The sequence below is a fragment of the Blastococcus sp. TF02-8 genome (assembly GCF_003319175.1).
In the GTDB taxonomy this organism is placed as follows: domain Bacteria; phylum Actinomycetota; class Actinomycetes; order Mycobacteriales; family Geodermatophilaceae; genus Blastococcus.
In genome coordinates this window covers 1-112,017 of the sequence record NZ_QOHK01000007.1, presented here as the reverse complement: position 1 = coordinate 112,017, position 112,017 = coordinate 1, and the positions used below count along the sequence as shown (strand labels likewise).

Annotated in this window: 111 protein-coding genes, 2 tRNA genes, 2 pseudogenes and 1 riboswitch (1 of these 116 only partly in view); of the genes and pseudogenes, 71 read left to right on the top strand and 44 right to left on the bottom strand. The window is 72.7% G+C overall.

Annotation, left to right across the window (positions count from 1 at the left end):
- On the top strand, positions 1-721 hold the end of the coding sequence (locus tag DQ237_RS14790; RefSeq protein WP_240619652.1) for an MFS transporter. It extends 1,004 nt beyond the left edge of the window; 721 of the gene's 1,725 nt are visible here — the last part of the coding sequence; the start codon falls outside the window, past its left edge; the stop codon is at positions 719-721.
- On the opposite strand, the gene DQ237_RS14785 is transcribed toward DQ237_RS14790, so the two are convergent.
- Both DQ237_RS14785 and DQ237_RS14780 read right to left on the bottom strand, forming a co-directional pair.
- Positions 681-1,205 (bottom strand): Clp protease N-terminal domain-containing protein, encoded by a 525-nt coding sequence (locus DQ237_RS14785; protein ID WP_113800908.1) that lies wholly within the window; start codon positions 1,203-1,205, stop codon positions 681-683. The genes DQ237_RS14790 and DQ237_RS14785 overlap by 41 nt on opposite strands.
- Positions 1,206-1,207: 2 nt before the next feature.
- The gene (locus tag DQ237_RS14780) at positions 1,208-1,456 is read right to left on the bottom strand and encodes an RNA polymerase subunit sigma-70 (RefSeq protein WP_113800907.1); all 249 of its coding nucleotides are present in this window, start codon (positions 1,454-1,456) and stop codon (positions 1,208-1,210) included.
- Between the two features lie 70 nt (positions 1,457-1,526).
- Positions 1,527-1,592: riboswitch (guanidine-III (ykkC-III) riboswitch) on the top strand.
- Positions 1,593-1,603: 11 nt separating this feature from the next.
- On the opposite strand from DQ237_RS14780, the gene DQ237_RS14775 reads away from it, so the two are divergent.
- Positions 1,604-1,918, top strand: a complete 315-nt coding sequence (locus DQ237_RS14775) for a multidrug efflux SMR transporter (RefSeq protein WP_205730232.1) — start codon at positions 1,604-1,606, stop codon at positions 1,916-1,918.
- Positions 1,919-1,951: 33 nt separating this feature from the next.
- Here the strand turns inward: DQ237_RS14775 and DQ237_RS14770 are convergent, their stop codons facing one another.
- The 3 genes from DQ237_RS14770 to DQ237_RS14760 are packed head-to-tail and all read right to left on the bottom strand — an operon-like array spanning position 1,952 to position 4,589.
- Positions 1,952-2,917 carry a zinc-binding dehydrogenase gene (locus DQ237_RS14770; RefSeq protein ID WP_113800905.1) on the bottom strand — a complete coding sequence of 322 codons (966 nt, stop codon included), beginning with the start codon at positions 2,915-2,917 and terminating at the stop codon, positions 1,952-1,954.
- Between the two features lie 57 nt (positions 2,918-2,974).
- Positions 2,975-3,982: a selenide, water dikinase SelD gene (gene selD, locus DQ237_RS14765; protein WP_205730231.1), complete on the bottom strand. Its 1,008-nt coding sequence runs from the start codon at positions 3,980-3,982 to the stop codon at positions 2,975-2,977.
- Between the two features lie 10 nt (positions 3,983-3,992).
- The gene (locus DQ237_RS14760; RefSeq protein ID WP_166509628.1) at positions 3,993-4,589 is read right to left on the bottom strand and encodes a YafY family protein; all 597 of its coding nucleotides are present in this window, start codon (positions 4,587-4,589) and stop codon (positions 3,993-3,995) included.
- A gap of 54 nt (positions 4,590-4,643) precedes the next feature.
- On the opposite strand from DQ237_RS14760, the gene DQ237_RS19780 reads away from it, so the two are divergent.
- Positions 4,644-4,739: transfer RNA gene (locus DQ237_RS19780), tRNA-OTHER, on the top strand.
- A 15-nt stretch (positions 4,740-4,754) separates the two neighbouring features.
- Here DQ237_RS19780 and DQ237_RS14755 read toward each other — a convergent pair.
- From DQ237_RS14755 to DQ237_RS14745, 3 genes are read right to left on the bottom strand one after another with little or no spacing between them, the layout of a single operon-like run.
- A complete protein-coding gene (locus DQ237_RS14755; protein WP_147251828.1) occupies positions 4,755-5,960 on the bottom strand; it encodes a S9 family peptidase in 1,206 nt (401 codons plus the stop codon).
- On the bottom strand, positions 5,957-6,874 hold the full coding sequence (locus DQ237_RS14750) for a sterol desaturase family protein (RefSeq protein ID WP_205730230.1): 918 nt from the start codon (positions 6,872-6,874) through the stop codon (positions 5,957-5,959). Before DQ237_RS14750 ends, DQ237_RS14755 begins: the two co-directional genes overlap by 4 nt.
- A gap of 14 nt (positions 6,875-6,888) precedes the next feature.
- Entirely contained in the window at positions 6,889-7,485 is a 597-nt protein-coding gene (locus DQ237_RS14745) for a TetR/AcrR family transcriptional regulator (protein WP_113800902.1), read from the bottom strand.
- 101 nt (positions 7,486-7,586) lie between these two features.
- On the opposite strand from DQ237_RS14745, the gene selA reads away from it, so the two are divergent.
- Together selA and selB are read left to right on the top strand one after the other, a co-directional pair.
- Entirely contained in the window at positions 7,587-8,897 is a 1,311-nt protein-coding gene (gene selA / locus DQ237_RS14740; protein ID WP_113800901.1) for an L-seryl-tRNA(Sec) selenium transferase, read from the top strand.
- Positions 8,888-10,633: a selenocysteine-specific translation elongation factor gene (selB, locus tag DQ237_RS14735; protein WP_113800900.1), complete on the top strand. Its 1,746-nt coding sequence runs from the start codon at positions 8,888-8,890 to the stop codon at positions 10,631-10,633. Before selA ends, selB begins: the two co-directional genes overlap by 10 nt.
- 11 nt (positions 10,634-10,644) lie before the next feature.
- Here the strand turns inward: selB and DQ237_RS19775 are convergent, their stop codons facing one another.
- Together DQ237_RS19775 and DQ237_RS14730 are read right to left on the bottom strand one after the other, a co-directional pair.
- Entirely contained in the window at positions 10,645-10,800 is a 156-nt protein-coding gene (locus DQ237_RS19775) for a hypothetical protein (protein WP_166509627.1), read from the bottom strand.
- Between the two features lie 39 nt (positions 10,801-10,839).
- Positions 10,840-11,610, bottom strand: a complete 771-nt coding sequence (locus tag DQ237_RS14730) for an enoyl-CoA hydratase-related protein (RefSeq protein ID WP_205730229.1) — start codon at positions 11,608-11,610, stop codon at positions 10,840-10,842.
- A 49-nt stretch (positions 11,611-11,659) separates the two neighbouring features.
- On the opposite strand from DQ237_RS14730, the gene hemW reads away from it, so the two are divergent.
- Positions 11,660-12,898 carry a radical SAM family heme chaperone HemW gene (gene hemW / locus DQ237_RS14725; protein WP_205730228.1) on the top strand — a complete coding sequence of 413 codons (1,239 nt, stop codon included), beginning with the start codon at positions 11,660-11,662 and terminating at the stop codon, positions 12,896-12,898.
- A 92-nt stretch (positions 12,899-12,990) separates the two neighbouring features.
- On the opposite strand, the gene DQ237_RS14720 is transcribed toward hemW, so the two are convergent.
- On the bottom strand, positions 12,991-13,287 hold the full coding sequence (locus tag DQ237_RS14720) for a hypothetical protein (RefSeq protein WP_113800898.1): 297 nt from the start codon (positions 13,285-13,287) through the stop codon (positions 12,991-12,993).
- Positions 13,288-13,394: 107 nt separating this feature from the next.
- Positions 13,395-14,255, bottom strand: coding sequence for a DUF2599 domain-containing protein (locus tag DQ237_RS14715; protein ID WP_113800897.1), 861 nt, complete (start codon positions 14,253-14,255; stop codon positions 13,395-13,397).
- 484 nt (positions 14,256-14,739) lie between these two features.
- On the opposite strand from DQ237_RS14715, the gene DQ237_RS14710 reads away from it, so the two are divergent.
- Both DQ237_RS14710 and DQ237_RS14705 read left to right on the top strand, forming a co-directional pair.
- Positions 14,740-14,973: a hypothetical protein gene (locus tag DQ237_RS14710; RefSeq protein ID WP_147251827.1), complete on the top strand. Its 234-nt coding sequence runs from the start codon at positions 14,740-14,742 to the stop codon at positions 14,971-14,973.
- A gap of 84 nt (positions 14,974-15,057) precedes the next feature.
- Positions 15,058-15,372 (top strand): TraR/DksA C4-type zinc finger protein, encoded by a 315-nt coding sequence (locus DQ237_RS14705; protein ID WP_113800895.1) that lies wholly within the window; start codon positions 15,058-15,060, stop codon positions 15,370-15,372.
- A gap of 117 nt (positions 15,373-15,489) precedes the next feature.
- Here DQ237_RS14705 and DQ237_RS14700 read toward each other — a convergent pair.
- Positions 15,490-15,780: pseudogene (locus DQ237_RS14700) on the bottom strand (type II toxin-antitoxin system VapB family antitoxin); the annotation flags it as partial.
- A gap of 279 nt (positions 15,781-16,059) precedes the next feature.
- On the opposite strand from DQ237_RS14700, the gene hrcA reads away from it, so the two are divergent.
- The 3 genes from hrcA to DQ237_RS14685 are packed head-to-tail and all read left to right on the top strand — an operon-like array spanning position 16,060 to position 18,985.
- Positions 16,060-17,082: a heat-inducible transcriptional repressor HrcA gene (gene hrcA / locus DQ237_RS14695; RefSeq protein ID WP_113800893.1), complete on the top strand. Its 1,023-nt coding sequence runs from the start codon at positions 16,060-16,062 to the stop codon at positions 17,080-17,082.
- A 16-nt stretch (positions 17,083-17,098) separates the two neighbouring features.
- Complete coding sequence (dnaJ, locus tag DQ237_RS14690) at positions 17,099-18,229, top strand: molecular chaperone DnaJ (protein WP_113800892.1); 1,131 nt, start codon at positions 17,099-17,101, stop codon at positions 18,227-18,229.
- A 3-nt stretch (positions 18,230-18,232) separates the two neighbouring features.
- Positions 18,233-18,985 carry a 16S rRNA (uracil(1498)-N(3))-methyltransferase gene (locus DQ237_RS14685; protein ID WP_113800891.1) on the top strand — a complete coding sequence of 251 codons (753 nt, stop codon included), beginning with the start codon at positions 18,233-18,235 and terminating at the stop codon, positions 18,983-18,985.
- A gap of 120 nt (positions 18,986-19,105) precedes the next feature.
- On the opposite strand, the gene DQ237_RS14680 is transcribed toward DQ237_RS14685, so the two are convergent.
- The 5 genes from DQ237_RS14680 to DQ237_RS14660 all read right to left on the bottom strand — a co-directional run bounded on the left by DQ237_RS14680 (position 19,106) and on the right by DQ237_RS14660 (position 24,895).
- Positions 19,106-19,294: a YbdD/YjiX family protein gene (locus DQ237_RS14680; protein ID WP_113800890.1), complete on the bottom strand. Its 189-nt coding sequence runs from the start codon at positions 19,292-19,294 to the stop codon at positions 19,106-19,108.
- Positions 19,291-21,513 (bottom strand): carbon starvation CstA family protein, encoded by a 2,223-nt coding sequence (locus tag DQ237_RS14675; protein WP_113800889.1) that lies wholly within the window; start codon positions 21,511-21,513, stop codon positions 19,291-19,293. The genes DQ237_RS14680 and DQ237_RS14675 overlap by 4 nt, the downstream gene beginning before the upstream one ends.
- 102 nt (positions 21,514-21,615) lie before the next feature.
- Complete coding sequence (locus tag DQ237_RS14670; protein ID WP_113800888.1) at positions 21,616-23,223, bottom strand: ABC transporter permease; 1,608 nt, start codon at positions 23,221-23,223, stop codon at positions 21,616-21,618.
- Entirely contained in the window at positions 23,220-23,900 is a 681-nt protein-coding gene (locus DQ237_RS14665) for a phosphonate ABC transporter ATP-binding protein (RefSeq protein ID WP_240619651.1), read from the bottom strand. The genes DQ237_RS14670 and DQ237_RS14665 overlap by 4 nt, the downstream gene beginning before the upstream one ends.
- A gap of 62 nt (positions 23,901-23,962) precedes the next feature.
- Positions 23,963-24,895 carry a putative selenate ABC transporter substrate-binding protein gene (locus DQ237_RS14660; protein WP_240619650.1) on the bottom strand — a complete coding sequence of 311 codons (933 nt, stop codon included), beginning with the start codon at positions 24,893-24,895 and terminating at the stop codon, positions 23,963-23,965.
- A 112-nt stretch (positions 24,896-25,007) separates the two neighbouring features.
- On the opposite strand from DQ237_RS14660, the gene DQ237_RS14655 reads away from it, so the two are divergent.
- The 10 genes from DQ237_RS14655 to DQ237_RS14610 all read left to right on the top strand — a co-directional run bounded on the left by DQ237_RS14655 (position 25,008) and on the right by DQ237_RS14610 (position 32,513).
- Positions 25,008-25,367, top strand: a complete 360-nt coding sequence (locus tag DQ237_RS14655; RefSeq protein ID WP_240619649.1) for a histidine triad nucleotide-binding protein — start codon at positions 25,008-25,010, stop codon at positions 25,365-25,367.
- 32 nt (positions 25,368-25,399) lie between these two features.
- On the top strand, positions 25,400-26,212 hold the full coding sequence (locus DQ237_RS14650; protein ID WP_113800885.1) for an enoyl-CoA hydratase/isomerase family protein: 813 nt from the start codon (positions 25,400-25,402) through the stop codon (positions 26,210-26,212).
- Positions 26,213-26,304: 92 nt separating this feature from the next.
- A complete protein-coding gene (locus DQ237_RS14645) occupies positions 26,305-27,432 on the top strand; it encodes a PhoH family protein (protein ID WP_240619648.1) in 1,128 nt (375 codons plus the stop codon).
- A 5-nt stretch (positions 27,433-27,437) separates the two neighbouring features.
- On the top strand, positions 27,438-27,941 hold the full coding sequence (gene ybeY / locus DQ237_RS14640; protein WP_113800884.1) for an rRNA maturation RNase YbeY: 504 nt from the start codon (positions 27,438-27,440) through the stop codon (positions 27,939-27,941).
- Positions 27,938-29,293, top strand: a complete 1,356-nt coding sequence (locus DQ237_RS14635) for a hemolysin family protein (RefSeq protein ID WP_113800883.1) — start codon at positions 27,938-27,940, stop codon at positions 29,291-29,293. Before ybeY ends, DQ237_RS14635 begins: the two co-directional genes overlap by 4 nt.
- Before the next feature lie 6 nt (positions 29,294-29,299).
- Positions 29,300-29,632, top strand: coding sequence for a cytidine deaminase (locus tag DQ237_RS14630; protein WP_113800882.1), 333 nt, complete (start codon positions 29,300-29,302; stop codon positions 29,630-29,632).
- A gap of 54 nt (positions 29,633-29,686) precedes the next feature.
- A complete protein-coding gene (gene era / locus DQ237_RS14625; RefSeq protein WP_113800881.1) occupies positions 29,687-30,604 on the top strand; it encodes a GTPase Era in 918 nt (305 codons plus the stop codon).
- The gene (recO, locus tag DQ237_RS14620; RefSeq protein WP_113800880.1) at positions 30,601-31,389 is read left to right on the top strand and encodes a DNA repair protein RecO; all 789 of its coding nucleotides are present in this window, start codon (positions 30,601-30,603) and stop codon (positions 31,387-31,389) included. Before era ends, recO begins: the two co-directional genes overlap by 4 nt.
- On the top strand, positions 31,379-32,143 hold the full coding sequence (locus DQ237_RS14615; protein ID WP_113800879.1) for an isoprenyl transferase: 765 nt from the start codon (positions 31,379-31,381) through the stop codon (positions 32,141-32,143). Before recO ends, DQ237_RS14615 begins: the two co-directional genes overlap by 11 nt.
- 94 nt (positions 32,144-32,237) lie before the next feature.
- Positions 32,238-32,513, top strand: a complete 276-nt coding sequence (locus tag DQ237_RS14610) for an antibiotic biosynthesis monooxygenase (RefSeq protein ID WP_113800878.1) — start codon at positions 32,238-32,240, stop codon at positions 32,511-32,513.
- Here the strand turns inward: DQ237_RS14610 and DQ237_RS14605 are convergent.
- Positions 32,498-33,085: a hypothetical protein gene (locus DQ237_RS14605; RefSeq protein ID WP_113800877.1), complete on the bottom strand. Its 588-nt coding sequence runs from the start codon at positions 33,083-33,085 to the stop codon at positions 32,498-32,500. The two genes, DQ237_RS14610 and DQ237_RS14605, sit on opposite strands and share 16 nt — an antisense overlap.
- 148 nt (positions 33,086-33,233) lie before the next feature.
- On the opposite strand from DQ237_RS14605, the gene DQ237_RS14600 reads away from it, so the two are divergent.
- The 5 genes from DQ237_RS14600 (at position 33,234) to DQ237_RS14580 (ending at position 38,476) form a co-directional block, all read left to right on the top strand.
- Entirely contained in the window at positions 33,234-33,686 is a 453-nt protein-coding gene (locus DQ237_RS14600; RefSeq protein ID WP_113800876.1) for a hypothetical protein, read from the top strand.
- 451 nt (positions 33,687-34,137) lie between these two features.
- Positions 34,138-34,533 carry a hypothetical protein gene (locus DQ237_RS19480; RefSeq protein ID WP_147251826.1) on the top strand — a complete coding sequence of 132 codons (396 nt, stop codon included), beginning with the start codon at positions 34,138-34,140 and terminating at the stop codon, positions 34,531-34,533.
- Entirely contained in the window at positions 34,527-35,321 is a 795-nt protein-coding gene (locus tag DQ237_RS14590; RefSeq protein ID WP_113800874.1) for a hypothetical protein, read from the top strand. The genes DQ237_RS19480 and DQ237_RS14590 overlap by 7 nt, the downstream gene beginning before the upstream one ends.
- Before the next feature lie 86 nt (positions 35,322-35,407).
- The gene (locus DQ237_RS14585) at positions 35,408-36,805 is read left to right on the top strand and encodes a glycine--tRNA ligase (protein WP_240619647.1); all 1,398 of its coding nucleotides are present in this window, start codon (positions 35,408-35,410) and stop codon (positions 36,803-36,805) included.
- 219 nt (positions 36,806-37,024) lie between these two features.
- Positions 37,025-38,476: an aldehyde dehydrogenase gene (locus tag DQ237_RS14580; RefSeq protein WP_113800872.1), complete on the top strand. Its 1,452-nt coding sequence runs from the start codon at positions 37,025-37,027 to the stop codon at positions 38,474-38,476.
- A gap of 75 nt (positions 38,477-38,551) precedes the next feature.
- On the opposite strand, the gene DQ237_RS14575 is transcribed toward DQ237_RS14580, so the two are convergent.
- Positions 38,552-39,616, bottom strand: a complete 1,065-nt coding sequence (locus DQ237_RS14575; protein WP_166509626.1) for a type IV toxin-antitoxin system AbiEi family antitoxin domain-containing protein — start codon at positions 39,614-39,616, stop codon at positions 38,552-38,554.
- A gap of 229 nt (positions 39,617-39,845) precedes the next feature.
- On the opposite strand from DQ237_RS14575, the gene dusB reads away from it, so the two are divergent.
- The 3 genes from dusB (at position 39,846) to ppdK (ending at position 44,319) form a co-directional block, all read left to right on the top strand.
- Positions 39,846-41,006, top strand: a complete 1,161-nt coding sequence (gene dusB, locus DQ237_RS14570) for a tRNA dihydrouridine synthase DusB (RefSeq protein WP_113800870.1) — start codon at positions 39,846-39,848, stop codon at positions 41,004-41,006.
- Entirely contained in the window at positions 41,003-41,449 is a 447-nt protein-coding gene (locus tag DQ237_RS14565; RefSeq protein ID WP_113800869.1) for a hypothetical protein, read from the top strand. The genes dusB and DQ237_RS14565 overlap by 4 nt, the downstream gene beginning before the upstream one ends.
- Before the next feature lie 173 nt (positions 41,450-41,622).
- Positions 41,623-44,319, top strand: coding sequence for a pyruvate, phosphate dikinase (gene ppdK / locus DQ237_RS14560; protein ID WP_113800868.1), 2,697 nt, complete (start codon positions 41,623-41,625; stop codon positions 44,317-44,319).
- 9 nt (positions 44,320-44,328) lie between these two features.
- Here the strand turns inward: ppdK and DQ237_RS14555 are convergent, their stop codons facing one another.
- From DQ237_RS14555 to DQ237_RS14545, 3 genes are all read right to left on the bottom strand, one after another.
- Positions 44,329-45,687: a cytochrome P450 gene (locus tag DQ237_RS14555; protein WP_240619646.1), complete on the bottom strand. Its 1,359-nt coding sequence runs from the start codon at positions 45,685-45,687 to the stop codon at positions 44,329-44,331.
- Positions 45,688-45,840: 153 nt separating this feature from the next.
- A complete protein-coding gene (katG, locus tag DQ237_RS14550) occupies positions 45,841-48,063 on the bottom strand; it encodes a catalase/peroxidase HPI (RefSeq protein WP_205730227.1) in 2,223 nt (740 codons plus the stop codon).
- The gene (locus DQ237_RS14545; protein WP_113800866.1) at positions 48,060-48,524 is read right to left on the bottom strand and encodes a Fur family transcriptional regulator; all 465 of its coding nucleotides are present in this window, start codon (positions 48,522-48,524) and stop codon (positions 48,060-48,062) included. Before DQ237_RS14545 ends, katG begins: the two co-directional genes overlap by 4 nt.
- A 131-nt stretch (positions 48,525-48,655) precedes the next feature.
- Here DQ237_RS14545 and DQ237_RS14540 point away from each other — a divergent pair, with 131 nt between their 5' ends.
- From DQ237_RS14540 to DQ237_RS14530, 3 genes are read left to right on the top strand one after another with little or no spacing between them, the layout of a single operon-like run.
- The gene (locus DQ237_RS14540) at positions 48,656-49,261 is read left to right on the top strand and encodes a YdcF family protein (RefSeq protein WP_113800865.1); all 606 of its coding nucleotides are present in this window, start codon (positions 48,656-48,658) and stop codon (positions 49,259-49,261) included.
- 16 nt (positions 49,262-49,277) lie between these two features.
- Positions 49,278-52,103 carry a DNA primase gene (dnaG, locus tag DQ237_RS14535; protein WP_113800864.1) on the top strand — a complete coding sequence of 942 codons (2,826 nt, stop codon included), beginning with the start codon at positions 49,278-49,280 and terminating at the stop codon, positions 52,101-52,103.
- Positions 52,100-52,648: a hypothetical protein gene (locus tag DQ237_RS14530; protein WP_113800863.1), complete on the top strand. Its 549-nt coding sequence runs from the start codon at positions 52,100-52,102 to the stop codon at positions 52,646-52,648. The genes dnaG and DQ237_RS14530 overlap by 4 nt, the downstream gene beginning before the upstream one ends.
- A gap of 9 nt (positions 52,649-52,657) precedes the next feature.
- On the opposite strand, the gene DQ237_RS14525 is transcribed toward DQ237_RS14530, so the two are convergent.
- Complete coding sequence (locus DQ237_RS14525; RefSeq protein ID WP_113800862.1) at positions 52,658-52,867, bottom strand: hypothetical protein; 210 nt, start codon at positions 52,865-52,867, stop codon at positions 52,658-52,660.
- A 140-nt stretch (positions 52,868-53,007) separates the two neighbouring features.
- Here DQ237_RS14525 and DQ237_RS14520 point away from each other — a divergent pair.
- A tRNA-Asn gene (locus DQ237_RS14520) sits at positions 53,008-53,080 on the top strand.
- Between the two features lie 273 nt (positions 53,081-53,353).
- Complete coding sequence (locus DQ237_RS14515; protein ID WP_147251824.1) at positions 53,354-54,097, top strand: hypothetical protein; 744 nt, start codon at positions 53,354-53,356, stop codon at positions 54,095-54,097.
- A gap of 162 nt (positions 54,098-54,259) precedes the next feature.
- Here DQ237_RS14515 and DQ237_RS14510 read toward each other — a convergent pair whose 3' ends face one another.
- The 3 genes from DQ237_RS14510 to DQ237_RS14500 form a co-directional block, all read right to left on the bottom strand.
- A complete protein-coding gene (locus DQ237_RS14510; protein ID WP_113800860.1) occupies positions 54,260-55,285 on the bottom strand; it encodes an acetamidase/formamidase family protein in 1,026 nt (341 codons plus the stop codon).
- On the bottom strand, positions 55,282-56,733 hold the full coding sequence (locus DQ237_RS14505) for an APC family permease (RefSeq protein ID WP_113800859.1): 1,452 nt from the start codon (positions 56,731-56,733) through the stop codon (positions 55,282-55,284). The genes DQ237_RS14510 and DQ237_RS14505 overlap by 4 nt, the downstream gene beginning before the upstream one ends.
- A gap of 83 nt (positions 56,734-56,816) precedes the next feature.
- Complete coding sequence (locus tag DQ237_RS14500; RefSeq protein ID WP_166509625.1) at positions 56,817-57,851, bottom strand: ABC transporter substrate-binding protein; 1,035 nt, start codon at positions 57,849-57,851, stop codon at positions 56,817-56,819.
- Positions 57,852-57,872: 21 nt separating this feature from the next.
- On the opposite strand from DQ237_RS14500, the gene DQ237_RS19475 reads away from it, so the two are divergent.
- The 4 genes from DQ237_RS19475 (at position 57,873) to DQ237_RS14485 (ending at position 61,411) form a co-directional block, all read left to right on the top strand.
- Positions 57,873-58,316, top strand: coding sequence for a MarR family winged helix-turn-helix transcriptional regulator (locus DQ237_RS19475; RefSeq protein ID WP_147251822.1), 444 nt, complete (start codon positions 57,873-57,875; stop codon positions 58,314-58,316).
- A gap of 85 nt (positions 58,317-58,401) precedes the next feature.
- A complete protein-coding gene (gene bluB / locus DQ237_RS20525; RefSeq protein WP_113800857.1) occupies positions 58,402-60,096 on the top strand; it encodes a 5,6-dimethylbenzimidazole synthase in 1,695 nt (564 codons plus the stop codon).
- Positions 60,093-60,635: a bifunctional adenosylcobinamide kinase/adenosylcobinamide-phosphate guanylyltransferase gene (locus DQ237_RS14490; protein ID WP_166509624.1), complete on the top strand. Its 543-nt coding sequence runs from the start codon at positions 60,093-60,095 to the stop codon at positions 60,633-60,635. Before bluB ends, DQ237_RS14490 begins: the two co-directional genes overlap by 4 nt.
- Positions 60,632-61,411 (top strand): adenosylcobinamide-GDP ribazoletransferase, encoded by a 780-nt coding sequence (locus DQ237_RS14485; RefSeq protein WP_113800856.1) that lies wholly within the window; start codon positions 60,632-60,634, stop codon positions 61,409-61,411. The genes DQ237_RS14490 and DQ237_RS14485 overlap by 4 nt, the downstream gene beginning before the upstream one ends.
- A gap of 34 nt (positions 61,412-61,445) precedes the next feature.
- Here the strand turns inward: DQ237_RS14485 and DQ237_RS14480 are convergent, their stop codons facing one another.
- A complete protein-coding gene (locus DQ237_RS14480) occupies positions 61,446-62,219 on the bottom strand; it encodes a triacylglycerol lipase (protein WP_205730226.1) in 774 nt (257 codons plus the stop codon).
- Positions 62,220-62,248: 29 nt separating this feature from the next.
- Positions 62,249-62,554 (bottom strand): hypothetical protein, encoded by a 306-nt coding sequence (locus DQ237_RS14475; RefSeq protein ID WP_113800855.1) that lies wholly within the window; start codon positions 62,552-62,554, stop codon positions 62,249-62,251.
- A gap of 141 nt (positions 62,555-62,695) precedes the next feature.
- Between DQ237_RS14475 and DQ237_RS14470 the strand changes: the two genes are divergently transcribed.
- Positions 62,696-62,956, top strand: a complete 261-nt coding sequence (locus DQ237_RS14470; protein WP_113800854.1) for a hypothetical protein — start codon at positions 62,696-62,698, stop codon at positions 62,954-62,956.
- A 54-nt stretch (positions 62,957-63,010) separates the two neighbouring features.
- Here the strand turns inward: DQ237_RS14470 and DQ237_RS14465 are convergent, their stop codons facing one another.
- Positions 63,011-64,198 (bottom strand): acyl-CoA dehydrogenase family protein, encoded by a 1,188-nt coding sequence (locus DQ237_RS14465; protein ID WP_113800995.1) that lies wholly within the window; start codon positions 64,196-64,198, stop codon positions 63,011-63,013.
- A 40-nt stretch (positions 64,199-64,238) separates the two neighbouring features.
- Here DQ237_RS14465 and DQ237_RS14460 point away from each other — a divergent pair, with 40 nt between their 5' ends.
- Complete coding sequence (locus tag DQ237_RS14460; RefSeq protein WP_240619645.1) at positions 64,239-65,351, top strand: glycerate kinase; 1,113 nt, start codon at positions 64,239-64,241, stop codon at positions 65,349-65,351.
- Here the strand turns inward: DQ237_RS14460 and DQ237_RS19770 are convergent.
- Both DQ237_RS19770 and DQ237_RS14455 read right to left on the bottom strand, forming a co-directional pair.
- Complete coding sequence (locus tag DQ237_RS19770; RefSeq protein WP_166509622.1) at positions 65,339-65,476, bottom strand: hypothetical protein; 138 nt, start codon at positions 65,474-65,476, stop codon at positions 65,339-65,341. The genes DQ237_RS14460 and DQ237_RS19770 overlap by 13 nt on opposite strands.
- Before the next feature lie 37 nt (positions 65,477-65,513).
- A complete protein-coding gene (locus DQ237_RS14455) occupies positions 65,514-65,918 on the bottom strand; it encodes a DinB family protein (RefSeq protein WP_369832223.1) in 405 nt (134 codons plus the stop codon).
- Between the two features lie 209 nt (positions 65,919-66,127).
- On the opposite strand from DQ237_RS14455, the gene DQ237_RS14450 reads away from it, so the two are divergent.
- Entirely contained in the window at positions 66,128-67,912 is a 1,785-nt protein-coding gene (locus tag DQ237_RS14450) for an HSP90 family protein (RefSeq protein WP_113800853.1), read from the top strand.
- A 4-nt stretch (positions 67,913-67,916) separates the two neighbouring features.
- Positions 67,917-70,643 (top strand): hypothetical protein, encoded by a 2,727-nt coding sequence (locus DQ237_RS14445; protein ID WP_113800852.1) that lies wholly within the window; start codon positions 67,917-67,919, stop codon positions 70,641-70,643.
- A 6-nt stretch (positions 70,644-70,649) separates the two neighbouring features.
- Here DQ237_RS14445 and DQ237_RS14440 read toward each other — a convergent pair whose 3' ends face one another.
- Together DQ237_RS14440 and DQ237_RS14435 are read right to left on the bottom strand one after the other, a co-directional pair.
- Positions 70,650-72,299, bottom strand: coding sequence for an AMP-binding protein (locus tag DQ237_RS14440; protein ID WP_113800851.1), 1,650 nt, complete (start codon positions 72,297-72,299; stop codon positions 70,650-70,652).
- Positions 72,300-72,309: 10 nt separating this feature from the next.
- Positions 72,310-73,275 carry a cyclase family protein gene (locus DQ237_RS14435; protein ID WP_113800850.1) on the bottom strand — a complete coding sequence of 322 codons (966 nt, stop codon included), beginning with the start codon at positions 73,273-73,275 and terminating at the stop codon, positions 72,310-72,312.
- Between the two features lie 132 nt (positions 73,276-73,407).
- Between DQ237_RS14435 and DQ237_RS14430 the strand changes: the two genes are divergently transcribed.
- Positions 73,408-74,697 carry a hydroxyacid-oxoacid transhydrogenase gene (locus tag DQ237_RS14430; RefSeq protein WP_113800849.1) on the top strand — a complete coding sequence of 430 codons (1,290 nt, stop codon included), beginning with the start codon at positions 73,408-73,410 and terminating at the stop codon, positions 74,695-74,697.
- A 6-nt stretch (positions 74,698-74,703) separates the two neighbouring features.
- Here the strand turns inward: DQ237_RS14430 and DQ237_RS14425 are convergent, their stop codons facing one another.
- Both DQ237_RS14425 and DQ237_RS14420 read right to left on the bottom strand, forming a co-directional pair.
- On the bottom strand, positions 74,704-75,690 hold the full coding sequence (locus DQ237_RS14425; RefSeq protein ID WP_113800848.1) for an MsnO8 family LLM class oxidoreductase: 987 nt from the start codon (positions 75,688-75,690) through the stop codon (positions 74,704-74,706).
- Between the two features lie 40 nt (positions 75,691-75,730).
- Positions 75,731-76,147 carry a PaaI family thioesterase gene (locus tag DQ237_RS14420; protein WP_240619644.1) on the bottom strand — a complete coding sequence of 139 codons (417 nt, stop codon included), beginning with the start codon at positions 76,145-76,147 and terminating at the stop codon, positions 75,731-75,733.
- 116 nt (positions 76,148-76,263) lie between these two features.
- On the opposite strand from DQ237_RS14420, the gene DQ237_RS14415 reads away from it, so the two are divergent.
- The 4 genes from DQ237_RS14415 to DQ237_RS14400 are packed head-to-tail and all read left to right on the top strand — an operon-like array spanning position 76,264 to position 79,287.
- Positions 76,264-76,686 (top strand): putative T7SS-secreted protein, encoded by a 423-nt coding sequence (locus DQ237_RS14415; protein WP_113800846.1) that lies wholly within the window; start codon positions 76,264-76,266, stop codon positions 76,684-76,686.
- A complete protein-coding gene (locus tag DQ237_RS14410) occupies positions 76,683-77,456 on the top strand; it encodes a hypothetical protein (protein ID WP_113800845.1) in 774 nt (257 codons plus the stop codon). The genes DQ237_RS14415 and DQ237_RS14410 overlap by 4 nt, the downstream gene beginning before the upstream one ends.
- Positions 77,453-78,838 carry a triacylglycerol lipase gene (locus DQ237_RS14405; protein ID WP_113800844.1) on the top strand — a complete coding sequence of 462 codons (1,386 nt, stop codon included), beginning with the start codon at positions 77,453-77,455 and terminating at the stop codon, positions 78,836-78,838. Before DQ237_RS14410 ends, DQ237_RS14405 begins: the two co-directional genes overlap by 4 nt.
- The gene (locus tag DQ237_RS14400; protein ID WP_113800843.1) at positions 78,835-79,287 is read left to right on the top strand and encodes a hypothetical protein; all 453 of its coding nucleotides are present in this window, start codon (positions 78,835-78,837) and stop codon (positions 79,285-79,287) included. The genes DQ237_RS14405 and DQ237_RS14400 overlap by 4 nt, the downstream gene beginning before the upstream one ends.
- Positions 79,288-79,293: 6 nt before the next feature.
- Here DQ237_RS14400 and helR read toward each other — a convergent pair whose 3' ends face one another.
- On the bottom strand, positions 79,294-81,510 hold the full coding sequence (gene helR / locus DQ237_RS14395) for an RNA polymerase recycling motor ATPase HelR (protein ID WP_240619643.1): 2,217 nt from the start codon (positions 81,508-81,510) through the stop codon (positions 79,294-79,296).
- A 286-nt stretch (positions 81,511-81,796) separates the two neighbouring features.
- Between helR and DQ237_RS14390 the strand changes: the two genes are divergently transcribed.
- Positions 81,797-82,432, top strand: coding sequence for a hypothetical protein (locus DQ237_RS14390; protein WP_113800842.1), 636 nt, complete (start codon positions 81,797-81,799; stop codon positions 82,430-82,432).
- A 586-nt stretch (positions 82,433-83,018) separates the two neighbouring features.
- On the top strand, positions 83,019-83,924 hold the full coding sequence (locus tag DQ237_RS14385) for a hypothetical protein (RefSeq protein ID WP_147251820.1): 906 nt from the start codon (positions 83,019-83,021) through the stop codon (positions 83,922-83,924).
- Here the strand turns inward: DQ237_RS14385 and DQ237_RS14380 are convergent.
- Positions 83,892-84,125, bottom strand: a complete 234-nt coding sequence (locus DQ237_RS14380) for a hypothetical protein (protein WP_113800840.1) — start codon at positions 84,123-84,125, stop codon at positions 83,892-83,894. The genes DQ237_RS14385 and DQ237_RS14380 overlap by 33 nt on opposite strands.
- Positions 84,126-84,374: 249 nt before the next feature.
- Entirely contained in the window at positions 84,375-85,040 is a 666-nt protein-coding gene (locus DQ237_RS14375) for a peptidase (RefSeq protein ID WP_113800839.1), read from the bottom strand.
- Positions 85,041-85,274: 234 nt separating this feature from the next.
- Here DQ237_RS14375 and DQ237_RS14370 point away from each other — a divergent pair, with 234 nt between their 5' ends.
- The 10 genes from DQ237_RS14370 (at position 85,275) to DQ237_RS14325 (ending at position 94,647) form a co-directional block, all read left to right on the top strand.
- Positions 85,275-85,892: a hypothetical protein gene (locus tag DQ237_RS14370; protein WP_240619642.1), complete on the top strand. Its 618-nt coding sequence runs from the start codon at positions 85,275-85,277 to the stop codon at positions 85,890-85,892.
- Positions 85,893-86,158: 266 nt separating this feature from the next.
- Positions 86,159-86,848, top strand: a complete 690-nt coding sequence (locus DQ237_RS14365) for a hypothetical protein (protein ID WP_240619641.1) — start codon at positions 86,159-86,161, stop codon at positions 86,846-86,848.
- Positions 86,849-86,988: 140 nt separating this feature from the next.
- A complete protein-coding gene (locus DQ237_RS14360) occupies positions 86,989-87,579 on the top strand; it encodes an SAF domain-containing protein (RefSeq protein WP_240619640.1) in 591 nt (196 codons plus the stop codon).
- A 4-nt stretch (positions 87,580-87,583) separates the two neighbouring features.
- Positions 87,584-88,366, top strand: coding sequence for a hypothetical protein (locus DQ237_RS14355; RefSeq protein ID WP_113800835.1), 783 nt, complete (start codon positions 87,584-87,586; stop codon positions 88,364-88,366).
- Positions 88,363-89,646: an ATPase, T2SS/T4P/T4SS family gene (locus DQ237_RS14350; RefSeq protein ID WP_240619639.1), complete on the top strand. Its 1,284-nt coding sequence runs from the start codon at positions 88,363-88,365 to the stop codon at positions 89,644-89,646. The genes DQ237_RS14355 and DQ237_RS14350 overlap by 4 nt, the downstream gene beginning before the upstream one ends.
- Positions 89,647-89,672: 26 nt before the next feature.
- The gene (locus DQ237_RS14345) at positions 89,673-89,909 is read left to right on the top strand and encodes a hypothetical protein (protein ID WP_113800834.1); all 237 of its coding nucleotides are present in this window, start codon (positions 89,673-89,675) and stop codon (positions 89,907-89,909) included.
- 16 nt (positions 89,910-89,925) lie between these two features.
- Positions 89,926-90,396 (top strand): TadE family protein, encoded by a 471-nt coding sequence (locus tag DQ237_RS14340; protein ID WP_113800833.1) that lies wholly within the window; start codon positions 89,926-89,928, stop codon positions 90,394-90,396.
- On the top strand, positions 90,393-90,860 hold the full coding sequence (locus tag DQ237_RS14335) for a pilus assembly protein TadE (protein ID WP_113800832.1): 468 nt from the start codon (positions 90,393-90,395) through the stop codon (positions 90,858-90,860). The genes DQ237_RS14340 and DQ237_RS14335 overlap by 4 nt, the downstream gene beginning before the upstream one ends.
- 47 nt (positions 90,861-90,907) lie before the next feature.
- Complete coding sequence (locus DQ237_RS14330) at positions 90,908-91,282, top strand: hypothetical protein (RefSeq protein WP_113800831.1); 375 nt, start codon at positions 90,908-90,910, stop codon at positions 91,280-91,282.
- The gene (locus DQ237_RS14325; protein ID WP_113800830.1) at positions 91,279-94,647 is read left to right on the top strand and encodes a LysM peptidoglycan-binding domain-containing protein; all 3,369 of its coding nucleotides are present in this window, start codon (positions 91,279-91,281) and stop codon (positions 94,645-94,647) included. Before DQ237_RS14330 ends, DQ237_RS14325 begins: the two co-directional genes overlap by 4 nt.
- A 414-nt stretch (positions 94,648-95,061) precedes the next feature.
- Here the strand turns inward: DQ237_RS14325 and DQ237_RS14320 are convergent, their stop codons facing one another.
- Both DQ237_RS14320 and DQ237_RS19470 read right to left on the bottom strand, forming a co-directional pair.
- Positions 95,062-96,138 (bottom strand): helix-turn-helix domain-containing protein, encoded by a 1,077-nt coding sequence (locus DQ237_RS14320; protein WP_113800829.1) that lies wholly within the window; start codon positions 96,136-96,138, stop codon positions 95,062-95,064.
- The gene (locus tag DQ237_RS19470; RefSeq protein WP_014375620.1) at positions 96,135-96,443 is read right to left on the bottom strand and encodes a hypothetical protein; all 309 of its coding nucleotides are present in this window, start codon (positions 96,441-96,443) and stop codon (positions 96,135-96,137) included. The genes DQ237_RS14320 and DQ237_RS19470 overlap by 4 nt, the downstream gene beginning before the upstream one ends.
- A gap of 178 nt (positions 96,444-96,621) precedes the next feature.
- Between DQ237_RS19470 and DQ237_RS14315 the strand changes: the two genes are divergently transcribed.
- The 3 genes from DQ237_RS14315 to DQ237_RS14305 are packed head-to-tail and all read left to right on the top strand — an operon-like array spanning position 96,622 to position 98,501.
- Positions 96,622-96,900, top strand: a complete 279-nt coding sequence (locus tag DQ237_RS14315; RefSeq protein WP_051004909.1) for a multiubiquitin domain-containing protein — start codon at positions 96,622-96,624, stop codon at positions 96,898-96,900.
- On the top strand, positions 96,875-98,107 hold the full coding sequence (locus DQ237_RS14310) for a ThiF family adenylyltransferase (protein ID WP_113800827.1): 1,233 nt from the start codon (positions 96,875-96,877) through the stop codon (positions 98,105-98,107). The genes DQ237_RS14315 and DQ237_RS14310 overlap by 26 nt, the downstream gene beginning before the upstream one ends.
- Complete coding sequence (locus tag DQ237_RS14305; protein ID WP_014375623.1) at positions 98,097-98,501, top strand: DUF6527 family protein; 405 nt, start codon at positions 98,097-98,099, stop codon at positions 98,499-98,501. Before DQ237_RS14310 ends, DQ237_RS14305 begins: the two co-directional genes overlap by 11 nt.
- Before the next feature lie 689 nt (positions 98,502-99,190).
- Here the strand turns inward: DQ237_RS14305 and DQ237_RS14300 are convergent.
- Together DQ237_RS14300 and DQ237_RS14295 are read right to left on the bottom strand one after the other, a co-directional pair.
- A complete protein-coding gene (locus DQ237_RS14300) occupies positions 99,191-101,239 on the bottom strand; it encodes an AAA family ATPase (protein WP_240619638.1) in 2,049 nt (682 codons plus the stop codon).
- A gap of 65 nt (positions 101,240-101,304) precedes the next feature.
- Positions 101,305-102,555 (bottom strand): IS256 family transposase, encoded by a 1,251-nt coding sequence (locus DQ237_RS14295; protein WP_113800826.1) that lies wholly within the window; start codon positions 102,553-102,555, stop codon positions 101,305-101,307.
- 757 nt (positions 102,556-103,312) lie between these two features.
- Here DQ237_RS14295 and DQ237_RS14285 point away from each other — a divergent pair.
- The 3 genes from DQ237_RS14285 to DQ237_RS14275 all read left to right on the top strand — a co-directional run bounded on the left by DQ237_RS14285 (position 103,313) and on the right by DQ237_RS14275 (position 106,012).
- Entirely contained in the window at positions 103,313-103,864 is a 552-nt protein-coding gene (locus tag DQ237_RS14285; RefSeq protein WP_113800825.1) for a hypothetical protein, read from the top strand.
- Positions 103,865-104,255: 391 nt separating this feature from the next.
- Positions 104,256-104,885 (top strand): hypothetical protein, encoded by a 630-nt coding sequence (locus tag DQ237_RS14280; RefSeq protein ID WP_113800824.1) that lies wholly within the window; start codon positions 104,256-104,258, stop codon positions 104,883-104,885.
- 368 nt (positions 104,886-105,253) lie between these two features.
- Entirely contained in the window at positions 105,254-106,012 is a 759-nt protein-coding gene (locus DQ237_RS14275; RefSeq protein WP_113800823.1) for a hypothetical protein, read from the top strand.
- On the opposite strand, the gene DQ237_RS14270 is transcribed toward DQ237_RS14275, so the two are convergent.
- Positions 105,988-106,191, bottom strand: coding sequence for a hypothetical protein (locus DQ237_RS14270; RefSeq protein ID WP_113800822.1), 204 nt, complete (start codon positions 106,189-106,191; stop codon positions 105,988-105,990). The genes DQ237_RS14275 and DQ237_RS14270 overlap by 25 nt on opposite strands.
- 270 nt (positions 106,192-106,461) lie before the next feature.
- Here DQ237_RS14270 and DQ237_RS14265 point away from each other — a divergent pair, with 270 nt between their 5' ends.
- From DQ237_RS14265 to DQ237_RS14235, 6 genes and pseudogenes are all read left to right on the top strand, one after another.
- A complete protein-coding gene (locus tag DQ237_RS14265) occupies positions 106,462-106,803 on the top strand; it encodes a hypothetical protein (protein ID WP_113800821.1) in 342 nt (113 codons plus the stop codon).
- Between the two features lie 310 nt (positions 106,804-107,113).
- Complete coding sequence (locus DQ237_RS14255; protein ID WP_240619637.1) at positions 107,114-107,488, top strand: hypothetical protein; 375 nt, start codon at positions 107,114-107,116, stop codon at positions 107,486-107,488.
- Complete coding sequence (locus DQ237_RS14250; RefSeq protein WP_113800990.1) at positions 107,488-108,294, top strand: hypothetical protein; 807 nt, start codon at positions 107,488-107,490, stop codon at positions 108,292-108,294. Before DQ237_RS14255 ends, DQ237_RS14250 begins: the two co-directional genes overlap by 1 nt.
- A complete protein-coding gene (locus DQ237_RS14245; RefSeq protein ID WP_113800819.1) occupies positions 108,287-109,900 on the top strand; it encodes a hypothetical protein in 1,614 nt (537 codons plus the stop codon). Before DQ237_RS14250 ends, DQ237_RS14245 begins: the two co-directional genes overlap by 8 nt.
- Complete coding sequence (locus tag DQ237_RS14240) at positions 109,897-111,411, top strand: SCO6880 family protein (RefSeq protein ID WP_113800818.1); 1,515 nt, start codon at positions 109,897-109,899, stop codon at positions 111,409-111,411. The genes DQ237_RS14245 and DQ237_RS14240 overlap by 4 nt, the downstream gene beginning before the upstream one ends.
- A pseudogene (locus DQ237_RS14235) lies at positions 111,408-112,017 on the top strand (ATP-binding protein); the annotation flags it as partial. The gene DQ237_RS14240 and the pseudogene DQ237_RS14235, both read left to right, overlap by 4 nt.

The window sequence follows — 112,017 nt, the reverse complement described above, 5'->3', positions numbered from 1 at the left end:
CCCGGTGCTCCCGCTGGACGCGTTGCGCCCGCGAGGTGCCTGGGGCGCGCTGGTGGTCAACCTGCTGGTGGGGGTCGCGCTGGTGGCGGCCCTGGTCGACGTGCCGCTGTTCGCGCGGGCGACCACCACCCCCGGTGACCAGCTCGGGGCGGCGCTCGTGCTGGTCCGGCTGCTGGTCGCCGTGCCGATCGGCGCGGTGGCAGGGGGCTGGCTGTGCCGAACGGTCGCCCCCCGGCTCGTCGCCGCGGGCGGCATGGGTCTGGCCGCGGCGAGCTTCGTCGCGATGACGGGCTGGGACGAGCGGTCGCTGGACGGCGCGGCGTCGTGGGTGGTCCTGCTGGCCGCCGGTCTCGGCTTCGGGCTGGCCATCGCTCCCGTGAACACCGTGCTGCTCGCCGTCACCCGGCCGGAGGTGCACGGCAGCGCCGGGGCGCTCGCGGTCGTCGCCCGGACGGTCGGGATGCTGACCGGGCTGTCCTTGCTCACCGCCGTGGCGCTGCGCCGGTTCACCGCCGAGGTGGCGGCCATCGGCACGCCCATGCAGGTGTGCCCCTCGTCCCCGGCGGACTGCCCGGCCTACGACGCCGCGACCGAGGCCGCCCTGCTCACCCAGCTGCACACGGTGTTCGCCGGTGCGGCGATCGCCGCCGCGGCGGCCGCGGTCGCGGCGGTCGTGCTGCTCAGGGGTTCAGCGCCAGCCCGAGGTCGCGCCGGAGGCTGACCGGGTCGACGCCGCGGTCGTGCAGCACCTTCATCGCCAGGCCTTCGCCCTCACGGAGCAGGCCCAGGGTGATGTGCCCGTCGGCGATGCTGCTCGACTTCATGGCGATGGCCTCCCGCAGCGACAGCTCGAGCACCTTCTTGGCGCGCGGGGTGAGGGGGAGGTGCCCCGACCGCCCGCGCGGACCGTCCAGGGCGCCCGGGCCGAAGGCGGCCTCCACGGTCTCCCGCACGGCGTCCAGGTCGATGCCGATCGTGCTGAGGGCGTCGGCGTCCACGTCGCCGACCAGGGTGCGGACGGCAGCCACGACACCGGCGCGGTCGATGCCGTGCCGCGCCAGCACCTGCGCCGACGTCGTGGTCGGTCGGGCGAGCACGCCCAGCAGGATGTGCTCGGTGCCGATGCGCTGGTGGCCGAGGCTGCGCGCCTCCTCCTGGGCTCCCACGACCACCTCGCGGGCGTCGCGCGTGAAGCGTTCGAACATGCTCAGTCCTTCCGTCGGAGCGGGGCTCTGCCGCTGATCGACCGACCGCCGGCGTGCTTCTTGTGCACCGCCTGCCGGGTGACGCCGAGGAGCTGCGCGATCTGCTCCCAGGTCCACCCCTGCTCGCGGGCGTTCCGCACCTGGAGGGTCTCCAGGCGCTCGACGAGGACCCGGAGCGATCGGACGGCCTTCAACCCCACCGTCGGGTCCGTGCTGCCGGCGGCGGTGGCCACTGCTGCTGTGTCCGCCATGCCTGTCAACCTAGGTTGCCCTGACGACCGTGTCAACCTGTCTTGACACGGTCGGGTGGTTAGAGTCGGTGGCGAGTCGGGACCACGGCTCCCGGACGAGCGGTGCCGTACCCGGTGTGCGACAAGACGGCGCCAGAGGAGCCCGCGATGTCGTGGTTGGTGCTGGTCCTGTCCGGCCTGCTCGAGGCGGTGTGGGCCGCGGCGCTCGACCGCTCGGAGGGGTTCAGCCGTCCGCTGCCGTCGGTCGTGTTCGCCGTCGCCCTGCTCGGGAGCATGGGTGGGCTGGCCTACGCCATGCGCGAGCTGCCGCTGGGGACCGCCTATGCGGTGTGGGTCGGCATCGGCGCGGTGGTCACCGTCGTCTATGCGATGACCACCGGCGCCGAGGCGGTGTCGGTCGTCAAGATCCTGCTGCTCGCCGGGATCGTCGGCTGCGTGGTCGGTCTCAAGCTCGTCGGCTGACGCGCCGACCGTGCACCCGGTCGAGCGGAGAGGTCAGAGCGTGAAGACGATCTTCCCGTTGGTGCGGCCCTCGAGCATCCGCTCGAAGCCCTCGCGGGCCTGGGCCAGCGGCAGCTCGACGTCGATCTGCGGCCGGATGCCGGTGACGGCGCACATCTGGATGAGCGCCTCCAGCTCGGCCTTCGTGCCCATCGTGGAACCGACGACGGAGAGCTGGGTGAAGAAGACCCGGTTGAGCTCGGCGCCGGGGTTGAAGCCGGTGGTGGCTCCCGAGGTGACCAGGACGCCGCCGGGCTTGAGCGACTTGATGCTGTGGCTCCAGGTGGCCTCGCCGACGGTCTCCATCACGCCGTCGACCCGTTCGGGGAGCCGGGCGCCGGTCTCGAACGCCTGCTCGGCGCCCAGGGCCAGGGCGGCGGCACGCTTCTCCTCGCTGCGGCCGGTGACCCAGATCCGGTAGCCGGCGGCGCGGCCCAGCACGATGAGCGCGGTGGCGACGCCGCCGCTGGCGCCCTGCACCAGCACGGTCTGTCCCGGGCGCAGGCCGGACTTCACGAACAGCATCCGGTAGGCGGTCAGCCACGCGGTGGGCAGGCAGGCGGCCTCGGCGAAGGACAGCTCGGTGGGCTTGGGCAGCAGGTTCCACCGGGGGACGGCGACCTTCTCCGCCAGGGTGCCCTGGTGCACCTCCGACAACAGCGAGCGCTTGGGGTCCAGGGTCTCGTCGCCGCGCCACTCGGGGCTGGCGATCACGCCGTGCACCACCACCTCGTTGCCGTCCTCGTCGATGCCCGCGGCGTCGCAGCCCAGGATCATCGGCATCCGCTCGGCCGGGAGCCCGACCCCGCGGAGGCTGAACAGGTCGTGGTGGTTGAGCGAGGCGGCCTTCACCTGCACGGTCGTCCAGCCCTCGGGAACCTCGGGCTCGGGGCGCTCGCCGACCTCGAGGACGGAGAGCGGGTCCTTCGGGGCGGGGGTGGAGACGAAGGCAGCCAGCATGATCGCGAACCTAACCGACGAGCCGCGCCGCTGCCTCACGGCCCGGGCGCCGAACCGTCAGCGGACGACGACCACGAATTCCTGCCGGGGCACGAACTCGCCGATGACCTGCGCGCCGGGCACCTCGCCGCCCAGCAGCAGGCCGCCGGAGGTCTGGGCGTCGGCCAGCAGCAGTGCCTCGTCCTCGCTCACCGCCGACAGGTCGGTGTGCGGCCGCACCCAGTCCAGGTTGCGCCGGGTGCCGCCGGAGACGAACCCGTCGGCCAGCGCCTGCCGCGCGCCGGGAAGGTAGGGGACGGCGGCGGCGTCGACGACGGCGGTGACGCCGCTGGCCCGCGCCATCTTGTAGAGGTGGCCGAGCAGGCCGAACCCGGTGACGTCGGTGCCCGCGCGGATGCCCGCGGCGACCGCGGCCCGGCCGGCGTCGCGGTTGAGTGCGGTCATGGAGGCGACCGCCTCCTCCGACACCTCGCCCGTGGCCTTCATGCGGCTGTTCAGCACGCCCACGCCCAAGGGCTTGCTGAGCGACAGCGGGGTGCCCGCCGTGGCTGCGGCGTTGGTGATGATCCGGTCGACGTCGACGACGCCGGTGACCGCCATGCCGTACTTGGGCTCGGGGTCGTCGATGGAGTGGCCGCCGCCGACGTGGCAGCCGGCCTCCTGGGCCACCTCGAGACCACCGCGCAGCACCTCGGCGGCGAGTTCCGCGGGCAGCACGTCGCGCGGCCAGCCGAGCAGGTTGACCGCCACGACGGGGGTGCCGCCCATCGCGTAGACGTCGGACAGGGCGTTGGCCGCCGCGATCCGGCCGAAGGTGTGCGCGTCGTCGACGACCGGGGTGAAGAAGTCGGTGGTGAGGACCAGGCCCTGACCGCCCGCGATGCGCACCACGGCCGCGTCGTCGCCGTCGTCCAGGCCGATCACCAGCTCGGCGGCCGGGTCGACCGGCCCCTGAGCGGTGAGCCCGGCGACGACGGCCTCCAGCTCGCCCGGCGGGATCTTGCAGGCGCAGCCGCCGCCGTGGGCGTACTGGGTGAGCCGGATGCGGGCGGGTGCGGTCGTCACGGCACCGAATCTAGGCCCGACCGCCGGGGAGCAGCCGGAGTCGGGGGCCACCGGGGGCGACGGGGGCCTCGGCCACCCGGCCGCGGGGCAGCTTGCTCCCGGCCGGGTGGCCCGTGGACGGCGGCGTGCCGATGCCGGGCAGCTCGCGGCGCGGCGTGACCTCGTCGGTCACCTGGACGTCGCTGATCCGGTCTTCCCGGAACCAGCGCAGCTCCTGGCGCTCACGGCACCAGGCGACCAGGAACCAGTGCGCCCCCTGGCGGGCCAGCAGCTGCGGCTCCACCGTGCGCTCCGACCAGCGCTGCTGCCGGTCGCAGTAGTCGAGGACCAGAACGCGCCGCTCGGTCAGCCCGCGCTCGACCCGGCGCCGCAGCTCGGCCTCGCGGGCGGCCTCGGACGCCAACCACCGATGGCTGGCCAGCATGCGGGCGCGACGGGTGGCGTCGGGCTCCAGGGCGGTGAGGACCTTCTCCATCGCCGTCTGCCCGGCGTCGGCGAACGGCCCCTCGGGCCGGCCCGACAGGGCGGCGACGATCGCGGCCGCCTCCTCGGGGGTGAGGTCGACCGGGGGCAGCGGCGCGGGGGTGCGGTGCTCGGTGCGGGTCACGGGGGAGAGGCTGGCAGCACCCTCTGACATTTCCGGCCACGTACGCTTCCCGGTGGAGGCGTCAGGGTGTCTGGTGGCCCCCGCGGCCTCTAAAGCCGACGTGGTCGAGCATCTCGGCCAGGCGGGTTCGATTCCCGTCCGCCTCCGCCAACCTCCCTCGCCGGCTCAACCCCGGCCGAGGGCCTGCGCCAGGAACGTCGTCACCGTCTCCGCGTACCCGTCCGGGTCGGCGTTCCAGCCGCGCACGTGCCCCACGCCCGGCAGGACCTCCACCTGCACGAGCTGGGGGTCGGCGACGTCAGCGATCCGCCGGCTGATCGACACCGGCACCTGGTCGTCCTCGGCGCCGTGGAGCACCAGGGTCGGCCGCGACCAGTCGCCGGCCCGCTCGGCGTGCTCGGCGGCGTCGGCGTCGAAGTCGGCGCGCACGCCGGCCCACCAGAGGGCCGCGTCCACCGAGGTGGAGCGGAGCAGGTCGGTCGGGAGGCCCCGCTTGGCCGCCTGCAGCTCCAGCGTCCGCTCCAGGCTCAGCAGGGGTGAGTCGTACACGACCGCGCGGACCACGTCCGCGTGCTCGCCGGCCTCCAGCTGCCGGGCCACCAGCGCAGCCCCCTGGGAGGTCCCCCAGAGGACGACGTCCTCGGCGCCCCGGTCGAGCGCCGACGCGACGGCGGTGTCGAGGTCGGGCCACTCGCGGGTGCCGAAGCCACCGACGCCGTCCGCCGGATCCGCGGCGAGGCCGTCGCCGCGGTGGCTGGTGACCAGCACCGGGTACCCGGCCGCGGTCAGCAGGTCGACGAAGCGCATCGACTCCGCGAGGCTCGCCGACCGGCCGTGGGCGTAGACCACCCAGGTGCCGCTCGCCGGTGCGCGGGCCGGGAAGACCCAGGCGGGGAGACCGCCGTCGAGGACCACCTTCGAGCCGCCCAGCACCGCGGGGTCGTCCGGCCAGGCGGCGGCGTCGAGCCGGGCGGGCCCGGCCGCGGGCGAGGAGCCCGCGCCGGTCACCGGGGTCGCCCGCCGCTCGACGCACGTACCCGACCCGCCGGGGCAGTCCACCTCGCGCGCACCGCCGGTCAGCTGCCAGTACCCGTCGGCGGTCTCCAGGCCGACCACGGCCAGCCGGACGTCCGGCTCGTCGGGGAGGACCACCGAGCCGTCCTCCGTCGCGAGCACCGAGCCGTCGAGCGGCCGGTCGGCCTGCCCCTCCGGGGCCAGCACCGCGTCGGCGAACACCCAGCCCAGCACGAGCGGGAGGAGTGCCAGCAGCACGACCAGGCCGGCGCCGACGCGGACCAGCCAGCGGCGGGGAGGGGGGCGCCGGCCCCGGGTGTCGGGGAGGAGACGGTCGCCGCTCGCGACCGTCGTCACGGAGCGGTGACCGACGCCTCGGCGGGGACGGGCGACCACCCGGGGCCGCGCCACAGGCGGGCGACCCGGTGGGCCCACCGCCCGTCGGACCGCATGTCGCGGACGATCGCGACGTACTCGTGGGCGAAGACCCAGAACGGGTTGTAGCTCTCCAGCGGCTTGGTGATCCCGTAGCGGACCTTCTCCACCTCGGGCTCGAAGGTGCCGAACCACCGGTCGAAGACGATGAGGATGCCGCCGTAGTTCTTGTCGAGGTACTGCGGGTTCATCCCGTGGTGCACGCGGTGGTGGCTCGGGGTGTTGAACACGTACTCGAAGGGCCGCCAGAGCTTGCCGATCGCCTCGGTGTGGATCCAGAACTGGTACAGCAGGTTGATCGAGCTCGCCAGCACGAACAGCGCCGGGTTCACCCCGAGCAGGATCAGCACCGCGCCGAAGGGCCAGGCGGTCAGCGGGGTCCATGCCTGGCGCAGTGCGGTCGACAGGTTGTAGTGCTCGCTGGAGTGGTGCACCACGTGCGCGGCCCACAGGAAGCGCATCTCGTGCGAGGCGCGGTGGAACCAGTAGTAGACGAAGTCCTTGCCGAGGATGGCGACGGTCCACGCCACCCACCCGGAGCCGAGGTCCAGCGGGGTGATGTTCCAGAGGAACAGGTAACCGCCCAGGCCCAGCAGGGTCGTGATGCCCAGGATGATCTGGCTGCCCAGGCCCATGGTCAGGCTGGTCATCGTGTCCTTGAGGGCATAACCCTTCCGCGCGGCCTCCTCGCCGGCGCGGTCGATGGCGTCCTCCTTCGCCTCGCGCGTCAGGACGATGCCCTCGAGCAGCATGAGGAGGAAGAAGACCGGGATGGCCCAGAGGATCAGGTCCACCTCGGCCATGTCGGCCAGTGAGCCGCGCAGGAACTGTTCCACGGTGCGGTGCTCCTTCAGGGGGTGGGGGTCGGGGTCTCGAGCTGGGCTCGGACGACGGTCACGAGGGTGTCGACGCGGCTCTTCCGGTCGGCCTCCCCGGCGACGCCGAGGGCGACCCCGAAGACGGCGCTCGCGGCGAGGTCGAAGACCGCTTCCAGGGCGGGGTGGTCGGCGTACTGCGGCAGCAGCTGCCGGGCGACGGCGAGGACTCGCACGGTGTGCGGGGCGTTGACGACCTCGAGGTGGGCGGCCAGCTCGGCGTCGGTCCGCGCGGACACGAACAGCGCCAGGACCGCGGCCAGCCGGGGCTCGTCGTGGATCTGCCAGAACACGCGGACGGCGTCGCCCAGCGGGTCGCCGCTCACCGCCGAGACGTCGGTGAAGCGAGCGACGTACTCGGCGACGGCGACGTCGAAGGTCTGCTCGGCGACGGCACCGAGCAGGGCCGCCTTGCTGGGGAAGTGGTTGAACAGCGCCCCGGAGGACAGGCCGGCGCGGGCGGTGATCGCGGCCGTGGTGGTGCCGGCCACGCCCCGCTCGACGAGGCACTCCAGCGCGGCCTCGATCAGCGCGGCACGGGTGGCCGTGCGTCGCTGGTCCTGCGTGGCCATGTTGCCTCCGTCACATCGGTGCGGCGAACTTAGAGAGCGAGCACTCGGTATGTCAATGGGCGGTCGTCGCACACCGGCTCCGCGGCCTACGCTCCCGGGCGATGACCGCCGACCCGCGCCGGCACGTGCCGCGCACCGACACGCTGCTCGCCGACCCGCGGCTCGCCGCGGCCGGCGAGCGGCTCGGCCGCGGCCTGGTCAAGGGGGTCGTCCAGCAGGTCCAGCAGCGGATCCGGGCGGGAGAGGTGGCCCCGGCCGGGGCCGTCGACGCGGTGCTGGCGTCCCTCCCGCGGACGGCGGGCAGCCTGCGGCCGGTCCTGAACGCCACCGGCGTGGTCGTGCACACCAACCTGGGGCGGGCGCCGCTGTCGGCCGCGGCGGTCGAGGCGCTCACGGCTGCTGCAGGCACGACCGACGTCGAGCTGGACCTGCGCACCGGCCGGCGGGGCCCACGGGGCGAGGCGGCCCTCGCCGCCCTGCTCGACGCGGTACCCGCGGCCGAGTCCGCGCTCGTGGTCAACAACTGCGCCGCCGCCCTGGCCCTGGTGGCCACCGCGCTCGGCGGAGAGCTGGTGCTCGCCCGCGGCGAGCTGGTCGAGATCGGTGACGGCTTCCGCATCCCTGAGCTGCTGGAGAGCACCGGCGCGCGTCTCCGCGAGGTCGGCACGACCAACCGGGTCACCCTCGCGGACTACCGGGGCGCCCTGGGCCCGCAGACCGGCGCGGTGCTCAAGGTGCACCCGTCGAACTTCGTCGTCCGCGGTTTCACCCGGGCCGTCGAGGTGCCCGAGCTGGCGGCCGCGCTGGAGGGCACCGGCGTGCCGCTGGTCGCCGACGTCGGCTCCGGGCTGCTGCGCCCGCACCCGGTGCTGCCGGACGAGCCCGACCTCCAGACGACGCTGGCCGCCGGTGCCGACCTGGTGCTGGCCAGCGGCGACAAGCTGCTCGGTGGTCCGCAGGCCGGGCTGGTCCTGGGCCGCGCCGACCTGGTGCAGCGGCTGCGCCGGCACCCCCTGTACCGCGCGTTCCGGGTGGACAAGACGACGCTCGCCGCCCTGGAGGCCACCCTGCGCGGTCCGCTGCCGCCGGTGCAGGAGATGCTCGCCGCCGACGTCGAGGGGCTGCGCGCCCGGGCCCGGGCGCTCGCCGATCGGCTCGCCGGGGAAGGGCTCGACGCCATCGCCGTGGACGCCGACTCGCGAGTGGGTGGGGGAGGCGCGCCCGAGCACCCGCTCCCGGGGACCGCGATCTCCCTGCCACCGGAGTTCGCCGAGGCGCTGCGGCTCGGTGCCCGCCCCGTCGTCGGGTACGTCGAGGACGACCGGACCCTGCTCAACCTGCGCAGCGTCCTGCCGGCGGCCGACGACGACCTCGCCGAGGCGGTCCTGGAGGTGGCCCGCGCGTGGACGTGATCGCCACGGCGGGGCACGTCGACCACGGCAAGTCCGCGCTCGTGCGCGCGCTCACCGGCATGGAGCCCGACCGCTGGGCCGAGGAACGCCGCCGCGGGCTGACCATCGACCTCGGCTTCGCCTGGACGACACTGCCCTCGGGCCGGCGGCTCGCGGTGGTCGACGTGCCCGGCCACGAGCGGTTCGTCGGCAACATGCTGGCCGGGGTGGGGTCGGTCCCCGCGGCGCTGGTCGTGGTCGCGGCCGACGACGGCTGGTCCGCGCAGACCGCCGAGCACGTCGCCGTCCTCGACGCGCTCGGGGCGCGGCACGCGCTGCTGGCCGTCACCAAGGCCGACATCGCCGACCCCGGCCCGGTGCTCGCCGAAGTGCGGGAGCGGTTGGCCGGGACGTCGATGGGCGAGGTACCCGGCGTCGCGGTGAGCTCGGTGACCGGGGAGGGTGTCGCGGAGCTGACCGCCGCGCTGGAGCGGCTGCTGGTCGGCCTGCCCGCGCCGGACACCGCGGCACCCGTGCGGCTCTGGATCGACCGCGCCTTCACCATCACCGGCGCCGGGACCGTCGTGACCGGGACGCTCGCTGCCGGTGCGGTCGCCCCCGGTGACCGGTTCCTCCTCGGCGCCCGCGAGGTGACGGTGCGAGGGGTGCAGTCGCTCGGCGAGCCGGTCGAGCGGGCCACGGCCACCGCCCGGGTGGCGCTGAACCTGCGGGGCGTCGCCGTCGAGAACCTGTCCCGCGGAGACGCCCTGCTCACGCCCGGCGCCTTCCGGGAGGCCGACGTCGTCGACGTGACCCTGGACGCCGTGCCGGAGGGACAGCTGCCCGCCGAGCCGGTGGTGCACGTCGGCTCCGCCACGGTCGGCGCGCGGCTGCGCCCGCTGGACGGCGCCGCCGTCCGGCTGCGGCTCACCCGCCCGCTGCCGCTGCGGATCGGCGACCGCCTGCTGCTGCGTGACCCCGGGACCCGCCGGGTGCTCGGGGCTGACGTGCGCGACGTCGACCCGCCGGAGCTGCGCCGCCGGGGTGCGGCTCGTCAGCGGGGAGCAGAGCTCGCCGCCCAGCCGTCGGGCGACGCCGGGGCCGCCGCCGACCTCGCGAGACGGAAGATCGTGCGCACCGCCGACTTCGCCGCGATGGGATGGCCGGTGCCCGCCGGGGCGACCGAGCACGGGCCGTGGCTGCTGGCGCCCGGTCTGGCCGAGCAGATGGCCGCGCGGGTGCCCGACGTCGTCGCCCGCTACCGGCGGCTGCGGCCGCTCGAGCCCGGCCCGCCCGCGGAGGTGGTCCGCCGGGCACTGGAGCTGCCCGACCTCGACCTGGTGCCCGCCCTGGTGCGCGAGCCGCTGCTGCTGCGCGGTGGCCGGGTGGTCGACGGCACCACCGACCTGCCGCCGGCGGTGCAGAAGGCGGTCGACGAGATCCGGGCGCGGCTCGTGCTCGACCCGTTCGCCGCTCCCGAGGCGCCGGACCTCGTCGCCGCCGGCCTGGGCACGCGCGAGCTGGCCGCCGCCGTGCGCAGCGGTCAGCTGGTGAAGGTCGGCGAGGGGATCTTCCTGGCGCCGGACGTCGAGGGCGTCGCGCGAAACCGGCTGGCCACCCTCGCGCAGCCGTTCACGCTCAGCCAGGCGCGGCAGGCCTGGGGGACCAGCCGGCGGGTCGCCGTTCCGCTCATGGAGTGGCTGGACACGCGCGGGGTGACCGAGCGGCTGCCCGACAACTCCCGCCGCCTGCGGTAGCTCGTACCGCCTCAGGCGCCGCCGGCCTCCCGAAGCATCCGGTCGTGCCACTCGCGCTCGGTCTCGACCGGGGGGCGATCGGCGACGTCGACCGTCTCGACGGCGTCATCGGGACCGATGGGGTCCGGGAGTTGCCGGAAGCGACCTGCGTGCTCCGCGCTCGTCATGGCTGCACGGTCCCCCGTCGCAGCCCGGGGCACAAGCCTTCAGCCGGTCGTCGGCACCCAGCGGGCGGGGCGCTTCTCGCGGAAGGCGGCGATGCCCTCCTGGCCCTCCTCGCCGGCGAAGAAGCGGGCGGAGAGGTCGAGCAGGTCGTCGAACGCCAGCACGCCCTGCCGGGCGCGCAGCAGCCGCTTGGTCTCGGCGAGCGCCGTCGGTGCCCCGGCGGTGAGGTGCACGAGCTGGGCGTGCAGCTCGGTGTCGACGTCGGCATCGGGGACGACGAGGTCGACCAGCCCGCCCGCCGCCGCGGCCTCGGCGCCGAAGACCTGACCGGTGAGCATCAGCCGGTGCGCCACGTGCGGCGCCATCCGCGGCAGCACGACGGCGGAGATCACCGCGGGCACCAGGCCGAGCCGCACCTCGGAGAACGCGAAGGTGGCCGACTCGGCGGCGACGACGACGTCGCAGGCGGCCAGCAGCCCCACCCCACCGGCCCGAGCCGGGCCGCGGACGACCGCCACGACCGGCTTGGGCGAGGACCACACGAGCTCGAGCAGCTCGGGGAACTCGCGCACGCCCTGGTCCTCGCTCGAGCCGCCGGCCGCCTCGGAGAGGTCCATCCCGGAGCAGAACACCCGACCGGTGTGGTCGAGCACGACCGCCCGCACGGCGGCGTCGGAGAGCGCCGCCTCCAGCGCCGACCGGAGCTGCGCGCGCATCGCGCGGGAGAGCGCGTTGCGGTTGGCGGGGGAGTCGAGGACGAGGGTCGCCACGCCGCGCGACACGGACACCTGCAGCACCTGGTCGGAGGTCACGTCGGGCATCCTGCCGGTCCGCGGCGCCGGCGCGGCACACTGGGAGCAGATGAACACCGTCCTGCCGCTGCTGAACGACGCGGGCCTGCCGCCCGGCGCGCCCGGCCCCGACCGGCTCCCCGACAGCGCCCGCGAGGGCCTGACCACCACGCCGTTCGGGCTCTACGTGCATGTGCCGTTCTGCGCCACCCGCTGCGGCTACTGCGACTTCAACACCTACACCTCCGACGAGCTCGGCCCCGGGGCCAACCGGAGCGAGTACGGGGGTACCGCCATCGCCGAGCTGGAGCGGGCCGCGCGCACGCTCGGGCCGGACCTGCCGACCGTCTCCACGGTGTTCGTCGGTGGCGGCACACCCACGCTGCTGCCGGCCGACGACCTGGCCGCCGTCCTGGCGGCGATCCACCGGCTGTTCCCGGTCGCCGGCGACGTCGAGGTCACCACCGAGGCCAACCCCGAGACGGTGGGCCCCGCCTCGCTCTCCCGGCTCCGCGAGGCCGGCTACACCCGCGTCAGCCTCGGCATGCAGTCCGCGGCCCCGCACGTGCTCGCCGCGCTCGACCGGCGGCACACGCCCGGCCGGGCCGTCGAGGCCGCGCACGAGGCCCGCGCCGCCGGCTTCGAGCACGTCAACCTGGACCTGATCTACGGGACACCGGGCGAGAGCGACGCCGACTGGGCCGCCTCCCTGGACGCAGTCCTCGCCTCCTCGGTCGACCACGTCAGCGCCTACGCCCTGATCGTCGAGGAGGGCACGAAGCTGGCCCGCCGGATCAGGCGCGGTGAGCTGCCCATGCCCGACGACGACGTCCTCGCCGACCGCTACGAGCAGGCCGACGCGACCCTGCGCCGGGCCGGGTTCGAGTGGTACGAGGTGTCCAACTGGGCGACCTCCGACACCGCCCGCTGCCGGCACAACGAGCTCTACTGGGCCAACGCCAACTGGTGGGGCGTGGGGCCCGGCGCGCACAGCCACGTGGGCGGGCTGCGCTGGTGGAACGTCAAGCACCCGGCGGCCTACGCCGACCGGCTGGCCCGGGGGGAGAGCCCGGCGCAGGACTCGGAGCTCCTCGACGACGCCGACCGCGCGCTGGAGGCGGTGATGCTCGGCCTGCGGCTGCGCGACGGGCTGCCGCTGGCCGCGCTCACCGACGTCGGGCGGGCCCGCGCGCAGGCCGCGGTGGCCGACGGGCTGCTGGAGCCGGGGGCGCACGCCGACGGGCTCGCCGTCCTCACCGACCGGGGCCGGCTGCTGGCCGACGCCGTGGTCCGCGACCTCACCGACTGAGGACCCACCGAGGTCGCCCGTCTCCCTCGCACGAACGGGCCCGGATCGGTGTTCCCAGCTCGACACGGGCGCCCACCCCGGGGCTGCCGCTCCTAGCGGGGGGCCTTGCCCCTGGCGCGTCGCTGGGCGACGACGGCGGCAAGGGCGACGACCGCAGCCGCTATGAGCCAACCGATCGTCGCGAACACATCTCCTCGGGTCTGGTTGGCGTCGGCCTGGAACCCGGCGAGCGTCGTCAACGCCACCCAGGCGATGAAGAGGCCGACACCGGCCACCCAGAGCGCCACGGTGAATCCGGACCACCGCTTCTGGGTCATGGCGGAAACGGGCGCGATCGTCAGCAGCGCGACGGTCGACAGTGCGACGAGCAGCATGATCAGAAGAGCCACTGGTCTTCGTCCTCCTCGGTTCCTCGCAGAAAGGTGGGCGGCCACAGGCGCCGTGCGGGCGGAGGATCGTGCGCTCCCCGCCCGCACGGTTCAGTGCAGTTCGCCCGTCACGGGTTGCAGGCCGCCGCCAGGGTCCTCATCAGGCCCACGGTGGGCCGCCACGTGTCCAGGTTCCACGAGGACTTGACACGCGCGACCTGGCTCATCGGGTGGCAGACGTACTGCTCCTTCAGCCCCTGTCGCGACGGGACGCCCTTGCTCACCGCCTCGCTCCAGCCGTACGAGGCGTGGATCCACTCTGCAGCCGCGCGTCCGAAGACCGTGGGGCGGACCGCATAGGTGAGTCCTTCACGGTTGTTCACCCGGGACACCGAGGAGATGATGCTGATGCCGAGGAACGGGTCGGCCACCACCGGGTAGGCAGTCTGCGGCGTCGTCTCGACCACCTGGGTGATCGTGGTACCGGCCACTTCGTAGTGGGTCGCCACGGCCGCACCGTTGGCGTCCCGCGCCCAGGCCGGCGCCACTCCACCCAAGAATGCTCCGTCGGAACCGACGATGACGATCCCGCCGGACTCGGCATCGGTCACCAGGCTCGCTCCCTCGGGCAGGCCGAGGGCGTAGTCGTACCGAGTCGGAGCGTTGTCCGAGTCGATGATGGTGGTGACCTGGACGGAACCGTCGTCCTTGACGGCCGGGACGGTCGTGGACTCGTTCCCGTTGTCGTAGGACACCACCCCGTCGTCCACGACGACGGCATCGGCTGCTCGGTCGGAGAAGGGGAGGCTGATGGACACCGTTCCCGATCCAGCGGAGCTGAGCACGAGTGGCGTGCTGGGATCGGTCGGCACCACGCTCGTAGTGCCGGGGGACTCCACCACCAACGCGTCGTCGTCGTCGGGGGTGGGCGCCTGCGACGCCGTGTCCTCGAGGACGTCCGGAGCGACCGCTTCGAGCACGGCCTTCACGTCGGCACCCGTCGTGCTCGCTGCGTCGGCAGGCTCGTCAGCGAGTGCCGGCGCAGCCAGGGCGCCCAGAACGGCGCAGGCACCGAGTAGTGCGGCTGTCGCTCGGCCTGCACCGCGATGCGTCGAGTTCGTTTGCATGTGAATCCCTTCCCGGCAGCGCCCATCCACGGCGCCGTCGGTTGTCCGATGAAGTGGAGTGGGTCAACGCAGAGCGGCCTGGCCAGGTCGGTCGGGCAGGACTGTGGCAACAGTCCGACGTCATTGCAATACCTTTCGGTACAGCATGTCGGGAGTTGCCTCCGCACCAGAGCGCATGCCCGCCCGGTGAGGACGCCAGGACGCGTCGAGAGGGCTCGGGCTGTCCTCTCACGGCCCGAGCGCTGCCCGTGCTCCGGCATGCGCCCCCGGGAGTGACCCACTGGATCCGGCGTTTTCGTCGAGCGCCCGGCGGCTCACCCGAAAGAGCGGGTTGATCGGTCCCCTCGTGGGCTATGGTCCCCGTTCCGGCAACGGCGCCGGGCTGAGCGAGGGGGTGTCGGCGATGGACGCGTGCGCGTTCGGCGATACGACCTCCCCGCGCGGTCTCGGCCCGGCGGCCGTACCGGCGCTCACCGGCGGCATGCTGCTCGCCCTGGCGATGAACCGGCGGGCCCGGGGGCTGCGAGGACTCGACGTCCTCCGACGCAGCCAGGACCGGGCCCCGCCGAGCACCTCCTGACTCCTCCCGGAGTCGCAACCGCCCGTTCCTGACGCGCCACCGCCCGGTGACCGCGTCCTTCCGCGTTGCCTGAAGGAGATCCGCATGTCCGCCCAGCTCCACACCCTGACCGCCGCCTCGGCGGACCGCTTCCGCGCCCTGCTCACCGACCAGCGCACCGAGTGCGTCCAGCAGCGGGAGGAAGCCCTCGAGGAGTGCGCGACGTCGGTGCCCGACCCCGTCGCGCAGCGCCGGAGCGCAGACCTGCAGCGCACCATCGAGGAGATCGACGCAGCCCTGGCCCGCATCGACGCCGGCACATACGGCCGGTGCACCGGATGCGAGAAGGCGATCCCCGAGGAGCGGCTGGAGCTGCGCCCGTTCGCCCGCACCTGCGTGGCCTGCACGCCTGCCGCCTGACGCCGCTGCCGGCCGGCCCGGCGGCGGCGCTCAGCCGTTGCGCGGGCCGGGCACCGGCGGCTGGGCCGGGATGCTGGCGGTGTCCGGACCGGTGTACGTCTCCGCAGGTCCGGCGGAGTCGAGGTCCAGCACGCGCACGTGGATGACGTTGCGCTGCTGCAGGGCGGCACGCAGCGCGCGGTGCAGGCCGTCCTCCAAGTAGAGCTCGCCCTGCCACTGCACCGCGTGCGGGAACAGGTCGCCGTAGAAGGTGGAGTCGTCGGCCAGCAGCGCGTCGAGCGCCAGCTCGCGCTTCGTCGTCGTGAGCGTGTCGATCCGCACCTGACGCGGCGGGATCATCGCCCAGTCGCGGGGAGCCAGCCCGTGGTCGGGATACGGCCGCCCGTTGCGCACGCCTTTGAAGATCAGGGGACCGACCTCCGACTCTCAGCCCCGCGGGGCGACCGACGCGGTTCACCCTAGTCGCCGGAACGGGGCCCGCGCCGCCGGTGTCGCTGCGTGGACGGCGCCCTCCGGGAGGCTCGCTCCGGGCGTGCGAGCGGGGAGGGGGAGGGGCTCCTTCGAGTATGCTGGACTGGCACTCCGTCCGTGCGAGTGCCAGTCCGGTGGGCCCGGTCGGGCAGACCCCGGGACCGCTGGTCCCGCAGGTGCCGCACGGTACGTCGACCGGTACGGGGAGGTGTCACCGTGGCGCACGACGAACGCCGCCTGGAGGTGCTCCGGGCCATCGTCCAGGACTACGTCTCGACCAACGACCCGGTGGGCAGCAAGGCGCTCGCCGAGCGGCACGACCTCGGCGTCTCCCCGGCCACGATCCGCAACGACATGGCGGTGCTGGAGGAGCAGGGCTACATCACCCAGCCGCACACCAGCGCCGGCCGGGTGCCCACCGACAAGGGCTACCGGCTGTTCGTCGACCGGCTCTCCGCGGTCAAGCCGCTGTCGGCCGCCGAGCGCCGCGCGATCGAGCGATTCCTCGACGGCGCTGTCGACCTGCACGACGTGCTCGGCCGCACGGTGCGGCTGCTGGCCCAGCTGACCCGCCAGGTCGCCGTCGTGCAGTACCCGACGCTGTCGCGGAGCGCGGTGCGCCACCTGGAGGTCGTCCAGGTCGCCGCCGCACGGCTGCTGCTGGTCCTCATCACCGACACCGGCCGGGTCGAGCAGCGCGTCGTCGACACCCCCGTCGAGGTCGACGCCGGGGCCGTGGCCGACCTCCGCGCGCTGCTCAACAAGGCTTTCACCGGGGTCAAGCTCACCGACGCCGGCGACCAGGTGCCCGACCTGCTGGAGACCGCGCCGCCGCACCTGCGGGGTCTGGTCGCGACCGTCAGTGCGACGCTGGTCGAGACGCTGGTCGAACCCAGCGAGGACCGGCTGGTGATCGGTGGCACGGCGAACCTCGCCCGGGGCAGTGCGCTGGACTTCTCCGGCACCATGCGCCCCCTGCTCGAGGCGCTGGAGGAGCAGGTCGTGGTGCTGCGCCTGATGAGCGAGGTCGACGCGAGCACGGTGCTGGTGCGGATCGGCGAGGAGAACGCGCACGAGGCGCTGACCGGCGCCTCGCTGGTCACCGTGGGCTACGGCTCGGCGGACCGGCCGCTCGGCGGCCTCGGCGTCGTCGGGCCGACCCGCATGGACTACCCAGGGAACATGGCCGCGGTCCGAGCCGTGGCCCGCTACGTCGGCCACCTGCTGGCCGAGAGCTGAGGACGAGACAACACCCATGGCAACCGACTACTACGGCGTGCTGGGCCTGGCCCAGGGGGCGACGGACAGCGAGATCAAGAAGGCCTACCGCCGACTGGCTCGCGACCTGCACCCCGACGTCAACCCCGACCCGGAGGCCAAGGAGCGCTTCCAGGAGGTCACCCGCGCCTACGAGGCGCTCACCGACCCCGAGAAGCGGCGGATCGTCGACCTCGGTGGTGACCCGTTCGACTCCGGCGCGGGAGGGGGCGGCGGGTTCGGCCAGGCCGGCTTCGGCGGCCTGGGCGACATCATGGACGCCTTCTTCGGGGGCGCCTCCGCCCGCGGCCCGCGCAGCCGTACCCGCGCCGGCCGCGACGCCCTGATCCCGGTGGAGCTGGAGCTCGACGAGACGGTCTTCGGCACCACCAAGGAGATCACCGTCGACACCGCCGTCCTCTGCGACACCTGTGCCGGCGCCGGCACCGCCCCGGGGACGCACCCGGTCACCTGCGCCACGTGCTCCGGCCGCGGCGAGGTGCAGAGCGTGCAGCGCGGCTTCCTCGGCCAGGTCGTCACCAGCCGCCCCTGCCCGACCTGCTCGGCGACCGGCCAGGTCATCCCCGACCCCTGCCCGAAGTGCGCCGGCGACGGTCGCGTCCGGGCCCGGCGCACCATCTCGGTGAAGGTGCCCGCAGGCGTCGAGGACGGCATGCGGATCCGGCTCACCGGCCACGGCGAGGTGGGGCCCGGCGGCGGCCCCGCCGGTGACCTGTACGTCGAGGTCCACGAGCAGCCGCACCCGGTGTTCACCCGCGACGGCGAGGACCTGCACTGCCGGGTCACGCTGCCGATGACCTCCGCCGCGCTGGGCACCACGCTCAACCTGAAGACGCTCGACGGCGAGGAGGACCTCGACATCAAGCCGGGCACCCAGTCCGGCAGCGTCCTCACCCTGCGCGCGCACGGCGCCCCGCGGCTGCGGGCCACCGGCCGCGGCAACCTCGTGGTGCACGTGGAGGTCGCGACGCCGACGAAGCTCGACGCCGAGCAGGAGAAGCTGCTCCGCGAGCTGGCCGCGCTGCGCGGGGAGGACCAGCCCGAGTCGCACCACGCGGCCCAGGGCGGCCTCTTCTCCCGGGTCCGCGACGCGTTCAACGGGCGCTGACCGATGAGCACCGAGGTCCCCGAGCTCGACGGCGCGCCGCTGTTCCTCGTCGAGGACCTGCCCGACGTCCCCGAGCTCGTGGTCGACGGTCAGGAGGGGCGGCACGCCGTCGACGTGCTGCGCCTGGCACCGGGGGAGCGCGTCCACGTGGGCGACGGCGAGGGCACGGTCGCCGAGGGCGAGGTGATCTCCGCCGGCCCCGAGGGGCTGCGCGTGGCGGTCCAGCACCGGTTCGAGGTGCCCGCTCCCAGCCCTGAGTTCGTGCTCGTGCAGGCGCTGCCCAAGGGCGATCGCGGCCCGCTCGCGGTCGACCTCGCCACCGAGCTCGGTGTCGACCGGATCGTGCCCTGGCAGGCGTCTCGCTGCGTGACCCGCTGGCGCGACGACCGGGTGGAGAAGGGGGTCGCCAAGTGGCGGGCCGCGGCCCGGGCGGCGACCAAGCAGGCCCGGCGGCCGCGGTTGCCCGAGGTGACCGCGCCGATGAGCACCCGCGAGGTCGCGGGCATGCTGGGCGACGCCGACCTCGCCGTCGTGCTGCACGAGCAGGCGCGCCGTCCGCTGGCCGGGCTGAGCGTGCCGGCCTCCGGCACCGTGGTCGTCGTCGTCGGCCCCGAGGGCGGGCTCACCGACGGCGAGGTGGTGGCCTTCCGTGCGGCCGGCGCCGAGCCGGTGCGGCTGGGCCCGGAGGTGCTGCGCACCTCGACCGCCGGCGCCGCCGCACTGGCCGCGCTGAGCGTCCGCTCCCGCTGGACCTAGCTTCTCCCGAATGATCAGGTCTCCTGATCGTCCTGGGTCCTCCCTCGTGGTCGACGGTGAGGGAGGACCCAGAACGGTGAGGGAGGACCCCTCGACGGGGCCGGAGCAGGTGGGGCCTGCTCAGCAGCAGCGGCTCACCGGGTTGGCCTCCGCTGCGTCGGCCCGCCGGCGCTCGAACTCCCGTCGGCTCATCGGGGTGTGCCCGTGCTGCTCGCAGTGTGCGAGGTAGTCGTCCCAGCGCGCCTCGCCGGTGAACTCACGGAGGTACCAGCGCACGCCCTGCCACGCGCGCGCCACCGCCGTCGTCACTTCTTCTCCGCCTCGCTGCGGCCGGCCCCGGCACCCACGAGGCGGTCGCGGTCGGCCATGGCCCGCTTCTCCTCGGCGGTCGGGAACAGCCCCGACGGCTCGACGAGGCGCGACTCCACGGCCGGCTCCTCGGTGGTCGGCAGGCCCCCGGCACGGATCGCCCGGGCGACGACCACGACCGCGTGCACCGCCACGACCAGCACCAGCAGGGCGAAGAAGGCCTGCAAGATGCCGTTGAGCGTGGAGTTGAAGACGACCTGGTCCATCTGGGCCTGGTCCTTGGCCGGCGCGAGGAGCTCGCCGGCCGCGCGGGCGTCGGCGTACTTCTGCCGCTGGGCGAAGTAGCCGATGGCCGGGTTGTCGGAGAACACCTTCTGGTAGCTGGCGGTCATCGTGACCACCAGGTCCCAGACCAGCGGGACGGCGGTCACCCAGGCGTAGCGCACCCGCCCGTGCTTGACCAGCAGCACGGTGACCAGGGTCAGCGCGATCGCGGCCAGCAGCTGGTTGGCGATGCCGAACAGCGGGAAGAGCTGGTTGACGCCGCCCAGCGGGTCGGTGACGCCGATGTAGAGCACCGAGCCCCACAGGCCGACGACGACGGCGCTGGCGATGATGTTGCCCGGCCGCCACGACAGGTCGCCGAACTTCTTCCAGACGTTGCCGATGGTGTCCTGCAGCATGAACCGGCCCACGCGGGTGCCGGCGTCGACGGCGGTGAGGATGAACAGCGCCTCGAACATGATCGCGAAGTGGTACCAGAACGCCTGGAGCCCGCCGCCGAACGCGTCGTGGAAGATCTGCGAGATGCCGACGGCGAGCGTCGGGGCGCCGCCGGTGCGCGAGATCAGGCTCGGCTCCTGCACAGCCGCGGAGAACGCGGCGAGGTCCTGCGCCGAGGTGCTGAAACCCAACCCCTGGACGAAGGTCGCCGCGCTCTCGACCGTGCCGCCGGTGGCCCCCGCCGGGCTGTTCATCGCGAAGTAGAGGCCCTGGTCGATGACCACCGCGGCGATCAGCGCGCTGATGGCCACGAAGGACTCCATCAGCATGCCGCCGTACCCGATGAGGCGGACCTGGCTCTCCTTGGCGACCATCTTCGGCGTCGTCCCGGAGGAGATCAGCGCGTGGAACCCGGACAGCGCGCCGCAGGCGATGGTGATGAAGACGAACGGGAAGAGGCTGCCGGCGAACACCGGGCCGGTGCCCTCGCGGGCGAAGCCGGTGACCGCGTCGGCCTGCAGCACCGGCCGGGCGAGGACCAGCCCGACAGCCAGCAGCACGATCACGCCGACCTTCATGAAGGTGGACAGGTAGTCGCGCGGGGTCAGCAGCATCCAGACGGGGAGCACCGAGGCGACGAACCCGTAGATGACCAGCGCGAGGACCAGCCACTCCTTGGACAGGGTGAGCGCGTCACCCAGCCCGGTGTCCTGGATCCAGCCGCCGCCGATGATGGCCAGCAGCAGCAGCGCGACGCCGATCCCGGTGGCCTCGAGCACCCTGCCGGGCCGCAGCACCCGCAGGTAGAAGCCCATGAACAGCGCGATCGGGATGGTGAGCGCGATGGAGAAGACGCCCCAGGGTGATTCCGCCAGAGCGTTCACGACGATCAGCGCGAGCACCGCCAGGATGATGATCATGATCGCGAAGACCGCGATCAGCGCGGCGATGCCGCCGATGACGCCGATCTCCTCGCGGACCATCTGGCCGAGGCTCTTGCCGTTGCGCCGCATGGAGAAGAACAGCACCGTCAGGTCCTGCACCGCCCCGGCGAAGATGACGCCGACGACGATCCAGATGGTTCCGGGCAGGTAGCCCATCTGCGCGGCGAGCACGGGGCCGACGAGCGGTCCCGCACCGGCGATGGCGGCGAAGTGGTGGCCGAAGAGCACGCGGCGGTCGGTGACGTCGAAGTCGACGCCGTTGTCCAGCCGCTCGGCCGGAGTGGCCCGCCGGTCGTCGGCGCGCAGCACCCTGGTGGTGATGAACCGCGCGTAGAACCGGTAGGCGATCGCGTAGGACGCCAGCGCGGCGAACAGGATCCACAGCGCGGACACGCTCTCGCCGCGCGCCAGGGCGAGGACGGTCCAGCACACCGCCCCGACGGCGGCGACCGCCGTCCAGATCAGCACCGACCTCAGCGTGGGCCGGCCCCGCCGCGCGCCCGTGGGCGAGGCGCCCCCGCCGTCGTCGGTCGTCGTCATCGTCCCGGCCATGTGCGCCTCCCAGACCCCGCGGCGACCTCGGCGTCGCCGTGCCAGAGCCTAGGGTTCCCGCCGCCCGCCGACCCCTCGAAACGGCCGCTCTCGTACCGGAGTTCAGCGCAGCGCGGCGCGCGCCCGGTCGGCCAGCAGGTCGATGCACAGGCTCAGCGCGACGATGGCCGTCAGCACCGTCGTGACGGCCGGCCAGTCGAAGGACGACGTCGCGGCCGAGAGCACCACGCCGATGCCGCCGGCCCCCAGCAGACCGACCAGCACGGCGTCGCGCACGGCCACCTCCCAGCGGTAGGCGGCCAGCGCCAGGACCGGCCCGACCAGCGCCGGCGCGGTGCCGTAGAGCCAGGCGCCGGCCGAGGTGGCGCCGGCGGCGAGGAGGGTCTCGCGCGGACGCCGGTCGGCCTCCTCGACCGCCTCGCCGACGAGCCGGCCGAGGACGCCGAGTGTGTAGACGCCGAGCGCCAGCGCGCCCGGGAGGATTCCGGGCAGCATCACGAAGAGCAGCACCAGCGCCCACACCGGCGGGGGCACGGCGCGCAGCAGGAGCAGGACGGCGCGCACGACGCCGCCGACGGCGCGACGGGCCGGGCCCGCGCGGTGCGGGCAAGCGGCCACGCCGGCGAGGGCCACCGCACCCGCCGTCGCGAACGCGATCGCGAGCACCGACATGAGCACGGTGTCCACGGCGGCGCCCAGTACCTCGCGCAGGAGCGGGCCCTCGGTGGAGGGGGGCCAGGCGGCGGAGAGCACGTAGTCGAGCTGCTCCCGGGCGCGGACCGACCACAGCGTCGCGGGGGAGAGGGCGAGGTACCAGCCCGCCCACGCCGTGAGGGCCACGACCGCCAGCACCGCGCCGGAGAGCACCCGGTCCCGTCCCGCCCCCGGCCGCGGTTCGGCGACCCGGTGCCGGACGGTGCGCCCGCCCAGATCCGCGAGCAGGCACAGCGCGGCCAGCGCGTAGACCGTCGTCCACACCTGCTCCCACCGCAGCGACGCGAAGGACAACGCCAGCTGGTAGCCCAGCCCTCCGGCGCCGATCAGCCCCAGCACGACGGCGGAGCGCACCGCGCACTCCAGCCGGTAGAAGGCGTAGGAGAGGAGCCGGCCGGTCGCGAGGGGCAGCAGCCCGTACAGCGCAGCCGTCGTGCGCCCGGCCCCGGCGGCCAGCAGCGCCGTGTACGCGGCGCGCGGCACCTCGTCGAGGATCCCCGCGAACACCGTGGCCGTGACGGCGGCGAACGGGATCGCGATCGCGAGCACCCCCACCCACGGGTCCAGCCCGAGGACGTTCACCAGCAGGAGGCCCCACACCGCCTCGTGCAGCCCCCGCGGCACGGCGACGACGCCGCGGGCGACCAGCCAGCCGGTCCGCCGCCGTCCCCAGGTCGTGCGGGCGACGGCCAGCGCGCCGAGCGCCCCACCGACCACCGCGAGCCCGGCGCCGAGCACGGCGTAGGCGACGGTGACCAGCGCGGAGTCCGCCAGCACCCGCAGGAAGCCCGGGTCCAGCTCCGGGCGCAGCGCCGCGGCGGCGAACCGGCCGAACTGACCGCTGCCGGCCGGGTTGAGCACGGGCCCGGAGAAGAGGCCGCTCGCGACGAGCGCCCAGCCGACCAGCCCCACCGCGGCGAGCCCCCAGACCCAGCGGCGCCGGTCCCGCCGCAGCGGGGTCGGCGCCGGCGCAGCCCGGTCCAGGACGGCCGTCACCGGCTGACCCCGTAGAAGCCCTCGAGCGCGGTCACGCCGAGCGAGGCGGCCGGCGCGTCGAGGACCACGCGGCCGTGCTCCAGGCCGACCACCCGGTCGCAGTGCCGCAGGGCCAGCGCCGGGTCGTGCAGGGCTGCCACGAGCGCGCCGCCGCCGGCCACTGCGAGCGAGCCGAGCAGCTCGAGGACGACGTCGGCCAGTGCGGGGTCGAGAGCCGACGCCGGCTCGTCGGCCAGCACCAGCTCGGGTCGCTGCACGAGCAGCCGGGCGACGGCGACCCGCTGCCGCTGGCCGCCGGAGAGCCGGTCGGTGCGCTCGTGCACCCGGTCGGCCAGGCCCACCCGGTCCAGGGCGGCCCGCACCTCCGCCGTCCCCTGGGGCGCGAGCAGGGACCAGGCCGCCCGGGCGGCCGACCACGAGCCGAGCCGGCCGGCGTTGACGTTGTGCACGACCCGGAGCGGGCCGGGGAGGTCCAGGTGCTGGCGGACGGTGCCGGTGCGCGCCCGCAGCCGGCGTAGCGCCCGCCCGCGCAGGCCGGCCGGGTCGGTCCCGTGCACCTCCACGTGTCCGGCGGTCGGCGGCACCGTGCCGTCGAGGACGCCGAGCAGCGTCGACTTGCCGGCACCCGACGCGCCGACGACGGCGACCCGCTCGCCCACGGCCACGGTGAGATCCACCCCGGCCAGGGCGGGCGTGCCTGCGTAGCGGACCTCGACGCCGGTGAGCCGCGCGACCGCGCTCAGCGGACCAGCCCGAGGTCGCGGCCGATCTGCTCGATCTGGTCGTAGTTCGTCGCCTCGGTGGGGATGAACGAGCCCGCGCCGAACAGCTCCAGCACGTCGGCGTCGCGCTCGGGCGTCAGGCCGGTGAAGTAGTCGGTCAGCCGGTCCGGCAGGTCCGCGCCGAACCGGTCGACCGCGCGCGGACCGAGCAGCCAGTGGTAGTCGTGGTAGGCCGGGGTGCGGGCGTACTCCACGACGTCGGAGTCGGTGATGCCGCCCTCGCCCAGCCGGCTCCGCCACACCTGCTCGTTGAGCACGCCGGCCTGGTAGCTGCCGGACGCCACGAGGGCGATCGTCGCGTCGTGCGAGCCGGAGAAGCCAGGTCCGCCGGGGAAGCCCTGCGGGTCGATGCCGGCCTCGCGCAGGAAGTAGGCGGGCATGAGGCGCCCCGACGTCGAGGTCTCGCTGCCGTAGGTGAACCGCAGCGCCGCCAGCGGACGCAGGTCGTCCGACGGTGTCAGGCGGGTGGCGGCGTTGACGACGAACACCGAGTGGAAGTCCTCGTCGATGTCGCGCTGGGCGATCGGCACGGCGCCGCGGGTCTGCAGGCGCGCCTGGACGCCGGTGAGCCCGCCGAACCAGACGAGGTCGAGGTCGCCGGTGCGGAAGAGGGAGACGGCGGCGGCGTAGTCGGTGACCGGCCGGTACTCGACCTCGAGGTCCAGGGCGGAGGCGAGGGAGTCGGCGACGGTGCCGTAGAGGCGCTGCAGGACCTCAGGGTCCTGGTCGGGGATGGCCCCGATGCGCAGCGGCGCGGCGGAGCCGTCGGCAGCGGAGCTGCCGCAGCCGGCGAGGGCCGCGGCGAGTGCGACGCCGGTGCCGGCCAGCAGGGTGCGGCGGGAGATCCTCGGGACGGGGCCACCCGACCGGGCAGCGGGAACGGTACTCACTACGTCCTCGTGGGGGGCAGGGGAACGCGCACGGGGGACCTCCGGGGGAGTGGGGGGCGGCGCCCCATCCTGTACCTGCCCGGGGACGGCCCGCCGCCTTAGGGTGCGGGGCGTGACCGACTGCCTGTTCTGCCGCATGGTCGCCGGTGAGATCCCCGCCGACGTCGTCCACCAGACCGACCGGGTGCTCGCCTTCCGCGACATCAACCCCCAGGCGCCCACCCACGTGCTGGTGATCCCGAAGGACCACCACGCCACCGTCGGGGCGCTCGCCGAGGCCGATCCGGCGCTGCTGGGCGAGGTCGTGGCCGGAGCCCACGCCGTCGCCCGGCAGGAAGGGCTGGTGAGCGGCGACGGCGCGCAGCCCGGCTACCGCCTGGTCGCCAACACCGGCCCCGACGCCGGCCAGACCGTGCACCACGTCCACCTGCACGTGCTGGGCGGTCGCGGCCTGGGCTGGCCGCCCGGGTGACCGGCGCGCGCCGCGCCTGAGAGGGTGGGGACATGAGCGAGCCCCTGCGCATCGAACGGGACGGCGACGTCGCCGTCGTGGTCCTGGACAACCCGCCGCTGAACCTGTTCGACGCCGCGGTGTTCGACGCGATGGAGCGGGTGGCCGCCGAGCTGGTCACGCTCACCGACCCGGCCGACCCGGGCCGGGCGCGGGCGGTGCTGGTCGAGGCCCGCGGCAAGGTGGTCTCCGGCGGGGTCGACGTCACCTACTTCCGCGACGTCGCCGAGGGGCCGGACCCGGCGCGCGTCGGCGGCGAGCTGTGGGCCCGGCTGCTGGAGGTCGCGAACACCTTTGAGGACCTGCCGGTGCCGACGGTCTTCGCCGCGCACGGGCTCTGCCTGACCGCGGCCTTCGAGCTGGCGCTGTCCTGCGACATCCTGCTGGCCGCGGAGAAGGCGTCGTTCGGGCTGGTCGAGATCGTCGTCGGCCTGACCCCCTCGATGGGCGGCCCGCAGCGGCTGGCCGAGCGCGCCGGGCCCGCGCGGGCCAAGGAGCTCGTCTACACCGGTGAGCGCTACCCGGCCGCCGTGCTCGAGCGCTGGAACGTGGTGAACCGGGTGCTGCCGGACGAGGGCTTCGCCGAGGCCGCCCGCGCCTACGCGCACCGGGTCGCCGCGGGTCCCACAGTGGCGCACGCGGCCACCAAGCGGCTCGCCTCGGTCGCGGTCCGCGAGGGTGCCCGGGCCGCCGACGCCCTGGTACCGGAGATCTCCGGCCCGCTCTTCGCCACCGACGACCTGCGCGGCGCCGTCGCCTCGTTCCTGACCGACGGCCCGGGCAAGGCGACGTACACCGGGCGCTGACCCGGACGGGCGAGCGGCGCTTCACCGGCTCGTGCGCGGGTAGCATCGAGCGGTCCGCCATTGCCGTAGCAGGAAGGCAGGGTCGAGGGTTCTTGCCCGACACCTCCCCGAACGTCCCCGTGCCAGGTGCCCCCACGTCCCGTGAGGCATCGGCGCAGGCCGCCGCCGCCGACGACGTCGCGGGGCAGCCGATCGCGGCCGTCCGTACCGCCATCACCGTTCCCGACAGCGTCCCGATGGTCGCGCTGCTGGGCTCCGCAGACGAGCTGCTCCGGCTGGTCGAGGCCGAGCTCGAGGCCGACGTGCACGTGCGCGGCAACGAGATCGCCGTGACCGGCCAGCCGGCCGACAACGCCTTCGCCGTCCGCGTCTTCGACGAGCTGATCGCGCTGATCGGCACCGGCCAGCAGCTGCGACCCGACTCGGTGCGCCGGGTCATCGCCATGCTCAGGACCGGCGGCTCCGAGCGCCCGGCCGACGTCCTGAGCCTCGACATCATCAGCCGCCGAGGCCGGACCATCCGGCCCAAGACGCTGAACCAGAAGCGGTACGTCGACGCGATCGACGAGAACACGATCGTCTTCGGCATCGGCCCGGCCGGCACCGGCAAGACCTACCTCGCCATGGCCAAGGCCGTGCAGGCGCTCACGACCAAGCAGGTCAACCGGATCATCCTGACCCGCCCGGCGGTCGAGGCCGGCGAGCGGCTGGGCTACCTGCCCGGCACCCTCAGCGAGAAGATCGACCCCTACCTGCGGCCGCTGTACGACGCGCTGCACGACATGGTCGACCCCGAGTCGATCCCGCGGCTGATGCAGTCGGGCACCATCGAGGTCGCCCCCCTGGCCTACATGCGCGGCCGGACGCTGAACGACGCGTTCGTGATCCTCGACGAGGCGCAGAACACCACCGCCGAGCAGATGAAGATGTTCCTCACCCGTCTCGGCTTCGGGTCCAAGATCGTCGTCACCGGTGACGTGACGCAGGTCGACCTGCCCGGTGGCGCGCAGAGCGGCCTGAAGATCGTGCGCGAGATCCTCGACGGGATCGAGGACGTGCACTTCGCCAACCTGACCAGCTCCGACGTCGTCCGCCACCGCCTGGTCGGCGACATCGTCGACGCCTACGAGCGCTTCGACGCCACCCGCCAGCCCGCTCCGTCCCGACCGGCTGCTGGCGCGCCGGTGCGGACGTCCCGACCGCGCCGGCAGGGGAGCTGACCGCGGTGCCCGTCGAGGTGTCCAACGAGTCCGAGATCGCCGTCGACGAGGCCGAGCTGGCCGGGATCTGCCGCTTCGTGCTCGGCGAGATGAAGATCAACCCGATGGCCGAGCTGTCGGTGCTCTGCGTCGACGTCGACTACATGAGCAGCCTGCACGAGCGCTGGATGGGGGAGAAGGGCCCGACCGACGTCCTCGCCTTCCCCATGGACGAGTTCGACACGGGGCGTCCCGACGACCCCGAGCCGGGCCCCGCGCTGCTCGGCGACATCGTGCTGTGCCCCGCGGTCGCCGTCCGTCAGGCCCGCGCCGCCGGCCACTCGATGGACGACGAGCTCGTGCTGCTGGCCACCCACGGCGTCCTGCACCTGCTCGGGTACGACCACATGGAGCCCGACGAGGAGAAGGAGATGTTCGGTCTCCAGTCGAAGCTCATCGACGCCTGGCGAGCCGCCCCGCGCGAGCCGGTGACCGGTGAGCCGGCCGCTCAGGAGTCCGGCTCCCGATGACCTCCACCGCGATCACCATGCTCGTGGTCGCCTGCTGCCTGGTCCCGCTGGCCGGGGTCTTCGGCGCGATGGACGCCGCCCTCCAGCGCGTGTCCAAGGCCCGCGTCGAGGAGATGCGCCGCGAGGGCGTCAAGCGCGCCGCGGCCCTCGAGGAGGTCGTCGCCGAGCGCGCCCGGCACGTCTCGCTGCTGCTCCTGCTGCGCATCGCCTGCGAGATGGTCGCCGTCGTCCTGGTCACCGTCCTGCTCACCGACCTGTGGGGCGGTGGCTGGCAGACCTTCCTCACCGCCGCCGGCGTGATGACCCTGGTCAGCTACGTGCTGGTCGGCGTCGGCCCGCGCACGCTCGGCCGCCAGCACGCCTACGGGACGGCGCTGGCCACCGCGGGGGTCGTGCGGCTGCTCGGCCGGGTGCTCGGACCCGTCGCCACGCTGCTGATCCTCGTCGGCAACGCGATCACCCCGGGCCGCGGTTTCCGCGACGGCCCGTTCTCCTCCGAGGTCGAGCTGCGCGAGCTGGTCGACATGGCCGAGGAGCGCGGCGTCGTCGAGTCCGGCGAGCGCAACATGATCCACTCGGTGTTCGAGCTGGGCGACACCATCGCCCGCGAGGTCATGGTCCCGCGCACCGACGTCGTCTACATCGAGCGGCACAAGACCGTCCGGCAGGCGCTGGCCCTGGCGCTGCGCAGCGGCTTCAGCCGCATCCCGGTGATCGGCGACAACGTCGACGACGTCGTGGGAGTGGTCTACCTCAAGGACCTGGTCCGCCGGTCGCAGAACTCCGGCGACCAGCGCGGGCCGCGGGTCGAGGAGCTGATGCGGACGCCGACCTTCGTGCCGGAGTCCAAGCCGGTCGACGAGCTGCTGCGGGACATGCAGGCGCAGCGGATCCACATCGCGATCGTGGTCGACGAGTACGGCGGCTTCGCCGGCCTGCTGACCATCGAGGACATCCTCGAGGAGATCGTGGGCGAGATCGCCGACGAGCACGACACCGTCCGGCGTCCCGAGATCGAGCAGCTGGAGGACGGCTCGGTGCGGGTGATCGCCCGGCTCCCGGTCCAGGACCTCGTCGAGCTCTTCCCGGGGGTCGAGCTCACCGAGGACGACGACGTCGAGACCGTCGGCGGCCTGCTCGCCCGGGAGCTCGGCCGGGTGCCCATCGAGGGCGCGGCTGCGGAGGTCGGCGGCCTCCGGCTGGTCGCCGAGAGCACCGGCGGGCGCCGCAACCGGATCGACACCATGCTCGTGTGCCGCGTCCCCGAGCCGTCCGAGGACGACGGGGATGCGGGCGAGGAGCAGCCCTCCGGGGCCACCCGAGCCGACCTCCACGCCGGCGTGGAAGGCTGAGTCCTCGTGAGCGATCTGCACCCCGAGGACGCGAAGCTCGTCACCCTGGCCCGCTCCGCGCGTGCCCGCACCGGCGCGACCGAGGGGGCGGCGGTGCGCGACACCGACGGCCGCACCTACGTGGCGGCATCGGTCGCCCTGCCCTCGCTCACCCTGACCGCGCTGCAGGCCGCCGTCGCCGCGGCGGTGTCCAGTGGGGTGGAGGGCCTGGAGGCCGCCGTCGTCGTCTCGGCCGCCGAGGCCGTGGAGCCGAACGGGCTGGCCGCCGTGCACGACCTCACCGCCGACGCGCCGGTGCACCTCGCCGGTCCTGACGGGACCGTCCGCGCCACCGCCTGAGACCGACGAGGCGGCGTCGGCGGTTGCGTCGGTCCCGGGTGGGAGACTGGAGCCGTGAGCAGCCCTGACCAGACGCCGCACCGCAGCGGCTTCATCGCCCTGGTGGGCCGCCCCAACGCCGGCAAGACCACGCTGACCAACGCGATGGTCGGCGAGAAGGTCGGCATCGTCAGCAACCGCCCGCAGACCACGCGGCACGCGATCCGCGGCGTCGTCCACCGGCCCGGCGGGCAGATCGTGCTCGTCGACACCCCCGGCCTGCACAAGCCCAAGTCGCTGCTGGGCAAGCGGCTCAACGACGTCGTCCGCGACACGCTGTCCGACGTCGACGTCATCGTCTTCTGCATCCCGGCCGACCAGCCCGTCGGCACCGGCGACAGGTTCATCGCCCGCCAGCTGCGCGAGATCAAGGCTCCCGTGGTCGTCGTCGTGACCAAGACCGACGCGGCGGGCAAGAAGGCGGTCACCGAGCAGCTCCTGGCGGCCAGCCAGCTGGTCGACGCGGCCGAGGTCGTACCGGTCAGCGCGGTGAAGGGCGACCAGGTCGACCTGCTCGAGGACCTGCTGATCAAGCTCCTGCCCGAGGGGCCGCCGCTCTACCCCGAGGAGCAGACGACCGACGAGGACGTCGAGCGCCAGCTGGCCGAGCTGGTGCGCGAGGCGGCGCTGGAGAAGGTGTTCCAGGAGGTGCCGCACTCGCTGGCGGTCACCATCGAGGAGCTCAACCGGCGTCCCGACCCCAAGCGGGCGGGCCGGGAGCTGGTCGAGGTGCACGCGCTGCTGCACTGCGAGCGGCAGAGCCAGAAGCCGATGCTGCTGGGCCGGGGCGGCTCGATCATCAAGGCCATCGGGAGCGAGGCGCGGATCGGCATGGAGACGCTGCTCGGCGCCCGGGTGCACCTGGAGCTGCACGTGACCGTGCTCGGGGAGTGGCAGGACGACCCCAAGAAGCTGAACAGGCTGGGCTATTGAGCACGACCCCGAAGGCCCTCTACCGGGACGAGGGCATCGTGCTGCGCACCCAGAAGCTGGGTGAGGCCGACCGCATCGTCACCGTGCTGACCCGGCGCACGGGCAAGGTGCGCGCGGTGGCCAAGGGCGTGCGGCGCACCAAGAGCAAGTTCGGCGCGCGGCTGGAGCCGTTCACCCACGTCGACCTGCAGCTCTACACCGGCCGCAACCTCGACATCGTGAGCCAGGCGGAGTCGATCCGGTCCTACGGCCAGGAGATCGTCACCGACTACCCGGCCTACACCGCCGGCACCGCCGTCCTGGAGACCGCCGACCGGCTGACCGCCGAGGAGAAGGAGCCCTCGCTCCGGCTGTTCCTCCTGGTGGTCGGCGCGCTGCGGGCGCTGGGGGAGAAGACCCACCCCGCCGGCCTGGTGCTCGACGCGTTCCTGCTACGGGCGATGTCGGTCGCCGGGTGGGAGCCCGCGCTCGGTGAGTGCGCGCGCTGCGGGGAGGAAGGGCCGCACCGGCACTTCTCCGTGCCCGCCGGTGGCACCGTCTGCCCGGCCTGCCGCCCGACCGGCTCGGCGATGCCCAGCCCGGTGACCATCGAGCTGCTGGACTCGCTGCTGACCGGTGACTGGGCGCGCGCGGAGGCCAGCCAGGGGATCAACCGGCGCGAGGGGAGCGGCCTGGTCGCCGCGATGCTGCAGTGGCACCTGGAGCGCGGCCTGCGCTCGCTGCCGCTGGTCGACCGCAGCGAGCCGGCACCGCCCCGCGAGATGAGCGTGCTGCATGAGGCGTGAGGTCAAGGCCCCGAACCCGCACCCTTCCGGTGCCCGCCCGCCGGAGCTGCCCAAGGACAAGGTGCCGCGGCACGTCGCCCTGGTCATGGACGGCAACGGCCGCTGGGCCAAGCAACGGGGGCTGCCCCGCACCGCCGGGCACGAGGCGGGGGAGTCCTCGCTGTTCGACTGCGTCGAGGGCGCGATCGAGCTGGGCGTCAAGACGATCAGCGCGTACGCCTTCTCCACCGAGAACTGGCGGCGCAGCCCCGACGAGGTCCGCTTCCTCATGGGCTTCAACCGCGACGTGATCCGCCGGCGGCGCGACGAGATGCACGAGCTGGGCGTGCGGGTGCGCTGGGCCGGGCGCCGTCCGCGGCTGTGGCGCAGCGTCATCAAGGAGCTCGAGATCGCCGAGGAGCTCACCAAGGACAACGACGTCCTGACCCTCACCATGTGCGTCAACTACGGCGGGCGCGCGGAGATCGCCGACGCCGCCGCGGCCATCGCCCGTGAGGTGGCGGCCGGCCGGCTCAACCCGGACAAGATCGACGAGAACACCGTCGCCCGGTTCCTCGACGAGCCGGACATGGAGGACGTCGACCTCTTCGTGCGCAGCTCGGGGGAGAACCGCACCAGCAACTTCCTGCTGTGGCAGTCGGCCTACGCCGAGTTCGTCTTCCTCGACACCCTGTGGCCCGACTTCGACCGCCGGCACCTGTGGGCCGCGTGCGAGGAGTTCGCCTCCCGCCAGCGGCGCTTCGGTTCGGCGTGATGACAGCCGGGGGAGCATCGCAGCGGAGAAGGCCTGGACCTCCGAGCGAGGAGCGGACCGTGGCGCGGGATCACGCCCAGGAGGGATCCGCCGGATGTTCGCCGTGACGCGGCTGCGCGTGGGCCCCGACGAGGCGACGGAGCTCGCCGCGCAGGTGCAGGTGCTGCTGGCGGCGCTGGGGGGTCGTCCCGGGTTCGTCGACGGCGAGGTCGGCACTGCCGCCGACGACCCCGGGTTGTGGGCCCTGGTCACCCGCTGGGACGGCGTCGGGTCCTACCGCCGAGCCCTCTCCGCGCACGAGGTGAAGATCGCCGGTGCGCCCGTCTGGGTCCACGCCGTCGACGAACCGGGCGTCTACCTGGTCGGGTAGACCGGACCGGCGCCCCCGACGGCCAGGCGGTAGAGCGCCTCGACCTCGAAGCCGTAGCCGTCGCCGCCGGAGAGGTGGACCTCGTGCTCGCCCGGCGGGAGCGGGGCGACGTGGGTCCACAGGCCCCACACCGAGACCGGGAGGGGCCGCTTGCGTCCGTTGACCCCGTTGAGCCGTGCCCCCGCGACGACGAAGGGCACCGGGGTGCCGATCTCGCGCAGCTCCTGGGCCACGCCGTCGACGTGCACGGCGCCGTACGCCCGCTCCACCACCGGCGGCGGCCCCTCGGCCGGGCACTCCCACATCGTGAAGGCCGGCAGGAACAGCGGCCGGCCCACCGGCACGACGCAACTGCGCTGCATGCGCTTGCCGCTCGTCCCGGCGAGGAACCAGACGTCGTCGGGCTGGTTGGCCGCGGCGTGCCGGCCGTCCTCGTCCTCCACCGGGTTGGCCAGCGGGCCGGCCGCGGCCACCCAGCGCACCCAACGGGCGGCCAGGCCCTCGGGCGAGGACGGGTCGTAGGGGAGCGGCGCGGGGAGCTCGGGCTCGCGCGAGCGTGACAGGAACGGCATGGCCGTGCACGTTAGGTGGTGCCGACGTCGCTGCGGTACCGCGACGCCCGTGCCGATCACGTCCGTGACGCGTGAGGCGCCTCCGGCTGGGCAACGTCGCACGGTGGGTGGACCAGGAACGGTCCCGGACGACGACGAACGGATCCCGATGAGCGACGGCCCGCAACAGCACCCGCCGACACCCGACGACCGCACGCGGGACATCACCCTCCCGCCGATGCCCGACCGGCCGCCGGCGGTACTGCCCAAGGCGTGGGAGGGGCTGCACGGGCGCGTCGACCAGCCGACCACCGCGGTACCCGGACCGGCGCCCGCACCACCGGCTGCCCCGCCGCAGGTGTCGAGGGAGGACGCCGTCGCCCGGATCGAGGCGCGCCTGCTCGCCTCCCAGCGCACCGACGAGCTCGCCCCACCGCCGGGTCCGGGCCGCCGCGACCGGACGCTGTCCTTCAGCTCCCCGGAGATGCGCAACCGGCCGGTCGAGCCGGTGCGGGTCGGGCGGACCGCCCGGCGTTGGCCGTGGGTGCTGCTGACCCTGCTGCCGATCGTGGTCATCGTCGGCGCCGGGGTGACCTGGCTGCTGCTGCTCCGCGGCGTCTGACCCCGCACCCGGGGGGCCTTGTCGTCCAGCGGCGCACGTGGTTGCCTCAGCGGGCGGTCGAGCAACCCGGTGCATCGCGTGCACGTCCATCACCGCAGGGGGAACAGTGCTCGAGGGCTCGCACGGGGACGCCGACCAGCGGGCGCTGAGACCGGGGGACCTGCGACGAGCGACGGTGGTCGCCTACTACCGCGAACGTCCGCCCCTCGTGACCGACCTCGTCGAATCGGTGCAGAGCGAGGTAGCTGATGCCCTGGGGCCGGCGTTCCGACCGCGGCCTCTCGGCGACGTCCACGCGACGGTCATCGGCCTCGAGAACCGCATCCCTGGGTCGGCGGTGGATCTGCAAGGCCTCGCCCTGTGCCTCCGGCGCGCGTGGGAACGCCCGTGGGAGATCCGGTTCGGAGGGTTCGCGCCGGGCGACCGGTCGCGCTCCAGCCGAGGAGCATCCTTGTACGAGCGCACGCTGGGCTGGGGTGGGCGGCAGCTCGTCCTCATCGGCTGGCCCGTCGATGGCGCCCAGAGCGGGAACCCGCGGCCTGACCTCGCAGAGCTGCGCCGCGAGGCGGAGACCTTCGGATTCCGGCATCGGTACCACGTGACGTCCGAGGACTCGGACCACGACCTCCACATGGTGCTCGGGGAGATCGTGGGAGAGGTGCCTGTGGCTGCCCTCGACGACGTCGCGACTGCGGTGCGCGCGCGGCTCAGCCGCGCACCGACCGTCGTGCCGCTGTCTCTGGACGACGTGTCTCTGGCCGTCTACGAATCGACGACCCTGCCCGGGTCGACGACGCAACGCCTCCCGCTCGAGACCCTGATGGCCGGGCGGGACTCCGCGTGCTGAACAAGGTGATGCTCCGGGGGCCTGCGCTGATCGCCGCCCTCGTCGCCGCGTTGGGCTTCGTGGCGTCCATCGCCCAGTTGGTGACGCTGGGGACGTTCGGCATCCTGACCGTCGTCGTCGTGGTGCTGTCGGTCGGAGTGCTCGTAGCGCGACTCATCGGCCCCAGCCTCCGGAAGAACGGTCGAGGCGAGCGCTTGCTCGTCAGCATCGCCGCCCTCGGCATGCAGGACCTGGAGATGCGGGGATACGGACGGAACAACCTGCCCGAGCCCCAGTACCTGCGGACGGCGCGACGCGACGTCCTGATCGTGGGCCCCACCTTGTACGGCGTGGCAGAGCGGCAGGCCGATGACCTGCGGCAGGCGCTCGACCGGGGCGTGGCCGTTCGCCTCCTCGTCCTCGATCCGGACTGGGCCGCATCGCAGAACCTGGTCGCGCGCGTCGACGTCGGTGCCCAGATCCGGGACACGCTCGCACTGCTCAGGAGGGAGGGACTCCTGGGGCACCGCGGGTTGTCCGTACGGTTCGTCGGGTTCTTCCCCAGCTATCGAGGAGTCCTCGTCGATGGGGACGTCGCCCACTCGGGGAGCCGACCCGACACCGCGAGGGGGTGGCTACGACTGCAGCCCCATCTCAGCTGCGACCTCTCCGGGCATCGGGCGATGGTGCTGGAGTTCGCCGCCACGGCAGGGGCGGAATCGCCGTTCGACCTGTTCGCGACCGATCTGCGGCAGCTCTGGGGCACAGCCGTGGAGCGGCCGGACCTGGTGGGTCCGCAGCCGTCGTAGGTCAGCACCGGACCGGAGCCAGTTCTACGGGGCGACTAACGTTGAGGGGTCACCCGCCGACCGCCAGCCGGATGGAGCCCCACCGCGTGAGCACCGCCAAGCACGACCCCGCCCGACTCGACAAGGTCGTCAACCTCTGCAAGCGCCGGGGGTTCGTCTTCCCGGCCGGCGAGATCTACGGCGGTACCCGCTCCGCCTGGGACTACGGGCCCCTGGGCGTCGAGCTCAAGGAGAACATCAAGAAGCAGTGGTGGCGCACCGTCGTCCAGAGCCGCGACGACATCGTCGGCCTGGACTCCTCGGTGATCCTGCCCCGCCAGACCTGGGTCGCCTCCGGGCACGTCGGCGTCTTCACCGACCCGCTGACCGAGTGCCAGAGCTGCCACAAGCGGTTCCGCGCCGACCACCTGGAAGAGGGCTACGAGGAGAAGAAGGGCCGGGCGCCGGAGAACGGCCTGGCCGACATCTCCTGCCCGAACTGCGGCACCAAGGGCGCGTGGACCGAGCCGCGCGACTTCAACATGATGCTCAAGACCTACCTCGGTCCGATCGAGGACGAGTCGGGGCTGCACTACCTGCGCCCGGAGACCGCGCAGGGCATCTTCGTGAACTTCGCCAACGTCATGGGCGCCGCGCGCAAGAAGCCGCCGTTCGGCATCGGCCAGATCGGCAAGTCGTTCCGCAACGAGATCACGCCGGGCAACTTCATCTTCCGCACCCGCGAGTTCGAGCAGATGGAGATGGAGTTCTTCGTCGAGCCGGGCAGCGACGAGGAGTGGCACCAGTACTGGATCGACGAGCGGACCCGCTGGTACACCGACCTGGGCATCGCCCCGGAGAACCTGCGGCACTACGAGCACGCGAAGGAGAAGCTGTCGCACTACTCGAAGCGCACCGTCGACATCGAGTACCGCTTCGGCTTCCAGGGCTCGGAGTGGGGCGAGCTGGAGGGCATCGCCAACCGCACCGACTTCGACCTCTCGACGCACTCGGAGCACTCGGGCACGGACCTGTCCTACTTCGACCAGGCCACCAACACCCGCTGGACGCCGTACGTCATCGAGCCCGCGGCCGGGCTCACCCGCTCGCTCATGGCCTTCCTCATCGAGGCCTACACCGAGGACGAGGCGCCCAACGCCAAGGGCGGCGTCGACGTGCGCACCGTGCTGAAGCTCGACCCGCGGCTGGCGCCGGTGAAGGCCGCCGTCCTGCCGCTGTCCCGCAACGCCGACCTCTCGCCGAAGGCCCGCGACCTGGCCGCCGCCCTGCGACGGAACTGGAACGTGGACTTCGACGACGCCGGGGCCATCGGCCGCCGGTACCGCCGCCAGGACGAGGTCGGGACGCCGTTCTGCCTCACCGTCGACTTCGACACCCTCGAGGACGACGCGGTGACCGTGCGGGAGCGCGACACGATGAGCCAGGAGCGTGTGGGCCTGGGCCAGGTCGAGTCCTACCTGGCCGCCCGTCTGCCCGGCTGCTGAGCGAGGTCGCCCGAGGCCCGGTTCCGCTCTCTGGAACCGGGCCTCGCTGCGTTTCCGCCCTCTGCCCGCCGGCGGCGTTGCCCCTGAGCCGGACATTCCGTCCCCGGAAATGTCGGCCAGGGGGACAACGCCGCTCTGGCCGACCCACTCCGCGGCCGGTCCGCGGCGCGGCGCACGATGGGGTTGGATCCCCGTACTGACCCAGCTCCAGGAGTGACCATGCTCGAGACCAGCCTGCTCATCGGCAGTGGGACGGCGGCCGCCGCGAGCGGCCGCACCTTCGACCGGGCCAACCCGGTCAGCGGCGAGATCGTGACCCGATCGCAGGCCGCCGGCGTGGAGGACGCCGTCCGTGCGGTCGAGGCCGCCGCCTCGGCCTTCGAGGCGTGGGCCGCCACCACGCCCAGCACCCGCCGGATGCTCCTGCTCAAGGCCGCCGACCTGCTCGAGGCCAGCACCGAGCGCTTCGTCGAGCGGATGGCCGCCGAGTGCGGGGCCACCGCCGGATGGGGCCACTTCAACGCCCACCTCGCCGCCGGGATCCTCCGCGAGGCCGCCGGGCTCACCACCTCCGTGGGGGGCCAGGTCATCCCCTCCGACGTCCCGGGCAGCCTGAGCATGGGCATCCGCCAGCCCGCCGGCGTCGTCGTCGGCATGGCGCCGTGGAACGCCCCGGTGATCCTGTCGACCCGAGCCGTCGCCTTCCCGCTCGCGGCCGGCAACACCGTCGTCCTCAAGTGCTCGGAGCTCTCGCCGGGCACCCACATGCTGCTCGGCGAGATCCTGCTCGAGGCCGGCTTCCCGGCGGGCGTCGTCAACGTCATCACCGTGGCCCCCGAGGACGCCGCCGACGTCACCGAGGCGATGGTGGCCCACCCGGCGGTGCGCCGGCTCAACTTCACCGGCTCGACCCGGGTCGGCCGCATCATCGGCGAGGTCTGCGCCCGGCACCTGGTGCCCGCCGTCCTGGAGCTCGGCGGCAAGAACCCGCTGGTCGTCCTCGACGACGCCGACATCGACGCCGCCGTGCAGGGCGCGACCTTCGGTGGCTTCGTGAACCAGGGCCACGTCTGCATGTCGACCGACAAGATCATCGTCGACGAGTCGATCGCCGACGAGTTCGTCGCCAAGCTGGTCGCCCGGGTGGAGTCGCTGCCCGTGGGTGACCCGCGTGAGGGCGACGTGGTGCTCGGCTCGGTCATCGGGCAGAGCACCGTCGACCACATCCAGCGGCTGGTCGACGACGCCGTCGCCAAGGGCGCGAAGGTCCTGACCAGCGGCGAGCCGAACGGCACGATCATGCCCGGCGTGGTGCTCGACCACGTGACCCCGGACATGGAGATCTTCTCGGAGGAGATCTTCGGCCCGGCCGTCACCATCACCCGCGTGAGCAGCGAGGACGAGGCGATCGCGAAGGCCAACGACAGCGCCTACGGCCTGTCGGCCGCCGTGTTCACCCGCGACGCCGCCCGCGGCTTCCAGGTGGCCCGGCGGATCGAGTCCGGCATCTGCCACATCAACGCGCCCACGGTGCACGACGAGGCGCAGATGCCCTTCGGTGGCGTGAAGGACAGCGGCTACGGGCGCTTCGGCGGCCAGGCCGGCATCGACGCCTTCACCGAGCTGCGCTGGATCAGCATGCAGGTGGAGCCGCGCGTCTACCCGTTCTGATCGGGCGGCGGGGTTCAGCCGGTCGACCGGACGTCCGGCCGCGCCACGGCGCGGCCAGACGTCCGGTCCGGCGGCTCAACCCACGGCGTCGTCGGCGCGGGTCAGCCATCCGTCGTCCGGGCTACCTGTTCCGGTGCCGCGCCAGACGCCCTCGGCCCGCGGGACCTCGGTGAAGTCACGTGCACGGGGGCCGGCGTCGGCGAGGTGACGGCGCACCAGACGGTCCAGGTCGGAGAGCCGCCGGGGACGCAGGTCCTCGGCGGCCACGCGCACGAAGCGGACGCCGACCGAGCGCAGCAGGTCCTCGACGCGCTTCTCCCGCCAGAGCTCCTCCTCGGGGGTCCGGCCGTACTGCGGACGCCGGTACTTGACCCGCCCGTCGAACTCGACGGCCACGGCGGCATCGGCGTACCAGCCGTCGACGACCTTCAGCAGCTCGCCGCTCACCCACAGCTCCACCTGCGGGACGAACGGTGGGAGGCCGAGCGCGGCGAAGGTCAGCCGGCCGCACGTCTCCAGCCACGACTCGGCGCGACCGTCGGCGAGCGCGACGGAACGAACCGCGCGCGGGATCCCGGGCACGTTCGCCTGCCGGTCGAGCACTCGCCCGAGCTCCGCCCGGTCGGCCAGCCGCCGAACCAGCACCGCGTCGACCGCGGCCACGGCATGGACCTCCGGCCAGGTGCGGGCGAGGTCGACGACGGTGCGGGCCGCCGTCGTCACCCGGTAGGCGCCCCGCACGGTCACCTCGTCCTCCGGCAGGTCGGCGTGCGTCATCAGCCAGCCGCGGCCACGGCGCCAGCGATCGGGATCGGTGAGGTGCACCGTCGTCGGGATCGGGCGGGGGCGGGGGAGTCCCCAGACCCACGCCGCCGTCGCCCCGCTGAGCACCGCCGTCGGGCGGTCGAGGCCGGTCGTGACCGCGAGCGCGTCCAGGCCCGGGCGACGACCCGTCCGCTCGACGTCGGCCAGATCGCTCGCCGTCACGAAGACCCCTCTCCGCAGCCGCACCCACGTCCCGGTGCGAACCGCCGTCCGGATCTCCCGCTCACCCACCCCGCGCGCAGCCAGGTCGGCGCTGGTGAAGATGCCGAGCCGGCGGCGGGCCGGTTCGGCTACGGCGAGGGGTACTGGGGTCACGGGTCCACACGATGGCCCGCGACGCGCGCCACGGAGCAGCTCGGGAGATGCCTGTGGATCGGGGTGAGGCCTGGGGACGAGGTGCGGCCGCGCCGGCGGACCTCTGGCCGCGCCGCGGCGCGGCCAGAGGTCCGGTGGCACGGCTGGACGTCCGTCGAGCCGGACGACGGCCGCCCGACACCCGACCGGGCGAGGTGGGCGACCGGCGTCGCCGCCTACCCTGGGTGCCGTGACCAGCACGCTCGAGCCGACGACGACGGCGCTCCCGCCGCTGCGGCTCGGGGCGCTCACGGTCGACCCCGCCGTGGTGCTGGCGCCGATGGCCGGCATCACCAACCCGGCGTTCCGCACGCTGTGCCGCGAGTTCGGCGCGGGCCTGTACGTCTGCGAGATGATCACCACGCGGGCGCTGGTCGAGCGCAACGAGAAGACGCTCCGGATGATCCGCGCGACCGCCGACGAGAAGGACGCGTTCTCCGTCCAGCTCTACGGCGTCGACCCGGCAACCGTGGGCCGGGCGGTGGAGATGCTGGTCGACGAGGGCGTGGCCGGCACCCGCCCCGCGCACATCGACCTGAACTTCGGCTGCCCGGTGCCCAAGGTGACCCGCAAGGGCGGTGGCTCGGCCCTGCCCTGGCACCGGGTGCTGCTGCGCAGCATCGTCCGCGAGGCGGTACGCGCGGCGAAGGACGTCCCGGTCACCATCAAGACCCGCATCGGCATCGACGCCGACCACGTCACCTACCTCGACGCCGGCCGGATCGCCCAGGACGAGGGCGCCGCCGCCATCACCCTGCACGGCCGCACGGCCGACCAGCTCTACAGCGGCACCGCGGACTGGGAGCCCATCGCCCGCCTCGTCGAGGCCGTCGACATCCCGGTGCTCGGCAACGGCGACATCTGGGAGGCCGACGACGCGCTGCGCATGGTGGCCGAGACCGGGTGTGCCGGTGTGGTCATCGGCCGCGGCTGCCTGGGCCGGCCGTGGCTGTTCGGCGACCTGGCCGCGGCGTTCGCGGGCGAGACCCGCCGCGCGCTGCCGACGTTCCGCGAGGTCGCCGGGATCATGCACCGGCACGCCGAGCTGCTGGCCGAGGAGCACGGCGAGAGCCACGGCTGCAGCGACTTCCGCAAGCACGTGGCCTGGTACCTCAAGGGCTTCAGCGTGGGTGGCGACGTCCGCCGCGCGCTGGCGATGGTGAGCGGCCTCGACGAGCTGGCCGAGCTGCTGGCGGGCGTGCCCGACCAGCCGTACCCGACGGCGGTGCTGGGTGCGCCGCGCGGCCGGACGAGCGCGCCCCGCCCCGTGGCGCTGCCGGAGGGCTGGCTCCTCGACCGAGACGACCCCCGCCCCCCGATGGGGGCCGAACTCGAGACGAGCGGCGGATGACCTCCCAGGGCCCCTTCCTCTACGACGACGGCCCGGCGCCGCTGCACACCGGCACGCCCCGCAGCGCCAAGGTCTGGATCGTGGCCGGCATCGTCGGCATCGCGCTGCTCGCCGTCGCGATGGTCGGGTTCCTCTACCTGCTCAAGGGCTCGCCGGCGCAGCAGGCGACCCAGGCCGCGCAGGTGTTCGTCGACTCGATGGGTGACGGCGACACCGGTACCGCCTACGAGATGCTGTGCGAGGACGAGCGCGACCGGTTGGCGCCCGACGAGGTGGCCGGCGTCTACCAGGGCGTCGGCGAGGCCGAGGTCGGAGAGGTCTACGACGACGCCACCGAGGGTGCCGCCGTCCAGGTCGTGGCCGTGCGCTGGGCCGACGGCGCGACCACCGAACTGCGCGTGATGAACGAGGACGGCCCCCGGATCTGCGGCCTCGCCGACTGACTCCTCGGGGTGGGTGCCGAATCGCGCCGCACCCCGCGCTGCGTCAAGATCACTGGATCCCGTCCGGCGTCCGGGGCACCCTCCGGGCGCGAACGGACGGGGGGACCGGGGGCCTCCGGTAGGGCACCATCGCGACCACGCGGAGGCCGGTAGTCGAGCGCGGAGGTGCGGGGATGTCGGGCGGATCGTCGGCGAAGTGGGTCTACGACTTCAGCGAGGGCAACAAGGACCAGAAGGACCTCCTCGGCGGCAAGGGGGCCAACCTCGCCGAGATGACGAACCTGGGCCTGCCCGTACCGCCCGGCTTCACGATCACCACCGACGCCTGCCGGTACTACCTGGAGAACGGCGGCACCCCGCCCGAGCTCGATGCCCAGGTCAGCGAGCACCTCACCGCGCTCGAGAAGGCGATGGGGAAGTCCCTCGGCGACCCCTCGGACCCGCTGCTGGTGTCGGTCCGGTCCGGTGCCGCGGCCAGCATGCCCGGGATGATGGAGACCGTCCTCAACGTCGGGCTCAACGACGAGTCGGTGAAGGGCCTGGCCGCCCAGTCCGGCAGCGACCGCTTCGCCTGGGACTCCTACCGCCGGCTGATCCAGATGTTCGGCAAGACCGTGCTCGACATCGACGGCGAGCTGTTCGACGAGGCCCTCGACGAGGTCAAGCGCGAGCAGGGCACCGACTCCGACCTCGACCTGGACGCCGCCCACCTGGAGGACGTCGTCGGCCGGTTCAAGGCGATCGTCAGCGAGCAGACCGGCCGCGACTTCCCGCAGGACCCGCGGGAGCAGATGGACCTGGCGATCAACGCCGTCTTCGACTCCTGGAACTCCGACCGCGCGATCCTCTACCGACGCCGGGAGCGCATCCCCAGCGACGCCGGCACCGCCGTGAACGTCTGCTCGATGGTCTTCGGCAACCTCGGCATGGACTCCGGCACCGGTGTCGCCTTCACCCGTGACCCGGGCAGCGGCGAGCAGGGTGTGTACGGCGACTACCTGCAGAACGCGCAGGGCGAGGACGTCGTCGCCGGCATCCGCAACACCGTTCCGCTGGTCGACCTCGAGAACATCGACAAGGCCGCCTACGACGAGCTCATGGGCATCATGAGCCGGCTGGAGTCGCACTACCGGGACCTGTGCGACATCGAGTTCACCGTCGAGCGCAACAAGCTCTGGATGCTGCAGACGCGGGTCGGCAAGCGCACCGCCGGGGCGGCGTTCCGGATCGCCACCCAGCTGGTCGACGAGGGCCTCATCGACATGGACGAGGCCGTCCGGCGGGTGAGCGGTGACCAGCTCGCCCAGCTGATGTTCCCGCGGTTCGTCTCCGGAGGGGACGCCACGCAGCTGACCCAGGGCATGAACGCCTCGCCCGGCGCGGCCGTCGGCAAGGCGGTCTTCTCCTCGGAGACGGCGGCGCAGTGGGCCGACCGCGGCGAGAAGGTCGTGCTCGTCCGCCGCGAGACCAACCCCGACGACCTCTCCGGGATGATCGCCGCCGAGGGTGTGCTGACCAGCCGCGGCGGCAAGACCTCGCACGCCGCCGTCGTGGCGCGGGGCATGGGCAAGACCTGCGTCTGCGGCGCCGAGGAGCTCCAGGTCGACACCAAGGCGAAGAAGTTCACCGCGCCCGACGGCACCGTCGTCAGCGAGGGCGACGTCATCTCCATCGACGGCTCCACCGGCAAGGTGTGGCTCGGCGAGGTACCGGTCGAGCCGTCGGCGGTGGTGCGCTACTTCGAGGGCGAGATCGACCCGGAGGCCGCGGACACCGACGACCTGGTGAAGAGCGTGCACCGGATCCTGACCCACGCCGACCGGGTGCGCCGGCTCGACGTGCGCACCAACGCCGACACCCCGGAGGACTCCGCCCGTGCCCGGCGCTTCGGTGCCCGCGGGATCGGGCTGTGCCGCACCGAACACATGTTCCTCGGCGACCGGCGGCAGCTCGTGGAGAAGCTGATCCTGGCCGACGGCGACGACGAGCGGCAGGCCGCGCTGGACGCGCTCGAACCGCTGCAGAAGCAGGACTTCCTGGAGATCTTCGAGGCGATGGACGGCCTGCCGGTGACCATCCGCCTGCTGGACCCGCCACTGCACGAGTTCCTGCCCGACCTCACCGAGCTGTCGGTGCGGGTCGCGCTGGCCGAGGAGCGCGGGGAGCCCGACGAGGGGAACCTGCGGCTGCTGGCCGCGGTCCGGGGCATGCACGAGTCGAACCCGATGCTGGGGCTGCGCGGCGTGCGCCTGGGGCTGGTCGTCCCCGGCCTGTTCGACATGCAGGTGCGGGCGATCGCCGAGGCGGCGTGCGAGCGGAAGAAGGCCGGGGGTGACCCGCGGCCGGAGATCATGATCCCGCTCGTCGGCGCGGTGCAGGAGCTGGAGGCGATCCGCGAGGAGTCCGAGCGGGTCCTCTCCGAGGTGTGCCAGGCGTGCGGCATCGACGTCGCCCCGCTGATCGGCACCATGATCGAGGTGCCGCGCGCCGCGCTCACCGCCGGTGAGATCGCCGAGCACGCCGACTTCTTCTCCTTCGGCACCAACGACCTGACCCAGATGACGTGGGGCTTCTCCCGCGACGACGTCGAGGCCGCGTTCTTCCACCAGTACCTGGACAAGGGCATCTTCGGCATCTCGCCGTTCGAGGCCCTGGACCGCGACGGCGTGGGCCGGCTCGTGCGGATCGGCGTCGAGGCCGGGCGCGCCGCCCGGCCCGACCTCAAGCTCGGGATCTGCGGCGAGCACGGGGGTGACCCCGAGTCGGTGCACTTCTTCCACGAGGTCGGCCTGGACTACGTGTCGTGCTCGCCGTTCCGGGTGCCGGTCGCCCGGCTGGAGGCGGGACGCGCGGCCCTCGGCGTGTCCTGATCCCGCCGGTCAGCCCGGGACGGCGGTCGACCGCTCGCCCGAGGGCGCGGCCACCGGGCGGCCCAGCGTGACGGGCAGCGACTCGTAGCCGCGCAGGATGATCGTGCCCCGGCGCGTGCCCGCACCGGCGGGGGCGAGGTCGGGGAACCGCTCGAACAGTGCCTGCAGCGCGACCTCGCCTTCCATCCGGGCCAGCGCGGCACCCAGGCAGAAGTGGATGCCGCTGGAGAAGGCGACGTGGTCGCGTGCGTTGGCCCGGGTGACGTCGAAGGCGTGCGGGTCCTCGAAGACCTGCGGGTCGCGGTTGGCCGCGGCCAGCCCGAGGAGCACCAGCTCGCCCTCGCGCAGCTGCACGCCGTGCACGGTGGTGTCCCGCCGCACCCGGCGCCCGGTCCGCTGCACCGGTGACTCGACGCGGAGCATCTCGTCGACGGCGTTCGGCCACAGCGAGGGGTCCTCGACGAGCAGCCGGCGCTGGTCGGGATGGGCGAACAGCAGCGCGGCACCGTTGCCGATCAGGTTGACGGTGGTCTCGAAGCCGGCGCCGAACACGAGCGCGGCGGTGGCGACCAGCTCCTGCTCGGTGAGGCCGCTGCCGTCGTCGTCGAGGGCCACCGCGAGCTGGGACAGCAGGTCCTCGCCCGGCTCCTGGCGGAGCCGGCGCAGGTGCCCGCGGAACCAGGCGTCGAGCTCGGCGAGGTTGCGCTCGACGCTGCGGTGCGTCGACCAGGGGAGGCCCATGTCCAGGCTCGGGGTGGCGCCGTCGCCCCAGGCGAGGAACTGCTCGCGCATGGACACCGGGACGCCGAGCATCTCGGAGATGACCGTGACCGGCAGCAGGCTGGCGTAGCGGGCGACCAGGTCCACCGGCTGCCCGCTCGCGGCGTCGGACTCGAGGTCGTCGAGCAGCTCCGCGGCGATCTGCGCGGTCCGCTCCCGCAGGTGGGCGACCGCGCGGGCGGTGAACGCGCGGCTGACCAGCCGCCGGTAGCGGGTGTGCTCCGGCGGGTCGACGGCGAGCATCGAGGGCGGGTCGATCGGCCCGATGCTGGGCCGGGGGCCGGCCACCCGCAGCGCCGTCCGGAGGACCGGCGGGAGCCCGTCGGCGCGGGCTCCGCCGATCACGCCGAAGTCGTCGCTGCGCAGCACGTCGGTGCAGACGTCGTGGTGCACGCTGACCCGGGCGAAGGCGCCACCGGCGAACGGGGCGGCGGTGCGCAGCCGCTCGTAGTGCTCGTAGGGGTCCTCGCGCACCGCCGGGTCGGCGAGGACCTCGGCGTCCGGGTTGCCCTGCCGCGCCCGTGCGCGGATGGCCAGTCGCATCGCCCCGTGGGTCGCGGCCCAGCGGATCGCACTGCGCACCGTCACGTCGTCGCCTCCGGATCTCGGTGGAGATGGTTGCGAACTGCATACCGGATGAGCCCCCGGGATGCGCGCGGGGCGCCGACGGAGACCGTCGGCGCCCCGGCAGGCGGTGCGGGTACCGGGGCCGGCCGTGTGCGGGCCGGCCCCGGCGGCGGATCAGTTGTGCAGGTCGAAGCGGTCCAGCTCCATGACCTTCACGAACGCCTGCACGAAGTCCCGGACGAACAACTCCAGGGCGTCGTCGGCGGAGTAGACCTCCACGATGCCGCGGAGGATGGAGTTCGAGTTGAACACCAGGTCCGCGGCGGTGGCGGTCCGGACGACGTTGCCGTCGGCGTCCCGGCCCTCGTAGACGCCCTCGGCCTCGGCCGAGGTGGACCACGAGACGCCCAGGTCGAGCAGGTTGCGGAAGAAGTCCTGCGAGAGGACGCCCGGCCGGTCGGTGAAGACGCCGTGCTTCGTGCCACCGGTGTTGGCACCGAGCACGCGCAGCCCGCCGACGAGCACCGTCATCTCCTTGGCGGTCAGGCTCAGCATGTAGGCCTTGTCGACCAGCAGCGTCTCCGGGGAGATCTTGCTGCCGGGGGCGACCCAGTTGCGGAAGCCGTCGGCCCGCGTCTCCAGCCACCGGAAGTTGTCGACGTCGGTCTGCTCCTGCGAGGCGTCGGTCCGCCCCGCGTTGAACGGCACGGTGACCTGCACGCCGGCGTCCGCGGCGGCCTTCTCGACCGCGGCGCTGCCGCCGAGGACGATGAGGTCGGCCAGCGACACCTTCTTGCCGGTCTGCTGCTCGAACTCGTTCTTCACGCGCTCGAGCACGGGCAGCACGTCCTGGACGCCCTCGTTGGCCGCCCAGCCGATCTGCGGCTCGAGGCGGATGCGGGCGCCGTTGGCGCCGCCGCGGTAGTCGGTGCTGCGGAACGACGCCGCGGACGACCAGGCGGTGTGCACGAGCTGCGACACGGTGAGACCGGCGGACAGCAGGCGCTGCTTGAGGTCGGCGATCTCAGCCTCACCCACGAGCTCGTGGTCGACGGCCGGCACCGGGTCCTGCCAGACGAGCTCCTCGGCGGGAACGTCCGGGCCGAGGTAGCGCGACCGCGGGCCGAGGTCACGGTGCAGGAGCTTGAACCACGCACGGGCGTACTGGTCGGCGAAGTACTCCGGGTCGTCCCGGAAGCGCTCGGCGTACACGCGCAGCTCGGGGTCCATCCGCAGCGCCATGTCGGCGGTCGACATCATCGGCGGGTTCTTCTTGCCGGCGATATGCGCGTCGGGGACGAGCTCCTGCGCCTCGGGGTTCTTCGGCTGCCACTGCTTGGCGCCCGCCGGGCTGGTGACGAGCTCCCAGTCCCAGCCGAAGAGGGTCTCCCAGTAGGAGTTGTCCCACTGGGTCGGCGTCGGGGTCCAGGCGCCCTCGAGACCGCTGGTGATCGTGTCGGCGCCCTTCCCGGTGCCCTGCGGGTTGTTCCAGCCGAGGCCGTTGCCGTGCACCGGGCAGCCCTCGGGCTCGGGGCCCAGCAGGGACGGGTCGCCGTTGCCGTGCGTCTTGCCGAACGTGTGGCCACCGGCGATGAGCGCGACGGTCTCCTCGTCGGTCATGCCCATGCGGCGGAACGTCTGCTTGATGTCGTGGCCGGAGCCGACCGGGTCGGGGTTGCCCTTCGGGCCCTCGGGGTTGACGTAGATGAGGCCCATGGTGACGTTGGCCAGCGGGCCCTCGTCGAGGTTGAGCGGCTCGTCACCGGCGTAGCGCTCGTCGCCGAGCCAGGTGTCCTCGGGGCCCCAGAAGACCTCCTCCGGCTGCCAGGTGTCCTCGCGGCCGAAGGCGAAGCCGAAGGTGGGCAGGCCCATGTCGTCGTGCGCCACGTTGCCGGCGAGCACGAGCAGGTCGGCCCAGGAGAGCTTGCGGCCGTACTTCTGCTTGATCGGCAGCAGCAGGCGGCGGGCCTTGTCCAGGCTGGCGTTGTCCGGCCAGCTGTTGAGCGGGGCGAAGCGCTGCGCGCCGTTGTTCCCGCTGCCGCGGCCGTCGGCGATCCGGTAGGTGCCGGCCGCGTGCCAGGACATGCGGATGAACAGCGGGCCGTAGTGGCCCCAGTCCGCCGGCCACCAGTCCTGGGAGGTGCGCATGAGCGTGCGCAGGTCGGCCTTGAGCTCCTCGACGTCGAGCTTCGCGAACTCGGCCTTGTAGTCGAAGTCCTCGCCGAGCGGGTCGGAGTCCTTCGAGGGCTTGTTCAGCACCGAGAGGTCCACCTGGTTGGGCCACCAGTCCCGGTTGGTGCGCGGGCGCCCGCCGGTGTGCGCCTCCGGCGAGGGGATCGCCGGGTTCTCGCTCTCGCTGGTGCTGTGGGTCTGGACCTTGTTGGTCTCGTCCTTCACGGGGTGCCTCTCTGTGCAGCGGTTGCGGTCGGGGTTCGGGGGGTGGGGGAGCAGGTCGGGCAGCGGCCCCAGTAGATGACCTCGGCCTCCTCGATCGTGAAGCCGGCGTCGGCGCTCGCGGTCAGACAGGGTGCCTCACCCACGGCGCAGTCGACGTCGGCGATGGCGCCGCAGGAGCGGCACACCAGGTGGTGGTGGTTGTCGCCCACGCGCGCCTCGTAGCGCGCCACCGAGCCCTCGGGCTGGAACCGGCGGACCAGGCCCGCCTCGGTCAGCGTGCCCAGGACGTTGTAGACGGCCTGGTGGGAGACCTCGCCGGACTCGCGGCGGACGACGTCGATCAGCGAGTCGGTGTCGGCGTGGGGGTGGCGGTGCACGGCGGCCAGGACGGCCAGGCGCGGGCGGGTCACGCGCAGCGCTGCGGCGCGCAGCATCGCTTCGAAGTCGGTGCTGTCCGGCACGGGATCATGCTGTCCCATTCCCTTGAACCGATCAAGAAGGGCCCCTGCGGCGCCGGGCACACCGCCGTCCCCGGCGCACTGCTCCGGTCAGCTCCCCGTGGTACCCATGACGGGTGTTCGTGTGGAGGCTGATGACGCGGGTGGTGGGCGCGGCCGTGCTGGCCGCCGTGCTGCTCGTCGTCTCCACCGCGCTCGGCATCTGGTGGACCGCGCGGCAGGACTCGCACCCGAGCTCCGACGCGATCGTCGTCCTGGGCTCGGCGCAGTACAACGGGGTCCCGTCGTCGATCTTCGAGGCCCGGCTGGAGCACGCCCGCGACCTGTACGAGGACGGCGTCGCGCCGGTGATCGTGACCGTGGGCGGCAAGGCCGCCGGCGACCAGTTCACCGAGGCCGAGGCGGGCCGCGACTACCTGGCCGGGGCCGGGGTGCCGGAGGAGGCACTGCTCGCGGTGCCCGAGGGCGAGGACACGCTGGAGAGCATGCGGGCGGTCGGTGCGGCCTTCACCGAGCGCGGCTGGAGCGACGCGGTGCTGGTCACCGACCCGTGGCACGCCATGCGGGCCGAGCGCATGGCGGAGGACGCCGGGATGGAGGCGGAGAGCTCGCCCACCCGGCAGGGCCCGGCCGTGCAGACCCGCGACACCCAGTTCCGCTACATCCTGCGGGAGACTGCTGCCTACCTGCTCTACCGCGTGACCGGTGAGAGCGTCGCCGGCGCACCCGGCATCGGCTGAGGGAGAGAAGCGACAGATGGCCGGGCGAGGACGCATCCGGGCCGCCGACATCGCGCTCGTGCGCGAGCGCAGCAAGATCGACGAGATCGTCGGTGAGCACCTGCAGCTCAAGCGCGCGGGTGGTGGCAGCCTCAAGGGGCTGTGCCCGTTCCACGACGAGAAGTCGCCGTCGTTCCAGGTCACGCCGACGAGGAACCTGTTCCACTGCCTGGCGGGAGAGACCGGCGTCCTGACCGAGGACGGCGTCGTCCCGATCCGGGAGTTGGCCGGAAAGTCCGTTCGGGTGCTGAACGGAGACGGCGGGTGGGTCGAGGCCCCCTTCAAGTCTTACGGCGTACAGCCGCTCATGAAGCTGACGCTGACCCGCAACGGGCGCACGAGAGTCGTCCACGCGACCGACGAGCACCGGTGGTTCGTCCCGTCCGGCGCGCTGCGGCAGAACCGGCGCGAGAAGCTGACGAAGGACCTGCGACCGGGGGATCGCCTGTCGCACTCGTTCCCCGTGACCCGGGTGCTGAACCCGGCCACGAAGCCGTCCCCTTTCGGGATCGCCCGAGGACTCGTCTACGGCGACGGCACACGCTCCGGAGCCGGTTCGATCGCCGTCCTGTACGGCGAGAAGGACGGGCAGCTGGCGCACGTCTTCGAGGGCTGCCGGTCGTGGAGCGATGAGCGCGGGACGCGCTACTACGGGCTGCCCGCCTACTTCAAGGACGAGCGCCCAGACCTGGAGGAGGACACCTCCTACCTACTGGGCTGGTTGGCCGGTTACTTCGCGGCCGACGGCTGCGTGGCGGAGGACGGCGACGCGATCCTCAACTCGGCCGACCCCGAAAACCTCGAATACGTCCGGCGCCTGTGCACCCGACTCGGCATCGGCACGTTCGGCGTGGCCAAGCAGAACCGTGTGGGGATCGACGGCGTCCCGAGCGACATCTACAACGTGCGGTTCATGACGAAGGGCCTTCCCGAGTCCTTCTTCCTGCTCGACCAGCACCGCGCGCGCTTCCTCGCGAACGACAAGAAGTACGAACGCAAGAACTGGGTCGTCCAGTCGGTCGAGTGGTCCGACCGCGTGGAGGAAGTCTTCTGCGCCGAGGTGCCGGGCACGCACGCCTTCACGCTCGAGGACAACCTCCTCACCGGCAACTGCTTCGGTTGTGGCGAAGGCGGTGACGTCATCTCCTTCGTGCAGAAGATCGACCACCTGTCCTTCTCCGAGGCCGTGGAGCTGCTGGCCAACCGCGCCAACATCGAGCTGAAGTACGAGGACGACGGCGGCCGCCCCACCGCCGGGCCCGACCGCGCCTCGGTCGGCCAGCGTGCGCGGCTGGTCGCCGCCAACACGGCGGCGGCGGCCTTCTACGCCGAGCAGCTCGGCACTCCCGAGGCGGCGCCGGCCCGCCAGTTCCTGGCCGACCGCGCCTTCGACCGGCAGGCGGCACTCGACTTCGGCTGCGGCTACGCGCCGGGCGGCTGGGACGCGCTCACCCGGCACCTGCGAGCCAAGGGATTCACCCAGGCCGAGCTGGTCACCGGCGGGCTGGCCAAGGAGTCCTCCCGCGGCACGCTCATCGACCGGTTCCACCGGCGGCTGGTCTGGCCGATCCGCGACATCACCGGCGACGTGATCGGCTTCGGCGCCCGCAAGCTCATGGACGACGACCCGGGCCCCAAGTACCTGAACACCCCGGAGACCCCGCTCTACAAGAAGAGCACGGTGCTCTACGGCATCGACCGGGCCAAGCGCGACATCGCCAAGCGGCACCAGGCCGTCGTCGTCGAGGGCTACACCGACGTGATGGCCTGCCACCTGGCGGGCGTGACCACCGCGGTGGCCTCCTGCGGCACGGCGTTCGGTGCCGAGCACATCGGGGTGCTGCGCCGGCTGCTCATGGACCAGGACGAGTTCCGTGGCGAGGTGGTCTACACCTTCGACGGCGACGCGGCCGGCCAGGCGGCGGCCATGAAGACCTTCGCCGAGGACCAGCGCTTCGTCGGGCAGACGTTCGTGGCCGTCGAGCAGGAGGGTCGCGACCCGTGCGAGCTGCGCCAGGAGCAGGGGGACGCCGCCGTCCGCGACCTGGTGGCCCGCCGGACGCCGCTGATCGCGTTCGTGCTGAAGACGACGCTGGCCGGCTACGACCTCGACACCGTCGAGGGCCGGGTCGCCGCACTGGAGAAGACGGTGCCGCTGGTCGCCCAGATCAAGGACCACGCACTGCGTCCGGCCTACGCGCGGGAGCTGGCCGGGATGATCGGCAACACCGACGAGGCCGAGGTGCTGGAGCGGATGCGCCGGCTCAGCGGCGACGGAGGGGCACCGTCCCGGGGGCGACCGCGGGCGCCCAAGCGGACACCGGACGACGCCGCGGTCGCCGTGGAGCGGGAGGCGGTCAAGGCGGCGCTGCAGGTGCCGGAGTACGCCGGGCCCGCCTTCGACGCGGTGCCGCCGGTCGCCTTCACCGACCCGGACTACGCCGCGGTCGCCGCGGCGATCGCCGGGGCCGGGGGAGCGGCGAACACCACCGTCACCGGGCCGGCCTGGCTCGACGAGGTCGCCGAGCACTGCGACCGGGAGAGCGCCCGAGCGCTGCTGACCGCACTGGCCGTGGAGCCACTGCGGTCGGTGGGCGAGGCCGACGGCGGCTACGTCAACGCGGTGGTCGCCCGGTTGCAGGAGATGGCGACCGTGCGCGAGATCGCCGCGCTCAAGGGCCGGCTGCAGCGGATGAACCCGGTCGAGGCCGGTGACGACTACATGAAGGCGTTCAAGCAGCTGCTGGATCTCGAGCAGCTGGCGATCTCGCTGCGCAAGCGGGCCATCGGCGGCCTGGAGTGAGCCTGTTCGACGCGGTGCGCCGCCGGTTCGCCCGACCACCTGAGGAGGTGCGTGCCGCGCTCGTCGATCCGGAGGAGCGGGTGCTGGCGTGGGGCGTGCGGGCCCGCGGCGAGGGCTGGCTGGTCGCGACCTCGCGAGGCCTGCGCACCGTCGGCGCGGAGGCCGTCCTCTTGCCGTGGCACCTCGTGGGGTCCGCGCGCTGGGCCGGGACCAACGACGGCGGCGGCAGCTTCACGGTGACGGCGCTGACCGAGGTCGAGCCCGGCGTGCAGGCGCGGGAGCCCGCCGTCCGGTACGTGCTCACCGACGCCGGCGACCTGCCCGCGGTGGTGCGCAAGCGGGTGGACCAGACCGTGGTGAGCAGTCGGCGCTCGCCGCTGCCCGGTAGGGGAGGGGTGCTGCTGGTGGCCCGCCGGGTGCCCGGGCAGGCCGAGCGGGAGTGGACCGTCGTGTTCGACGACGACGCGGACCGGCACGACCCGGGGGCGCGCGAGGCGGCGCGGCAGAAGCTCAGCGAGGCGCTGGCCGCCGAGCGGCCGGTCTGACCCGGCGGGTCAGCGCGGGGGCTCGCCGCCCATGCGGGCCTTGAGCGCGGAGACGGCGTCGTCGGCGCGGGCCTGCGCCATGCCGGCCAGGCTCTGCAGGCGCGGGTCGTCCTTGGCCTGCTCCCAGCCGCGTCGGATCTGCTCGTAGCGCTCCCGGCCGGCCCGGGCTCCGAGGACGTAGCCGGCGCCGAAACCGGCGAGGAACGACAGCTTGGCCACGGGGAACCTCCAGGGTGGACGCGAGGTGAACGACGATCACGCTACCTGTGGCGTGGATCGCGCCGACGCCGGTGAGCCCTCCACGAGCGCGTCCTGGGCGTGGGGTACTCTCGTCGGGCCAGCGAGCAGCGCCTCGCTGATCCCCCGTAGCTCAATTGGCAGAGCATGCGACTGTTAATCGCAGGGTTATTGGTTCGAGTCCAATCGGGGGAGCGCCCAGGTCCTTGACCTTCCGGTCGGGGCCTTCGTCGTTCCCGTGGAGATCGGCGAGCGATGGACCGTGACGGATGCTGGGACAGCAGCGGTGCCATGCGAGCGGATGCTTCGCCTGGTGCATCGCGCATCGCGGCGCACGGGTCGTCATGCGAGTTCGCCGGTCCCGTCCAGCGCGCCGACGACGGCCGTCGTGTCGTGGAGGCTGCTGCCGATCGGACGAACCCCGTCCCGCTCACGAAATACGTCGCGCCCGTGGTTCAAACTGGGTCGGTGGAGCACGTGGCGTGGAGCAAGAAGGTTCCCGAGCAACTGCACTGGGTCCTCCAGGAGCTGCTCGGAGAGTTCGACGAGGCAAGAGGGCCGATCGACATGCTTTCTCGGTACCTCAAGGTTCCCGCACCGAATCTGTACGACGTGAACGGTCCTCAGTGGGTCCACGAACAGCTGGCCCGGCTGGCGCCGCAGCGTGTGTACGAGCTGGTGGAGCATCTCGAGCGCGGCAGGAGCCACCACGACGAGCTCGTCTCGAAGTCGCTCGCCGAGGAAGGCGTCCCGCTGAGGATGCTGGCCGGTTCGTTCGTCCCTGTGGATCAGGCCGCCACCGAGCTGGACGTCGACGACTCGTTGAGTCAGCCGGATTCATTGCTGCACGGTCGATTCTCTCCGACGAAACAGCAATGGGACGTCAGTCGCCGTGAGCTCCTGGCCGGACACCACGAGTCGGCTGTCGCGGCCGCTGTCAACGCGCTCGAAAGCGCCGTTCGGATCGCTGCTGACGCGAAGAGCATTTCTGAAGGGGCGCGAACGCTGTTCAAGGGCCATCGCGCTCCGCTCGGGGCGGCACTGTCGCAGCTGCACAACTACGGCAGTGCCATGCCCAACGTCAGACATGGCGGTCAGGTGGCTTCGACGATGACTCGGACCGAGGCGACCGCTGTATGCCGTGCAGCGGCCGTGTTCATCGTCATGGTCGTGAATCTGGACAACGAGGGCGTCTTGCCGCTGACGTCGTGACCGTGGGCCCCGGCCGCGCGTGCGTGGGGCGCGGGGCCCGGCCGTGGGCGTCCGTGACTCGTTCCTGTCGGGGTGGCGAGTCGGCATCAGGCCAAGGTTCGCGCCCTCGAACGCCTGAGGGCCCGGCCGGGTGATCCGGCCGGGCCCCCAGGGTGGAGCGGGTCAGCGCTGGGCGAGGTAGGCCGCGCCGGTGGCGCGCAGCCGGTCGTGCACGCCGTCGTTCACGGTGACGCCCTCGCGGCCCAGGTGGGCCTTCGCCAGCTTGGCCACCATCGTGTAGTTCGTGTCCACGACGTTGGCCACAGGCGCGAGCCCGGCCTGGCTGACCAGCTGGTAGGCGTCCAGCGTGTCCCAGCCGGTGAGCTCGGCCGCCCAGGTGACCAGGTCGTGCTGGCTCACCCGGAAGGCGTCCTCCAGCGGCTTGGTCGAACCGGTCGACATGAGGAAGTCGTCGGTCTCCAGCCGCGGCCACGCCGTGCCCGACCCCTTGATCAGGTCGACGACGACGACGGTGCGCATGGCCGCCTCGACGGCGGTGCCGCACACCTCGCCCTCGCCCTGCCGGCAGTGCCCGTCACCGATGGCCAGCTGACCCCCGGCGACGTTCACGCCGAAGTACGCCGTCACACCCGCCCGCAGCTCCGGGGTGTCCATGTTGCCGCCGTGCGCGCCCGGCGTGACGGTCGCGAATACCTCACCGCCGGCCGGGGCGACGCCGACCGTGCCGTGCATCGGGTCGAGCGGGAGCTCCACCTCGGGGCCACCGCGGCGCGGCCGGAACAGGCAGGTGCCCCGCTCCCGGTCGACCTCGTAGACCCACACGACCTCCTCCAGCGGGTCGTGCAGCATCGCGGTGCTGTGCGTCGCGGTGAGCGCCCCGAAGTGCGGGAACGTCGTCGAGATCGCCCAGTCGCGGGCCGGCGCGATCTCCACGAAGTGCACCGCCAGGGTGTCGCCGGGCTCGGCACCCTCCACGTGGATCGGGCCGGTGACCGGGTTGAGCTGGGAGAAGTCGCAGACCGCGCTCGGCAGGTCCTCGGCCTTGGTGACCCGGCCGCCGAAGCAGTCCTCGGTGGTCAGCTCGACGACGGTGCCCGGCTGCACCCGCACCAGCGGCTCGGGGGCGCCACCGAAGGTGTACCGGTACTGGTCGGCCGACGGGGTGAGCTGGACGACCTCGAGGCTCACAGGTTCTCCTCCGCGCGGATCTCGGGCTTGCGGCCGGTGAGCAGCAGGAAGGCCAGCACCGCCAGGCCGGCGACGAGCCAGACGAAGCCGAGCCGCTGGGCCGCCACCTGGGCGTTGATCACGACGTAGACCAGGATCGCGAAGCCGATGACCGGGACGGCGAGGTGCCGCCAGTAGTCGCGGCTCTTGCGGCGGCCGAGGTAGTGCACGACGACCGACACGTGCAGCAGCAGGAAGGCCGACAGGGCGCCGAAGTTCACCAGCGTGGACAGCAGCGTGATGCCGTCGTCGCGGCTGTTCATGTACAGGCCGAGCACCAGCGAGACGACGGCGACGAGCAGGGTCGCGTTGACCGGCACCCGCCGGGTCGGGTGCACCGAGGCGAGGAAGCCGGGCAGCTGGCGGTCGCGGGCCATGGCGAACAGCAGCCGCGAGGTCGCGGCCTGCGCGACCAGCGAGTTGGCGAAGCCCCACGCGATCGCCGTCGCGACGGCGGTGAGCACCGACAGCCAGTGGCCCCCGGCGACCTCGGCGGCGTCGTAGAAGGCGGTTCCGGCGGCGTCGCCCTCGGAGATCAGCTTCTCGGGGTTCTCCACCAGCAGCGCGGCGATCCAGGTCTGGACGATGAACAGCGTTCCGGCCAGGGCGAGCGCGGCGATCATCGACTTGCCGATCGAGCGGGCGGCGTCGCGGTTCTCCTCGGCCAGCGTGGAGATGCCGTCGAAGCCCAGGAAGCTCAGGACGGCGACGGACACCGCGCCGAAGACCAGCTCGAGGGAGAACGTGTCGCTGTTGTAGATGGGGGTGAGGTCCCAGCCGCCGCCCTTGCCGCCGGCCAGGGCGACCACGCCGATGACCAGGAAGATGGCCAGGACGATCAGCTCCGCGACGAGCATGATCCGGTTGACCCGTGCCGTGAACTCGATGCCGAAGTAGTTGACGACGGTGTTGAGGACGACGAAGGCGACCAGCCACACCCACACGGGCACCGCCGACCAGATCGAGTTCATCGCGACCGCGGCGATCAGGTAGAGCAGGCCCGGGACGAGGACGTAGTCGAGCAGGATCATCCAGCCGGCGACGAAGCCGACCGGCTGGGCGATGCCGCGCCCGGCGTAGGTGTAGACCGAGCCGGCCATCGGGAAGGCCCGCGACATCTGCGAGTAGGAGGCCGCGGTGAAGGCCATGGCCAGCATGCCGACGGCGTAGGCCAGCGCGACCATGCCGCCGGAGGCCTGGAAGACGCCGCCGAAGATGCCGAACGGGGCGATCGGGACCATGAAGACCAGGCCGTAGACCAGCAGGTCGGTGAAGCTCAGCGAGCGCTTCAGCTCCTGCTTGTAGCCGAAGGCCTCGACGCCGGGGTCCGGTTCGCCGGTCGCGGGGACCGGGCCGCGCGCGGCGCCGGACAGCGGGGCGGGGTCGTGGGTGGTGCGGGGCTCGCTCATGGGGGCTTCACTCCGTCTCTCTCCGGTCGGTGCCGGGGCGGGAGCAGAGTAGGACCGAATCCTTCCAGGTGGAAGGATCCGTCTCAGGCTGTGAGAACCCCGGGGATCTCGCGCAGCGCGAGCCCGTCGGCGCGGGCCAGCCGGGCGGCCGGGCCGCGGCGCCGGGAGCGCCCCGGCGAGACGGCCACGCGCACGCCGTCGTAGAGACCCCGCGCGTAGGCGCACACCACCGGGGCGGAGGGGCCGGAGCGGGAGGCGAGCCGCTCCTGGAGCGCCAGCTGGACCTCGTCGGGGCCGTCGCCGGTCGAGGCGAAGGACGGCATGCACGCGTAGAGCTCGCCGGTGCCGTCGCCGCCGACGGCGTAGAGCCCGTTCTCCTCCAGCGCTCCCGAGAGCCGCACCACCCGACGGTCCAGCCCGGCCCGGGTGAACTCGCGGTTGAAGGTGACCAGGTCCCGCCCGACCATGCTCAGCAGCACGCCGTCGGCGCGGGTCCGGCGGACCAGGTCCAGCAGCGGCCCCATGTCGGTCGGGCCGAACGGCACGAGAGCCTCGCCGACTACCTCGGCGCCGGCGGCGGCCAGTGCCCGGTGCGCGGCGCGGTGCACCGCCCGCGGCCACACGTAGTCGGTGCCCAGCAGCACCCAGCGGCGGGCGCGGCGGTGGCCGACCAGCCAGGTCAGGGCCGCGGCGTGCTGCTCGGCGGGGGAGGCCCCGGTGCGGACGACGCCGGGGCGCAGCCGGCCGCCCTCGTGCGGCGGGGTGAACACGTAGCGGGCCCCTGGCGGGAGGGCGCGCTCCAGCGCCCGGTGCACGTCGCTGGTGTGGAACCCGACCAGCACGTCGAAGGCGCCGGCCCGGAACAGGGACGCGGCCTCCGCCGCGACGACCTCGGGCGCCCGCCCGGAGTCCACGGTGACCAGCCGGACCTCCCGCCCGTCCACCCCACCGACCGCGTTCAGCTCGTCCGCGGCCAGCCCGGCCAGGTCCAGGGCCGACGGCGCGGTGAGCGCCAGCGGACCGGAGAGCGGCACGGCGAGCCCGACGTGGAGGACGTCGCTGCGCGGACCCGTGAGCAGCAGCTCCCACGGGTCCAGCGGACGCGTGGCACCGGACACGCGGAGAAGTATGGTGCCCCCATGTTTCCGGGCGGTGGCGTCGACGCCGCGCGTGGCACCGACGACCTCGTCGAGCTGCTGACCGTCACCCAGCGGCGGGTCGCCGGCGGGGTGGCCGCCGCGCTCGCCGAGGACGGCGGCACGCTCGACGGCTACCGGCTGCTCCGGGCCCTGGCCGGCGGCGGCCGCACCATGGGCGAGCTGGTCGCCGCGCTGCACCTCCCGGCTCCGAGCTGCACCCGGCTGGTCGACGCCGCGGTGGACCAGGCGCTGGCCTACCGGCTGCCGCACGCCGGCGACGGGCGCAAGGTCGTCGTCCACCTCTCCGACCCGGGCCGGGACCGGCTGGCCCGGTGGGAGGCGCTGGTCGCGGCCCACGAGGCGGCGCTGGCGGCGACCCTCGGCGCCGATCGGGTGGCCGCCCTGCGCCACGCCCTGGCCGAGCTCGCCGACACGGACGGCTGAGCCGCCGCCCCCTGCGGGGGAACCGGGCGCGGCTCGTGCGCCCGCGCGTGCGAGGGTTCCCGGGAGACGCGATGGAGGAGTTGGCATGACCTGGCCCCGGCCGGTCCCGGTGATCGGTGACCGCACCCACGCCGCCGAGCGGGCCGCGGACCCGGCGGGCTGGGCGTTCGACCCGGCCACGGTCGAGGCGCTGCACGCCGTCGTGGGCGCCCGGCGCGACATCCGGCGCTACCGACCCGACCCGGTGCCAGCCGAACTGCTCCGCTCCGTCCTGGAGGCCGGTCACCGGGCGCCCTCGGTGGGCCACTCGCAGCCGTGGCGGTTCGTCGTCGTCACCGAGCAGGCCACCCGTGACCGCGCGGCCGTGCTCGCCGACCGGGAGAGGCTGCGCCAGGCCGACCTGCTCACCCCCGACCGCCGCGCCCGCCTGCTCGACCTGCAGCTGGAGGGCATCCGCGAGGCACCGGTCGGCATCGTCGTCGCCTGCGACCGCCGCACCCACGCCACCGGGGTGCTGGGCCGGGCGACCTTCCCCGACGCCGACCTGTGGTCCTGCGCCTGCGCCATCCAGAACATCTGGCTGGCCGCCCGCGCCTCCGGGCTCGGCATGGGCTGGGTGACCCTCTTCCAGCCCGCCGACCTGGCGCAGCTGCTGCACCTGCCCGAGGGAGTGGAGACCCTCGGCTGGCTGTGCCTGGGCTGGCCCGACGAGCGGCCGCCCGAGCCGGGCCTGATGCGGCACGGCTGGTCGACCCGAGCACCGCTGGACGACGTCGTCCTGTCCGAGCGCTGGCCGGGGGAGGAGAGCCCGGCCGCCCCGGTCTCGCACCTGGCCGGGCCGGAGCCGGAGGCCGTCGTCGCCGCGCGGGACACCGGCGACGACCTGCTCGCCGTGCCCGGATCGCTGGGTGTGCTCGACCGCGCCGTCGACCGGGTGCTGGCACTGCGCGGGCCGGTGCCGGAGTCGGGAACCCTGGTCGTCGCCGCCGGGCACCACCCCGTCGCCACCGCGCACGCGGTCTCCGCGTTCCCCGCCTCGGTCACCGCCGACGTGCTGGCCGCGACCCGCGCGGGCGAGTCCCTGGGCGCCGCCACCGCGGCGCAGGCCGGACTCCGGATCCGTGCGCACGAGGCGCTGCCGACCGGACCCCAGGGCGACCTGCTCACCACCGACGCCCTGACCGCCGACGACGCCGCCGCACTCGTGGCGGAGGGGCGCGCCCTCGGTCGCGAGCTCGCCGACGGCGGGCTGGTCTGCCTGGGCGAGGTGGGCATCGGCAACACGACCGTCGCCGCCGCGCTGGCCTGCGCACTGCTCGACCTGGATCCTGACGAGACCGTCGGCCTGGGCGCGGGTGCGGACGCCGCCATGCTCGACCGCAAGCGGGCCGTCGTCCGCGGAGCCCTGGAGCGGGTGCGGGCCGAGCGCGCGTCCGCCGACCCGATGAGCCTGCTCGCCGCGCTCGGCGGGCCGGAGATCGCCGTGCTCGCCGGCGTCACGCTCGGCGCCGCCGGGGCCGGCGTCCCCGTCCTCCTCGACGGGCTGGTCACCTCGGTCGCGGCCGCAGTCGCGGTCCGGCTGGAACCGGCGGCGCAGCCGGCCCTGGTCGCCGGCCAGCGCAGCCGGGAACGGGGGCACGCCGCAGTGCTCACCGACCTGGGGCTCGAGCCGCTGCTCGACCTCCGCCTGCGCGCGGGGGAGGGCGTGGGTGCCGCGCTCGCCGCGCAGCTGCTGCTCACCGCGCTGCGCGCCCGCAGCGCCGCCGGGCGGGTCTCGTGATCGGTCGTCCCCGCCGGACGCTGGTGCTCGGGGGCGCCCGCTCCGGCAAGTCCCGGCACGCCGAGCAGCTGCTCGGCCGCGCCCGCCAGGTGGAGTACGTGGCCTGCGGGCTGCCCGCCGACGGCGGCGACCCCGAGTGGGCCGCCCGGGTCGCGCTGCACCGCGACCGGCGCCCCGGCACCTGGCGCACGCTGGAGACCGTCGACCTGGTGGGTGTGCTCGGCCGCTCCGGGCCGCCGGTGCTCGTCGACTGCCTCTCCACCTGGCTGGCCCGCGCCATGGACGACTGCGGCGTCTGGACCGAGGAGGCCGGCGCCGACGAGCGGCTGGCCCGCGCTGTCGACGACGTCGTCGCCGCCTGGGCCGGCACCCGGCGGAGGGTCGTCGCGGTGAGCAACGAGGTCGGCTCCGGGGTGGTCCCCGCCACGGTCTCCGGCCGCCGCTACCGCGACGAGCTGGGCATCCTCAACGCGCGGGTCGCCGCCGCCTCGCAGCGGGTGGAGCTGCTGGTCGCCGGACTGCCGCAGCGGCTGAAGTGAGCGGCCTGCTCGCGGCGCTCGGCCTGTTCAGCGTGCTGCCGGTCCCTGCCTCCGCCCGCACGCCCGGTCCCGGGGTGCTCCGCTGGCTGCCGGTGGTGGGGCTGGTGCTCGGCGCGCTCGCGTTCGTGCCGGCGCTGGCCGTGTGGCGGGGGAGCGACGGCGGGTCGCCGCTGCTGGCCGCGGTGCTCGTCGTCGGCGGCCTCGCCCTGCTCACCCGGGGGCTGCACCTCGACGGCACCGCCGACCTCGCCGACGGCCTGGGCAGCGGCCGCCCGGCCGAGCAGGCACTGGCGATCATGCGTCGGCCCGACGTCGGCGCCTTCGGGGTCGCGGCGCTGGTCGGCCTGCTGCTGGTGCAGGTGGCCGCCCTGGGCGCGGTGCTGGCGGATTCGTGCCGGCCCGCCGGGCTGGTTGCCGTGCTGCTCGCGACGACCGCCGGCCGGGTCGGGGTGCTGCACGCGGCCGCCCGACCCGCCGCCACGGGCTCGTCGCTGGGCGTGCTGGTGGCCGGCAGTGCCTCCGCCGGGGTCCGTGCGACGGCGACCGTCCTGCTGCTCGCCGCGGCCGGAGGACTGCCGCTGGCAGGAGGTGGGAACGCGGCAGATGCGGTGTGGGCGGCTGCCGCGGTGGGAGTGGCCCTCGCGATGACCACGGCCCTCACCGCGCACGCCGCCCGGCGTCTCGGCGGCGTCAACGGCGACGTGTTCGGCGCCGTCGTGGAGGTCGGCACGGCCGCCGCGCTCGTCGTCCTCGCCGCCGGCGTCACCTGGACCTGAACGCCCCCCACCACCGCGATCGGGTACCGACAGGTCAGTCGGCCGGGAACAGCGCGCGCAGCCCGAACCGGGTCGGCCGCTGGAAGGGGCGCCACGCTCCGCGCGGCTGGGCCAGCCGGTCGGCGACGATCCACAGCACCGCCGGGTCCAGCCCCATGCCGAGGTGGCTGGCGTGCACGGCGATGTTCTCGCTGCGCGGCCCCTCCTCCTGCAGACAGGTCCGCCAGTCGACGACGCCGTCCCAGCGCGAGTACACCGATGTGCTCGGCACGGGCAGCGGCGGTGCCGGGCGCACCGACTCCACGGCCCGGAGCTTCCGGTACTCCTGGTACATCCGCACTCCCGATCCGCCGTTGCGGCGCGGCGCCACCGCGGCGAACGGGGAGCCGAGGGAGACCACCTGGCGGAGCAGCTCGGGGCTGCGCTCGGCCAGCCGACGTCCGAAGATCCCGCCCAGGCTCTGGCCCACGATGCTCACCGGCGCGCCGTGCTGGTCGGCGGTCCGCGCGAGCAGCGTCCGGATCCCCTCGACCACCTCCGGGCGCGGCCCGTGGTTGCGGCCGAGGTCCCAGCCGACCGTCGGATAGCCCAGACCGCCCAGCCAGCGGCGGATGGTCCGGGTGGACACGTCGGAGGCCAGCCACCCCGGGAGGACGACGACGGGGTGCGGTTCGCCGCGCGGCGCGAGGCGCAGCAGCGGGTAGCCGGCGGCCAGGGCGCCGGCGCTGACGAGGGCTCGGGCGGGCTCGGTGAGGGCCAGCAGGGCGTCGGCCCGCTCACCGCGGGCGGGCGCGGAGGGAGTGCTCACCGCCCCCGCATGCCCGCTCGGGCCCCGGATCAGTCGCCCGGCGGCAGCACGCGCGGGACGAACACCTCGTCGATCGGCCGCGGGCCGACGTACTGGCGGCACGTGCACGGCACCCAGCTGTGGCCCGACCAGCGGCCCCGCTTGTCGTAGGTGTCGCGACGCAGCTCCGCGTAGCAGGTGTTCGTCGCGGTGTCGTGCTGGCTCAGCGTGTGGCCGCACCCGCACAGCGGCGTCACCGGAGGCGGCGGAGCGACGGCGCGACCGCGACCGAGCCGCCCGGCCACGAAACCGACCCCCAGCAGGGCTGCGCCCACCAGCAGGCTGACCGGATCCATCCGCGTGCACCTCTTCCGAACGAGGCCTCCGACGGTAGCGCGCCCGAGGGCTCGGCAGCGCGCCGTCGATCAGGGCCGTGACCGTCCGTATTCGCCCGATCGGGGGGATTGGCCGGCGAAGCGCCCGGGCACTGCACGCTCGTGAGCACGTATGCCGTGGGGTTCGCCCGCCCCGACCGCTGGTCGGGCAGTCCGCAGAGCCAGCAGACCTACCCCTGGCACGCCGTGGAGGCGCACCGGCCGCCGGCCGAGCTGGACGGCGAGGTCGAGCTGGCGGTCTGCGGTGCGATCGTCCAGGTCTGGGGCACGCAGAAGTGGGAGCGGGTCGGCATCGGCCGGACCGGCTGCCCGGAGTGCGCCCGCATCACCGCCGTCGACCAGCGGCTGACCCGCGCCGGCTGAGTCCGCCGCCACTGATCCTCGTCCGAGGTCACCGCACCGTCCGGTGCGGTGACCTCAACGCTTCTCGGGCTTCCGGCCGCTGATCGCCGAGAGCCCGGTGATCGCCCGCCCGACGATCAACGCCTGCACCGAGTCGGTGCCCTCGAACGTGAAGACCGCCTCCATGTCGGCGAAGTGCCGTGCGACGTGGTGGTCGATGAGGATGCCGTCGCCGCCGAGGATGTCGCGGGCGTCGGCGACGATGGACCGCGCCTTGGCCGCGTGGTTCATCTTGGCTAGCGAAGCCATCGCCGCGGTCATCCGGCCCTCGTCCGCGAGCTTCGACAGCCGCCAGCACATCAGCTGCATCGAGGTGATCTCGGCCAGCATCCGGGCCAGCTTGTCCTGCACCAGCTGGAACCCGGCGATCGGCTGACCGAACTGCTCCCGCTGCAGCGCGTGGGCCAGGGCCAGCTCGTAGGCCGCCGTCGCCAGACCCAGCGCTCGCCAGGCGACCGTGTAGCGCGTGCGGTCCAGCACCTGGGAGACGTCCTTGAACGAGTGGCAGTTGGCCAGCTTGTTCTCCGCCGGCACCCGGACGTCGGTGAGCGTGATCTCGGCCTGCCACACCGCGCGCAGCGCCGTCTTGCCCGTCATCACGGTGGCCTCGAAGCCGGGGGTGCCCTTCTCGACCACGTAGCCGCCGACCGCGCCGTCCTCACCGCGGGCCCAGATGATCACGAAGTCGGCGATCGATCCGTTGCCGATCCACTTCTTCGCGCCGTTCAGCACGAAGGCGTCGCCGTCCCGGCGGGCGGAGGTCTCCAGCCCCACGGCGTCGGAGCCGTGCGCGGGCTCGGTGAGCCCGAAGGCGCCGAGCTTCTCCAGGCGGGCCATCGGCGGCAGGAACCGCTCGCGCTGCTCCTCGTCGCCCAGCAGCGCGATCGACTGCATCGCCAGGAAGCTGTGCACGCCGTTGAACGTGCCGATGCTGCCGTCGGCGCGCGCCAGCTCGGCGGCCACCAGGCCGGCGGCCATGTTGCTCATACCGGGGCAGCCGTAGCCCTCGATGGTGCCGCCGACGACCCCGGTCTCGGCGAGCAGCGGGATCAGCTCGAACGGGAACTCCGCCCGCTCCCAGTACTCGTTGATGCGCGGCAGCACCTCCTTCTCGCCGAAGGCGCGGACCCGGTCGCGGATCTCGATCTCGGCCGGCTCGAGCAGGTCCTCGAAGGCGTAGAAGTCAGGGCTCTCGGCGCTCACGACCGCGAACGCTACGACGAACCAGGGCATGCTGCCCGTCGTGCGCATCGTCCTGGCCCCCGACTCGTTCAAGGGCTCGCTCACGGCGGAGGCGGCGGCGGAGGCGATGGCGGCGGGCGTGCGGCGCGTGCTGCCGGGGGCCGACCTGCTGCTGCGGCCGGTCGCCGACGGCGGAGAGGGCACGGTCGCGGCCGCGTTGCGCTCCGGCTGGCGCGCGCGGACGGCCACGGTCGGGGGGCCCGACGGCCGGCCGGTGCGGGCGACCTTCGCCGTCGACGGCACCAAGGCGGTCCTGGAGCTGGCGTCGGCCGCCGGCATGACGCTGCTGGCCGCTCCTGCCCCGGTGACGGCGAGCACCCGGGGCGTCGGCGAGCTGCTGCTCGCCGCCCTGGACGCGGGGGCACGGCAGATCGTGCTCGGCCTCGGGGGCAGCGCCACGACCGACGGCGGGGCCGGGATGCTGCAGGCGCTGGGGGTCCGGCTGCTGGACGGCGCGGGCCGCGACCTCGGCGCGGGCGGTGGCGCGCTGGCCGCGCTGGCCCGCATCGACGTCGACGGGCTGGACCCGCGACTGCGGGAGAGCCAGGTCGTCGTCGCGACCGACGTCGACAACCCGCTGACCGGCCCCTCGGGCGCAGCGGCCGTGTTCGGGCCGCAGAAGGGAGCGGGCGCCGAGGAGGTGGCCCTCCTGGACGCCGCGCTCGCGCGGTACGCCTCGGCGCTCGCGCGCACCACCGGCGCCTGGGTGGAGCGTCGTCCGGGAGCCGGCGCCGCGGGCGGGACGGCGGCCGGCGCCATGGCGGTGCTGGGCGCCGTGGCGGTGCCGGGGGCGGGGCTGGTCTGCAACCTGGTCGGTCTCGACGACGCGCTGGCGGGCGCCGACCTCGTGGTCACCGGTGAGGGTGCGCTCGACGAGCAGACCCTGCGGGGCAAGGCGCCGGCCGAGGTGGCCGCGCGGGCGGAGGACGCCGGCGTCCCCTGCGTCGTCCTCGCCGGGCAGGTGCGGCTGGACGCCGGGCTGCTGCCCGCGGTCGCCGCGCATGCACTGACCGAGGTGGAGCCCGACCTGGACCGCTGCCTCGCGAAACCGGCGGCGACCCTCGCCGAGCTGGCCGCCCGGGTCGTGCCGCCGTTCGTGGCTCAGGAGGGGTGACCCTCCAGGTCGCCCTCGTCGCCGTGCGGCGCCTCGCGGGGTTCGCTCTGCGCCTCCAACGAGGCCTCCACCTCGGCCGACTCCTGCTCGACGACGATGTCCCGGGGCTGCGGCGTCTGGGTCATGCCCCCACCTTGGCGCAGGTGCGGGGCTCGCGCCCGCTCACGGCAGCAGCCCGCGGAGGTAGCCGATCTGCCCGAGGTGCTGGAAGTCGTCACCGATCACGCTGACCAGCCGCACCCAGAGGGTCACCGGCGGGTCCCAGCGGTCGTCGACGACCCGGTCGAGGTCGGCGTCGGTGATCCCGCGGAGGAACTCGGCGGACTGCGCGTGGACGGCTCCGGCGTACCCGGTGAGCAGCTCCGGCGACGGGATCCGGGTGGCGGCGACCTGCTCGGCGTCGAAGCCGTAGCCGGTCTCCTCCGGCCCGAACGGCAGCCCGAACCGTTCGGCCCAGCCGGCGGCGGTCCACACCTGCTCGCGGCCGGCGACCTCGGCGACGTGGTCGTCCTGCACCCGCAGCAGGTGCCAGGCCAGCCAGCCGATCGGGTTCGCGTCGGGGGCGATCCGCCGGTGGAGGTCCGCGGAGCTCAGCCGTCGAGGGTGCGCAGGAGCGTCTCGTGGATCTGGTCGTAGGCGTAGCCGTACACGTCGGAGGTCCGCATGCCCGTGGTCGTACCCGCGGAACGCGGCCCATGCCCGGGACTGGTGGGGCCGGTGGGCCGTCGGCGATGTGCATCCTCGGTGGACGGCGCTGCCCGCTCTACATTCCCCGCGTGCGGCACTCCTTCCAGGTCGACCTCCGCGGCGTCGTCGAGCTGCTGTCGTCCCACCTGTACAGCTCGCCGGACGTCTACGTGCGGGAGCTGCTGCAGAACGCCGTCGACGCCTCGACCGCGCGAGGCGGGGCAGCGACCCGGACACCGGTCGTCGTCGAGTGCCACGAGCGCCCCGGCGCCGCGCCGGTGCTGTCCGTCGAGGACGAGGGGATCGGCCTCACGGTGTCGGAGGTCCACGAGCTGCTCGCCACCATCGGCTCCTCGTCCAAGCGCGACACCCTGCTCGAGCCCGGACAGGACTACCTCGGCCGGTTCGGCATCGGCCTGCTCTCCTGCTTCCTGGTCAGCGACGAGATCCAGGTCGTCACCCGCTCCGCGCGCGGCGGACCCGGGGTCTCCTGGCGCGGCCGCAGCGACGGCACGTACGAGCTGCGCGAGCTCGCGGAGGGGGAGGGGCGGACGGAGCCGGGGACGACGGTGTGGCTCACCGCCCGGCCGGGGCTGGAGGACCGCCTGCACCCGGGCACGGTGCGCGACCTGGTCCTCCGGTACGCCGGCCTGCTGGAGCAGCCGATCCTGCTGCGCACCGCCGCTGGGGAGGAGCGACTGGCCGGCCGGCCGCTGCCCTGGCTGCACCAGGACACCGCGGGTCTGCTGGCCTGGGGCGAGCAGGAGCTGGGGGAGCGGTTCCTCGACGCCGTCCCGCTGGAGCTGCCCGCGGCCGGCCTGACCGGCGTCGCCTTCGTGCTGCCGCACAGCCCCAGTCCGTCGTCGCGGCAGCGCAACCGCGTGCACCTCAAGCGCATGCTGCTGTCCGACGCCGTCGACGGGCTGCTGCCCGACTGGGCCTTCTTCGTCCGGGTCGTGGTCGACACCAGCGCGTTGCAGCCGCTGGCCTCGCGCGAGGGCCTGTACGAGGACGCGACCCTGGCCGCCGTCCGGGAGGGCCTCGGCGCAGCGCTGCGCACGTGGCTGACCGGGTTGGCCGAGCGCGAGCCGGCACGGCTGCAGGCGCTGGTTCGGGTGCACGCCCTCGCGCTCAAGGCGCTGGCGGTGCACGACGACGAGCTGCTGCGCTTGTTCGCCCCGTGGCTGCCGGTCGACACCAGCCTGGGACGCATGACGCTGACCGAGGTCACCCGCCGCGGCCCGGTGCGCTACGCCGCGACCACGGAGGACTTCAGCCAGATGGCGCAGGTGGCCACGGCCGAGGGGATGTGCCTGGTCAACGCCGGCTACACCTACGACGAGGAGCTGCTGCACCGGCTCCCCGCCGTGCTCCCGGGTGTGGACGTCGAACGGGTGGCCCCCGAGGACCTCGCCGCGGTGCTGCGGCCGGTCGGGGAGCCCGACGGCGCCGCGGCCCGCTCGCTGGTGGCGCGCTGCCGTCCGGTGCTGCAGCCCTTCTCCTGCGAGGTCGAGGTGCGCGAGTTCAGCCCGTCGACGCTGCCCTGCCTCTACACCGCCGGGGACGACGCCCGGTTCGCCCGGGAGATCGACGGCACCGCGGAGGTCGCCGGTTCCTTCTGGGGTTCGCTGCTCGACCGCGTCGGCGCGCTGTCGGTGCAGTCGCGGGAGGCGACGCTGGTGCTGAACTGGCGGCACCCCGTGGTGCGCCGGCTGTCCGGCGCGGTGCCCGAGGACGCGCTGCGCACCGCCGTCGAGGTGCTCTACCTGCAAGCCCTCCTGCTCGGCCGCCACCCGCTGCGGGGCCGGGAGACCACGTTGCTGTCCGGCGCGCTGAGCCGGCTGATCGAAGGGAGCCTCGATGGCTCGCGGTAGGACGATGCGTCGTCTCCTGGAGCAGGCCGAGGGCATGCCCTACGGCTTCGCCCGCACTGCCACGGTGGAGGAGGCGGTGCGGGCCGCGGACGAGGCGCAGGACCTGGACGCCGCCTTCGAGGCCCGCATGGAGCTGGCCCAGGCGGCGGTCCACGGCGGCGAGCCGCAGAAGGCGCTGGTCGCCGTCACCTGGTGCCTCGGGCAGCTGGACGCCCACCCCGGCCGGTTCGAGGAGCACGGCACCTACTGGGCGCTGAAGTGGCTCCCGCCGATGCTGCTGGACCGGCCGGAGATCCCGCTGGAGGAGGTCGAGCGCGTCATCGGCGAGGCCGAGCGCCGGTACACCGCGGCCGGGGAGGGCGCCGACGCCGTCGCGAAGCTCCGCTGGACCATCCTCCGCCGTACCGGGCGCCTCGACGAGGCCACCGAGGCCTACCGCGCGTGGCGTCTCCTCCCGCGCAGCGAGTACAGCGACTGCCGCGCCTGCGACCTGTCGGCGGAGGTCGAGTTCGCGCTCGCCCAGGGGGAACCCGAGCGCGCCCTCGACGTGGCCCGGCCCCTGCTCGCCGGACGGGTCAGCTGCCTGGAGGAGCCCGGCGCGGTGATCGGCGACCTGCTCGGCCCGGTGCACGACCTCGGCCGCGCCGAGGAGGCCGAGCGCCTGCACACCTGGGGTCTGCGGCTCGTGCGCGGCAACCCGTCGCTGGTGGCGGCCCAGGCGCAGCACGCCCTCCACCTGCTGCGCACCGGCCGCCTGCCGGAGGCCTTCGGGCTGGTGGCCGAGCTCGTCGACGTCTGCGACCGCGGCCTGTTCCGGGTCAGCGACCGCATCACCGCCATCGCGGCCGCGTCGGCGATCACCGCCGCCTGGTCCGAGGCCGGCCACGGACCCCTGCCGCGCGGCCTGGGGGACCGGCCGCCCGCGCCCGCGGAGCTCGCCGCGGTCCTGGCCGCCGACGCCCGGGAGACCGCTGCGGCGTTCGACCGCCGCAACGGCACGACCCGGGTGAGCGACGACGTGGCGCGGCTGCTCGCCGTCCGCCCGGCCACGGCGGTGCCGAGCGCGCCGGCGCCGACCGAGCAGCCGACCGTCGACGTCCCGCTCGACGCGGCGGGGCTCCTGCAGCGCGCCCGCGAACCGCGGGGCAGCGCGGAGCAGCGGCTCACGGCGGCGGAGCACGCACTGGCCGCGGCACTGGAGGAGGACGACGCGGCCGCGATCGGGCGGGCCCGGCGGACGGTCGGCGAGGCGCTCCTGCGCCTGCGCAGCCTGGCCGAGGGCGCCGCGGCGCTGGACGAGGCGGCCCTCCAGCTCGGCGCCGATCCGGACGAGCAGGTGCTGGCGCTCCTCACCCGGGCCCGCGTCGCCGTCGGCCTCACCGGGGACACCGAGGACCCGACCGCCCGGCACTGCCTGGAGCGGGCCCGTGCCGCCGCCGAGCGCAGCGCCGACCGGGACCTCGCCCGCGGCCTGGTCCGGCTGCTCGAGGCGGAGTGGGCCGTGCTCGAGCTCGGGGAGGACGCGGGCGAGGAGGCGAGCGAGGTGGGGATGGCCGAGTTCTCCGAGGCGCGCAGCCTGCTCGCCGGGCACCCCGACGACATCCAGGACGCGTGGAACACCGAGGCCTTCGCGCGCACCGTGGTCGGCGACCTGACCGGCGCGCTGGCCGCCGCCACCGCCTCCTGGGAGCACGCGCAGCGGTCGGGGAAGGCCGTCGACCGGCGGGCGGCCGCCGAGGTGCTGCTCCCGCTGCTGGGCGAGCGCGGAGAGCTCGACCGCGTGGTCGAGGTCCTCGCCGCCGCCGAGCGCGCGGAGGCCGAGCTGGGCGACTTCCTGGAGGCGGCGAAGGCGGCCGGGAGCCGGACGGAGCTGCTCGGCGAGCTGGAGCGCCACGAGGAGGCGCTGGCCGCCGCGTGGAGCGCCGTCGACCACTGCGGCCTCGCCGGGGACCGTACGGCGGCGGCCTGGGCGAGGCTCGCGGTCGCGCGCGCCCACCGCGTGCTGGAGCAGGACCAGAGCGCCTTCGACCTGCTCTCGGAGCTGGTCGAGCAGGCGGCGGAGGACGGCGACCGGGAGCTCGAGGGCGCCGTGGCGCTCGACCTGGCGCTGCTGCACGGCGAGTTCGGGTACGTCGACGACGCCCTGCTCAGCGGTGAGCGCGCGCTGCGCTGCTTCGGCCGGGAGGACGCCGAGGCGCGCTGCAAGGTGCTGCGGACCCTCGCCCGGGCGCACGAGGCCCGCGGGGACATGAAGGAGGCGCTCGCGGCCGGGGAGTCCTTCCTCGCCGAGCTGCCCCGCGTCGAGGACGAGGACCTGGTGGCGCGCTTCCGCGAGGACCACGCCGACCGGCTGGTGCGGGCCGGTCAGCCCGACCGGGCCCTGCCGTTGTACGACGCCGCCCGGGCGACGTACGTGGCCGCCGGCGCGGTCGAGGACGTGGCGGTCCTCGACCTGGACCGGGCCCGGGCGCTCGCGGGCATGCGGTTCACCCCGGACGCCTGGCGGGTGGCCGGTGAGGTGCTCGCCGTCGCCGAGCGCGAGGGCCTGGCGGCACTGCGGGCCGACACCCTGTGGTTCCTGGCCACGATCCTGGAGCCCGATGCCGGACGCTTCGACGCCGCGCTGCGGGCGTACGAGGAGGCCGGTGCACCGCCGGAGCAGCTCGCCGAGCTCGCCGCCCAGCGCGATGCCGCGCTGGGTGCGGGCCGGTCCCGCTGGCGCCGGCGGTGACCCGGCTCAGCCCCGCAGCTCGCGGCGCAGGATCTTCCCGGTCACCGTCTTCGGCAGCTCGTCGATGAGCTCGACGATGCGCGGGTACTTGTAGGCGGCCATCCGCTCCCTGCAGTGCGCGATGAGCTCCTCGGGCGTGGTGCTCGCCCCCGGCTTGAGGCTGACGAAGGCCTTGACCGTCTCGCCGCGCTTCTCGTCGGGGACGCCGACGACCGCCGACTCGCGCACCGCCGGGTGCTCGGCGAGCACGTCCTCGACCTCGCGCGGCCAGACCTTGTAGCCCGACGCGTTGATCATGTCCTTCTTGCGGTCGACGATGAACACCCAGCCCTCGGGGTTCATGAAGCCCACGTCGCCGCTCTTCAGCGCTCCGCCCGGGAGGTTGGCCGCCGTCTCCTCGGGCTTGCCCCAGTAGCCGGCGACGACCTGCGGGCCCTCGGCGACGATCTCGCCGATCTCGCCCAGGGGCAGGTCCTGCCCGTCGTCGCCCTGGATGCGGACGATCGTGCTGGGCGCGGGGACGCCGACGGAGAGCGCACCGGAGGTCGGGTCCACCGGTGACGGCGAGCCGAAGGGCGTGACCGTCATCGGCGACGTCGTCTCGGTGAGGCCGTAGGCGTTGTGCACCTGCGTGCCGGTCGCGGCCCGGAAGCTCTGCTCGGCGGTGGGGGAGATGGCCGCCCCGCCGGAGTAGATCGAGCGGAACGAGGCGAAGTGGTCACGCGTGAACCCGGGCGCGTTGAGCAGGGCGGTGAACGCGGTGATCGCACCGATGGTGAAGGTCGGCTGGTGCTCGGCGAACGCGTCCAGCACCACCTGCGGCTCGAACCGGTAGGCCAGGACCAGCGGCGCCGGCGCCAGCATGCTGACCGCGATGTGCCCGATCAGGCCGGTGATGTGGAACAGCGGTGCGATGCCGAAGATCGCCCCGCCGTCGGCGCCGGCGTGCACCCAGTCGCGGTAGACCTGCGCGGTGAAGACGACGTTGCGGTGGGTGTTCATCGCGCCTTTGGGCACCCCCGTCGTCCCCGAGGTGTAGGTCAGGAACGCGACGTCGTCGGGGGCGAGCTCGACCGGTGGCGGCGGGGTGCCGCGGTGCTGTGCGATGAACTCCGCGAGATCGGTCGTCCCTTCGTGCCGCTGGCGGCTGACCCCGGCGAACAGCCGCTCGTCGTCCCTCGTCTGGAACTCCAGCTCGCTGGTGGTGAGCACCAGCTCCACCCCGGTCCCCGGGACGACGTCCCGGGCCACCTGGTCGTAGAGGGCCTCGAGCGAGACCAGCACCTTCGCGCCTGAGTCCTCCAGCAGGTAGGAGAGCTCCCGCGTGCGGCTCATCGGGTTGATCGAGACCATGACGCCGCCGGCCTTCCAGGCGGCGACCATGGCGATGACGAACTGCGGCACGTTCTGCAGGTAGACCGCCAGCCGGTCACCGGGCGCGAACCCGGAGGCGAGCAGCCCGGTGGCCAGCCCGTCGCTGAGCTCGTCGAGCTCCCGGCGGCTGATCACTCCGTCGAAGTAGCGGAGGGCGTCCGCGCCGGGGTCGCGGGCGACCCCGGCGCGGAACATCTCCAGAGCGTTGCCGAACTCGACGTCGTAGTCGGCCGGCTGGTCCCCGTAGAGCGCCAGCCAGGGGCGCTCGTCGTAGGCGCTCATGGCCGCGGGGCTACTTGATGACGACCGGGTTGACGGGGGTGCCGGCGGCCTTGGCGACCTTCAGCGGGGCGGCGACGTAGAGGAACGCGTACTGGCCGTCCTCGGCGCAGTCGGCGGCCAGCTGCTCCAGGTCGGCGATCTCGGTGAGGGTGACGCCGAGGTTGCGCATGAGGGCGTTGTGCAGGACCAGGGCGACGCCGTTGTTCGGGTCGATCGTGACCTCGTTGGCGATCGTGTCGGTGACCAGGTTGGGGATCTCCATGTCCTGGAACCACTGCACCAGCTCGGGGCTGTACACCAGGCCCGGCTCGTTGAAGCCCTCGTAGAAGGCCTCGCCCTGGTCGTGGAAGAGCTTCAGGAAGTTCGTCCGGATGATCAGGATGTCGCGCTTCTCGATCGGCGTCCCCTGGGCCTGCGCGCACGCGACGAGGTCCTCGTGGGTGAAGGTCTCGCCCTTGTCGAGGGTCTCCTTGCCGCGGAACCGTGCCATGTCCAGCAGCACCGCCCGGCCGACGACGCCGCGCTGGGCGATCGGCTCGACGCTGGCCTTCTCCAGACCGCCGACGGTCGTGCGGGCGTCGTAGCCGTTCCAGATCTTTCCGTCGTACCAGAGGTGGCCCAGGGCGTCGTACTGCGTCGAGCCCTGCAGGTAGGCGTCGATCTTGTCGTCGGCGTAGTGCAGGCCGCCGGGGTACTCCGCCCCCTTGCCGCCCTCGTCCCAGTCGCTCTCGTCGAGGACCTGCGTGCGCACGGCGGGGGTGCGGCCGGGCCAGACCGGGTCGCCCTTGGGGTCGCCGATCAGCCGCTGGAGCGTGAAGACCTTGCCGGAGCTGACCAGCCTGACCGCGGCCAGCACCTGCTCGGGGCCGAGGTAGTTCAGCGCGCCGACCTCGTCGTCCGGACCCCACTTGCCCCAGTTGGTCGGTGAGTTCTCGAGGAGGTCGCCGATGTAGGGGGCTGCGGGGGTGTCGGTCACGGGGACCCTCCAGACGGACGTGCGAACGGGGAACGTCCGCACATCATCACGCCCCCGGTGTGGTGTCAATCACGACCATCTGAGAGGTTCGGGGGGCACGTCGACGACGTCGGACCGACCCAGGGGGCAGCCATGAGCAGCACCGTTTCCGGTACTCCCGAGACCGTGTTCACGTACGGGGCGCCGCAGCTGAAGTTCGGCAGCGGGGCGTCGGACGAGATCGGCTACGACCTCAGCCGGTACGGGGTGCAGCGGGTGCTGGTCGTGACCGACCCGGGGGTCGCGGCCACCGGTCACCCCCAGCGGGTGGCCGACCAGATGGCCCAGTTCGGCATCGAGGCGAAGGTGTTCGACGGCGTGCACGTCGAGCCCACCGACCTCAGCCTGATCGCCGCCATCGACGAGGCGCGCTCGACCGGGCCGTGGGACGCCTTCGTCGCCGTCGGCGGCGGGTCGAGCATCGACACCGCCAAGGCGATCAACCTCCTCCTCACCAACCCCGGTGAGCTCATGGACTACGTGAACGTCCCCGTGGGGAAGGGGCAGGCGCCGGTCGAGCAGCTCAAGCCGCTGGTGGCCGTGCCGACGACGACCGGCACCGGTTCGGAGAGCACCACGATCTGCGTGATGGACGTGATCTCGGCGCGGGTGAAGACCGGCATCAGCCACGCGCGGCTGCGCCCGACCCTCGCCGTCATCGACCCCGACCTCACGTTCACCCAGCCGCCGGGCGTCACCGCGGCCTCGGGCATGGACATCCTGTGCCACGCTCTGGAGAGCTACACCGCCCGCTGGTACACGACCTACGACCACCGGACGCCGGAGCAGCGGGTGCCCTACTGCGGCTCCAACCCGATCTCGGACATGTGGTCGGAGAAGGCGCTCACGCTGCTGGCCGGTTCGTTCCGCACCGCCGTCCGCAACGGCGAGGACGCGCAGGCGCGGGCGGACATGGCGATCGCCGCGACGTTCGCCGGCATGGGCTTCGGCAACGCCGGCGTCCACATCCCGCACGCCAACGCCTACCCGATCGCCGGACAGGTGAAGGACTTCCACCCCAAGGACTACCCGGCGGGGGAGGCCATGGTGCCGCACGGGATGTCGGTCTCCCTGACCGCGCCGGAGGCCTTCCGGTTCACCTTCGAGGCCTCGCCCGAGCGGCACGTCCGGGCCGCCGAGCTGCTGGCCCCGGGCGCCGACCGCCCCTCCGACCTCGCCGAGTTCCTGCCCACGGTGCTCGCCGACCTGATGCGCGACATCGACATGCCCAACGGCATCGGTGCGGTCGGCTTCGACGACGGCGACATCCCCGACCTGGTCGAGGGCACCATGAAGCAGCAGCGGCTGCTCGCGACGAGCCCGAAGGCGGTCACCGAGGACGACGCCGCCGGGATCTTCCGGCGCTCGATGGAGCTGTGGTGAGCCGGGTCAGCTGAACAGCGCGGCCAGGGCGGCATCGGAGGCGGCGAGCGCGTCGCGGTCGTAGGTGCTGCTGCTGGCGACCAGCTCGGTCGCGCCGGTGCGCTCCAGGAGCTCGGCCAGCCGGCCCTCCACCTGGGCCGGGGTGCCGGCGACCGCCGCCGCGGCGGTCTGCTCGAGGTACTGCTCCTGGCGGGCGGTCCTCGGCGCCGCCCGCACCGCTGCCACCGGCTGCAGGGGCGGGAAGGCGCCCTCGGTGCGCGAGCGGGCCATCGCCCACGCCTCCGGGAGGAGCAGGTCGGCGGCCTCGGCGGCGGTGTCGGCGACCAGCACGTCGAGGCTGATCGAGATCCGTGGCTCGGGCTGCTGGGCCGAGGGCCGGAACGCACGTCGGTATCCGGCCAGCGCCGCCCGCCCCGGCTCCGGGTCGCCGCCGACGCCCAGGACCGGGCCGCCCACGATCACCGGCAGCCCGAGCTCCGCGGCGACCTGCAGGCCGCTCCCGGTCGCGAGCACGTGCAGGGGGAGGGGCGCGGCCGGCTGCGGGTGCAGGGTGATCTCCGCGTTCCCGGTGAGGAAGTCGCGCAGCGCCGCGAGGTCCGCGGCGAAGTCGCGCTCGGTCTCGCGCAGCGCCCGGCGCACCGGAGGGGTGAAGCCCCGCGAGCGCCCCAGGCCGAGGTCGATCCGGCCCGGGGCGAACGCCGACAGGGAGGCGAACTGCTCGGCGACGACGAGCGGCTGGTGGTGCGGCAGCATCACGCCCGCCGAGCCGACCCGGATGCGTGCGGTACGCAGGGCGATCGCGGTCAGCAGGACCGCCGGTGCGGCACCGGCCACCCCGGGTACCCCGTGGTGCTCGGCCACCCAGAACCGGCCGAACCCCAGCTGCTCCGCGTGCACGGCGCGCTCGACGGTGCCCAGCAGCGCGGTGGCGTCCGCCTCGCCGGCGCGGGTGCGCGACCGGTCCAGGAGCGAGAGCCGGGGCGTGGGGGTCACGTTCGGCCCAGCAGCCCCGGGCGCCGTCCTGTTCCGCCGATCAGCCCAGGGGGACGACCGACTTCGTCACCTGGCCGGTGGCGACGAGGACGCCGTCGACCGTGGCCTCGGCGCGCATGAAGGCGACCGCCCTGCCCCGGCGCAGCACGGTGCCGGTGACCTCGACCGTGCGGCCACTGCTCACCGGCCGCAGGAGCGAGGCGGCGACGTCGTGGGTGACCGCGTGCTCGTCCGGACCCAGCGCGGGCAGGAGCGCGAGGAAGGAGGCGACGTCGAGCAGGGCGTAGACCACCCCACCGTGCAGCAGCTGCGCCGGATTGGCCGACGCCGTCCCCACCTCGAAGCGGATCCCGGCCGCGGGGTCCTGCTCGTCGCGCAGCTCCACGCCGAGGAACCGGTGCAGCGGGATGTCGAGGACGGACTGCACGCGTGTGTCGAGGACGGGGGCGTCAGGCACCGGCTCAGCATCCATCAACAGGTGCGGAGCGGCTCCACAGGGCACGTACGAGGGCTGCTGCCCCGCCCGCGCTCCCATAGGCTCCGACCCGGTTCAGGAACTGGGAGGAGGCAGCCGTGGGTCTGTACGGGGATCCCGACGCCCTGGATGCCCTCGCGTCCGAGCTCTCCCAGCGCGCCGGCGAGGTACGGGCCGGTGGCGAGGAGCACCGCCTCGAGGGTGCGCGCACCCGCTGGGTGTCCGAGGCCGCCTCGGCCTACCGGGAGCGCCAGGCCGAGGACTGCGCCGACGTCGACACCGCAGCCGACGCGATGGAGCGCGCCGCCGACCTGCTCCGCCGGCACGCGGACGAGGTGCGGGAACGGTTGGCGGCGATCGCACGGGCCGAGGAGGCGGTGCGCTCCTGGCTGTCCGATCAGGCCGCCCGCGGAGGTGAACTGCTCGGCGACGTCGGCGACCTCCTCGGCGACCTGCCAGAGGCAGGGGCCGACGCCTGGCGGGGGATCTCCGGTCGGCTCAACCGCCTGGGCCTGATGTGAGCGCCGCGCCCCGGCGGCTGACGCTCACCGCCGCCGAGTGGTCGGTGCTGGTGACCGACCGGCTGTCGGACCTGCCGCCGGCCTTCGAGCCGGTCCCGGTCGCCGCTGCCGACCGCGAGCGTGCGGTCTCCTCGCTGGTCCAGGCCCGGGTGATGGTGCCGCCGGAGGGCGGGGCGAGCGACCCGACCCCTCCGGTGGCGGCGGACCTCGCCGTGCTGAGCCGGCCGCTGATGACCCTCCGGCTGGAGGTCCGGGGCCGGGCGGGGGCGCGGCAGGGCTGGTTCGCGCTCGGGCCGGGCGTGGTGGTCGGCGTGGCCACGCTGCCCGAGGGGGGCGTCGAGCTGTCGCTGGCACCCGCGGTGCGGCTGGGAGCCGAACTGGCCCGCGCGGTACCCGAGGCGGCGGAGCTCACCGGCCCCTGGCGGTCGGTCGAGGAGTCGGACGACGACCTGCCGCTCGCCGGCCGCGTGCCCCTCGCGCTGCTCGCGGACGCACCGTCGCCGGGGGCGTCGGAGGACGAGCTGGCCCTCGTGCGTGCCCTCGAGCGGCGGACGGCCGGCTCGTTGCACTGCCTGGTCCTCGGCCGGGCCGCCGCCGACCCGGTCGTCGCGCAGGTCAGCTGGCTGGCGACCGGCTCCGGCTGGGTGGGTCTGCGCCCACGACCGGACGGATCGCCGCGCCGCCTGGTCGATCTCGTGCCGGTGCAGCCGGCCGACCTCGGCACCTGGGTGGCGCCCGCGGTGGCCACCCTGCTGGAGACCGACGCATGAGCACCCCTGAGATCTCGGTCGGCGGCGGTGCCGGCGGGGTGGAGGCAGACCTCGCCGATTTCGCGGCGCTCGGCCGCAACAGCATCGACCTGGCCGAGCTGCTGGCCAGGACGAGCGTGGTGTGCCACGGGATGCTGGTGGATCCCGACGTCCTCGCCTCCGCGGTGCTGGACCCGGTCGGCATGGCGCGCTTCGAGGCGGCGCTGCTGGAGGCGCTCGACGGGCCGGGTGGGCTGAGCGCCCTGGCGATCCGGTTCACCGCGCGCGCCGCGACGCTCCAGGCGGCGGCGCTGGCCTACCAGGCCGCGGACGCGGCGCTGGCCGAGCTGGCCGACGTGCTGAACACGGCGGTCGGCTCACTGCCCTCGGCGTTCGTGGGCTCCCTCCTCACCGAGGTGCTCGGTGCGCTGCTCACCGATCCCGAGGGGCCGGTCGACGCGATCCAGGAACTGATCGACGACCCGCAGCGCTGGCTCACCGAGCACCCGGGGCTGATCGACTCGGCGGTCAACCGGCTGCCGGGTCTCATCGGGGGCTCGAGTGCGCTCCTGCCGTGGATCGGCGCCAACGACGTCCGCGGGGCGGCGGCGCGACTCGGCCGCCTCTGGCCGGACGGCAGGCCCGTGGTGACCGACGGCCCGCTCGACGACGACGCGGCGGTCACCCGCCCGCCGCGCACCGTCACCGACCTAATGGACGCACTGGACCGGCGGGCCCGGCGGTCCAGCGACCACAACGACGAGATCTCGGTCCGCCTGATCACCCACGCCGACGGGACGACGGCGTGGATCGTCGACATCCCGGGAACGCAGGAGAAGTCGCCGCTGGGCGACTCCCACACGCAGAACACCAACGACTACGTCACCAACCTGAGAGTGCTGGGCGGCGACGTGACCACCCGCCAGCAGGCCATCGTCGAGGCGATGCACCGGGCCGGGGTGCGGCCGGGGGAGCCGGTCATGCTCGTCGGGCACAGCCAGGGCGGGATGGTGGCCGCGCAGGCCGCGCACGACTCCGGAACCGCCGACTTCCCCTACGACGTCCGCAGCGTCGTGACCGCCGGCTCGCCGATCGCCCGGGCGGGGATCCCGCCCTCGGTTCAGGTGCTGGCCCTGGAGAACACCCACGACATCGTTCCGCACCTCGACGGCCGGGCGAACGACGACGACCCGAACGTCACCACGGTCACCTTCGACCAGCAGAACGGCAGCATCGGCGACAACCACGGCATCGGGAAGGCGTACCGGTACGGTGCCCAGGCCGTGGACGTCAGCGACGACCCGTCGATCGCCGGTTTCCGCGACGCCTCCTCGCCGTTCTTCGCGCGACCGGGGGAGAACGCGCGCGTGCAGGTGCAGGTCTTCGAACTGGAGCGGAAATGAGCGGGGTGCGCACGGGCCGGCCGACCGGACGCACGATCCGCATGCCGCTCCTGCTGGTCCCGATGTTCCTGCTGGCAGTGGCCGGCTGCGCGGACGGGGAGGAGAAGGAGCGCATCGTCGAGGAGAACAACAGCATCGGCGCCGGGATCGCCGACGAGCTCGCGGCCCGGGACGACGTCGCCTCGGCCGAGGTGCGCTACGTCGACACCTTCACGGTGCCCAAGAGCACGACGGTCGACATCACGATGGAGCCGGGTGCCGACATGCAGCAGCTCTACGACGAGGGCCTCCGGCTGGTCTGGCAGAGCGAGATCAACCCGTTGTCGCTGCTCTACGTCAGCGTCATCAACCCCCAGGACCCGCCCTCGGGCATCTCGGAGACCATCGACGTCGACGGTCCCGGGGTGCGGGCCGACCTGGAGGAGAAGTACGGCCCGCACCCCGACTGAGCAGGGTCACCTGCTGGTGAGGACCACCAGCTGCTGGGTCGCACGGGTCATCGCCACGTAGCGATCGACCGCGCCCTCGATCCCGGTGCCGAACGTCTGCGGGTCGACCAGCACGACCAGGTCGAACTCCAGCCCCTTGGCGAGGACCGGGGAGAGCGACCTGATCCGGGGTCGGGACGGGAACGCCGGGTCACCGATCACGCAGCCGACGCCCTCGGGGTGCTCGGCGAGCCACCGGTCGACGATCCTCTCCAGCTCGGCGGCGCTGCCGTGCCGGACCGGGATGCCGCTGCTGCGGATGGACGTGGGCACGTTGGCGTCCGGCAGCGCCGCCCGGATGACCGGCTCCGCCTCGGCCATCACCTCGGCCGGCGTCCGGTAGTTGACCGTGAGGGCGGCCAGCTCGACCCGGCCCAGGCCCACCCGCTCCAGCCGCTCCTGCCAGGACTCGGTGAACCCGTGCCGGGCCTGGGCGCGGTCGCCGACGACGGTGAAGCTGCGCGAGGGGCAGCGCAGCAGCAGCATCTGCCACTCGGCGTCGGTCAGCTCCTGCGCCTCGTCGACGACGACGTGTGCGAACGGGCCGGCGAGCCGGTCGGGCTCGGCGGTCGGCAGCGCCGCCTCGTCCACCAGGGCGTCGCGCAGGTCGCCGTGGCGCAGGCTGGTCATCAGCAGCAGCTCCGAGTCGTCGGCAGCGATCAGCTCGTCGATCACGCCGGCCATGCGGTCCCGCTCGGCCGCGACGACGGCGTCCTGGCGCCGCTTCCGGTCGGAGGCCTCCGGATCCCCGAGCCGCTGCCGGGCGGCGTCGAGCAGCGGCAGGTCGGAGATGGTCCACGCGTGCGGGTCGGTGCGCTGCAGGCGGCGTACCTCCTCGATGGTGAGCGAGGGTGCGCAGCGGCGCAGGTAGGCCGGCACCGACCAGAGGTCGCCGACGACGTCACCCGGGTGGAGCACCGGCCAGGCTCGGGCGAAGGTGGCGCGCAGCTCCCGGTCCCGCTGCAGCGCGGTGCGGAGCTGGTCGCCGTCGACCTCCTCGTCGTGCGCGTCGGCGATGATCGTGAGCAGTTCCGTCCAGACCTGGTCGCGCGCCTCGTTGTGCGGGGCACCTGGCTCGACGGCCTCGAACGCCTCGGCCCAGTCATCGGGGGTCAGGCGCACCTCGTCCCACGGCGTGGTGACGGTGAACGGCGTCGTCGGCGGCTCCTCGTAGAACCGCACCGCGGCCTCGACCGCCGCCACGAGCTCCACCGACGACTTCAGCCGGGCGACGTCGGGATCGGCCTCCTCGGTCGCGGACGCCCCCTCCGGCACGAGGTCGCGCAGGGTGCAGGTCTGCACCCCCTCCTCGCCGAGGGAGGGCAGGACGTCGGAGACGTAGGCCAGGTAGGGCTCGTGCGGGCCGACGAAGAGGACGCCGCCGCGGCGGTGGCCCAGCCGCGGGTCGGCGTACAGGAGGTAGGCGGTGCGGTGCAGGGCGACGACGGTCTTACCCGTGCCGGGACCGCCGTCGACGACGAGGGCGCCCTGCGAACCGGCGCGGATGATGGCGTCCTGGTCGGCCTGGATGGTGCCGAGCACGTCGCGCATCCGGGAGGTCCGCTCGCTGCCCAGGCTGGCGATGAACGCCGACTGGTCGTCGAGCGCGGCGTGGCCCTCGAACCCGTCGGCGGTGAACACCTCGTCCCAGTAGTCGGTGATCCGGCCGCGCACCCAGCGGTAGCGGCGGCGGCTGCGCAGGCCCATCGGGTGGGCGTGCGTGGCGGCGAAGAACGGTTCGGCGGCGGGGGATCGCCAGTCGAGGAGGAGACGGCGACCGGTGCTGTCGGTGAGACCGAAGCGGCCGACGTAGACCGGCTCGGAGCCGTCGTCGGCGACGATCCGGCCCAGGCAGAGGTCCATGCCGTAGCGGCGCAGGGCGCGGAGGCGGGCGCTGAGCCGGTGCACCTCGAGGTCGCGGTTGAGTGCCTCCTCACCGCTCCCGCCCGGAGCCTTCCGTTCGGTGTCGAGGCGGGCGGTGAGCTCGGCGACGGTGTGCTGGAGGCTCGTGGCGATGGCGGCGAAGTGCCGGTCGTCGTCGCCGATGAGGGCGGGGTCTGCCTTGGCGGCGAGGTCGGTGGGAAGGGCGAAGGCGCTGGGAGTCAGGGCTCCGGCTCCGTTCTGGTTCGGCCGGGAGAGGGGGACGGCGGGCGAGTCTCCGGCACGACCGGGGTCTTGCCGCAAGCCCCGGGGTCGGCTATACGTTGAAGTGGGCGGGAGCGCTGCTCCGCGACCTGCGGGAGCGCTGCTCCTGGACCTGCGGGAGCGCTGCTCTTGGACTTGCGGGCGGGCTCTTCGCCGCAGGGGAATGCAGGCCGCCCCTCGCATCACCGGTCGTGCTGCTCAGGACGCCGAATGCGGCACGTTGCGGCGCTCTTCGGCCGTCGGGCAGGCCACGACGCTGGCCCGCGGGCCCGGGACCCGGGCACGCTGCGAGGACACACGGTTCCCCCGAGTACTGGCGGCGTTCATGACGGTCGGCGGCAGCAGCACAGGCAACGGAAACGGGACGAGCAGGGCCACGGTCCTCTGGGCCGCCGTCGCTGCTCTCGCGGCGGTGGCGGCCGCTGTGTTCGCCGGGCTGGCGTGGAACGAGACCAGGAGGGCCAACGAGTCGGCCCGGGAGGCGAACGACATCGCCGCCGCCGCGAACAGCAAGGCGGACGAGGCGAATCGCCTGGGCGAGGAAGGTCTGGGGCTGGCGCAGAGGAACGAGGAGAGACTGGACCGGGAGCCCGTCGACGGCGTGCAGCTCGGTGAGGCGCCGACCGAGATGAAGGCCCGCTTCCCCCTCCCCGATGGGGTCGCGGTGTGGTTCGTCGTCTACAACGCGACGAACAAGCCCATCGAGAACGTCTGGGTCGCCGACGGCGAGCGTCGGAGTATCACGATCGACGGCATCCAGCCGTGCCGGATGTACGCGCTCCAGCCAGGGTTCGAACCGACGGACCTCTACTTCAGCGACCGGAACGGCCTCTACTGGCACCGGAAGTACAACGGGCCTCCCGAGGCTCTGGCTGCGAGCGACTTCCCGTCCATGCCGGCTCAGGACACCGGGGGCGACTCCCCATGGGACCTGCCGCTGGACAACTGCTCCACCGAGTGAGCGGACCGCGGGAGGGGCTTCGGTGGGGCGGGTGGGGCTCGAACCCACGACCCAGGGATTATGAGCACTTAACCCCTGAGCGCTGTGCTGACCTGCGTAAACGCAGGTCGCCAGCGAGCGTGCAGCACCCAGTACCCGGCTGTAACGCGATCCGGCGGAATCACCACCCACTGACGATGATTGCTCGGCCTGACGCAGCTGCCAACGACAGGGCCATCCTGGGCCGGTCACAGGCCTTCGGCAGCTGAACGGCCCGCAGCGAGCCGGCCTGACCGGTAGGCCGTCAGCCGGTGATCCGCGGCGACTGCACCAATGTCATCTGCGACGGCGACGACGGGGTCATCGGCGGTGGGCTCCTCGCCATCGACGGCTCGAGCAACACGTCGGCACATCCAAGCTGATGGCGCGTGCGGCTTGGCCGCTGACCGAGGCGCCGATGATTGGGCCGCACGATGGAAGCACCCCACGTCGACTCGGCTCAACAGGGAAGGGCTTCGCGCCAGCGGAGGTTGTGGCAGCTGGCTCGCTGTCCACAGGACTGTCCCCGTAGCGTTCCGTGGTCATTACGTCGGTGCAGCTTTACGTTATGAGCGAGCCAACTGATACGGAACGGCGTACCTGCCGGTTTCCCGGTTGCCGACGGCCGACGGCGGCCTCGCAATCCGGGGCCGGCCGGCCGCCGGAGTACTGCGACGACAGTGCGCACAACCGGACCGCCGCCTGGCACGCCCGTCGCCGGCTGCGAACGGAGCAGGCCGGGCAGGCGGCCGGGATCGAGCAGCGGCCGATCGATTCCGCGCGACAGCGGGCAAGTGAGTTGCACGGCCAGGTCGCCGGCATGATCGAGCACCTGAATCAGCAGCTGACGGGGTTGCTCGAGGAGCTGCGGACGGTGGCCGATCCGGAGGCCGCCGAGCTACAGATCGAGGCTGTGACGAGTGAGGCGGCCGAGCAGGTGGCGACCGCCGCGGCTCGCGCCAGCCGGGCCGAGCAAGCGCAACAGCGCGCCGAGGCCGAGCGTGCGGAGGCCGACGCCGCTGCTGAGGAGGCCTCTGCGCTGAGCGAGCAGTTCCGTACTGAGCTCGAAGCGGCTCGCCGGCAGCTAACCGACGCTGAGATCGAGCGAGAGAGGCTGAACGCCGAGCTGGCCGACGCCCTCGCGGCCGACGACGCAGAGCGAAAGCAGTCCGCCGCGAAGTCGGCGGATCTCGCCGGAAAACTGGCTGTCGTTGAGGCGCGGCTGGTCGAGGCACACGGCGACCGGGACGCTGCGGTCCGACGAGCGGAAGCCGCGATGGCCGCGCAGTCCGAGGCGGAAGAGCGATCCCGCAACGCTGTCGAGCGATCCGACGCCGAGTCGGCGCGCGCCGACCGTGCCGAGAATACGGCCGAGTCGGTACGTCGGGGCCTGGCGCAGGCTGACCGGCAAGCCGCAGACCTGCGCGACGAGGTCAGCGACCTACGAGGAAACCTGGCCGCGATGACCGCCTAGCGCGACGCCGCCGTACACGACGCCGAGCGCGAGAAGACCCATGGCCACCAGCGAGTCGACGACCTGCGTGCCCGTCACGAGGAGGAGAACCGACGACTGCGCGAGGAGCTCGCCGAATTGCGCGGTGAGCTCAACACCGTGCGCGACGAAGCCCGCGTGCAGCGCAGCAGAGCCGACCGAGCCGAAGCCCGACTCGACCACGCCGTGACAACCAAGGCGCGGCGCCCCCAGTCGCACGCGGGACGCGCACGGCGCCGAGGCGGGATCACGGCCACAGCAACCAAAGAGACCCGCTACTGACACCGAGCAGCGTGGCCGAGTTCGTCCTACGGGCCTTGCGCGGTGATGGGACTGGCGATGAAGTCGCCTCGTTGGGACCGGCGCCCTGCTGCCGTGCCAAAGATGCTGCTCGGGGACCCCACGGCCAACCGTTTCGGATGGACGTCACAGTCAGAGGGTGGCCGCGAGCAGAAACCCCGCCGCGAGGGCAGGGCCGTAGGGGAAGGTGTCCCGGCGGTCCCCGTCGCGCATGAAGGTGATCACGGCCTGCGTCACGGTGATCAAGGAGAAGGCGGCGAGGGCCAACAACAAGCCCCGATGCGTGGCGTGTCCAAGACCCAGACCACCGAGCACAGCCAGGCGAACGTCACCGAACCCTGCTCCCGCGAACCGCCAGCACAACAGCAGGACGACTCCCGCCGCCGCAGCAGCGAGGCCGCTGATGAGCAGGCCGAGCCAGTCACCGTGCACGGCGAAACCGACGGTCAGCAGTACGCCGGTGCCGACGGCGGCCTGCCGGACGAGTGGTGTCGGGATGCGCTGGGTGACCGCATCGCAGGAGGCCGCGGCGACCAAGGCACATCCCCAGACCAGCAGCGCAGGCACCAGCCACCACGTCCCCGCACGGTGGGACGTCACGATCGCCGCGGCTCCCGCCCCGCCGCCGGCGACGGCGCTGGCCAGTGCCAGGCCCGGACGGGCAGCGTCGAGCCGCGCCAGCTGCGCGAGCCCGTGGGCAGTGATCCAGGGCGTAGCTGTGGCGCCGACCACCGCTCCCGTCACCGAGGCGACCATCCACATGTCGTTCATCCGCCGGTGGCCACCCTCGAGCTCCACAGGGATCTCGTCCTGTTCCTCGCCGCGCCGGCCCTGTGGATATCTGCGCCACCCCAGCTTGCGGTGCGGCAGCGTGTCGTCGGCGCGCGATACACCCAGACGGGGAGGGCGAGTGACTAACTCAGGGACGAACTGTCACCCGAAAGGGTGGGAAGGCGACGGCGGTCACACGTCCGCTCGACACGGAGGGCAACCTCGGTCGACGGACGGTGACGTGCTGGGGGGTGATCAGGCATGGCGGTGATACGCGCGACGGCAGGAGCGGCCGCGGTGCTCCTGGCGCTGACGGCCTCGGGTTGTTCCTCGTCGTCCGACCCCGGCCCGTCGAGTTCGCTGACCTCCGGGACGTCGACCTCCCGGACACCCAGCCCCTCGCCGACCGCGCCGAGCCCCGCCGAGGAAGCGCAGGAACTGGCGGTCGACCTCGTCCCGGAATACCTGCGGATGATCGACGACCTGTACCTTGACCCGTCGCTCGCGCTGGACGGCATCTACGAGGTCGCGGTGGCCCCGGAGGCCACGGCGCAGGCCACGGCGATCGGCAAGTTCCGCTCCCAGGGCTACCGCCAGACCGGTCGGTCGCAGCTGGTGACAGCGTCTGCCGTCAGCGTCGACCTCTCCAACGATCCCGCCGCTTCGCCGTCACCTGTCTTCCCGACCGTCGTCGTCAGCGCCTGCGTCGACGTGAGCCAGGTCGACGCGGTCGACGCCACCGGGGAGTCGATCGTGCCTCCCGACCGTCCGCGGTACCTCGTCCAGCAACTCACCGTGGTGAACCCGGACTATCCGGACACGTCGTCGTGGCGGGTCAGCGAGGCTCCGAACAGGCAGGCGGAGTCATGCGAGGGGTAGCCCTCGCCCTGACGGGAGCGCTGCTGTCCGTGGGCGCCTCACTGATCCTTGCACCAGTGGCCGCCGCTGATCCGGCGACCTGCCAGCAGTACGACTCGCACGGCATCTGTGTGGTCGGAGCCGGTACGGCCGAGGACCGTGGGACGGCGTCCCCAGCGGTCGGAACAACTCCCGACGGCGGTGGCGGTGGCGGCACGCCCGCGGCTGCCTGCACGGTCACCCCCTCCGGCGCCACCATCCCCTGCCGAGAAGGCGAGGCGAGGTGGGTGCAGGACATGCAGTGCTACGCGGAGGCGATGGCCCAACAGCCTCCGAAGGACTCGCCCATCTGGGGCGGTCGCACGGATGGCGCCATCTATAACTGCCTCTTCTACACCGGCGGTGGGGCGTTCCCCGGTACCAACGGCTTCACCTTCTGGTCGGCCACCCCGCCGGCGGCTCCAGCTGCGGTTGATCCAGCGGTGCTCGCGCAACAGGCGTTGAGCACACTGACGGTGCCGTCACCGACGACGGGCCGGTACCCAGCAGGCCTCCTGCAGGAGGGGCAGCCGTTCACGGTCGTCAACGCCTACACCTGGTTCTGGACCGACCCGGGATCGTTCCGAGCACTGACCGCGCGTGCCGACGCCGGAGGCGTGTGGGCACAGGTGACGGTGACACCGACGGCGCTTTCGTTCACGCCGGGCGATGGGGCTGCCACGGTGTCGTGCCCGGGTCCTGGTGTGGCGTGGCAGCCGGGCGACGGGGTGTGGGCGGCATCGCCGGCGGGCTGTGACTACCGGTACCCGCACTCATCGATCCGCCAGCCCGATGGGCAGGTGACGGCGACGTACGGCATCCAGTGGTCGGTCACCTGGACGTCGTCGACGGGCGCCACCGGCACGCTGCCGGATCTGACGACGACCTCGAACGCGACGTTCGCGGTAGCGGAGGTGCAGTCGGTGGTGATCAGGTGACGACGCGGGTCAACGGGATGGCGTCGCCGGCGGCCGGACGCTATCCGGCTCCGGCGCCAGAGGCGGCGCCGCCGCCGGCTCCTCCCGTGCGTACCGCGGCGGCGAGGAGACGTGCCAGCCGCAAGTCGCTGGTCTTGAGCGTGCTGGTCGTGCTACTCGGGGGCCTGCTGGCCTTCGCCGCCGGCCAGATGCTGACCGCGCGGACCGAGGTGCTGGCGGTCGCCCGGGACGTGCAGCTGGGCTCGACGATCACCGCGGAGGACCTGACGGTCGCGAACGTGACGTCGGATCCCAACCTGTCACCGATCCCCGCCTCGCAGCGGTCCCAGATCGTCGGGATGGTCGCCCAGGTCCCACTGACCCGGGGAGAGCTGCTGACCGGCGCGCAGGTCGGCCCGGACAGCGGGTTCGCGGCGGGGGAGATGCTGGTCGCCCTGCCGTTGAAGGAGGGGCAGTTCCCAGCCCGTGGGCTGAGCCCCGGGCAGCAGGTGCTGATCGTGGAGACGCCCGGCAGCACCGGCGCGACCAGCGGCAGCAGTACTTCGAGGGACGAGACCAATGGCGTTCCCGATCAGCCAATCGACGCGACGGTCGCCGAGGTCGGACCGCTCAACCAGGCCACACAGGTGACGGTGATCGACGTGCGAGTCAGCGCGGACGACGGCGTGCGGGTGGCCGAGCTGGCCTCGACCGGCAACCTGGCGTTGATCCTGTTGCCGGCGGGGCGGTGAACTGATGCTCACCGTCGTGACGTCGGGCAAGGCCGCGCCCGGGGTGACCACCTCGACCTGGGCCCTGGCCCTGGCGTGGCCGGGCCCGTTGGTGGTCGCCGACTGTGACCCGGCCGGCGGGGACATGGCGCCGGGGCTGCTGGCCGGCCGGGTCGGCGCCGACCGGGGGCTCCTGTCATGGTCGACGGCGGCCCGGCGGGGTGTCCCGGCGATGCAGGCCGCCACGATGGTCGCCCAGCATGCGGTGCAGCTTCCCGAGCAGCCGCAGGTGTGGCTGGTTCCGGGAGTCACGACCGCCGCGCAGGGCACCTCGTTCACCGCCGACGCATGGGAGCGGCTTGCCTCGGCCCTGCACACGTCGAGCGCGTCGATCGGGCGGGACGCCTTGGTCGACGCCGGCCGACTGGTGACCGAGCGCGGCTGCTGGCCGGTGCTGCGGGCCGCCGACCGGGTGCTGCTGGTGGTGCGGCCCAGCGTGCGGTCGGTGCACGCGGCGCAGGATGCGACGCAACGACTGCGACACGAGCTCGGCGATTTGGCGAAGGTCACGGCACTCGTGGTCGGGGACGGGCCGTACTCCGCCGGCGAAGTCGCCAAGGCGTTGGACCTACCGCTGTCGGGCACGTTGCCCTATGACCGGACCGCAGCGCAGGCGCTCTCCGACGGCGCGACCGTCAGTCCGAAGACGCTGCAACGGTCCGCACTGCTGCGCGCGGCGTCGTCCCTGGCCAAGACGCTGACCAGTCCGACAGAGGCGTCCCGTGTCGCCGAGGCGGTGGCCGGATGAGGAACGAGGACACCGCGTCGCCGCCGCTGGAAGTGCCTGCCGCCCCCGACCTGCCGCGGCCCGCCCGCGAGCGTCCGCCGCTGCCGCCGCTCGAGCCGCTGGCTGCGGTGGCCGCGCCGGTCGACGCCACACCAGCCGATACCAAGGAGCTCACCAGTACCGAGTACCGCGTCGTGGTGGAGCTGCGTGATCGGGTGTCGACCCGCTTGACGGTGGAGGACAGGAACTACGCCCCGGGCCCGCGGCGCGAGCTGACCCGGAAGTTGATCCGCGACGAGTACGACCAGTGGCTGTTGCACGAGGCCAACCGCGGCCGTTCGGCGCCGGCGGTGACCACCGAGGACAGAATCTTCGCGGCCGTGCTGGCCGAGCTGGATGGGCTGGGGCGACTGGCTCCCCTGATGGCCCGGGACGACGTGGAAGACATCCACTTCGAGGGCTGCGAGCCGACGATGCTGCGGATGGCCAGCGGCCAACTCGTGGCCGGGCCGGCGATCGCCTCCAGCGACGAGGAGCTCGAGCAGCTGCTGAGGTCGATCGGTTCACGGTCGGACGACGGTCAGACCAGCCGCGAGTTCTCCTCAGCCAGCCCCATCCTGAACGTGCGGCTGAAGGGCGTGACGGAGCTCGGCGCGCGGCTGCAGGCGGCTATGGACGTGCTGCCGCGCCCGGCCGGGGTGATCCGGGTGCACCGGTTCAGTGATCCGAGCCTCGATGACCTGCACGAGATGAACATGGTCGACTCACCGGTGCGAGCCTTCCTGCAGGCGGCGATCCTCGCCGGTGCATCTCCGCTGGTCAGTGGAGCGCCGGGGGTCGGCAAGACAACGCTGCTGCGCGCGCTGGGCAACGCCATCCCGTGGAACAACGTGGTCATCACCGTGGAGGACGAGCGGGAGCTGGGTCTGCACCTGCCTCGGTGGGATCCCGAGCGCCGGCAGCTGGTCAGGCGGCACGCGGTATGCCGACCGTTCGAGTCCCGGCTGCCCAACGCCGAAGGCAGAGGCGGGTTCGACATGGGGGATGCGCTGCACCTGGCGCTGCGCGCGTCCCCGACCTGGGTGCTCGTGGGGGAGGTCCGCGGCGCCTACGTCACCTATCTGCTGGAGCCCCTGCTGGCCAGCGCCCGCACGCTTCGGCACGCCGAGCTGTCCGACGCCCGTACCGAGGCTAACCAGGTCAGCGAGCGGATGTCGCGCCCGCTGGCGCTCCTGGTCACCGGACTGACCCTGTTCGTGCTCGTCCCGTTCATGCTCCGCATGTTCGGGATCTCGTCCTGACCGCACCGCCTACCGGGAGGTTTCCAATGTTCCAGCCCACCATCCGTCGCGGTGCGCAGGCCGTCGTGGCGCAGTGCCTCATCGCCGTGTCTGTCATATCCCTGTCGGTCCTGGCCTGGCTGCGCGCCGATCAGGTCGCCGACGACAGGGGCTCGGACTCCTCGGAGAAGGCGTTCATGGTCATCCTGGCCATCGCTCTCGGCGGCGCGGTCAGCGCAGCGGCCATCGCGTTCGTGGCCAGCAAGACGTCGCTGTTCCAGTAGAACCGGCAGCGGTTCCATGCTCGAGGCGCGTACTCCGAACCGTGCGGCATCCGCGCCGCGCGGTCCGGTCGCGCGCCCAGGATCCCGCCGAGACCGCGGCCGCGGAAGCGAGCGGGGCTCATCCAGCGTCGAGTTCGCGATCCTGTTCCCCATCATCGTCGCGCTGCTGTTGGCCGGCCCGCAGCTCGCGCTGTGGTACTTCGCCCGGGAAGCGGCCGACGCCGCGGCGCATGTCGGAGCCCGCGCCGCCAGCGTCCATGGAGCGACCGGGGGAGCGGGGCAGGCGGCGGCGGACATGTACTTGGCCAGACTCGGGACCGGCGCGATCACCGACTACTCGGTGACCGAGTCCGACACCGCCACCACGGTCTCGGTGCACGTCACCGCCAGCGTGCCCAACGTGATCCCGCTGCCCGGCTTCGCCCCGACCGTCGATGTCACCGTGGTGCGCGGCAAGGAACGCTTTACCACCCCGGACTCGCCATGAGCCGCGATCTGCAGCCGGCTCCGAACGGCCGCCGACGGCGGTGGCGGGACGACCGAGGCTCGGAGTCGGTGGAGCTGGCGATCCTGCTGCCGGTCGGACTCCTCCTGGTGGCCATGCTGGTGGTCGGCGCCCGGATCGCGCTGGCCGGCGACCGCATCAGCGGCGTCGCCGGGATCGCAGCGCGGGACGCCTCGCTCGCCCGATCGGCCGCCGCGGCCCAGCAGATCGCCACCGACACCGCCACCACCGCACTGACCAGCCAGGGCCTGTACTGCATCGACGTGCAGGTCAGCGTCGACACCTCCGGGTTCACCGCGCCGCCGGGCGCCTCGGCATCGGTCACCGTCGCCGTGTCGTGCACCGTTGACCTGTCCGACATTGGTGGAGTTGCCGGCCTGCCCGGCTCCCGGACGCTGCATGACAGCGCCACCAGCCCGCTCGACCCTGCCAGGGACCTGTCGTGACACCCCGCCCGCAAGTCAGTGCTCAACTCCGGGACGACCGCGGGTCGGTGGCCGTGCTGTTCTGCTTCATCGTGCTCATCGTCGGCGTCCTGGTCACCGCACTCGTCGACGCCGGGACCGCGATCCAGGCCGCCAACCGCGCCGACACGTACTCGGCTGAGGCGGCCCGCGCGGCCAGCATCGCCATCGGCCCGGTTCCCACCGGCGGCAGCGCCGACTCGCAGTTGGCGGCGACCGCGGCCCGCTCCTACCTCGACCAAGCCGGCGCGACCGGCACGGTGACCGTCACCGGCCCCGGCATCGTCGAGGTCAGCGTGACCGTCACCGACTCGACGCCCCTGCTCGGCATCCCGGTCAGCCAGACCCGCGTGCACACCGCCCAGCTGCTGGTCGGGGTCACTTCGGGGGAGGGCCTGTCGTGACCGGCCACGCCGCCCGCCTGCTCAAGGCCGTGGGTGCCCTCCTGACGCTGCTCGCCGTCATCGTCGGCGTACCGGTGCTGATGGCGCTGCTGCACCTGGTTCCGGACAGCCTGCCGTCGCTGGACGAGGTCGGGGCCGTCCTGACGTCCCGCGACAACGGGCAGCTCGCTGGACTCGTCCTCGCAGCCGGCGTGTGGGTGTGTTGGGCCCTGTTCACCGCCTCGACAGTGGCGGAGATCGTGGCATTCGCCCGCGCACGGCCTATTCCGGTCCTCTCCGGGCTGGGAATCTTCCAGCGGCCGGCCGCCGCCCTGGTCGCCGCCGTCGCGGTCGGCTTCACCGTCGCTCCACTGGCCGCCGGCGGCCCCGCATCCACCGCAACGGCGCCGCCGCTGCCGGTCGCGGCCACATCCACCGCCGTCCCGGCGTCGGCGCAGTACGCCAGCGCACCGGCCATAGCGCAGACACCGGTCGCGTACTCGATGCCGGACGAGCACGCGCCTCCGGTCGCGACCACGACCTACCAGGTGCAGCGCCGGGACACCCTGTGGGCGCTGGCAGAGCGGTATCTCGGGGACCCGCTGCGATATCCGGAGATCGCCAGACTCAACCCGACCGCGGTCGGTCCGGACAACGAGATCTTCCCGGGCACGGTGCTGGTCCTGCCGCCCGACGCGGTCGGCCTGCCTCCGACGGGCCTAGCCCCGGACACCGCGAGAATCGTCGAGGACGTCACGGTGGAATCCGGTGACACCCTGTGGGACCTCACGGAGGAGATCACCGGCAGCGGGCACAACTGGCCACAAGCCTGGGAGCTCAACCGGGGACGCAGGCAACCCGGAGGCGCCACCTTCACCGACCCGTCGCTGATCCGACCGGGCTGGACGCTGAGCATCCCGGACCCGGCCAGTCCAGCGACGCCCGCACCCAGCGCACCGGCGCCTCCGGCAGCCGAGCCGGCACCGCCCACGACGCCGGCACCGCCATCAGCGCCAGGCCCGAGCACCGCCCCTCCAGCAGACCCGACCCCGCCGGGCACCAACGCGCCGCCTCCGGCCGCGCCCGGTCCGGCCACCAACGCCCCGACCTCGTCTCCCGCGGCTGCACCTAACAGCGTCGAGCCGTCGCAGGCGAGGCCTGACGAGACCTCGACGGGTAGCACTTCGGAGCTACCGATGATCGCCTTCGCCGCCGGCGGTGGGCTGCTGCTGGCCGGGGCCTCGCTGACCGCGTTGCTGCGCTACCGCCGCAGGCAGTTCCGGCAGCGACGTCCCGGCCGGACGATAGGCAGCACACCACCAGAGCTGGTGCACGTTGAACGAGCCCTGCTGAAGGCCGGCAGCGTCGGCAGTGCCGACGTCACCTGGCTGGACCAGGCGCTGCGGGCCCTGGTGCAGGCCCTGGCGAAGGTCGACGGCGCTCGCCTGCCCGACGTGGTGGCGGCCTACATGACCGACGACGTCCTGACTCTGGTACTCACTGAGCCGGCCTCGGAGGCCCCGGAGCCGTGGATGGTGGACGCAGCCGGCACCCGCTGGTCGATCCGGCGCGGTGATCCGCTGACCTACGACGAGCAGCGGCGGGCGTACTTCTTCGCACCGTTCCCCATGCTCGCGTCCGTGGGCTACACGGCCGAGGGCGAGCACTGGCTGCTCGACCTGGAACGGGTCGCGACCCTGTCCCTGTCCGGGGACGCCGAGCGTTGCCTGAACCTGGCCCGGTTCCTCGCTGCCGAGCTGGCGCACAACACGTGGTCGGAGATGCTGCAGGTGACCCTGGTCGGCTTCGGCAAGGAATTGGCCCAGATCAATCCTGACCGGCTCATCTACACCGACGACGTCGAGAAGGCGATCGCGGCGCTCGACGGCCACCTCGAATCGGTCACCGAGGCCATGCATATCGCCGACGTCGAGGTGCTGTCGGGCCGGTTGCGTGACGTGGCCGGCGACGCGTGGGCGCCGCGCGTCCTTCTCATCGCCCCGGACGTCGCCAAGGACAGCGCCGGGCTGGAACGGCTGATGACCGCCATGAAGCAGCAGCGCGCCCGCGGCGCGACCGCGTTGGTGCTCATCGACGACCCGGACCACGCGGACGCCGCCCGCTGGCAGCTGACTGTCGACGAGGCCGGCATGCTCACCATCCCTGCGCTGGGAGTCGAGCTGATCGCGCAGCAAATCCCGGCCGACGAGGCCGCGCAGCTGGCCCAGGTGCTCGCGCTGGCTACCGTGACGGACGACCGCCCGGTCCCACCCTCTCGCGGAGACGAGTCCTGGGACGAGCACGCCGACGCCTGCGGCGGCCTTCGAGTTGACCCGTCCCGCGCCGGCCGGCGGCAGCCGCCTGCGCCGGCCGAGGCGGACGACGTGCCGGCGGTCCACCAGGCAGGCACCGCGGCCTGGATGACCAACTCGGTGCTACCGCTGTCCGCGCAGACCTATCTGGACCGGGCCGCGACCACCGAACGGGACCTGCAGGCGCTGGCTCCGGTCACCGACGGACACACTCGCGACCAGGTCGAGTTCGCCGACCCTGCCCTGGACGCCGACCTCGCCGACTGGGCTGACCCGTCCTGCCCGCGGCCAAAGTTGACCCTGCTCGGCCCGGTAGAAGTGCGGGCGCAGGGCACCCTGCCCGAGCGCAACCCGCGGCGGCAGTTCTACACCGAAATCGTCGCCTACCTGGCCACCCGGCCCGGGGGCGTGACCAGCGAGCGCTACGCCACCGCGATCTGGCCCAACGAGCCCGACGTCGTCGGCAAGACCAAGGTGCGGCAGTCGATCTCGATCGTGCGCGCCTGGTTGGGCACCAACCCGGCGACCGGCGCGGACTACCTCCCGTCCGGGGTCACCGCCGGCGGGGTCGGCCGCTACCGCATCGACGACGTCCTCATCGACGCCGAGCTGTTCCGCCGACTGCGAGTCCGCGGGCTGGCCCGCGGTGTCGACGGCATCGCCGACCTGCGCGCCGCTCTCGACCTGGTCACCGGGCGGCCATTCGACCTGCCCGCATCGCGGCAGGGCGCGCCCGGCGGATACAGCTGGCTGGTCGAGGAGAACTCCCGACTGGACCACGAGTACGCCGCCATGATCGTCGACGTGGCGCACACCGTCGCGACGCACCACCTCGCCGCCGGCGAGCCCGAGCTCGCTGCGGCCGCCGCTCATGTGGCGTTGAAAGCCGGCAGCTACGAGGACGTGCCGCTGCTCGACCTGGTCGCCGCCTGCGACGCGCAGGACAACCGGGCGGAGGCCGACGCCTACGTCGCGCGCATTCTGGCCAACCACGACGCCGAGGTGGAGGAAGACCTACCACCCAGAACCGCCGAGATCCTCTTCCGCCGACAGTGGATCAACAGGGCCGGCTGACCAACGACGGAGGCGGTCGGAGGTACGGACCGCTACGGAAGGACCGACGAACCTGCAACGGCTTCCAGTAGCCGTCCGAACGGCGGTAGGACGATCAGTCCGCCCTGCCCGCCGGGGACGGCCTGAGCCGGCCCAGCGCGGCAGTGCCAGTTGCAGTGTCGCCACCCGTGGCTTCAGACGAGTGCCCCGCATAGCCTCTCCATCACCGGGCAATCTCTCGGGCGGTTCTTACGGGACACAGAGTCCGATGCATCCGATCTGATCTGCGGCGTTCCCGGTAAGGGTTGGTCCTACGGGAGACGACGGGGCATGCACTGTGAGTGCACGCTTCGCAGCGTGCGACACGTGGGCTTTACGCCGAAAGTGGCGCCCTGGCACCAGCGGCCAACCAAGGTAGAACTGCCGGCGTACAGCTCACCAAGTCTCGAGGACTCCGGTTACGGTCGGGGCGTTGCGCGCGAGGGTCGTGCGCCAGTCCAGCACTTGACTCTGCTGGAGTTGGCCGACGATCACGATTGGCGCTAGGCGGCGCTCGCTCGCCACGGTCTCGACCCATCCCGCGCCGATACGCGCCGGCGGTGTCGGGAGCGGCCTAGGCAAAAGCCAGGCGCCCGCTCGCCTGTCGGCCTCGTTCTCCGTGTCGTCCGTTTCGTCCTGGTCGTCCAGCGTCTCCACTAACACGTCGGACGAGACATGGCCGAGAATGACGTGGGCCACCTCGTGCAATAGCGTCCACAAGACTTTGTCCAAGCGTTTACCTCGCCCTGAGAGCGCAATGGTTGGGGTCTTGCCGAGCATGAACGCGCAGCCGTCAATCTTTGCCCCCGGTAGTGCCTCGACGTAGACGAGGACGAGGCCAGCGTCCGCGAAGCTTTCGGGCAGGCCGCGGAAGCCGGCTGGGCTACTGAGCAGTGTGGGCAGTTGTGCCGCCAGTCTCTCTAGCTTGGATTTGGAGAACGGCTTGACGCCTGTGCGTTTGCGGGCCGCGCGCCTAACACATGCCACCCAGGCGACTTGTACAGACGAGACGGGCTCGTCGTGGTTGCTCCGTCGGGCGGCGATGTGAAAGGCGGGGTCGTCGTCGATGCTGTCCAGCTCTAAGAGTTCGGCTACCTCTTCTTCGAGCTCGTCTAGATCTTTTCCAACTAATACACCACGCTTGCGCAACGTTGCGACCGGCACCAATCGGTTAAGGCGCGCGCGGCGTCGCACTTCTGACAACTCCTGCTGAGTCCTGGTGCTCTTTGCCTGCTCACTCAGCAAGTATTCATCCTGAAAGCTGAGCCAGAACTCGGGCGTCTGACCCAGGGCTGCACCGATCTGTGCCGCCGACTCACGAGTCACTTCCTTCTTGCCGTTTACGATCTCGGAGACGAACTGCACCGGTCGTCCGAGCACGGCGGCGAATTCCGCCTGGGTCCACCCGTGCGCTTCGATCTCCTCGGCGAGGAATCTGCCGACTGGCACCGGGTCGGGCACGCGATCGCTCATCGTCCTGAGTCCGTTCTGGTGGGCGCGATATCCAGCATCGCTGTGATGGGGCTGCTGTCTGCCTTGAAGGCGAGGGTGAGGGCGCGGTCGGAGCTCAGTTCAGTCCTGACCCGTCCGGGATCGTCGCGATCGGTGCGCAGGCGCAGGGAGCGCAGCGACAGTACGTCGCTGGGAATCCGCGCGGCTCGGATGCATTGAACGACGAGGCGCAGGCGGCTGACCTCGGCATGGCTCCAGTCCGGAGGCCGCACACCTGGCGGCCTCGCGGCATCACGCGCTCCGCGATCGAGGTACTCGATCTCCATCGGCCCTTCACTCTTCGGGTGATGCGGCACAACCTATCGGGCGGACTCGGGTCCGCCGACCCGCCTCGTTCCTCGACACGCCCGTCGTCATCGCCACGTCACCCTAAGGGTGATGAGCTGCTACCGTCTACCGACGACGCCTGGGGAGCCAGGCGCGGATCCAGGGAGTGAGCGCGTGATGACCGAAGCCGAGCTGTCGGCCAAGAACCCGACCAAGGACAAGGACTACGAGATCGCGATCAACGGGTCGCGCTTCGAGGTCGACGCCGAGACCGTCACGTACGAGCAGGTGGTTGGTCTGGGATTCCCCCACAGGGACCCCAACGTCATCTACTCGGTGGCCTATCGCAAGGCCAAGGGCGGGCACGGGGGTAGCGGAACCCTGGTGCCCGGCACCTCGGTGACCGTGAAGAAGAAGGGGACGAGCTTCGATGTCACTGCCACGACTCGTTCGTGACAGCCCGGATCTGTCGCGGCTCGTCAACGAGGGGTACGCCGTCCGCATCTTCGCCGGTCACCTGGCCGTCGACGACGTCCCGTTCGTGACCGCCGGAGGCACCGTCGTCCGCGGCAGTCTCGTCTGCCCCCTGGACATCCAGGGCGAGACCACTACTCCGCCGCAGACCCACGTGATGTGGTTCACCGAGATCCCGCACAGCAAGGAGGGGATGGAGCTCCAGGCTCTGATCCACCAGCGCGGACCGATACAGCTCGCCGGCGGCCTGATGGCGGCGTGCAGTTCCTCGATGAAGGCGCACGGCCGCGGCTACACCAACTACTACGACAAGGTGGTCGCATACGCCGGGCTGATCGTCGGCCACGCCCAGGCCATCGACCCCACGGCGATCCCCACCACGTTCAAGCCGGTCGCGTCGGACGAGACCGACAGCGTGTTCAAGTACCTGGACACGAACTCCAGCCGCGCAGGCATCACCGCCCTGGCGGAGAAGATCTCGCTGCCCAAGGTCGCGATCGTCGGTCTTGGAGGGACCGGCGCATACCTGCTCGATCTGCTCGCCAAGACGCCGATCCGTGAGCTGCACGTCTACGACGGCGACGTCTTCTCCACTCACAACTCCTACCGGTCACCGGGCGCGGCCAGCATCGAGGAACTCAACGCCGCCCCGCTCAAGGTGGACTACCACGCAGCCCGGTACGGACGACTGCGATGGGGCGTCGTGCCACACGCGGAGTACGTGACAGCGGACAACGTCGACGAGCTGCTCGAGATGAGCTTCGTGTTCCTCGCCATGGACGCGAACGAGGACAAGAAGGTCATCGTCGACGCGCTGACCGACGCGGGAGTGCCCTTCATCGACACCGGGTTGGGTGTGCGGCACGACGCCAATGGCTTGGCCGGGCTTCTCCGCGTCACTACGAGCCTGCCCGGGCAGCAGGGTCACATCCGGGACCACCAGCTGATCTCCTACGAGCTCGGCGATGGCGACGAGTACGAATCGAACATCCAGGTGGCCGAGCTCAACGCGCTCACCGCCATCCTGGCCGTCATCGCATTCAAGAAGCGTTGCGGTTTCTACAGCGACAGCGAGAGCGAACTGCACTCCCTGTACCGAATCGACACCAACGAAATCATCAACCAGTACGGCAACGACGAAGCCGAGGATGACGGCCCGACGGAGGCGGACACGACCGGTGAAGTCTGAAGAACTCGAACCCGTCTTCGTCGAGTATGTGCCGACAGACCTGGACGACGGGCTGCTGTACGTCTCGATGGAGTACGCAACCGCCTCCCACCGATGCGCGTGCGGCTGTGGCGTCAGGGTCGTGACTCCGCTGGGCCCTGCAGACTGGATCCTGACCTTCGACGGGCGGGTGACCCTGTCTCCGTCGGTGGGCAACGGACAGTTCGAGTGCGGGTCGCACTACCTGATCCGGCAAAACCGTGTGGTCTGGTGCCGACCCATGACGCGAGGTGCTGCACTAGCGACACACAAGCTCGACACCGCGCAGCGCGCACAGACCTACGGTGACGTTCCCCGTGCCGGCGTGCTGACGAGGCTGAGCCGCTGGCTGCGCCGGTTCCTGGGGCGCTCATGACGCCGGCGGTCACGAGATGTATGAGTTACCTCGAGCACGACAGTGACGTGGTTTGACTGGAAGAGACCCCCCGAAGGCGTGCGAATCGGTCAGAGCTGTGCGGCAAGATGCGCCGAACGGCGCTAAAAGGGCTGGAGGTGAAGTAGGCATTGAGATCGCGGATAGCTGGCGCATGGACGGGCTGGGATGGCAGCACCGTCGTTACGCTCGAGAACGGGTCGGTATGGCAGCAGGCGGAGTACTACTACCGCTATCAGTACAAGTATCGCCCACTGGTAGTCATTAGCGGAGGCAGGATGCAGGTCGACGGCATGGCCAAAGCCGTCAGGGTGCATCGTCTTCGGTAAGCGCAGATAGTGGACCAGCGCTCCGGCCGCGCGATGCTCGGCTCCCGGACGTCGCCGCCGTGGCCGCTGGCAGTCGAGTCCCGAGGTCGAGGAACTGCTGGCGACTAAGATCGAGCCAGGTAGGCAGCGCGGACATCGACCGACCTGCGGGCGCAGCGCGAGGGGTCAGCAGATCGCCCGATCGACGATCGTCCTCTGAATCGAGCACACATTCAGACCACAGTCGCAGCATGAATCAGTCCCTACCGCGAACAACAGAAACTGCAGTAGTCCTCGGCGCCCGACTGGTCCCACATGCAGGGGACGTCAGTCCCCGCGGGAGATCTAGTCGGACACCACCCGCTACGGCAGTAGCGCCGGATCGGTGTTGGTCCCCGTGCACATGCGCTCGAAGTGCTCACTGTCGATCGCTCGCAGGAACTCCATGCATCGCCGAATCTGTCCATGGACAGCACGGGCGTCGAGCACGTCAACACTCTCGCTGCCCTCGCCGTGCGAGAACCTGTTGCAGAAGTCGAACACGTCGCGGAACGGTTCGCCATCTTGAGCCTGGACGAGAACCTCGAGCTGCTTCAAGAAGTCCGTTCGGTGCGGCGCCTTGTAGCTGGCGAAGACCTCAAGGACCCGGCGAGCTGCATTGGGCAAGAGGAAGAGTCGCTCATGGTCCTCGGAGTCCGCGATCCCAGCCATGACCATGGAGAAGAGGTAGGCGTACTCCGACGTGTTGTTAAGCAGGAGTCGAGGGAGCTTGCCTACCTTCGACCGGCGCTCGCCATCGACTGTCGCCGCGTACATCTCGAGGAACGAGACCTTCGGGAAGCGAATCTCGTCAGCGTTGCCCTGTGTGATTCGCTTCATGGAGCTGCCCCACGCGTTCTTGTGGGACTTGATGAAGAGCCTCAGCAGGCTGAAGTCATGGGTCAGGATGATGTATTGGCCGAAGCCCTTCAGCGTGTCGATGAGCCACTGATGGGTCGCAAAGAGTGCTTCCCGGTCGAGCGAGCTTGACGGGTCATCGATCACCACGACCCGCTGCGAGGGGTCGCCGCCGGGTACCTGCTCGTCCTCGAGCTTCCGGAGAAAGTACAGGAGCGAGAGGGTGGTCCGTTCGCCGTGGCTGAGATCTGTGCCTGGCTTGTCACCACGTCGACAGGCGTAGGACTTCCCGTCCGCCGTGACAGCAACGCTGAGATGGTCCTTGCCGTAGACGCGGGCGAGGTCGCGCGTCAGGGTGTCGGCCATGTCCTTGGTGGTGAACTGCGCCTGCCGCACCTCGTCCAGTCGCCGCTCCGCGAGTTCCGCTGCCTTCTTGCTGGTCAAGCTCTTTGTGGCGCTGTCCTTGGCCTGTTCTTCGAGGTCGCGGAAGGCTCCACTGTGTGACCCCACCAGATGGTCAAGGACGGTCTGCTTCCGCTCAGCGGTGACCTCCTCGTGGCGACGAGCCTGGTGATTGTGCTCGTTGACCGCCTGGGCGAGCACCGTGATGGACGGTGCGCTGTTCAGCACCGACCAGTCCGGCGCTTCGGGCGTCACGCTGGGGTCAGAAACCTTAGCGTTGAGTGCGCTCTCGACCTGTGTAAGCGTGGCCACATGCTCGTCGACTTCAGCCCTCGCTTGCGTCACCGCTTCCTCGTAGACCGACCGGAGTTCGCTGGCGAGACCCGTGGAGGCCGGCAACGCGACATGCCAGGCCGCGAGCGCTTGTCTCTCGCGGGTGACTTCGGCAAGTAGGTCCTTCGCCTCGCCGCGGATTCGAAGCCAGCTCTCGTCGAAGTGCCAAGCGAGCTGATCGCGCCGGTCGCGGCTGATATCTCCCGCGCAGAAGAGACACTGGTCGAGGTCCTTATGCAGCCCGAGTCCTTGCTCGACCCAGGCCTGAGCGGTCGGGTTCCCTTCAAGGGCTTCAAGGGCCACTCGGGTCGGAGTCTCGGCTAACAGTTCGGAGAGCCTAGCCAGTCCTCCAGCAATGCCAGCAGGCGGGGGAGGCAGCTCTGCGACAGGAGCTGGGGCACCCTCTCCCAAGCGCTTCAATGCCTCCGCGTGCGCGTTGCTGTCGGGGAACTCGCCCTTGTACTTACGCAGTTCGTCTTGGACCTTCGGGATGGAGTAGCGGTTCTTCGTGAAGTGGTTGTAGTCGAACTCCTTGAGTTCGGAGATGATCCTGTCCTGGACGTCCCGGGTCAGCTTCTCAACCTTGGTGTCCGCGGCCTTTTCGTGCTTCTTAGCTTCGGCTGCGTCCGCTCGTAACCGCTTGACCTCCTCTTCAAGTCGCGCCTCTTCGTCCTTGGCATCGATGGCCTCCCGCCCAAGAGTCACGATGGCCGAGGCGCTATCGCCGTCAAGGAAGTCGGCGAGGTTCGCTTCAACCCACTTGCGCGTGAAAACCGCCATGGAAGATGAAGGGGTCAAGCCCGGTGGCGTGGTGTGTGACGGCGACCGCGTGATTTTCGGTTCGGTCAGGCGCTGAGCGCCGGAATGGTCGGGGTGGTTACCTCCTCGTCGGCGGTTGTGTCGTTCACGGGGCGGATGCGGCAGCGGGCCAGCACGTCAAGGCCGAGGTAGCGGCGGCCTTCGGTCCATTCGTCGTGCTGCTCGGCGAGGACGGCGCCGACGAGCCGGATCACCGAGTCGCGGTCGGGGAAGATGCCGACCACGTCGGTGCGGCGGCGGATCTCCCGGTTGAGCCGTTCGGCCGGGTTGTTGGACCAGATCTGCTTCCAGACCTCCTTGGGGAACGCGGTGAAGGCCAGCACGTCGGCGCGGGCGCCCTCGAGGTGCTCGGCCACCTTCGGCAGCTTGTCGGCCAGCGCGTCGAGGACCCGGTCGAACTGGGCGTGCACGGAGCTGGCGTCTGGCTGGTCGTAGACCGAGTGCAGCAGCGCCTTCACCCACGGCCAAGAGCCCTTGGGAGTGGCGGCCATCAGGTTCGCCGCGTAGTGCGTGCGGCAGCGCTGCCAGGCCGCACCCGGCAGGGTCGCGCCGATCGCCTCGACCAACCCGCGGTGCGCATCGGAGGTGACCAGTTGCACGCCGGTCAGACCACGGGCGGTCAGGTCGCGGAAGAACCCGAGCCAGCCGGCGCCGTCCTCGGCACTGGTGACCTGCAGGCCGAGGATTTCCCGGTGCCCGTCGCCGTTGACTCCGCTGGCGACCAGGGCGTGCACGTTGACCACCCGCCCGCCCTCGCGAACCTTGAGCACGAGCGCGTCGGCGGCGACAAAGGTGTAGGGGCCGGCGTCCAGCGGCCGGTGCCGGAAGTCAGCGACCTGCGCGTCGAGGTCCTTGGCCATCTCGCTGACCTGCGACTTCGACAGCCGGGTGATGCCCAGGGACTCCACGAGCTTCTCCATCCGCCGGGTGCTCACCCCCAGCAGGTAGCAGGTGGCGACCACGGTGGTCAGCGCCCGCTCCGCGCGGCGGCGGCGCTCCACCAGCCAGTCGGGGAAGTACGACCCGGCCCGCAGCTTCGGGATGGCGACGTCCAAGGTGCCGGCGCGGGTGTCGAAGTCGCGGTGCCGGTAGCCGTTACGGACGTTGGTGCGCTCGGCGCTGCGCTGCCCGTACTCAGCGCCGCAGACCGCGTCGGCCTCCGCCGACATCAGCGTGTTGATGAACGTGGTCAGCATCTGCCGCAGCAGATCAGGGCTGGCCTGCTCCAAGTGCTCGTGCAGGAAGCGGGCAGGGTCGATCATGGGTGCAGCGGTCATCGCGTGGAACTCCTCGATCTTGAGCGGGAACTCAGTTCGAAGAATCACGCGGTGGCCGCCTACACGTCTACGCCCACGCCCTCACCCGGGCGGCGGGGATCGCACACCACCTTGGTGGACGCCACTGATGAAGGGCTCACTTCACCCGAGCCGACGGTGGTTCGCTGCCCGTCCTCATGCTCCCAGACAACACCCGTGGCGCATGAACCTTCGGCGAGGCTGAGGAGGAGCTCGGACAGCGTGGACTTGCCGCTGCCGTTGTGGCCGTAGACCACTGTGCGGCAGCCTGACGGGAGGTTGTCAGGCCAGAAGCCCTTGTCCAAGGACCGCCATGGGGCCTTGAGATCGAGTCGGCGAAGCATGTTCGGACCATAGTTTTGACCCCCGACACCCTGGCGGGGAACATGCCAGCGCCGAGACGGTCAGCACGACGTCATGCGTCACCAGGGAACGGCCAGGTGGGATCCAGCGCTGGCCAACTGCGGACGGGTGGCCGGAGCGCGAGCCAGCCAGCGTCAGCCCCCTGTTCTCGGGCCGTTGTCGCATGAGTGACCGCGTGCTAGCCAGTGCACACTCGCCGCTCGCCTCCGTGCCCCGATGGGGATCCTGCAGCGGGACCCGTGGTCGTCGAAGCCGGAACCCGAGTGGAGGGCGGGTGCTGAACGACGGGCCGCTGGACGCCCCTGGCCGAAGCCGGACGGCGCCTGGCCGGTAGGTGGCCGAAGGTTGGACGAGCCCAGATGTCAGGCTGTCATCCGTGGCGGGGCGCTGGCTGGCTGACTGGGCGCACCTGGTGACGCTGGCAGGGCTGGCATCCACCGTCTGGGGGATCTCGCTGGCCTGGACGGCGGCCGTTAACGACTACCGGACCTTCGCCGGGCGGCCGGTCTTCCCGAGGCTTACTGCGCTCACGGCTTGGTTCCGTCGGCATGTCCTCCGGCAGCGACGCGAAGTAGTTGTTCTCGGTGGCATGGCCAACGCCACGCTCTCGGCCACAGGGACGCTGACGGCCACCGGCGAGGTCGGGCTACCACCGGACGCGACTCCGGAGCAGCAATTCGAGTACGTGCGGGAACGGCTCGCTGGCCTGCAAGGTGAGCTGTACCGGCTGGACAGGTCCGTCGGCGAGACCGAGCGACGATTGAGTCAGGAGATCAGCCAAATCCATGCGGAGTCCCAGCGCCGCGACGACGAGCTCCAGGAGTCTGTGCGGCGTGTGGCGACTGGCTCCGTCAAGCGGGAGCTGAAGGGCCTCTTGCTGGTCGGCATCGGTTCCCTGCTGACTGCCATCCCTTCGCTGTTTGGCTGAGGGCCGCAGCACCTATCCTCGTCTAGCCTGCCGGCCTGAGTCGCCTTCTTGGCGTCGCTGAGGCCAGCGGCAGATTCTCGCCGGTCAACCCCTACGGCAACATCCCGGCGGTTCGATCTCTCGCGGCGCCGACATCCTGCAGGGGATCCCCTTGCGGAGCTCCAGCGTCGCCGTCACCGAGAACCGCCCGAACGCCGCCGCGGCGCTTGCTCCACGGGCGCCGGAGGAGGCGTTGGCCCTGGCCGGCAAAGCCGATCTGCTTCCCGGGGCAGCGGGATAGCGCGCAGCCACCCTCCGGGGTTGCCCCGGCTCAGGTTGAACGCCCGGCGCGCCGATGGAACGGCAAGGGATCGACAGAAGGCGCGATCCAGATGCTCGGAGGACCACCCACATGTTGCTGTTCGAAGGCCTCGCCGCGGTCGCGGCCAAGATCGCCGGTGCCGGCGCAGTGGCGCAGGCCACCGCAGGCCTCGGCATCGCTGTGGCTGGTGTCACCGGAGCGGGCGCCGTCGGCGCTCTGCCCGCCTCGCTGCAGGACCCGGTGGCCGCCGCGGTCGAGACCGTGTCGCCGTTCGACCTTCCCGACTCCGACGACAGCCTCGAGACCGACGACTCGGGCCTCGACGGGCCGGGCGACCTGCCCGATGCAGCCGACACCGACGACAGCGACGGCCCCGACCACTCCGACGACCCGGCTCGGCTGGCTGCCGAGGCCGAGGAGCAGGCCCGCGAGGCCGCCGAGGAGGCCGAGCAGCAGGCCCGCGAGGCCGCTGAGGAGGCTGCCGAGCAGGCTCGTGAGGCTGAGGAGGAGGCCCGCGAGGCCGCCGAGGAGGCTGAGGAGCAGGCCCGCGAGGCCGCCGAGGAGGTCGAGGAGCAGGCCCGCGAGGCCGCCGAGGAGGTCGAGGAGCAGGCCCGCGAGGCCGCCGAGGAGGCGTCCAAGCCGGACAACTCCGGCTCCGGCTCGGCCAACTCGGGCTCCGGCGGTGGGGACGACGACTCCAGCGATTCGGACGACGACTGACACCTACGGCGTCTGACGCACCAGCAGGGCCCCGCTCGGACGAGCGGGGCCCTGCTGCCGTGGGGCTACATGCCGCAACCCAGACAGGCTGATCACGCGGTAGCGGATCGGTTTCCGGGATACACGCGCGCCAGGTGCGGCGAGCGAATCAGGGGCGCCTTCGTCGTCAAATCTCGCGGGCGTCACCCCTCGCTGCTTGCTCCGTCACCCCCCGCCGCCGGATACCGCGTGTCCTCGGACGCGATAGCGGGACAGCGCTGGTCAAGGGGTGACGTGACCGCCCCTGTCACCCCTGCCGAGGGGTGACGGCTCGTTGAACGTCTCTGCAGAGCGTCGACGGCATCACACCGATGCCGGAGGACCCGCACATGTTCCACGATCCCACCATCGTCGGCAGCTGGCCGGCGCTCGCCGCACGTCTGGACGACGACGCCATCCTCGTCCGTTGGGCAGCCAACGAGACAGCCCTGATCGGGCTGAGCAGCGTCCATGACCTGCTCGCCGTCTGGGCCGACGACGGCGCGGACGACCGCCGCGACGTCGTGCTCGCCGCGCTCGTCCGGCTGGCCGCTGTGGACGGTGGCCGCGACGACGACGCGCTGCTGCTGACGCTTCACTTGCTCAGCGGGCTGGTGCGGACGATGGCCAGGCAGCTCGCAGACCTGAACCTCGACATCCTCGCCGTGGTCGTCGGCGAACTCGCGTGCCAGATCCGCCGCTACCCATGGCGGCGCCGGCCTCGGGCGATCGCGGCGAACCTGCGCGCCGAGACCCGGCGGGCGGTACTCGCCGAGCTGCGACCCAGCAGCCGCTACCACCCCGGCCGGATCGAGATCCCGACCGCTACGGGCGACATCACTCGGATAGCAACTGCGAGCGCCGACGAGGAAGGGGAGGACCTCGACGTCGTCGACCTCCTGCAGTGGGCGGTGCGCTCAGGAGTCGACGCCGAGGACGTCGCACTGCTGATCGCCACCGAGTGCAGCCGCGACCGGCAACACCGGTGCGCCGACCAGAAGGTCGCCGCCGCACACGGCATCACGACGCGCACGCTGTACCGCCGGCGGAACCGCACCCTGACCGCCTTGCGCGGCGTGGCTCCTCAGTACCTGGCGGCCGTCGCGTGAGCCCACTGCTGCAGGACGTCGACGAAGCCGGCGTGACGGGCGGTGTGGCCAGCGGCGGCGACGTCGACCCCGACGAGCGACTGCTGTCGGTCGCGGAGATCCAGCAGGCGTTCCGCGAGCTGCGTGCCCGTCGTCTGCGAGCTTCCGGAAGCAGGCTCGCGGCGCCGACGCGTCTCCACGAGCTCTCCGTGTCCGAGGATCGTGCACCGGCGGGTGCACCGGTTCTGTCTCCGCGCCGCACAAGGCGAGACGGGGACAGCAAGGCGCTCCCGGCTGGAGAGGACACGCACTGCGAGCGGTGGGCTGACAGCGGTGACAGAGCGCCGCAGCGAGGCACGAGCAGGGGTCACAGCGCGCCCACGCCTGTCCCGGGCAGGGGTGACATCGACGCGCTGGGGGCCGACTGGGTCACGGTCGTAGCGGCACACGCCGGTGCCGGCGCCTCCACGGTGGCGCTGGCCATCAGCGACGCTGCGGCAGCCACCGACCGGCGGGTGCACCTGGTGGAGACCGCACATCCCCGCCGGTCGGGGCTGATTGCCGCGGCGTCGGCGGAGCTGGGCACCGACGCCGCCGGCGCGTGGCGACGTGGTTCCCGCGACTGCGTCACGATCGACCGCCGCGTCGCGGACGTGGAGCCTTGCGGCTGGCCGGTCCTCCCGAGCAGCGAGGAGCCGGCGGTCACCGTCCTGGATCTCGGGCTGCCTGCTCCGGAGGACCTGGCCCGGCTGGCCGCGACCGTACGAGCACCGTCGTCGTCTGCCGGCCGACCGTGCCCGGGGTGCGACTGACCGAGCACGTGCTGAGCCAGCTCGCCGGGCAGCCGGTGATGGTGGCCGTCGTGGGCCCGGCGCGCTGGCCCCGAGCGGTGAAGGCCAACTGTGGTCCGCAGCTTCACGAGTTGAGGTCGCGGGGACGGGTGGTCCGGGTTCCGGTCGACGGACGACTGCAGACCGCCGGTCTGACCGGGGACCGGTTGCCCAAGGGAGTGGAGGCCGCCGGCCGGTCGCTGGCCGCGCTGCTGATGCCAGCCGTGTCACCGCAGGATCGGCATCGGCACCGGGCGGCAGCGTCCCAGCCAGGCGCGGCGGGGGAGACACGGTGAAACCCCGCATGAAAGCAGCCGTACGAGCGGCCTCGACCGTCGCGTTCGTCGCTGCGGGCCTGGTCGTGCTGACCGCGTTGCCTGCCACCGCGGCGCCGGTGGAGTTGACCGCGGCGGTCTGCCCGGAGGCGCCGCCGGGAGTGCAGGCATTCGCCGATCAGGTGACGGCGTGGGTGAAGTGGGGGGTGCTGGCGCTGATCGGGATCGCCGCGGTCGTGTCGCTCGGCTCGATCCTGGTGGGCCGGATGTTCTCCCATCCGCATGCCTCCCGGTACGGGGCGATGGGCGTCGCGGTGGTCGTGATGGTGGCCATCACCTACACGGTCATCCTGGTCATCCTCGGATCGATTACCGGCAGTGGGTGCACCTGATGCGCCGCCGTCTCGACGTCCATGGGAGCGGTGCGCAGGAGTGGAGCCCGGCGCGTCTTCTTACGGCGCTCGTGGTCAGCGCGGTGGTGGCGCTGGCGGTGCTGGCCGGCCTGGTCGTGGCAGTTGTCGTAGGGCTGACCGAGGAACCGGACGAGAGGGAAGCCGCACGACAGGCTGCGGCTCCCTCTCAGGGCATGTCGCGTCAGGATGCGCTGGCCGTCGCGCCGATGCCGACCGCCGACCCGGAAGACGCGCTGCCCGGCCCGTTGTCGAGACACGCTGCAGGCGTTCTCGAGTTGCCACGCGCCACCGGCGTGGGCCCGGCGGACGTGCCCACCGGCTTCCCGCGTACCCCGGAGGGTTCGCTGGCGCAGCTGGCGGCGATCGACGTGACGGCGATGCAGACCGGCTCGATGGACGGCGTGCGACGGGTGATCGCCGAATGGGCCGCTCCGGGCGGGCCGACCCCGGAGACGTGGTCCGGCGTGGACGGCATGGCGAGCCTGCTGTCTGCAGCGGGGCTCTCCGGTGCGGGGTCTCCGCAGCTGGCGATCGTCGTCCGCCCGGTGATGGGGCTGATCAAGGGCACGGTGGGCGAGGACTTCGCCGTGGTGTGCGTGAACTTCGAGTTCACGGTCACCGTGGAGCAGACCTCCCGGATCGCGATCGCCGACTGCCAGCGCATGGCCTGGGTCGGGGACCGGTGGGTCATCGGCCCAGGGGAGGAGCCGGCGCCGGCTCCCTCGGTCTGGCCAGGCACCGAGGCGGCGATCGCGGCCGGCTGGCGGGATCTGCGCCATGTCTAGGCCGCAGCTGGCCCAGTGCGGCCGGTTGCCGCGCCCGCAGATGCTGGTCGTCGTCCTGATGCTGGCGGTGGTGGGCTGGCTGGCAACCACGGTTCCGGCTTCGGCCGACTCGACGGTCGTGGCCTTCCCCGCAGCTCCGGCGGCGGACGATGGCTCGCTGCCGTGCCTGCCGATCAACCCGTTCTGCGTGATCGGCGAGGCAGCGGGCGCGGTGGTCGCCGACGTGTGGGTCAGCGCCATGTTGTCGCTCTGGGAGGCCGGGCTATGGCTGCTGGGACTGGCCTTCTCGGTGATCGACGCCCTGGCCACCCCGGACCTGTCCGCCGATGGCCCGCTGGCCGGCGTATATCCGGTGACCTTCGGCATCGGCGCGACCGTGGCCGCGCTGATGGCCATGGTGCAGCTGAGTATCGCCGCGGTGCGCCGGGACGGGCAGACGCTGGGCCGGCTGCTGATCGGACTGCTGCAGTTCGGGCTGGTCTGGGCCAGCTACATCGGGGTGGCGGCGCTGCTGGTCACCGGCGTCTCAGGACTGACCACCGCCCTGCTGCGCAGCCTGCTTGATATCGACAACCTGGCCTCTTTCGACCCGTCGATCAGCGTGAGCCGCGACCTGGTCGACGGCACGGTCGCCACCGTGCTGGGGGTCAGTTCGATCTTCCTGCTGGTGCCGGCCAGCGTGGGCTACCTGCTGCTGATGCTGGTCCGCGAGGCGGCGCTGATAGTGCTGGCCGCGACCTCGGCGATCTCGGCAGGAGGACTGCTGGCGCAGACGTCGAGCACCTGGTTCTGGCGAAGCCTCCGCTGGTTCCTCGCCGCGCTGCTGGTTGCCCCCGTCGCCGTGCTCGTCCTCGGCGTCGGAGTGACCATCACCGAGGGCATCCTCACCGGAGCAGAGAAAGCGAGCACCGAGGCCGCGATCGGCATGGCGGTGGTCGGCTGCCTACTGATCCTGCTTGGAGCGATCTGCCCGCTGGCGCTGTTCCGGCTGCTGGCCTTCGTCGACCCCGGCACGTCGAGTGGGGCGGGGTTGCGCTCCTCTCTGGCCGCCTCCGGCGGAGTCATGGGAGCGCTGCAGAAGGCTGGTGGCGGACGAGCGGCCGTGGCCACCGCGGCGGCAGGTGCCACATCCGGTGGGGTGGCCGCCTCCGGTGCAGCGGCGCAGCTGGCCGGCGACCGCGCGCAGGGCGAGTCGACCGCAGACGCGGCGACCAGTGGGCGCTTCGCCGGCGCGCTGCGAGCGCTGACCACGGGTACCTCCACGGCCGGCCGACTGGCCGCGGGGGTGGCCGCCTCGGCGTCAGACGTGCTGTCGGGCGCCGGAGTCGGGCACACCCACCCGTACTATGGGCAGCCGCTGCCCGCCCGGGTACCGGTGCGCGGCAACGGCTCCGGTGGAGGGACGGCGACCGAAGGCGGGCACGGCGGAGGGCGCCGTCCCGAAGACGGCGGAACACAGCCGACGAAGCTGACCGGGAACGGGCATGCCCACTATCCCGGAGGCGCATCTTCCGCGGCCTGGCCCGCCGAACGCCTCGACGGCATGGCACCTGACCGGCCCGGCGAGAGCGACCCGTTCGGTCCCGACCAGGACGACGCGCGATGAACGCCATCCGCTACGGCGACTACTCCCGCGACGTCTCGGGCTGGTTCCTCGGGATGACCGGCGCTCAGCTGGCCCTGGCCACCCTCGCCGGCATGCCGGCGCTGCTGGCCCTGAACGCGCAGGCATGGGGGCTGTTCGCCGTCTGGCTGCCGGTGTGGGCGCTGCTGGTCGCCGTGCTGTTGGTCCCCATCCGGGGGCGCGCGGCCGGCCGCTGGTTCGGCGATCTCTGCCTGTACGCGATCGGAGGAGCGATGGGCTGGACGATGTTCGGCTCTCGAGCCGCTGCCGGGACGGCCGAGGACCTGTCCGAAGCGGACCTGCCAGGGGTGCTCGCCGGCATCCGCACCCACGACGGGCCCCCCTACGGGCAGCTGTTCACCCGACCGGTGATCGTGCAGAACTCCGCGGCGCGCACGTGGGCGGCCGTGGCGCGGATCGACCATCCGGGCATCGGCCTGGCCGAGCCGGCCGACCGGGACAGGATGGGCGCCGGTCTGGCTGAGGTGTGCGAGATCGCCGCGCGCACCGAGCTGGTCGACGTCCTGGCATTGCAGGTGCGCACGGTCCCCGACGACGGCGCCGAGCGCGCCGCCTGGGAGCGAGCCCACACCCGTTCCGACGCCGCGCCCCTAGCCGCCCAGGTGAACGCACTGCTGGGCGCCACCCTCACCCCGGCGGCGGTGCGCACCGAGGCGTTCGTGACCGTCGTCGTCGGCGAGAGCCGGATGGGTCGGGCCGCGAAGGAATCCGGCGGTGGGGTGGACGGCCGCGCGCGGGTGCTGCACGGGGTCATGGCCGAGGTCGAGAGTGCGTTGCGCGGCCCGGTCGGCTGCACCGCCGTCACCTGGCTGGACTCGGCGGCACTCGCTGCGGCGGTACGCACCGGATTCGCCCCGGGCGACCGCGGCCAGCTCGTCGCCGCCGACCTGGCCGCAGCCAACGGCGTCCAGTTGGCGACCGGGGTGCCGATGGCCGCCGCCGGACCGACGTACGCCCGCGCCGAGGTGCGGCACTACGTGCACGACGCGTGGGCGTCGGTCACCGACACAATCCTGCTGCCCGACTCCGGGGCGGTGCTCGGCGCACTGGCCCCGGTGCTGATCCCTACGACGGCGGGGGAGCGGCGCTGTCTAACGGTGTTCCTCGCCCCGCTGCCGCTGGACCGTGCCACCCGGCTGGTCGGCCGGGAAGAGATGAGCGCCACCACGGGTAACGAGCTGCGCGCCCGCATGGGGTTCCGGCAGCGGGCCCGGCAGCGGCGCGACACCGAACGGATCGGTGCCGCGGACGAGAAGCTGGCCGCCGGCCGAGCGCTGGTTCGTCCCGCCGTCGCCGCCTGCGTCACCGTCCCGGCCACGTGGCCGGTGGACGAGCACGGCCGCCGGCTCGAAGCCTCCATCCGTGCCGCTGGTTACGTGCCGTTGCGGTTGGACCTGACGCAGGACGCCGGGTTTGCCGCCGCGGCCATTCCCCTCGGCGTCGGGCTGCCCGACCGCAGGGGACGACGGTGAACCGCCGCGGTCCCCGCCGGGGCCGGGACGTCGCCGTCCTGCTCGACGACTTCGGCCACCGGCTCCCCGCCGTCCCGGCCGTCGAGACGGCGGGACGGGAACGCGGGCCGTTCACCGCGCTGGTGCCCCGCCGCGGGCCGGGCGGCCGCGGCCGGGGTCGCGCAGTGGCGCTCGCGCCGCTCTCGGTGTGGCGAATGACGTCGGAGCAGACGCCGGTGGTGTGGCCGCTGATCGCCACCAGCGGGCTGCCGCCCACCGGCGCGCAGATGGGCATCGACCTGCTGTCGGGCGGGGCGTTCTACTGCGATCCGGTTGGCTGGGTCACCGACGACGCCATCCCGGTCACCAACCCGAACGTCGTCGTCTTCGGCAAGCCCGGCCGCGGCAAGTCCGCCACCGTCAAGGCCTTCGCGCTGCGGATGCTGGCATACGGCTACCGCACCCTGATCCTGGGCGATACCAAGGACGAGTACGAGCCACTGTGCCGCGCGCTGGGCGTGGAGCCGTTCGTCATCGGCCACGGACTGTCCGCACGAGTCAACCCGCTGGCCTTCGGCCCGCTCGACCACGGCTGGGACCGGCTCGACGCCGCCGAGGCCCGCCGCC

Excerpts from the sequence above, each read along its gene's own strand:
- DQ237_RS14785 (WP_113800908.1), bottom strand. The coding sequence starts at position 1,205 with ATGTTCGAACGCTTCACGCGCGACGCCCGCGAGGTGGTCGTGGGAGCC.
- DQ237_RS14780 (WP_113800907.1), bottom strand. The coding sequence starts at position 1,456 with ATGGCGGACACAGCAGCAGTGGCCACCGCCGCCGGCAGCACGGACCCG.
- DQ237_RS14775 (WP_205730232.1), top strand. The coding sequence starts at position 1,604 with ATGTCGTGGTTGGTGCTGGTCCTGTCCGGCCTGCTCGAGGCGGTGTGG.
- DQ237_RS14770 (WP_113800905.1), bottom strand. The coding sequence starts at position 2,917 with ATGCTGGCTGCCTTCGTCTCCACCCCCGCCCCGAAGGACCCGCTCTCC.
- DQ237_RS14745 (WP_113800902.1), bottom strand. The coding sequence starts at position 7,485 with ATGGCCACGCAGGACCAGCGACGCACGGCCACCCGTGCCGCGCTGATC.
- selA (WP_113800901.1), top strand. The coding sequence starts at position 7,587 with ATGACCGCCGACCCGCGCCGGCACGTGCCGCGCACCGACACGCTGCTC.
- DQ237_RS19775 (WP_166509627.1), bottom strand. The coding sequence starts at position 10,800 with ATGACGAGCGCGGAGCACGCAGGTCGCTTCCGGCAACTCCCGGACCCC.
- hemW (WP_205730228.1), top strand. The coding sequence starts at position 11,660 with ATGAACACCGTCCTGCCGCTGCTGAACGACGCGGGCCTGCCGCCCGGC.
- DQ237_RS14705 (WP_113800895.1), top strand. The coding sequence starts at position 15,058 with ATGTCCGCCCAGCTCCACACCCTGACCGCCGCCTCGGCGGACCGCTTC.
- dnaJ (WP_113800892.1), top strand. The coding sequence starts at position 17,099 with ATGGCAACCGACTACTACGGCGTGCTGGGCCTGGCCCAGGGGGCGACG.
- DQ237_RS14685 (WP_113800891.1), top strand. The coding sequence starts at position 18,233 with ATGAGCACCGAGGTCCCCGAGCTCGACGGCGCGCCGCTGTTCCTCGTC.
- DQ237_RS14675 (WP_113800889.1), bottom strand. The coding sequence starts at position 21,513 with ATGGCCGGGACGATGACGACGACCGACGACGGCGGGGGCGCCTCGCCC.
- DQ237_RS14650 (WP_113800885.1), top strand. The coding sequence starts at position 25,400 with ATGAGCGAGCCCCTGCGCATCGAACGGGACGGCGACGTCGCCGTCGTG.
- DQ237_RS14635 (WP_113800883.1), top strand. The coding sequence starts at position 27,938 with ATGACCTCCACCGCGATCACCATGCTCGTGGTCGCCTGCTGCCTGGTC.
- DQ237_RS14615 (WP_113800879.1), top strand. The coding sequence starts at position 31,379 with ATGAGGCGTGAGGTCAAGGCCCCGAACCCGCACCCTTCCGGTGCCCGC.
- DQ237_RS14610 (WP_113800878.1), top strand. The coding sequence starts at position 32,238 with ATGTTCGCCGTGACGCGGCTGCGCGTGGGCCCCGACGAGGCGACGGAG.
- DQ237_RS14605 (WP_113800877.1), bottom strand. The coding sequence starts at position 33,085 with ATGCCGTTCCTGTCACGCTCGCGCGAGCCCGAGCTCCCCGCGCCGCTC.
- DQ237_RS14600 (WP_113800876.1), top strand. The coding sequence starts at position 33,234 with ATGAGCGACGGCCCGCAACAGCACCCGCCGACACCCGACGACCGCACG.
- DQ237_RS14580 (WP_113800872.1), top strand. The coding sequence starts at position 37,025 with ATGCTCGAGACCAGCCTGCTCATCGGCAGTGGGACGGCGGCCGCCGCG.
- DQ237_RS14565 (WP_113800869.1), top strand. The coding sequence starts at position 41,003 with ATGACCTCCCAGGGCCCCTTCCTCTACGACGACGGCCCGGCGCCGCTG.
- ppdK (WP_113800868.1), top strand. The coding sequence starts at position 41,623 with ATGTCGGGCGGATCGTCGGCGAAGTGGGTCTACGACTTCAGCGAGGGC.
- DQ237_RS14540 (WP_113800865.1), top strand. The coding sequence starts at position 48,656 with ATGACGCGGGTGGTGGGCGCGGCCGTGCTGGCCGCCGTGCTGCTCGTC.
- dnaG (WP_113800864.1), top strand. The coding sequence starts at position 49,278 with ATGGCCGGGCGAGGACGCATCCGGGCCGCCGACATCGCGCTCGTGCGC.
- DQ237_RS14505 (WP_113800859.1), bottom strand. The coding sequence starts at position 56,733 with ATGAGCGAGCCCCGCACCACCCACGACCCCGCCCCGCTGTCCGGCGCC.
- DQ237_RS19475 (WP_147251822.1), top strand. The coding sequence starts at position 57,873 with ATGTTTCCGGGCGGTGGCGTCGACGCCGCGCGTGGCACCGACGACCTC.
- bluB (WP_113800857.1), top strand. The coding sequence starts at position 58,402 with ATGACCTGGCCCCGGCCGGTCCCGGTGATCGGTGACCGCACCCACGCC.
- DQ237_RS14475 (WP_113800855.1), bottom strand. The coding sequence starts at position 62,554 with ATGGATCCGGTCAGCCTGCTGGTGGGCGCAGCCCTGCTGGGGGTCGGT.
- DQ237_RS19770 (WP_166509622.1), bottom strand. The coding sequence starts at position 65,476 with ATGACCCAGACGCCGCAGCCCCGGGACATCGTCGTCGAGCAGGAGTCG.
- DQ237_RS14445 (WP_113800852.1), top strand. The coding sequence starts at position 67,917 with ATGCGTCGTCTCCTGGAGCAGGCCGAGGGCATGCCCTACGGCTTCGCC.
- DQ237_RS14440 (WP_113800851.1), bottom strand. The coding sequence starts at position 72,299 with ATGAGCGCCTACGACGAGCGCCCCTGGCTGGCGCTCTACGGGGACCAG.
- DQ237_RS14430 (WP_113800849.1), top strand. The coding sequence starts at position 73,408 with ATGAGCAGCACCGTTTCCGGTACTCCCGAGACCGTGTTCACGTACGGG.
- DQ237_RS14405 (WP_113800844.1), top strand. The coding sequence starts at position 77,453 with ATGAGCACCCCTGAGATCTCGGTCGGCGGCGGTGCCGGCGGGGTGGAG.
- DQ237_RS14400 (WP_113800843.1), top strand. The coding sequence starts at position 78,835 with ATGAGCGGGGTGCGCACGGGCCGGCCGACCGGACGCACGATCCGCATG.
- DQ237_RS14390 (WP_113800842.1), top strand. The coding sequence starts at position 81,797 with ATGACGGTCGGCGGCAGCAGCACAGGCAACGGAAACGGGACGAGCAGG.
- DQ237_RS14385 (WP_147251820.1), top strand. The coding sequence starts at position 83,019 with ATGAGCGAGCCAACTGATACGGAACGGCGTACCTGCCGGTTTCCCGGT.
- DQ237_RS14370 (WP_240619642.1), top strand. The coding sequence starts at position 85,275 with ATGGCGGTGATACGCGCGACGGCAGGAGCGGCCGCGGTGCTCCTGGCG.
- DQ237_RS14355 (WP_113800835.1), top strand. The coding sequence starts at position 87,584 with ATGCTCACCGTCGTGACGTCGGGCAAGGCCGCGCCCGGGGTGACCACC.
- DQ237_RS14350 (WP_240619639.1), top strand. The coding sequence starts at position 88,363 with ATGAGGAACGAGGACACCGCGTCGCCGCCGCTGGAAGTGCCTGCCGCC.
- DQ237_RS14345 (WP_113800834.1), top strand. The coding sequence starts at position 89,673 with ATGTTCCAGCCCACCATCCGTCGCGGTGCGCAGGCCGTCGTGGCGCAG.
- DQ237_RS14340 (WP_113800833.1), top strand. The coding sequence starts at position 89,926 with ATGCTCGAGGCGCGTACTCCGAACCGTGCGGCATCCGCGCCGCGCGGT.
- DQ237_RS14335 (WP_113800832.1), top strand. The coding sequence starts at position 90,393 with ATGAGCCGCGATCTGCAGCCGGCTCCGAACGGCCGCCGACGGCGGTGG.
- DQ237_RS14320 (WP_113800829.1), bottom strand. The coding sequence starts at position 96,138 with ATGAGCGATCGCGTGCCCGACCCGGTGCCAGTCGGCAGATTCCTCGCC.
- DQ237_RS19470 (WP_014375620.1), bottom strand. The coding sequence starts at position 96,443 with ATGGAGATCGAGTACCTCGATCGCGGAGCGCGTGATGCCGCGAGGCCG.
- DQ237_RS14315 (WP_051004909.1), top strand. The coding sequence starts at position 96,622 with ATGACCGAAGCCGAGCTGTCGGCCAAGAACCCGACCAAGGACAAGGAC.
- DQ237_RS14310 (WP_113800827.1), top strand. The coding sequence starts at position 96,875 with ATGTCACTGCCACGACTCGTTCGTGACAGCCCGGATCTGTCGCGGCTC.
- DQ237_RS14300 (WP_240619638.1), bottom strand. The coding sequence starts at position 101,239 with ATGGCGGTTTTCACGCGCAAGTGGGTTGAAGCGAACCTCGCCGACTTC.
- DQ237_RS14295 (WP_113800826.1), bottom strand. The coding sequence starts at position 102,555 with ATGACCGCTGCACCCATGATCGACCCTGCCCGCTTCCTGCACGAGCAC.
- DQ237_RS14280 (WP_113800824.1), top strand. The coding sequence starts at position 104,256 with ATGTTGCTGTTCGAAGGCCTCGCCGCGGTCGCGGCCAAGATCGCCGGT.
- DQ237_RS14275 (WP_113800823.1), top strand. The coding sequence starts at position 105,254 with ATGTTCCACGATCCCACCATCGTCGGCAGCTGGCCGGCGCTCGCCGCA.
- DQ237_RS14250 (WP_113800990.1), top strand. The coding sequence starts at position 107,488 with ATGCGCCGCCGTCTCGACGTCCATGGGAGCGGTGCGCAGGAGTGGAGC.
- DQ237_RS14245 (WP_113800819.1), top strand. The coding sequence starts at position 108,287 with ATGTCTAGGCCGCAGCTGGCCCAGTGCGGCCGGTTGCCGCGCCCGCAG.
- DQ237_RS14240 (WP_113800818.1), top strand. The coding sequence starts at position 109,897 with ATGAACGCCATCCGCTACGGCGACTACTCCCGCGACGTCTCGGGCTGG.